The sequence below is a fragment of the Actinomycetospora sp. 2LY8.5 genome (genome assembly GCF_057180585.1).
The window spans coordinates 283,680-396,285 of sequence record NZ_JBXUHE010000002.1; the positions used below are offsets into that span (position 1 = coordinate 283,680).

General features: G+C 74.3%; 113 protein-coding genes, 2 tRNA genes and 1 other RNA gene (2 of these 116 only partly in view). 70 read left to right on the forward strand and 46 right to left on the reverse strand.

What is annotated here, in order from left to right; genetic code table 11:
* Positions 1 to 209, forward strand: partial view of a peptide chain release factor 2 gene (gene prfB, locus AC2A1K_RS03665; protein ID WP_483894953.1) — the 3' end only. It extends 904 nt beyond the left edge of the window; 209 of the gene's 1,113 nt are visible here — the last part of the coding sequence; its start codon lies off the left edge, out of view; it ends in the stop codon at positions 207 to 209.
* Here prfB and AC2A1K_RS03670 read toward each other — a convergent pair.
* A complete protein-coding gene (locus AC2A1K_RS03670; RefSeq protein WP_483894954.1) occupies positions 206 to 3,502 on the reverse strand; it encodes an ATP-binding protein in 3,297 nt (1,098 codons plus the stop codon). The genes prfB and AC2A1K_RS03670 overlap by 4 nt on opposite strands.
* Positions 3,503 to 3,677: 175 nt before the next feature.
* Between AC2A1K_RS03670 and AC2A1K_RS03675 the strand changes: the two genes are divergently transcribed.
* From AC2A1K_RS03675 to AC2A1K_RS03775, 21 genes are all read left to right on the forward strand, one after another.
* Positions 3,678 to 4,706 carry an NAD(P)-dependent alcohol dehydrogenase gene (locus AC2A1K_RS03675; protein WP_483894955.1) on the forward strand — a complete coding sequence of 343 codons (1,029 nt, stop codon included), beginning with the start codon at positions 3,678 to 3,680 and terminating at the stop codon, positions 4,704 to 4,706.
* Between the two features lie 85 nt (positions 4,707 to 4,791).
* Positions 4,792 to 5,481, forward strand: a complete 690-nt coding sequence (gene ftsE, locus AC2A1K_RS03680) for a cell division ATP-binding protein FtsE (RefSeq protein WP_483894956.1) — start codon at positions 4,792 to 4,794, stop codon at positions 5,479 to 5,481.
* Positions 5,478 to 6,380, forward strand: coding sequence for a permease-like cell division protein FtsX (gene ftsX, locus AC2A1K_RS03685; RefSeq protein ID WP_483895096.1), 903 nt, complete (start codon positions 5,478 to 5,480; stop codon positions 6,378 to 6,380). The genes ftsE and ftsX overlap by 4 nt, the downstream gene beginning before the upstream one ends.
* A gap of 41 nt (positions 6,381 to 6,421) precedes the next feature.
* Positions 6,422 to 6,916 (forward strand): SsrA-binding protein SmpB, encoded by a 495-nt coding sequence (gene smpB / locus AC2A1K_RS03690; RefSeq protein ID WP_483895097.1) that lies wholly within the window; start codon positions 6,422 to 6,424, stop codon positions 6,914 to 6,916.
* The gene (locus tag AC2A1K_RS03695) at positions 6,913 to 7,851 is read left to right on the forward strand and encodes an amidohydrolase family protein (RefSeq protein WP_483894957.1); all 939 of its coding nucleotides are present in this window, start codon (positions 6,913 to 6,915) and stop codon (positions 7,849 to 7,851) included. The genes smpB and AC2A1K_RS03695 overlap by 4 nt, the downstream gene beginning before the upstream one ends.
* Before the next feature lie 79 nt (positions 7,852 to 7,930).
* Positions 7,931 to 8,307, forward strand: a transfer-messenger RNA (tmRNA) gene (gene ssrA, locus AC2A1K_RS03700).
* 166 nt (positions 8,308 to 8,473) lie between these two features.
* The gene (locus AC2A1K_RS03705) at positions 8,474 to 9,859 is read left to right on the forward strand and encodes a protein kinase family protein (protein ID WP_483894958.1); all 1,386 of its coding nucleotides are present in this window, start codon (positions 8,474 to 8,476) and stop codon (positions 9,857 to 9,859) included.
* A gap of 109 nt (positions 9,860 to 9,968) precedes the next feature.
* The gene (locus tag AC2A1K_RS03710; protein WP_483894959.1) at positions 9,969 to 11,237 is read left to right on the forward strand and encodes an MFS transporter; all 1,269 of its coding nucleotides are present in this window, start codon (positions 9,969 to 9,971) and stop codon (positions 11,235 to 11,237) included.
* Positions 11,234 to 12,877: a cryptochrome/photolyase family protein gene (locus AC2A1K_RS03715; RefSeq protein WP_483894960.1), complete on the forward strand. Its 1,644-nt coding sequence runs from the start codon at positions 11,234 to 11,236 to the stop codon at positions 12,875 to 12,877. The genes AC2A1K_RS03710 and AC2A1K_RS03715 overlap by 4 nt, the downstream gene beginning before the upstream one ends.
* Before the next feature lie 75 nt (positions 12,878 to 12,952).
* A tRNA-Ala gene (locus tag AC2A1K_RS03720) sits at positions 12,953 to 13,025 on the forward strand.
* Between the two features lie 778 nt (positions 13,026 to 13,803).
* Positions 13,804 to 14,685, forward strand: coding sequence for an SDR family NAD(P)-dependent oxidoreductase (locus tag AC2A1K_RS03725; RefSeq protein WP_483894961.1), 882 nt, complete (start codon positions 13,804 to 13,806; stop codon positions 14,683 to 14,685).
* A gap of 146 nt (positions 14,686 to 14,831) precedes the next feature.
* Complete coding sequence (locus tag AC2A1K_RS03730; protein WP_483894962.1) at positions 14,832 to 15,374, forward strand: TetR/AcrR family transcriptional regulator; 543 nt, start codon at positions 14,832 to 14,834, stop codon at positions 15,372 to 15,374.
* A gap of 269 nt (positions 15,375 to 15,643) precedes the next feature.
* Positions 15,644 to 16,168 (forward strand): 2-dehydropantoate 2-reductase N-terminal domain-containing protein, encoded by a 525-nt coding sequence (locus tag AC2A1K_RS03735; protein WP_483894963.1) that lies wholly within the window; start codon positions 15,644 to 15,646, stop codon positions 16,166 to 16,168.
* Entirely contained in the window at positions 16,165 to 17,430 is a 1,266-nt protein-coding gene (locus tag AC2A1K_RS03740; RefSeq protein WP_483894964.1) for a glycosyltransferase, read from the forward strand. The genes AC2A1K_RS03735 and AC2A1K_RS03740 overlap by 4 nt, the downstream gene beginning before the upstream one ends.
* The gene (locus tag AC2A1K_RS03745; protein ID WP_483894965.1) at positions 17,427 to 19,394 is read left to right on the forward strand and encodes a right-handed parallel beta-helix repeat-containing protein; all 1,968 of its coding nucleotides are present in this window, start codon (positions 17,427 to 17,429) and stop codon (positions 19,392 to 19,394) included. Before AC2A1K_RS03740 ends, AC2A1K_RS03745 begins: the two co-directional genes overlap by 4 nt.
* Positions 19,395 to 19,437: 43 nt before the next feature.
* A complete protein-coding gene (locus tag AC2A1K_RS03750; RefSeq protein ID WP_483894966.1) occupies positions 19,438 to 20,310 on the forward strand; it encodes a polysaccharide lyase in 873 nt (290 codons plus the stop codon).
* Positions 20,307 to 21,653, forward strand: a complete 1,347-nt coding sequence (locus AC2A1K_RS03755) for a right-handed parallel beta-helix repeat-containing protein (RefSeq protein WP_483894967.1) — start codon at positions 20,307 to 20,309, stop codon at positions 21,651 to 21,653. Before AC2A1K_RS03750 ends, AC2A1K_RS03755 begins: the two co-directional genes overlap by 4 nt.
* A 139-nt stretch (positions 21,654 to 21,792) precedes the next feature.
* On the forward strand, positions 21,793 to 23,550 hold the full coding sequence (ctaD, locus tag AC2A1K_RS03760; protein WP_483894968.1) for an aa3-type cytochrome oxidase subunit I: 1,758 nt from the start codon (positions 21,793 to 21,795) through the stop codon (positions 23,548 to 23,550).
* Positions 23,551 to 23,651: 101 nt separating this feature from the next.
* A complete protein-coding gene (gene serB, locus AC2A1K_RS03765) occupies positions 23,652 to 24,860 on the forward strand; it encodes a phosphoserine phosphatase SerB (RefSeq protein WP_483895098.1) in 1,209 nt (402 codons plus the stop codon).
* A 44-nt stretch (positions 24,861 to 24,904) separates the two neighbouring features.
* Complete coding sequence (locus tag AC2A1K_RS03770) at positions 24,905 to 25,777, forward strand: peptidyl-tRNA hydrolase (protein ID WP_483894969.1); 873 nt, start codon at positions 24,905 to 24,907, stop codon at positions 25,775 to 25,777.
* Complete coding sequence (locus tag AC2A1K_RS03775) at positions 25,774 to 26,610, forward strand: ATP-grasp domain-containing protein (RefSeq protein WP_483894970.1); 837 nt, start codon at positions 25,774 to 25,776, stop codon at positions 26,608 to 26,610. The genes AC2A1K_RS03770 and AC2A1K_RS03775 overlap by 4 nt, the downstream gene beginning before the upstream one ends.
* Positions 26,611 to 26,956: 346 nt before the next feature.
* On the opposite strand, the gene AC2A1K_RS03780 is transcribed toward AC2A1K_RS03775, so the two are convergent.
* From AC2A1K_RS03780 to AC2A1K_RS03790, 3 genes are all read right to left on the reverse strand, one after another.
* Positions 26,957 to 29,038 carry an ATP-dependent DNA helicase gene (locus tag AC2A1K_RS03780; RefSeq protein WP_483894971.1) on the reverse strand — a complete coding sequence of 694 codons (2,082 nt, stop codon included), beginning with the start codon at positions 29,036 to 29,038 and terminating at the stop codon, positions 26,957 to 26,959.
* A 43-nt stretch (positions 29,039 to 29,081) separates the two neighbouring features.
* A complete protein-coding gene (locus AC2A1K_RS03785; RefSeq protein ID WP_483894972.1) occupies positions 29,082 to 29,792 on the reverse strand; it encodes a phosphotransferase in 711 nt (236 codons plus the stop codon).
* Between the two features lie 62 nt (positions 29,793 to 29,854).
* Positions 29,855 to 30,424: an isochorismatase family protein gene (locus AC2A1K_RS03790; protein WP_483894973.1), complete on the reverse strand. Its 570-nt coding sequence runs from the start codon at positions 30,422 to 30,424 to the stop codon at positions 29,855 to 29,857.
* A gap of 159 nt (positions 30,425 to 30,583) precedes the next feature.
* On the opposite strand from AC2A1K_RS03790, the gene AC2A1K_RS03795 reads away from it, so the two are divergent.
* On the forward strand, positions 30,584 to 31,702 hold the full coding sequence (locus tag AC2A1K_RS03795) for a lysozyme family protein (protein WP_483894974.1): 1,119 nt from the start codon (positions 30,584 to 30,586) through the stop codon (positions 31,700 to 31,702).
* A gap of 70 nt (positions 31,703 to 31,772) precedes the next feature.
* Here AC2A1K_RS03795 and AC2A1K_RS03800 read toward each other — a convergent pair whose 3' ends face one another.
* A complete protein-coding gene (locus AC2A1K_RS03800) occupies positions 31,773 to 33,011 on the reverse strand; it encodes a nicotinate phosphoribosyltransferase (protein WP_483895099.1) in 1,239 nt (412 codons plus the stop codon).
* Positions 33,012 to 33,180: 169 nt separating this feature from the next.
* On the opposite strand from AC2A1K_RS03800, the gene clpS reads away from it, so the two are divergent.
* The 5 genes from clpS (at position 33,181) to AC2A1K_RS03825 (ending at position 36,007) form a co-directional block, all read left to right on the forward strand.
* Positions 33,181 to 33,540, forward strand: a complete 360-nt coding sequence (gene clpS / locus AC2A1K_RS03805) for an ATP-dependent Clp protease adapter ClpS (RefSeq protein ID WP_483894975.1) — start codon at positions 33,181 to 33,183, stop codon at positions 33,538 to 33,540.
* A 19-nt stretch (positions 33,541 to 33,559) separates the two neighbouring features.
* Positions 33,560 to 34,117 (forward strand): DUF2017 domain-containing protein, encoded by a 558-nt coding sequence (locus AC2A1K_RS03810; RefSeq protein WP_483894976.1) that lies wholly within the window; start codon positions 33,560 to 33,562, stop codon positions 34,115 to 34,117.
* A gap of 46 nt (positions 34,118 to 34,163) precedes the next feature.
* A complete protein-coding gene (locus tag AC2A1K_RS03815; protein ID WP_483894977.1) occupies positions 34,164 to 34,667 on the forward strand; it encodes a M67 family metallopeptidase in 504 nt (167 codons plus the stop codon).
* A 100-nt stretch (positions 34,668 to 34,767) separates the two neighbouring features.
* Complete coding sequence (locus AC2A1K_RS03820; protein WP_483894978.1) at positions 34,768 to 35,043, forward strand: MoaD/ThiS family protein; 276 nt, start codon at positions 34,768 to 34,770, stop codon at positions 35,041 to 35,043.
* A gap of 13 nt (positions 35,044 to 35,056) precedes the next feature.
* Positions 35,057 to 36,007 carry a PLP-dependent cysteine synthase family protein gene (locus AC2A1K_RS03825; protein ID WP_483894979.1) on the forward strand — a complete coding sequence of 317 codons (951 nt, stop codon included), beginning with the start codon at positions 35,057 to 35,059 and terminating at the stop codon, positions 36,005 to 36,007.
* On the opposite strand, the gene AC2A1K_RS03830 is transcribed toward AC2A1K_RS03825, so the two are convergent.
* Positions 36,004 to 36,492: a DoxX family protein gene (locus tag AC2A1K_RS03830; RefSeq protein WP_483894980.1), complete on the reverse strand. Its 489-nt coding sequence runs from the start codon at positions 36,490 to 36,492 to the stop codon at positions 36,004 to 36,006. The genes AC2A1K_RS03825 and AC2A1K_RS03830 overlap by 4 nt on opposite strands.
* Before the next feature lie 95 nt (positions 36,493 to 36,587).
* Between AC2A1K_RS03830 and AC2A1K_RS03835 the strand changes: the two genes are divergently transcribed.
* The 8 genes from AC2A1K_RS03835 (at position 36,588) to AC2A1K_RS03870 (ending at position 42,357) form a co-directional block, all read left to right on the forward strand.
* Entirely contained in the window at positions 36,588 to 37,502 is a 915-nt protein-coding gene (locus tag AC2A1K_RS03835) for a LysR family transcriptional regulator (protein ID WP_483894981.1), read from the forward strand.
* Positions 37,503 to 37,624: 122 nt separating this feature from the next.
* A complete protein-coding gene (locus AC2A1K_RS03840; protein WP_483894982.1) occupies positions 37,625 to 38,263 on the forward strand; it encodes a rhomboid family intramembrane serine protease in 639 nt (212 codons plus the stop codon).
* 87 nt (positions 38,264 to 38,350) lie between these two features.
* A complete protein-coding gene (locus AC2A1K_RS03845) occupies positions 38,351 to 39,109 on the forward strand; it encodes an MBL fold metallo-hydrolase (RefSeq protein WP_483894983.1) in 759 nt (252 codons plus the stop codon).
* A 280-nt stretch (positions 39,110 to 39,389) separates the two neighbouring features.
* Positions 39,390 to 40,133 (forward strand): ribonuclease PH, encoded by a 744-nt coding sequence (gene rph, locus AC2A1K_RS03850; RefSeq protein ID WP_483894984.1) that lies wholly within the window; start codon positions 39,390 to 39,392, stop codon positions 40,131 to 40,133.
* Positions 40,130 to 40,756 (forward strand): non-canonical purine NTP pyrophosphatase, encoded by a 627-nt coding sequence (locus AC2A1K_RS03855; RefSeq protein WP_483894985.1) that lies wholly within the window; start codon positions 40,130 to 40,132, stop codon positions 40,754 to 40,756. The genes rph and AC2A1K_RS03855 overlap by 4 nt, the downstream gene beginning before the upstream one ends.
* A 7-nt stretch (positions 40,757 to 40,763) precedes the next feature.
* Positions 40,764 to 41,348: a class I SAM-dependent methyltransferase gene (locus tag AC2A1K_RS03860; RefSeq protein ID WP_483894986.1), complete on the forward strand. Its 585-nt coding sequence runs from the start codon at positions 40,764 to 40,766 to the stop codon at positions 41,346 to 41,348.
* Entirely contained in the window at positions 41,345 to 42,184 is an 840-nt protein-coding gene (locus tag AC2A1K_RS03865) for an alpha/beta fold hydrolase (RefSeq protein WP_483894987.1), read from the forward strand. Before AC2A1K_RS03860 ends, AC2A1K_RS03865 begins: the two co-directional genes overlap by 4 nt.
* Before the next feature lie 100 nt (positions 42,185 to 42,284).
* Positions 42,285 to 42,357, forward strand: a tRNA-Leu gene (locus tag AC2A1K_RS03870).
* 3 nt (positions 42,358 to 42,360) lie between these two features.
* Here AC2A1K_RS03870 and bcp read toward each other — a convergent pair.
* Positions 42,361 to 42,834 carry a thioredoxin-dependent thiol peroxidase gene (gene bcp, locus AC2A1K_RS03875; RefSeq protein WP_483894988.1) on the reverse strand — a complete coding sequence of 158 codons (474 nt, stop codon included), beginning with the start codon at positions 42,832 to 42,834 and terminating at the stop codon, positions 42,361 to 42,363.
* 83 nt (positions 42,835 to 42,917) lie between these two features.
* Here bcp and AC2A1K_RS03880 point away from each other — a divergent pair, with 83 nt between their 5' ends.
* The 3 genes from AC2A1K_RS03880 to AC2A1K_RS03890 all read left to right on the forward strand — a co-directional run bounded on the left by AC2A1K_RS03880 (position 42,918) and on the right by AC2A1K_RS03890 (position 45,406).
* The gene (locus AC2A1K_RS03880) at positions 42,918 to 43,139 is read left to right on the forward strand and encodes a DUF3618 domain-containing protein (protein ID WP_483894989.1); all 222 of its coding nucleotides are present in this window, start codon (positions 42,918 to 42,920) and stop codon (positions 43,137 to 43,139) included.
* Positions 43,140 to 43,208: 69 nt separating this feature from the next.
* Positions 43,209 to 44,996: an AMP-binding protein gene (locus tag AC2A1K_RS03885; protein WP_483894990.1), complete on the forward strand. Its 1,788-nt coding sequence runs from the start codon at positions 43,209 to 43,211 to the stop codon at positions 44,994 to 44,996.
* The gene (locus AC2A1K_RS03890) at positions 44,993 to 45,406 is read left to right on the forward strand and encodes an acyl-CoA thioesterase (protein WP_483894991.1); all 414 of its coding nucleotides are present in this window, start codon (positions 44,993 to 44,995) and stop codon (positions 45,404 to 45,406) included. Before AC2A1K_RS03885 ends, AC2A1K_RS03890 begins: the two co-directional genes overlap by 4 nt.
* A gap of 45 nt (positions 45,407 to 45,451) precedes the next feature.
* On the opposite strand, the gene speD is transcribed toward AC2A1K_RS03890, so the two are convergent.
* Entirely contained in the window at positions 45,452 to 46,708 is a 1,257-nt protein-coding gene (gene speD / locus AC2A1K_RS03895) for an adenosylmethionine decarboxylase (RefSeq protein ID WP_483894992.1), read from the reverse strand.
* Positions 46,683 to 47,858 carry a type III PLP-dependent enzyme gene (locus tag AC2A1K_RS03900; RefSeq protein WP_483894993.1) on the reverse strand — a complete coding sequence of 392 codons (1,176 nt, stop codon included), beginning with the start codon at positions 47,856 to 47,858 and terminating at the stop codon, positions 46,683 to 46,685. Before AC2A1K_RS03900 ends, speD begins: the two co-directional genes overlap by 26 nt.
* 221 nt (positions 47,859 to 48,079) lie before the next feature.
* Here AC2A1K_RS03900 and AC2A1K_RS03905 point away from each other — a divergent pair, with 221 nt between their 5' ends.
* Together AC2A1K_RS03905 and AC2A1K_RS03910 are read left to right on the forward strand one after the other, a co-directional pair.
* Positions 48,080 to 50,002 (forward strand): hypothetical protein, encoded by a 1,923-nt coding sequence (locus AC2A1K_RS03905; RefSeq protein WP_483894994.1) that lies wholly within the window; start codon positions 48,080 to 48,082, stop codon positions 50,000 to 50,002.
* 25 nt (positions 50,003 to 50,027) lie between these two features.
* Entirely contained in the window at positions 50,028 to 50,456 is a 429-nt protein-coding gene (locus AC2A1K_RS03910) for a pyridoxamine 5'-phosphate oxidase family protein (protein WP_483894995.1), read from the forward strand.
* Here AC2A1K_RS03910 and AC2A1K_RS03915 read toward each other — a convergent pair.
* A complete protein-coding gene (locus tag AC2A1K_RS03915; protein WP_483894996.1) occupies positions 50,453 to 51,367 on the reverse strand; it encodes a TIGR03854 family LLM class F420-dependent oxidoreductase in 915 nt (304 codons plus the stop codon). The genes AC2A1K_RS03910 and AC2A1K_RS03915 overlap by 4 nt on opposite strands.
* The gene (locus tag AC2A1K_RS03920; RefSeq protein ID WP_483894997.1) at positions 51,364 to 52,086 is read right to left on the reverse strand and encodes a type 1 glutamine amidotransferase; all 723 of its coding nucleotides are present in this window, start codon (positions 52,084 to 52,086) and stop codon (positions 51,364 to 51,366) included. Before AC2A1K_RS03920 ends, AC2A1K_RS03915 begins: the two co-directional genes overlap by 4 nt.
* 101 nt (positions 52,087 to 52,187) lie before the next feature.
* Between AC2A1K_RS03920 and AC2A1K_RS03925 the strand changes: the two genes are divergently transcribed.
* Together AC2A1K_RS03925 and AC2A1K_RS03930 are read left to right on the forward strand one after the other, a co-directional pair.
* Positions 52,188 to 52,622, forward strand: a complete 435-nt coding sequence (locus AC2A1K_RS03925; RefSeq protein ID WP_483894998.1) for an HIT family protein — start codon at positions 52,188 to 52,190, stop codon at positions 52,620 to 52,622.
* 180 nt (positions 52,623 to 52,802) lie between these two features.
* On the forward strand, positions 52,803 to 53,153 hold the full coding sequence (locus AC2A1K_RS03930; RefSeq protein ID WP_483894999.1) for a hypothetical protein: 351 nt from the start codon (positions 52,803 to 52,805) through the stop codon (positions 53,151 to 53,153).
* Between the two features lie 4 nt (positions 53,154 to 53,157).
* On the opposite strand, the gene AC2A1K_RS03935 is transcribed toward AC2A1K_RS03930, so the two are convergent.
* Positions 53,158 to 54,183: a tryptophan--tRNA ligase gene (locus AC2A1K_RS03935; protein WP_483895100.1), complete on the reverse strand. Its 1,026-nt coding sequence runs from the start codon at positions 54,181 to 54,183 to the stop codon at positions 53,158 to 53,160.
* A 119-nt stretch (positions 54,184 to 54,302) separates the two neighbouring features.
* On the opposite strand from AC2A1K_RS03935, the gene AC2A1K_RS03940 reads away from it, so the two are divergent.
* The 4 genes from AC2A1K_RS03940 to AC2A1K_RS03955 all read left to right on the forward strand — a co-directional run bounded on the left by AC2A1K_RS03940 (position 54,303) and on the right by AC2A1K_RS03955 (position 62,416).
* Positions 54,303 to 56,390 (forward strand): S9 family peptidase, encoded by a 2,088-nt coding sequence (locus AC2A1K_RS03940; RefSeq protein ID WP_483895000.1) that lies wholly within the window; start codon positions 54,303 to 54,305, stop codon positions 56,388 to 56,390.
* A gap of 271 nt (positions 56,391 to 56,661) precedes the next feature.
* Positions 56,662 to 59,703, forward strand: coding sequence for a heparin lyase I family protein (locus AC2A1K_RS03945; RefSeq protein WP_483895001.1), 3,042 nt, complete (start codon positions 56,662 to 56,664; stop codon positions 59,701 to 59,703).
* A gap of 156 nt (positions 59,704 to 59,859) precedes the next feature.
* The gene (locus AC2A1K_RS03950) at positions 59,860 to 61,521 is read left to right on the forward strand and encodes an acetolactate synthase large subunit (RefSeq protein ID WP_483895002.1); all 1,662 of its coding nucleotides are present in this window, start codon (positions 59,860 to 59,862) and stop codon (positions 61,519 to 61,521) included.
* A 139-nt stretch (positions 61,522 to 61,660) separates the two neighbouring features.
* Positions 61,661 to 62,416, forward strand: coding sequence for an ANTAR domain-containing protein (locus AC2A1K_RS03955; protein ID WP_483895003.1), 756 nt, complete (start codon positions 61,661 to 61,663; stop codon positions 62,414 to 62,416).
* Here AC2A1K_RS03955 and AC2A1K_RS03960 read toward each other — a convergent pair.
* From AC2A1K_RS03960 to AC2A1K_RS04000, 9 genes are all read right to left on the reverse strand, one after another.
* Positions 62,413 to 63,687, reverse strand: coding sequence for a cytochrome P450 (locus AC2A1K_RS03960; RefSeq protein ID WP_483895004.1), 1,275 nt, complete (start codon positions 63,685 to 63,687; stop codon positions 62,413 to 62,415). The genes AC2A1K_RS03955 and AC2A1K_RS03960 overlap by 4 nt on opposite strands.
* Positions 63,684 to 64,238: a PadR family transcriptional regulator gene (locus tag AC2A1K_RS03965; RefSeq protein ID WP_483895005.1), complete on the reverse strand. Its 555-nt coding sequence runs from the start codon at positions 64,236 to 64,238 to the stop codon at positions 63,684 to 63,686. The genes AC2A1K_RS03960 and AC2A1K_RS03965 overlap by 4 nt, the downstream gene beginning before the upstream one ends.
* Before the next feature lie 146 nt (positions 64,239 to 64,384).
* Positions 64,385 to 64,792 carry a hypothetical protein gene (locus AC2A1K_RS03970; protein WP_483895006.1) on the reverse strand — a complete coding sequence of 136 codons (408 nt, stop codon included), beginning with the start codon at positions 64,790 to 64,792 and terminating at the stop codon, positions 64,385 to 64,387.
* 87 nt (positions 64,793 to 64,879) lie between these two features.
* Positions 64,880 to 65,323 carry a universal stress protein gene (locus AC2A1K_RS03975; protein WP_483895007.1) on the reverse strand — a complete coding sequence of 148 codons (444 nt, stop codon included), beginning with the start codon at positions 65,321 to 65,323 and terminating at the stop codon, positions 64,880 to 64,882.
* A gap of 25 nt (positions 65,324 to 65,348) precedes the next feature.
* Positions 65,349 to 65,657, reverse strand: coding sequence for a Dabb family protein (locus AC2A1K_RS03980; RefSeq protein WP_483895008.1), 309 nt, complete (start codon positions 65,655 to 65,657; stop codon positions 65,349 to 65,351).
* Positions 65,654 to 67,207: an IucA/IucC family protein gene (locus AC2A1K_RS03985; RefSeq protein WP_483895009.1), complete on the reverse strand. Its 1,554-nt coding sequence runs from the start codon at positions 67,205 to 67,207 to the stop codon at positions 65,654 to 65,656. Before AC2A1K_RS03985 ends, AC2A1K_RS03980 begins: the two co-directional genes overlap by 4 nt.
* The gene (locus AC2A1K_RS03990) at positions 67,204 to 68,322 is read right to left on the reverse strand and encodes a patatin-like phospholipase family protein (RefSeq protein ID WP_483895010.1); all 1,119 of its coding nucleotides are present in this window, start codon (positions 68,320 to 68,322) and stop codon (positions 67,204 to 67,206) included. The genes AC2A1K_RS03985 and AC2A1K_RS03990 overlap by 4 nt, the downstream gene beginning before the upstream one ends.
* 192 nt (positions 68,323 to 68,514) lie before the next feature.
* A complete protein-coding gene (locus AC2A1K_RS03995) occupies positions 68,515 to 68,895 on the reverse strand; it encodes a MerR family transcriptional regulator (RefSeq protein ID WP_483895011.1) in 381 nt (126 codons plus the stop codon).
* 106 nt (positions 68,896 to 69,001) lie between these two features.
* Positions 69,002 to 69,460 carry an Hsp20/alpha crystallin family protein gene (locus AC2A1K_RS04000; protein ID WP_483895012.1) on the reverse strand — a complete coding sequence of 153 codons (459 nt, stop codon included), beginning with the start codon at positions 69,458 to 69,460 and terminating at the stop codon, positions 69,002 to 69,004.
* 143 nt (positions 69,461 to 69,603) lie between these two features.
* Here AC2A1K_RS04000 and dinB point away from each other — a divergent pair, with 143 nt between their 5' ends.
* Positions 69,604 to 70,803, forward strand: a complete 1,200-nt coding sequence (dinB, locus tag AC2A1K_RS04005; RefSeq protein WP_483895013.1) for a DNA polymerase IV — start codon at positions 69,604 to 69,606, stop codon at positions 70,801 to 70,803.
* A 79-nt stretch (positions 70,804 to 70,882) separates the two neighbouring features.
* Positions 70,883 to 71,407, forward strand: coding sequence for a VOC family protein (locus tag AC2A1K_RS04010; RefSeq protein WP_483895014.1), 525 nt, complete (start codon positions 70,883 to 70,885; stop codon positions 71,405 to 71,407).
* Positions 71,408 to 71,417: 10 nt separating this feature from the next.
* Here the strand turns inward: AC2A1K_RS04010 and zwf are convergent, their stop codons facing one another.
* Positions 71,418 to 72,914, reverse strand: a complete 1,497-nt coding sequence (gene zwf / locus AC2A1K_RS04015; protein ID WP_483895015.1) for a glucose-6-phosphate dehydrogenase — start codon at positions 72,912 to 72,914, stop codon at positions 71,418 to 71,420.
* Between the two features lie 56 nt (positions 72,915 to 72,970).
* The gene (locus AC2A1K_RS04020) at positions 72,971 to 73,381 is read right to left on the reverse strand and encodes an SRPBCC family protein (RefSeq protein WP_483895016.1); all 411 of its coding nucleotides are present in this window, start codon (positions 73,379 to 73,381) and stop codon (positions 72,971 to 72,973) included.
* Between the two features lie 68 nt (positions 73,382 to 73,449).
* Between AC2A1K_RS04020 and AC2A1K_RS04025 the strand changes: the two genes are divergently transcribed.
* Positions 73,450 to 74,862, forward strand: a complete 1,413-nt coding sequence (locus tag AC2A1K_RS04025; protein WP_483895017.1) for a carboxylesterase/lipase family protein — start codon at positions 73,450 to 73,452, stop codon at positions 74,860 to 74,862.
* A 99-nt stretch (positions 74,863 to 74,961) separates the two neighbouring features.
* Positions 74,962 to 75,951, forward strand: a complete 990-nt coding sequence (locus AC2A1K_RS04030; RefSeq protein WP_483895018.1) for an endonuclease/exonuclease/phosphatase family protein — start codon at positions 74,962 to 74,964, stop codon at positions 75,949 to 75,951.
* Here AC2A1K_RS04030 and AC2A1K_RS04035 read toward each other — a convergent pair.
* Genes AC2A1K_RS04035 through AC2A1K_RS04050 form a run of 4 tightly spaced genes read right to left on the reverse strand, consistent with a single transcriptional unit; the run spans position 75,888 to position 79,009 of the window.
* Positions 75,888 to 76,820, reverse strand: coding sequence for a DODA-type extradiol aromatic ring-opening family dioxygenase (locus tag AC2A1K_RS04035; RefSeq protein ID WP_483895019.1), 933 nt, complete (start codon positions 76,818 to 76,820; stop codon positions 75,888 to 75,890). The genes AC2A1K_RS04030 and AC2A1K_RS04035 overlap by 64 nt on opposite strands.
* Positions 76,817 to 77,716, reverse strand: a complete 900-nt coding sequence (locus tag AC2A1K_RS04040) for an alpha/beta fold hydrolase (protein WP_483895020.1) — start codon at positions 77,714 to 77,716, stop codon at positions 76,817 to 76,819. The genes AC2A1K_RS04035 and AC2A1K_RS04040 overlap by 4 nt, the downstream gene beginning before the upstream one ends.
* Positions 77,713 to 78,222 (reverse strand): cupin domain-containing protein, encoded by a 510-nt coding sequence (locus AC2A1K_RS04045; RefSeq protein WP_483895021.1) that lies wholly within the window; start codon positions 78,220 to 78,222, stop codon positions 77,713 to 77,715. The genes AC2A1K_RS04040 and AC2A1K_RS04045 overlap by 4 nt, the downstream gene beginning before the upstream one ends.
* Before the next feature lie 7 nt (positions 78,223 to 78,229).
* Positions 78,230 to 79,009 carry an SDR family oxidoreductase gene (locus AC2A1K_RS04050; protein WP_483895101.1) on the reverse strand — a complete coding sequence of 260 codons (780 nt, stop codon included), beginning with the start codon at positions 79,007 to 79,009 and terminating at the stop codon, positions 78,230 to 78,232.
* 58 nt (positions 79,010 to 79,067) lie between these two features.
* Here AC2A1K_RS04050 and AC2A1K_RS04055 point away from each other — a divergent pair, with 58 nt between their 5' ends.
* The 3 genes from AC2A1K_RS04055 to AC2A1K_RS04065 all read left to right on the forward strand — a co-directional run bounded on the left by AC2A1K_RS04055 (position 79,068) and on the right by AC2A1K_RS04065 (position 81,979).
* Positions 79,068 to 79,859, forward strand: a complete 792-nt coding sequence (locus AC2A1K_RS04055) for an IclR family transcriptional regulator (RefSeq protein WP_483895022.1) — start codon at positions 79,068 to 79,070, stop codon at positions 79,857 to 79,859.
* A gap of 105 nt (positions 79,860 to 79,964) precedes the next feature.
* Entirely contained in the window at positions 79,965 to 80,486 is a 522-nt protein-coding gene (locus AC2A1K_RS04060) for a cupin domain-containing protein (protein WP_483895023.1), read from the forward strand.
* The gene (locus AC2A1K_RS04065) at positions 80,483 to 81,979 is read left to right on the forward strand and encodes a flavin-containing monooxygenase (RefSeq protein WP_483895024.1); all 1,497 of its coding nucleotides are present in this window, start codon (positions 80,483 to 80,485) and stop codon (positions 81,977 to 81,979) included. The genes AC2A1K_RS04060 and AC2A1K_RS04065 overlap by 4 nt, the downstream gene beginning before the upstream one ends.
* A gap of 111 nt (positions 81,980 to 82,090) precedes the next feature.
* Here the strand turns inward: AC2A1K_RS04065 and AC2A1K_RS04070 are convergent, their stop codons facing one another.
* Together AC2A1K_RS04070 and AC2A1K_RS04075 are read right to left on the reverse strand one after the other, a co-directional pair.
* Entirely contained in the window at positions 82,091 to 83,803 is a 1,713-nt protein-coding gene (locus tag AC2A1K_RS04070) for an alpha-keto acid decarboxylase family protein (RefSeq protein WP_483895025.1), read from the reverse strand.
* Positions 83,804 to 83,816: 13 nt separating this feature from the next.
* The gene (locus AC2A1K_RS04075; RefSeq protein ID WP_483895026.1) at positions 83,817 to 83,963 is read right to left on the reverse strand and encodes a hypothetical protein; all 147 of its coding nucleotides are present in this window, start codon (positions 83,961 to 83,963) and stop codon (positions 83,817 to 83,819) included.
* 106 nt (positions 83,964 to 84,069) lie between these two features.
* On the opposite strand from AC2A1K_RS04075, the gene AC2A1K_RS04080 reads away from it, so the two are divergent.
* Positions 84,070 to 84,975: a pseudouridine-5'-phosphate glycosidase gene (locus tag AC2A1K_RS04080; RefSeq protein ID WP_483895027.1), complete on the forward strand. Its 906-nt coding sequence runs from the start codon at positions 84,070 to 84,072 to the stop codon at positions 84,973 to 84,975.
* 86 nt (positions 84,976 to 85,061) lie between these two features.
* Here the strand turns inward: AC2A1K_RS04080 and AC2A1K_RS04085 are convergent, their stop codons facing one another.
* Positions 85,062 to 85,436 (reverse strand): helix-turn-helix domain-containing protein, encoded by a 375-nt coding sequence (locus tag AC2A1K_RS04085; protein ID WP_483895028.1) that lies wholly within the window; start codon positions 85,434 to 85,436, stop codon positions 85,062 to 85,064.
* A 169-nt stretch (positions 85,437 to 85,605) separates the two neighbouring features.
* Here AC2A1K_RS04085 and AC2A1K_RS04090 point away from each other — a divergent pair, with 169 nt between their 5' ends.
* The 4 genes from AC2A1K_RS04090 to AC2A1K_RS04105 all read left to right on the forward strand — a co-directional run bounded on the left by AC2A1K_RS04090 (position 85,606) and on the right by AC2A1K_RS04105 (position 87,731).
* Positions 85,606 to 85,932, forward strand: coding sequence for a DMT family transporter (locus AC2A1K_RS04090; RefSeq protein WP_483895029.1), 327 nt, complete (start codon positions 85,606 to 85,608; stop codon positions 85,930 to 85,932).
* 5 nt (positions 85,933 to 85,937) lie between these two features.
* Positions 85,938 to 86,495, forward strand: a complete 558-nt coding sequence (locus AC2A1K_RS04095; protein ID WP_483895030.1) for a TetR/AcrR family transcriptional regulator — start codon at positions 85,938 to 85,940, stop codon at positions 86,493 to 86,495.
* A gap of 54 nt (positions 86,496 to 86,549) precedes the next feature.
* Entirely contained in the window at positions 86,550 to 86,792 is a 243-nt protein-coding gene (locus AC2A1K_RS04100) for a hypothetical protein (RefSeq protein WP_483895031.1), read from the forward strand.
* A gap of 153 nt (positions 86,793 to 86,945) precedes the next feature.
* Positions 86,946 to 87,731: a CYTH domain-containing protein gene (locus AC2A1K_RS04105; RefSeq protein WP_483895032.1), complete on the forward strand. Its 786-nt coding sequence runs from the start codon at positions 86,946 to 86,948 to the stop codon at positions 87,729 to 87,731.
* 208 nt (positions 87,732 to 87,939) lie between these two features.
* Here the strand turns inward: AC2A1K_RS04105 and AC2A1K_RS04110 are convergent, their stop codons facing one another.
* From AC2A1K_RS04110 to AC2A1K_RS04150, 9 genes are all read right to left on the reverse strand, one after another.
* Positions 87,940 to 88,272 carry a hypothetical protein gene (locus AC2A1K_RS04110; protein ID WP_483895033.1) on the reverse strand — a complete coding sequence of 111 codons (333 nt, stop codon included), beginning with the start codon at positions 88,270 to 88,272 and terminating at the stop codon, positions 87,940 to 87,942.
* A 26-nt stretch (positions 88,273 to 88,298) separates the two neighbouring features.
* Entirely contained in the window at positions 88,299 to 88,973 is a 675-nt protein-coding gene (locus tag AC2A1K_RS04115; RefSeq protein ID WP_483895034.1) for an MBL fold metallo-hydrolase, read from the reverse strand.
* 12 nt (positions 88,974 to 88,985) lie between these two features.
* Positions 88,986 to 89,639: a Dph6-related ATP pyrophosphatase gene (locus AC2A1K_RS04120; protein ID WP_483895035.1), complete on the reverse strand. Its 654-nt coding sequence runs from the start codon at positions 89,637 to 89,639 to the stop codon at positions 88,986 to 88,988.
* A gap of 91 nt (positions 89,640 to 89,730) precedes the next feature.
* Positions 89,731 to 90,177, reverse strand: coding sequence for a hypothetical protein (locus AC2A1K_RS04125; RefSeq protein ID WP_483895036.1), 447 nt, complete (start codon positions 90,175 to 90,177; stop codon positions 89,731 to 89,733).
* Between the two features lie 260 nt (positions 90,178 to 90,437).
* A complete protein-coding gene (locus AC2A1K_RS04130; protein WP_483895037.1) occupies positions 90,438 to 90,620 on the reverse strand; it encodes a DUF1707 SHOCT-like domain-containing protein in 183 nt (60 codons plus the stop codon).
* A 205-nt stretch (positions 90,621 to 90,825) separates the two neighbouring features.
* Positions 90,826 to 91,641: an MOSC domain-containing protein gene (locus AC2A1K_RS04135; RefSeq protein ID WP_483895038.1), complete on the reverse strand. Its 816-nt coding sequence runs from the start codon at positions 91,639 to 91,641 to the stop codon at positions 90,826 to 90,828.
* Positions 91,642 to 91,708: 67 nt separating this feature from the next.
* Positions 91,709 to 92,455 (reverse strand): hypothetical protein, encoded by a 747-nt coding sequence (locus AC2A1K_RS04140; protein ID WP_483895039.1) that lies wholly within the window; start codon positions 92,453 to 92,455, stop codon positions 91,709 to 91,711.
* 344 nt (positions 92,456 to 92,799) lie between these two features.
* Complete coding sequence (locus AC2A1K_RS04145) at positions 92,800 to 93,156, reverse strand: ArsR/SmtB family transcription factor (RefSeq protein WP_483895040.1); 357 nt, start codon at positions 93,154 to 93,156, stop codon at positions 92,800 to 92,802.
* Between the two features lie 75 nt (positions 93,157 to 93,231).
* Positions 93,232 to 93,747: an isochorismatase family protein gene (locus tag AC2A1K_RS04150; RefSeq protein WP_483895041.1), complete on the reverse strand. Its 516-nt coding sequence runs from the start codon at positions 93,745 to 93,747 to the stop codon at positions 93,232 to 93,234.
* 63 nt (positions 93,748 to 93,810) lie between these two features.
* Between AC2A1K_RS04150 and AC2A1K_RS04155 the strand changes: the two genes are divergently transcribed.
* The 3 genes from AC2A1K_RS04155 to AC2A1K_RS04165 are packed head-to-tail and all read left to right on the forward strand — an operon-like array spanning position 93,811 to position 96,979.
* The gene (locus tag AC2A1K_RS04155; protein ID WP_483895042.1) at positions 93,811 to 95,052 is read left to right on the forward strand and encodes an acyl-CoA dehydrogenase family protein; all 1,242 of its coding nucleotides are present in this window, start codon (positions 93,811 to 93,813) and stop codon (positions 95,050 to 95,052) included.
* On the forward strand, positions 95,049 to 95,582 hold the full coding sequence (locus tag AC2A1K_RS04160; protein WP_483895043.1) for an adenylyltransferase/cytidyltransferase family protein: 534 nt from the start codon (positions 95,049 to 95,051) through the stop codon (positions 95,580 to 95,582). Before AC2A1K_RS04155 ends, AC2A1K_RS04160 begins: the two co-directional genes overlap by 4 nt.
* The gene (locus tag AC2A1K_RS04165) at positions 95,579 to 96,979 is read left to right on the forward strand and encodes an alkaline phosphatase family protein (RefSeq protein ID WP_483895044.1); all 1,401 of its coding nucleotides are present in this window, start codon (positions 95,579 to 95,581) and stop codon (positions 96,977 to 96,979) included. Before AC2A1K_RS04160 ends, AC2A1K_RS04165 begins: the two co-directional genes overlap by 4 nt.
* Positions 96,980 to 97,125: 146 nt before the next feature.
* On the opposite strand, the gene AC2A1K_RS04170 is transcribed toward AC2A1K_RS04165, so the two are convergent.
* From AC2A1K_RS04170 to AC2A1K_RS04180, 3 genes are read right to left on the reverse strand one after another with little or no spacing between them, the layout of a single operon-like run.
* Positions 97,126 to 97,776 carry a response regulator gene (locus AC2A1K_RS04170; RefSeq protein WP_483895045.1) on the reverse strand — a complete coding sequence of 217 codons (651 nt, stop codon included), beginning with the start codon at positions 97,774 to 97,776 and terminating at the stop codon, positions 97,126 to 97,128.
* Positions 97,773 to 98,912: a sensor histidine kinase gene (locus AC2A1K_RS04175; protein WP_483895046.1), complete on the reverse strand. Its 1,140-nt coding sequence runs from the start codon at positions 98,910 to 98,912 to the stop codon at positions 97,773 to 97,775. Before AC2A1K_RS04175 ends, AC2A1K_RS04170 begins: the two co-directional genes overlap by 4 nt.
* A gap of 3 nt (positions 98,913 to 98,915) precedes the next feature.
* Positions 98,916 to 99,287 carry a cupin domain-containing protein gene (locus tag AC2A1K_RS04180; RefSeq protein ID WP_483895047.1) on the reverse strand — a complete coding sequence of 124 codons (372 nt, stop codon included), beginning with the start codon at positions 99,285 to 99,287 and terminating at the stop codon, positions 98,916 to 98,918.
* 269 nt (positions 99,288 to 99,556) lie between these two features.
* Here AC2A1K_RS04180 and AC2A1K_RS04185 point away from each other — a divergent pair, with 269 nt between their 5' ends.
* The 3 genes from AC2A1K_RS04185 to AC2A1K_RS04195 all read left to right on the forward strand — a co-directional run bounded on the left by AC2A1K_RS04185 (position 99,557) and on the right by AC2A1K_RS04195 (position 102,671).
* Positions 99,557 to 101,728, forward strand: coding sequence for a molybdopterin-containing oxidoreductase family protein (locus tag AC2A1K_RS04185; protein WP_483895048.1), 2,172 nt, complete (start codon positions 99,557 to 99,559; stop codon positions 101,726 to 101,728).
* A gap of 38 nt (positions 101,729 to 101,766) precedes the next feature.
* Complete coding sequence (locus tag AC2A1K_RS04190) at positions 101,767 to 102,252, forward strand: CBS domain-containing protein (protein ID WP_483895049.1); 486 nt, start codon at positions 101,767 to 101,769, stop codon at positions 102,250 to 102,252.
* Positions 102,253 to 102,476: 224 nt separating this feature from the next.
* Entirely contained in the window at positions 102,477 to 102,671 is a 195-nt protein-coding gene (locus AC2A1K_RS04195; RefSeq protein WP_483895050.1) for a helix-turn-helix domain-containing protein, read from the forward strand.
* A 194-nt stretch (positions 102,672 to 102,865) separates the two neighbouring features.
* Here the strand turns inward: AC2A1K_RS04195 and AC2A1K_RS04200 are convergent, their stop codons facing one another.
* The 4 genes from AC2A1K_RS04200 to AC2A1K_RS04215 form a co-directional block, all read right to left on the reverse strand.
* A complete protein-coding gene (locus tag AC2A1K_RS04200) occupies positions 102,866 to 104,827 on the reverse strand; it encodes a SpoIIE family protein phosphatase (RefSeq protein WP_483895051.1) in 1,962 nt (653 codons plus the stop codon).
* A gap of 75 nt (positions 104,828 to 104,902) precedes the next feature.
* Positions 104,903 to 105,790, reverse strand: coding sequence for an MBL fold metallo-hydrolase (locus AC2A1K_RS04205; protein ID WP_483895052.1), 888 nt, complete (start codon positions 105,788 to 105,790; stop codon positions 104,903 to 104,905).
* Entirely contained in the window at positions 105,787 to 108,135 is a 2,349-nt protein-coding gene (helR, locus tag AC2A1K_RS04210) for an RNA polymerase recycling motor ATPase HelR (RefSeq protein WP_483895053.1), read from the reverse strand. The genes AC2A1K_RS04205 and helR overlap by 4 nt, the downstream gene beginning before the upstream one ends.
* A gap of 69 nt (positions 108,136 to 108,204) precedes the next feature.
* Positions 108,205 to 109,146: a LysR family transcriptional regulator gene (locus AC2A1K_RS04215; protein ID WP_483895054.1), complete on the reverse strand. Its 942-nt coding sequence runs from the start codon at positions 109,144 to 109,146 to the stop codon at positions 108,205 to 108,207.
* A gap of 89 nt (positions 109,147 to 109,235) precedes the next feature.
* On the opposite strand from AC2A1K_RS04215, the gene AC2A1K_RS04220 reads away from it, so the two are divergent.
* The 5 genes in view from AC2A1K_RS04220 to AC2A1K_RS04240 are tightly spaced (at most 32 nt apart) and all read left to right on the forward strand, a layout consistent with a single transcriptional unit that may run on beyond the window.
* Positions 109,236 to 109,553 (forward strand): DMT family transporter, encoded by a 318-nt coding sequence (locus AC2A1K_RS04220; protein WP_483895055.1) that lies wholly within the window; start codon positions 109,236 to 109,238, stop codon positions 109,551 to 109,553.
* Positions 109,550 to 109,867 carry a DMT family transporter gene (locus AC2A1K_RS04225; RefSeq protein ID WP_483895056.1) on the forward strand — a complete coding sequence of 106 codons (318 nt, stop codon included), beginning with the start codon at positions 109,550 to 109,552 and terminating at the stop codon, positions 109,865 to 109,867. Before AC2A1K_RS04220 ends, AC2A1K_RS04225 begins: the two co-directional genes overlap by 4 nt.
* A gap of 32 nt (positions 109,868 to 109,899) precedes the next feature.
* Positions 109,900 to 110,319 carry a Rossmann-fold NAD(P)-binding domain-containing protein gene (locus tag AC2A1K_RS04230; protein ID WP_483895102.1) on the forward strand — a complete coding sequence of 140 codons (420 nt, stop codon included), beginning with the start codon at positions 109,900 to 109,902 and terminating at the stop codon, positions 110,317 to 110,319.
* A gap of 24 nt (positions 110,320 to 110,343) precedes the next feature.
* Positions 110,344 to 111,375 (forward strand): alcohol dehydrogenase catalytic domain-containing protein, encoded by a 1,032-nt coding sequence (locus tag AC2A1K_RS04235; protein WP_483895057.1) that lies wholly within the window; start codon positions 110,344 to 110,346, stop codon positions 111,373 to 111,375.
* A gap of 27 nt (positions 111,376 to 111,402) precedes the next feature.
* On the forward strand, positions 111,403 to 112,606 hold the 5' portion of the coding sequence (locus AC2A1K_RS04240; protein ID WP_483895058.1) for a helix-turn-helix domain-containing protein. Its footprint extends 866 nt past the window's final position; 1,204 of the gene's 2,070 nt are visible here — the first part of the coding sequence; the start codon lies at positions 111,403 to 111,405; its stop codon lies beyond the right edge, outside the window.

Genomic DNA, 112,606 nt, shown 5'->3' on the forward strand with positions numbered 1-112,606 from the left:
AGGAGGAGCAGGCGCTGCTCGACTCGCTCAAGGACTCCGGCTCGAGCTGGGGCAACCAGATGCGGTCCTACGTCCTGCACCCGTACCAGATGGTCAAGGACCTGCGGACCAACCACGAGACCTCGCAGACCACGCAGGTGCTCGACGGCTTCATCGACGGCTTCCTCGACGCCGGCATCCGCTGGCGCAAGCAGAGCGAAGCCGCTTAGGCGGGTAGCCGCCGGCGCCACCCCGGCATCCCGACCGCGTCGAACACGGCCGCCGCGCGGTCGGCGGCAGGACGCGGGTCCTTCCCGAGACGGTGGCACATCAGCGCCTCGTCGTGGTCGACGACCGCGCGCTGCGGACGGGCGCCCTGCGCGTCGAGGACCTCGCGGGCGCGGTCGAACCAGGCGTGGGCCTCGTCGGGGCGGCCGCCGAGCGCGCAGAGGCGGCCGAGGGCCTGGCGGACGTCGGTCATCGGGAAGCGGAAGTCCGGACCGAGGGCCTTCTCGCGGATCGCGCCCTCGACGACGGCGGCGTGGTCGCGTCGGCCGAGGAGCCAGAGGACCTCCGCGACCTCGCACGCCGTGCGGCAGTAGTTGGGCGCCCACGCGGGGGCGACGGCGAGCGCGCGCACGGGGCGGGCGAGCAGGGCCATCGCGCGCGCACCGTCGCCGCGGTGGGCCTCGATCCGCGCGACGATCGCGGTGACCGCGGCGATGCCCCAGTGCTGACCGGGTCCGGGGCGCATCCACGGAGCGAGGGCGGCGGCGCGGGTGTCCCACCCCTCGTCGCGGACCATCGCCAGGGCGTCCTCGGCGCCCAGGTGGTGCAGCAGCTGCCAGCCCAGCGGCAGCCGGGGCAGTCGGGCGACCAGGGCGCGGACCCGCGGCAGCGTGGGTGTGTCCGGGTCTCCGAGGGCGATCTCGCAGCGAGCCTGCCCGGCACGGCAGTACACGGCGAGCGCCAGCCGACCGCGGGCCTCGGCGTCGTCGGCGGCGCGGGCGAAGGCGGGGACGGCGGCCGCGTAGTCCCCGACCAGGTACGCCGAGACGGTCGGGTCCTCGGCGGCCGCGGCGGGGACGCGGTCGCGCGTGCCGTGGATCGCGGCGACCGCGTAGCGGCCGAGGTCGCCGCGCCCGTCGAGCCGCCCGCGCGTCCAGAGCACGCCCAGCGCGTCGCGCCGTCCGGGCAGGTCGAGCTGGATGCCGGGGTGGTCGGGATCGTCGGCCTCGCGGCGGTCCAGGTCGAACAGGGTCAGGGTTGCGACGGTGTCGGGTGCGTCGCGGTCCGTGTCGACCCGGGTCAGGCCGTCGCCGGCGACGATCCACGCGTGCCGGGTGCTGCCCGCGCCGGCCAGCGCCGTGGCCACCCGCGCCGCGAGGTCCGCCCCGGCGCCCGCCGCGAGCGCGTCGCGTGTCCCGGTCACGGCGGCGTCGAAGTGCAGCGCCCAGGCGTGGGCCAGGGCGAGCTCGCCGGCGACGCCGGGCCGGCGCGGATCCCCGGGTCCCATCAGGTCCCGCGCGATCGCGAGGTACGCCGCCTGCTCGTCGGGCGCGCCCACCGCACCGGCGGCCTCGGCGGCCTCGAGCGCCGCGGCGACACCGGCCCCAGCGCCCGGGAGCGATGCCGAACGGTGGTACTGCCGGGCGATCTCCGCCGCCGTGACCGGGGCCCCGGCCGTGCGGGCGGCCGCGAGACCCTCGGCGAGGGCGCGGTGGCGGCGTAGCCGTCGGGAGGGGTTGAGGGCGGCGTCGACGGCGTGCCGGACCAGGGCGTGCACGAAGTCGTAGCGGTCGTCGGTGCGGTCGGGGACGACGAGTCCCGCGGCCAGGGCGACGTCGAGCGCGGCGAGACCACCCGGCTCGTCGAGCCCGGCGACGCCGCGCACGACGTCGTAGGGGAACGGGCCGTCGATGCCCGCCGCCGCGTCCAGCAGCCGGTTGGCGTCGTCGGAGAGCCGGCGACGACGACGCGCGACGACGTGGCGCACGCCGACCGGGATCGCCGAGAGGGGCAGCTCGGTGCCCCATCGCCCGTCCGCGTCGGCGCGCAGGGCGCCCTCCTCGGTGAGGTGGCGGACGACCTCCCGGGCGAAGAAGGGGTTGCCGCCCGTCTCGGTGCGCACAGCGGCGACGAGGGCCGGGTCGAGCCTTGCTCCCGCCGTGGTGACCAGGAGGGTCTCGACCGCGGCGGGCCCGAGCCCGGCGAGGCGGATCGAACGGCACTCGGCCTCGCTGTCGATCGCCCCGAGCGCGTCGCCGAGCGGGTGGTCGGGGCCGACCTCGTCGGTGCGGTACGTGCCGACCACGAGCAGGCGACCGCGGGTCGTGGCCCGGGCGACGTGGCGGAGCAGGGTGAGCGTCGCGTCGTCGGCCCAGTGCAGATCGTCGAGCAGCAGCAGGACGGCGCGCTCGACGGACCGCGCGAGCAGGTCGCGCGCGACGGCGTCGAGCACGCGCAGCCGACGCTCGTCGGGACGCAGCTCGGCGCCACCGTCGTCGCCGCCGAGCGGACCCAGGGCCTCCGTGAACGGGCCGTACGGCGAGGCACCGCCCTCGAGACAGCGGCCTGCGAGCACCGTGACCCCCCGTGCCGCGGCCACGGCGGCGGTCTCGGCGAGCAGCCGGCTCTTGCCGATGCCCGGTTCGCCGTGGACGAGCACGATGCCGCCCCGTCCCCGCTCGGCGTCGTCGAGCCGGGCGTAGAGCCGTCCGAGCTCGGCCTCCCGGCCGACGCAGGGCGTCGGGGACCGGGCGGGCACCGGCGTGGGTGCGGCGAGCCCCGGCCGGTGCGCGAGGATCGCGACCTCGAGATCCTGGACCTCGGGGCCCGGGTCGACGCCGAGCTGGTCGGCGAGGATCGTGCGAAGCCGCCGGCACGCCGTGAGCGCGTCGGCCTGACGACCGTCGCGGTAGAGCGCGAGCATGAGCTGGGCCCATCGGCGCTCGCGCAGCGGGCTCGCGGTCACGAGGGCCTCGCCGGCGGCGACGGCCTCGCGGTGGCGACCGACCTCGAGCAGCGCCGCCACCCGGTCCTCCTGCACGGTCTCGTGGAGCTCCTGCAGGCGGGCCGCCTCGGCGCGGGCGAACGGCACCGCGGCGAACTCGTCGAGCGCCGGTCCCCGCCACAGCGCGAGTGCCTCGTCGAGCCCCGCCAACGCCGCGGCGTGCTCGCCGGCAGCGGCGGACCGGCGGGCGGCGGCGACGAGGCCCTCCGCGGCCGCGGCGTCCGTGCTCACGCCGACCAGGACGTAGCCCGGGGGCCGGGTGACGATGCGCGCCCCGTTCTCACCCATCGCGCGGCGCACCCGCAGCACGTAGTTCTGCAGCGTCTTCGTCGCCGTCCGCGGTGGTGCGTCGTCCCAGAGGGCAGCGACGAGCCCCTCCTCGCCGACCACGTCCCCGGCGTGGAGCGCGAGCGCCACCAGCAGGCGTCGCTCCTTCGCCCCGGACAGGCGCACCGGACCGTCGGGCCCCTCGAGGTCGACGGGCCCGAGCAGGCGCAGGCACGCGGGCACGACGGCAGCGTGGCGTTGCCGGGCCCCGGGTGTCCAGACGGCCGCCGGGTGGCCGTGCGACCACCCGTGCGACCACCCGTGCGACCACCCGTGCGACCACCCGTGCGACCGGGGCGCGACCGGGCTGCGACCGGCGGGCCCGACGCTCGGGCCCCCGAGGCGAGGAGGTCCCGACATGCTGGCCGTCCGACTGCACACCTACGGCGAGGCACCGCGGCTGGAGGAGGTGCCCGAGCCGACGATCACCGGGCCGCACGACGTGATCGTGGAGGTCACCGGCGCGGGCGTGTGCCGCACCGACCTGCACATCCGCGACGGCTGGTTCGCGCCCGCGGTGCCCACCCAGCTCCCGTTGACCCTGGGGCACGAGAACACCGGCCGGGTCGTCGAGGTCGGGTCGGCGGTGGCGAACGTGGCGGTGGGCGACACGGTCATCTGCCACCCGCAGTCGTCGTGCGGGACGTGCCCGGCCTGCCGGACGGGCGACGACATGCGCTGCGTACGCGGGCTCGACTTCACCGGGCTGACCCGGGCCGGCGGCTTCGCCGAGCGGATGCGCACCAGCGACCGGGCGGTGCTGCTCCTGCCGAAGGAGCTCGACGCCGTCGAGGTCGCGCCGCACGCCGACGCCGGCCTCACCGTCATGCACGCGGTGCGCAAGGCGGTGCCGCTCCTGGGGCCGGGCACCACGGTCGTCGTCGTCGGCGTCGGCGGGCTCGGCCACATCGCCGTGCAGTGCCTGGCGGCGCTGACCTCCGCGCGGATCGTCGCCGTCGACCCCGACCCGGACGCGCTCGCCCTCGCCGCCGACGTCGGCGCCCACCACGAGGTTCTCGCCGACGGCGCGCAGGGCGCGGCCGTCGCCGCGCTGACCGCCGGGGCGGGGGCCCACGTGGTGGTCGACTTCGTGGGCGAGGGCGACGCGGTCGCGTCCGCGCTGGGGATGGTGCGCGCCCGCGGCACCTACCTGCTGGTGGGCTACGGCGGGGAGCTCCGGGTGCCGACCTTCGCCCTGGTGCTGCCCGAGATCAGCGTCGTCGGCAACGCCGTGGGGACCCACGACGACCTGCGGGAGCTCATCGAGCTCGCCGCGGGCGGGCGGGTCACGGTGCGCACGCGCAGCTACCCGCTCGACGCGTTCGCCGACGCGTTCGCCGACCTCGAGGCGGGTCGGGTCCACGGCCGGGCGGTGCTCGTTCCGTGAGGGACGGCCCTCGACCCGGTGACGGGCCCGCCGCGCGGTGGACACCTCCCGGGGAGATCGAGCGGCCTGCGTAGCATCACGGGCCGTGATCCGGCTGGAGAACGTCACGAAGGTCTACCCGACCTCCACGCGGCCGGCCCTCGACGACGTCAGCGTCGCGGTCGAGCGGGGCGAGTTCGTCTTCCTCATCGGGCCCTCCGGGTCTGGCAAGTCGACGCTGCTGCGTCTGCTGCTGCGCGCGGACGTGCCGACCGGCGGCACGGTCTGGGTCGCGAACTGGAACGTCGGGCGGCTCGCGCGCCGGCGGGTGCCGCGGCTGCGCCAGCGGATGGGATGCGTGTTCCAGGACTTCCGCCTGCTGCCGAACAAGACCGTCGGCGAGAACGTGGCGTTCGCGCTCGAGGTGATCGGCAAGCCGCGGCACACGATCCGCACGGTCGTCCCCGAGGTGCTCGACATGGTCGACCTCGGCGGCAAGGCCGACCGGATGCCCTCCGAGCTCTCCGGCGGCGAGGCGCAGCGGGTCGCGATCGCGCGGGCGTTCGTCAACCGGCCGCTGGTGCTGCTCGCCGACGAGCCCACGGGCAACCTCGACCCCGAGACGGCCGGCGGGATCATGACGCTGCTCGAGCGGATCAACCGCACCGGCACGACGGTCCTCATGGCGACCCACGACCGGCAGATCGTCGACAGCATGCGGCGCCGCGTGGTGGAGCTCTCCGGTGGCAAGCTCGCGCGCGACGACGACCGGGGTGTCTACGGGACGGTTCGATAACCGTGCTGTTCGTCTGGAGAGAGGCGCTCGTCGGGCTGCGGCGCAACCTGACGATGTCGATCGCGATGATCATCACGACCGCGATCTCGCTGGGGCTGCTCGGCGCCGGTCTGCTCGCGGTGCGCACGATCGACCGCACCGAGGATCTCTACTACTCGCTCATCGCCGTCCAGGTCGCCCTGGACGAGCCGACCAGCGCCGACGACCCGGACTGCTCGACGCCGGTGTGCCGTGACCTGCGCACCGAGCTCGAGGGCAACCCGCTGGTCGCCTCGGTGGACTACGAGAGCCGCGACGCCGCGTTCGCGCGCTTCCAGCGCATCTACGAGGGCCAGTCGATCCTGCAGCTCGTCCGCCCGCAGAGCCTGCCCGCGACGCTGCGGGTGACGATGGCCGACCCGCTGCGCGGCACCGAGATCGTCCAGCAGTTCACCGGGCGCCCCGGGGTGCGCAACGTCGTCGACCAACGCAGCACGGTCGCGGACCTGTTCTCGTTCCTCGGCAGCGTGCGCAACGCGACGTTCGGGCTCGCCGTCGTGCAGGCCCTCGCGGCGGTGCTGCTGATCTCCAACACCATCCAGCTCTCGGCGTTCACCCGGCGTACCGAGGTCGGGATCATGCGGCTCGTCGGCGCCACGCGCTGGTACACGCAGGTGCCGTTCCTCATCGAGGCGGTGGTCACCGGCGTCGTCGGGGCCCTGCTCGCCACGGGCGGGCTGGTCGCGGCGAAGGCGTTCTTCCTCGACCGTCTGCTCTCCGGCCGGCTCCTGGCCAACACGATCCCGCCGATCGGGATGAGCGACGTGCTCGGTTACGTTGGACCCGTACTGGTGGTGGTCGGCGCGGTGATCGCCACCGCCACGGGGTACGTCACCCTGCGGGTGTACGTCAGGAGCTAGGGAGGTGTGCGTTGGCCAGGACGAAGACCCCACCTCACACACTGCCGACCAAGGCCAGCAGCAACCGCCCGGAGGAGCGGCGCAAGGTCGTCGCCACCAACCGCAAGGCGAGGTACGACTACACCATCCTCGACGTCTACGAGGCGGGGATCGCGCTGCAGGGCACCGAGGTCAAGAGCCTGCGCGCCGGGCACGTGTCGCTGAACGACGCGTTCGCCGAGGTGCGTGACGGCGAGGTGTGGCTGCGCGGCCTGCACATCCAGGAGTACGACTTCGGCTCCTGGACCAACCACGAGCCCCGCCGCGTGCGCAAGCTGCTGCTGCACCGCTCCGAGATCGCTCGCCTCGTCGGCAAGACCCGGGAGACCGGGCACACCCTGGTGCCGCTCTCGCTGTACTTCAGCGGGGGCCTCTGCAAGGTCGAGCTCGCCCTGGCCCGCGGCAAGGCGAAGCACGACAAGCGCGAGGCGATGGCCGAGCGCGACGCCAAGCGCGAGGCCGAGCGGATCGTCGGTCGGCGGATCAAGGGGTGGTGACCCGGCTGGACCGGGACCCCTTGGGGTCGCCGCCGGTCGACGACGCCGACATCCCGGCCTGGGTGGCCGCGACGGGCGTCGACGGTCTGGTCGACATTCACGTGCACTTCCTGCCCGACCGGATGCTGCAGAAGGTATGGGCGTTCTTCGACCGGGCGCAGGAGAACTACGGGCGCGCCTGGCCGATCCACTACCGCCAGCCCGAGCAGACGCGGATCGACCTCCTGCGGGGCTTCGGGGTGCGGACGTTCGCGCCGCTGGTCTACCCGCACAAGCCGGACATGGCGGCGTGGCTGACGTCGTGGGCCCTGGAGTGGGCGGCCGAGGTGCCCGAGGCGGTTCCGACCGCGACGCTCTACCCGGAGGACTCGGTCACGACCTACCTCGGGGACGCGCTCGACGCCGGGGCGCGGGCGGTGAAGGTGCATGTCCAGGTCGGCGACTTCGACCCCCGCGACCCCCGGCTGGACCGCGCGTGGGGGCTGATCGCCGAGGCCGGCGTGCCGGCGATCGTGCACTGCGGGGACGGCCCGCGGCAGGGTACGTACACGGGCATGGACGTGTTCACCGAGGTGCTCGAGCGCCACCCGCGGCTGACCGCGGTGATCGCGCACGCCGGGCTGCCCGAGTACGACCGGACGCTGAGGCTGCTCGACCGTTTCGAGAACGTCCACCTCGACACGACGATGGTCGGGACGCCCTACACCGAGGAGTTCGCGCCCGTGCCCGCCGACTGGCCCGCGCGGCTGGTCGGCGTCGCCGACCGGGTGGTGCTGGGCACCGACTTCCCGAACATCCCCTACGGCTACCACCACCAGCTCGCCGCGATCGCGGGCTGGGCGGCCGCCGACGACCGCCTCGGCGTCCCGTTCCTGCGCTCGGTGCTGCACGATGCGCCGGCGCGGCTGTTGCAGGTGGCCTCCCCGGTGGGATGAACCCGGCGGGATGAACCCGGTGGGATGAAGCGGGCACCGGGGAGCGTTATGATCGTGGGCCCGCACCGCGCGGGACCGAGGGGGTGACTGGTTTCGACTCCGAGTGGTTCATCAGGAGAAGCGTGCCGAGGAAGGCGACGATGATCTCGTTAACCATGCGTCGCAAAGAAATAAGCGCCGAGAGTTCTCAGCGCGACTTCCAGCTCGCTGCCTGAGCAGCGGGTAGGGAAGTCTGTCGGCCCGGGTTCGTCACCGACCCGGTCGCCGGCATCAGCTAGGTGACTCACCACCGGGCCCGGTCACGGGGCCCGGTCGGGACATCTCACAGTGACTGGGATCGTCACACCGGCCCGTCCGCAGGACCGGTGGATCCGAGCAGAGACGACGCGGACTGCGCACGGAGAAGTCCTGGTTGCTGATCGGAGGACCCGGGTTCGATTCCCGGCACCTCCACCACGTCGAGATCGACGACGCGCCGGAGAGCGCACGCTCTCCGGTCCGTCGTCGTTGGACCGGTCAGCTCTGTCCGATAGGCCGGTCGACTCAGCGTGAGGACAAGCGCTACCGTGGGCGCCCGGTGCTCACTCGTCCGGAGGAGCACAGCTCGGTGAGGGGGTGCGCGGTGGCCACGGAGCCCGACGACGAGCCGCTCCCGTCCACGGACGGCGGTTCCCCGCTCGCCGGGAGGGCAGATGCGTGGCCGGGCGCCGTCGACGCCGCGACCCGCGGTCTGGATGCGGTTCTCGGCCGCGAGGTCGCGATGGTGACGCTGCCCCCGGCCCGGGGCGACGACCTGGTCGTGCGCACCGAGCAGGTCCGCCGCCTCGCCGCCCTGCACCACGCGCACCTGGTCGAGGTGTTCGACGTCGACGGCCTCACCGAGGGCTCCGAGAGCACGCTCGTGCTCCAGAGCGTCGCCGGGCGGGTCCTCGAGCGCGGTGCCGACCTGGGGCGCTGGGCGCCGATCTCCGTCGCCGAGGTCGGCGCGCAGGTCGCCTCGGCGCTCGCGCACGCCCACGGGCGCGGCGTGGTCCACGGCGGCATCGGGCCCGCGAGCCTGGTCCTCGGTGGCACGCCCGGTGCGCCCTACGCCTGGCTCACGGGCTTCACCGCCGCCCTGCACCCGGCGCCGCCGTCGACGCCCGAGTCCCCCGAGAGCGTCGCCGAGCCCGAGACGCCCGTGCCCTCGCGGCCCGACGACGACGTCGCCGACCTCGGGCGCGCCCTGGCGGCCGTCCTCGACCCGGCCGCGCCCGCCGCGCCCGCGCTCCAGCAGGCCCTCGACGACATGGTGCACGGCCGGGTCGGTGCCCGGGGGGCCGCGGAGGCGCTCGCCGGTGTCGTCGAGATCCTGCGGCACGTCGACGAGGACGAGACGAGCTTCGTGCCGGTCGCACTGCCGGTCCCGACGCCGGCACCCGAGCCCACCGAGGTCGTCGCCGCACCGCGGCCGCCCTCCGAGCCCGTGGCCGTCCCCGCGCCCGCACTGCCCGGCCGCCGGCGCCGGATGGCCGGACGCGGCGTGCAGTTCGCCACCCTGGGCGGGGCCGCGCTCGCGCTCGCCGCCGCGTCGGGGTTCGTGCTCTGGTCCAGCCACGACCCGGGCACGCCCCGGGAGCTCGGGGTCTCCGATCTCACGACGCCGGCCGGGCCCGACCCCGCTCCGGTGGCGGTCCCCCCGCCCGGCTCGTCGTCGAGCACGACCGACGAGACCGTCTCGGACGACGAGGACGGCACCACGCAGCGCGGCACCACCACGCGCAGCCCGATCACCCGTGACGTCACGACGGTGCCGGGCCCCACCGGCCTGCCGGTGCCGCCGCCGCTGCCCCCGACCGTCCCGCCGACCACGGTGTCGCCGACCACGGCGCCGACCGTGCCCACCACGGAGCCGACGACCGGGCCGACGGAGCCCACGGAGCCCACGGGCCCCACCGAACCCACCGCGCCGAGCACCACCACCACGCGCCCCGACGGCGCGCGCGGGGCGACGCTCGCTGCTCCGTGATCCCGCCCTGATCCCGTCCTGACCCGGGCCCCTGCGGGCGGTCCCGGCCACCGGGGAGCAGACTGCCGGTGGCCGTCGATCCGAGCGCGAAGGAGCCTGCGAGAAGGCGATGGGTGCCGCACCGCAGCGGGACCGCCCACCCGAGTGCCCTCCCGGCGACTCGGGGCGCGCGACCCTTCCCTGGGAGGTCTGGGCGCTGCTCGCAGGCAGCTTCCTCGTCGCGGCCGGCTACGGGATCGTCGCGCCCGCGCTGCCGGTGTTCGCCCGGAGCTTCGGGGTGGGGGTCACCGCCGCGTCCGCGGTGGTCAGCGCGCTGCCGGTGATGCGGCTGCTCTTCGCGCCGGTGTCGGGACGGCTCGTCGCCCGCACCGGCGAGCGCACGATGTACCTCACCGGCCTGCTGGTCGTCGCGGCGTCCACCGGGGCCTGCGCGCTCGCCACGACCTACACGCAGCTGCTCGTCTTCCGCGGGCTCGGCGGCATCGGCTCGACGATGTTCACCGTCTCGGCGTTCTCACTGATGTTCCGGCTGGCCCCCGAGGGGCGGCGCGGGCAGGCGAGCGGCCTGTTCACCGGCGCGTTCCTGCTCGGCGGGGTCACCGGGCCGGCGTTCGGCGGCCTGCTCGTCGCGGTCGACCTGCGCGCGCCGTTCGTCGTCTACGCGCTGGCGCTGGTGCTGGCGACGATCGTGGTCGGGGCGCTGCTCGCGCGGTCGCGGCAGGTCGGCGTGCGGCGCGACGGCACGCAGGAGACGCCGCTGACGATCGGCGCCGCGCTCCGCAGCCCGACGTACCGCGCGGCGCTGGTGTCGAGCCTGGCGACGGGCTGGGCGGTGCAGGGCGTCCGTGTCGCGCTCGTGCCGTTGTTCGTCGCCGTGGCGCTGGGCCGCGAGCCGGTGTGGGCGGGGATCGCGCTCACGGTGTTCGCGGTCGGTGACGGCCTCGTGCTCCTCGCGACGAGCGGTCTGTCGGACCGGCGCGGTCGCCGCCCCGTGGTCGTCGCCGGGCTCGGGCTGGTCACGCTCGGGACCGCGGCGATCGCGCTCGCCCAGCTGCCGGGGGCGCTCGGGCTCGTGGTGCTGCTCGCCGCGTCCGCGATCGCCGGCGCGGGGGCGGGGCTGCTGCAGCCGGCCCAGGGCGCGGCGGTGGCCGACCTCGTCGGCTCGCGGCGCAGCGGCGGCCCCGCGCTCTCGGGCTTCCAGATGGCCGCCGACGTCGGGGCGATCGTCGGCCCGATCGCGGCGGGGGCGCTCGCCGAGAACGCCTCGTTCCCCGTCGCCTTCGCGCTGAGCGCCGGGATCGCGCTGGTCGCCCTCGTCGCGTGGCAGCGGCTGCCCGGCGGTTCACCTCACGAGGGGCCGGGCAACCGCAGGCCATGAGCCGCGTTCCGACGGGCGTCGAGGACATCTACACCGAGAGCGTCGAGGCCGCGCTGGAGGAGGCGGGCGCGGAGCCGGACGCGCCGCTGTGGGTGTTCGGCGACCAGCTCGGCCCGGCCGTGCACGCCCTGCCGCAGCACGCGGACCGCGAGGTCGTGCTCGTCGAGTCCGCCGCCGTCCGGCGCCGGCGCCGCTACCACCGCCAGAAGCTGCACCTCGTGCTGTCGGGGATGCGCCACCTCGCCGCCGAGCTGGGCGACCGCGCCACCTACCACCGCACGGAGACCTACCGCGAGGCGCTGGAGAAGGTCGGGCGCCCGGTCGTCGTACACCAGCCGACGTCGCACACGGCCGTGGAGTTCGTGGAGCGGCTGCGGACGGACGGCCTCGTGGCCGCGATGCTGCCGCCGACGACGTTCGCGCGTCCCCGGGCCGAGTTCGAGGCCTGGGCGGTGGGCGGCACGGAGCGTTCAGGGGAGCGCGCCGACAGGGGAGCTTCCGCGCCGCAGGCCGAGGGCCGCCGCTCCTTCACGATGGAGAACTTCTACCGCGACCAGCGGCAGCGCTTCGACGTGCTGATGGAGGGCGACCGGCCGGTCGGCGGCACGTGGAACCTCGACCACGACAACCGCGAGCCCCCGCCGAGAGCCGACAAGAAGGGTGACCGGGCGACCCTCGGCGTCCCGGACCCCTGGTGGCCGACCGAGGACGAGATCGACGAGCAGGTCCGCCGCGACCTCGACGCCGCCGCCGAGAAGGGGGACCTCCCGACGGTCGGCGAGGACGGGCCGCGCCTGTTCGCCGTGACGCCCGACGAGGCCCGCAAGGCCCTGCAGCGGTTCGTCGAGCAGCGCCTCGACCCGTTCGGCCCCTACGAGGACGCGATCCTCGCCGACGACCCGTGGATGGCGCACTCGCTGCTCTCGGTGCCCCAGAACCTCGGCGTCCTGCACCCGCTCGAGGCCGTGCACGCCGCCGAGCAGGCGTACCACGACGGGACGGCGCGCCTGAACTCCGTCGAGGGCTTCGTGCGCCAGATCCTGGGGTGGCGCGAGTACGTCTGGCACCTCTACTGGCACTTCGGGAAGGGCTACTCGACGCGCAACGAGATGGACCACCGCAAGAACCTGCCCCGCTGGTGGACCGAGCTCGACGGCGACGGCGTGACCGCGGCGTGCCTGTCGTCGGCGCTGGCCGGGGTCCGCGACCGCGGATGGGTGCACCACATCCCGCGCCTCATGGTGCTGGGCAACCACGCCCTGCAGCGCGAGTACCGCCCGAGCGCGCTGTCCGAGTGGTTCACGACGTCGTTCGTCGACGGGTTCGCCTGGGTGATGCCGCCCAACGTCGTCGGTATGAGCCAGCACGCCGACGGCGGGCAACTCGCGACGAAGCCGTACGCGTCCGGCGGGGCCTACATCAACAAGATGTCCGACCACTGCGGCGACTGCGCCTTCGACCCGAAGGTCCGCGTGGGGGACGAGGCCTGTCCCTTCACCGCCGGCTACTGGCAGTTCGTGCACCGCCACCGCGACCGCCTGCAGGGCAACCAGCGCACCGCCCGCGCGGTGGCCACGATGGACCGCCTGAAGGACCTGGACGCGGTGCTCGAACAGGAGCACGGCCGCCGCGGTTTCTAGCCCGTCGGTGGTCGCCTCGGCGGGGCACCCCCACGCCCGGACGCCGTCCACCGGCGTGTAACGTTGCGTCGCGTTGGGGCTGTGGCGCAGCTGGTAGCGCATCACACTGGCAGTGTGAGGGTCAGGGGTTCGAGTCCCCTCAGCTCCACCCCAGGACCGAGGCCCGTCGACACCGGTCGGCGGGCCTTCGTCGTCTCCGTGACAGCGGGCGTTGACAGCAACGGGCTCACTCCTGGGGGCGGTCGCGGTCGAGTTCGGCGTTGAGCACGTCGAGGGCCTGGCGCTGGACGTCGAGCCTGACGTGGGCGTAGACGTTCATGGTCATGTCCATGGCGGAGTGGCCGACGTGGAGCCGTACGCGGCGGAACCCGTACTTCCGACACAGCGCACCGAAGTCCCGCGAGACGGAGCATCCCGGCCCTTGACCCCGGGATCATCGACCAGCAGGAACTGCCGGTTCTGCCCGTGGCCGGCGCTGGGAGCCCGGATGGCGGCCTCCACCATCCCGCGCTGGACCCTCGACCGGGACCGGATCGGGTCGGACCCGTCGCATGGCTCGCATGGCTCGCGTGGTGTACGGGGCCTCGTGCAGGTCCATCGGGGTTCATACTCCCGTTCGGCGGCCCCCCTCGCGCATCACCGACCACACCAGCGATCGCTCGTGCTCGAGCGCCGCTCAGAGCGCCCGGCAGTCGCCCGACGGTGGCCGTTCGTGTGGGAGCCGGATCGATCCCCGGCGGGTGGGTGCTGCCGGCGATTCCACCCGTGGTCCGTCGGAGGATCCGCGTCCTCGTCCAGAGGGTCCTCGAGTCCTTCGTCTCCGGACACGACTCCGGGACGTACGACCGTGGTTGACGATGACAACCGGCGTGTCTAGGGTGGTTGACGTCGTCAACCACGCCTTCGGGCGCGACGGAGGTCCGATCATGTCCGGGTCCCCACGTCCTGTCGCCGTCGTCACCGGCGCGAGTTCCGGCGTCGGTCGGTCGACCGCGATCCTCCTGGCCGGTGAGGGCCACGATCTTGTCCTCGTCGGCCGTGACGTGGACCGTCTGGAGGCGACGGCCGCGAGCGCCCGGTCTCTCGGTCCGCAGGTGAGCGTCCGTATCCGCACCGTCGACCTCGCCGAGCTCGCCGAGGTCCGCGCTCTGGCGGACGAGCTCGCGCAGGACCCGCCACAGGTCGTGGTGAGCAACGCCGCGCTGATCCCCCCGGTCGATGCGCGGAACTCCCAGGGGCTGCCGCTCTCGCTGGTCGTCAACCACCTCGCCCCCTACCTCCTGATGCGGATGCTCGTGGCGCCGATCGGGAGCCGCCCGGCGAGGTTCGTCGTCGTCGGCGGCCTCCCCTCGGCACTGAGCCGTACCCCTGCGGATCTCGACGACCTCGAACTCCGTGATCCCCGCAGGCTGGGCCGGCCGCGGACGTTGCGCCCGGTCATCGCCTACGGGCGTACCAAGAGCATGAACTTGATGTTCGTCAACGGTCTGGATGCGCGCCTGCCCCGGTCGGGCGGCGTGACCATCGCGGGGGCTCACCCCGGTGTGATGCGCGGTACGCGCCTCGACCGCCACGACCGCGGTGCCGCTCGGATCCTCGGCTGGGTGTGGAGTCGGATGGCGCGGGACACGGTCGAGGACGCGGCCGCTCGGATGGTCTGGCTCGCGACCGACCCGGTGCTCGAGGGCGAGTCGGGCTTCTACGTGGTCGGTCGCTCGGTCGCCGACACGCCGTGGCACACCCGCGACCCGGAGCGCGTCGACCGCCTCTGGAACCTGAGCGCCGCACTCGTGGGCCTGGAGCCGTGAGACGCGCCGGCGACATCGCCGAGGGCGCCGCACCTGCTGGCCGCGAGCGGGTGCAGGAGTCCGGTCGTCGTCGCCTCGGATGACGTCGTCAACCATCCGATACGGGCTGAAGTTGACGATGTCAACCTTGCGGATAGCATGGCCGGATGACCCCGTCGACCCGTGACGCGATCGTGGCGGCCGCCACGGCGCTGCTCGACGAGGGGGGTGTCGCGGCGGTCACTCTGCGCGAGGTCGGCCGTCGCGCGGGGGTGTCGCACAACGCCCCGTACAAGCACTTCGCCGACAAGGAGGCACTGCTCGCCGCGGTGGCCGCGCGCGAACTCGACGCCTACGCGACCCTCGTCGGCTCCGGCGACAAAGGCGTCACGGCAGCGGTGGGCTCCTACCTCGACCGGGCGTTGCGCCATCCGGCCCGATTCCGGCTGGTGTTCGGACGGTGGACGGTGGACGACGCCGAGCTCGGACGGGCCGCCGATACTGCCGCCGCCGCGTTGCTCGTGGCGGTCACGGCCGGACAGCGCAGCGGCGAGCTGCCCGCCGGCGACCCGGTCGCGCTCGCCGAACTGCTCCGCGCGACCGCTCATGGCGCGATCGAGCTCGAACTCGGGGGGCATCTCGCGAAGGGCGGCTCCACCACCACGCCCGCCGACCTCCTGGACCGACTGCTCGCTGTCCTGGCCAGATGACCGCCCGGGCGGAACGGCTGTTGATCTGACCGGGGGAGCTGACGGCAACCCGCTGCACCCCGGCGCCTCTGGCGGGGTCCGGCGTCGGCGCAATGCCCCGGTCGGGAGCGTCGGTGCGGTACCGGCCCGATGGCGCGCCCGAGGAGGGTGACGCCGAGCGTGTGACGAGTCACAGGCGTTCGCTCGCGATCCACTCGTCCGGGCTCGCGCGTCGTCCCGCGTCGACCCCCCGTTCCGGCCGCCACCAGGGCCCTGCGCTGCGCTGATCCATGATCGTGCGCTCGCGGGCCGTCGGGGACCGGCGGACCACCCGATGCGGTACCCGAGTTGACCGTTCACCGGGATCGGATCACGCTTCCCCCACGCTCACTGAGCGTTATCAGCTTGCTACGGGGGGTAGCCGAGTGTCGCTGTCGAGAACTTTCGTCGTCGGGGCCGGGGTGGTGGGGACCGCCACCGGCGAGGGTCTCCTCGGTGGGGGGCACGACGTCACGTTCGTCGATGTCGCGCCGTCGCGGCTGGACGAGCTGCGGCGTCGTGGCCTCGACGCCCCGGCCACCCTCGATCGGCGGGGCGAGCCCGACGCCTTCGTCTTCCTCACGCTCCCGACCCCGCGCCAGGGGCGTTCCTACGACCTCCGGGCGTTCGCGGACGGCACCGCGGCGGCGGGTCGTGCGGCCGTGGTCGAGACGAACGAACGGACGGCCGCGGTCACCGGGGCCGGGGAGGTCGTGGGCGCCGCGCTCGATCCCGCCGACGTCACGGAGCTCGGCGTGGCGACGGCCCAGGCATGAGCCTGCCCTTCTACTACTACCTGCTCAGCACGCCGCTGGGCGTGCTGGGCCTGTTCCGGTGGGGATGCTGGCTGGTGCGCCGGATCCCGGCCGTGCTGTACCAGCCGTGGGGCGGCGACCATCGCGTGCCGCTGAGCATCGTCGTCCCGGTGTACCAGGAGGACCCCGAGGTCTTCACCGCGGCGATCGAGTCCTGGCTGGCCAACGGCGTCGACGAGGTCATTCTCGTCATCGACGTCGCGGACACCGAGTGCCGTTCCATCGCCGAGCACTACCCGGTGACGGTGCTCACCACGGACGTGCCGGGCAAGCGGGACGCGCTGCGCCGCGGCTGGGAGGCCGCCCGGACCGACCTGGTCGCGCTGGTCGACTCCGACACCATCTGGGCCGACGACGTGGCTGTCGAGGTGTGCAAACCGTTCGCCGACGCGCGCATCGGGGGCGTCGGTACCCGCCAGAGCGTCTACGGCTCGTCCGGGTTCCTGGCCCGCATGACCGACATGTTCCTCGACCACCGCTACTTCGACGAGAACGCCAGCCAGAGTCTCCTCGGCCACGCCGTCTCGTGCCTGTCCGGGCGCACCGCCATCTACCGGCGCCATCTCCTGCTCGAGGTCTCCGAGGAGTTCATGACGGAGACGTTCTGGGGGGTGCCGTGCCTGTCGGGCGACGACAAGCGGCTGACGACGCTGATCGAGGAGCGCGGCCACCGCACCTTCATGCAGCGCACCGCCCGGGTGTGGTCGACCTTCCCGGACACCTGGCGGGTGTTCTTCAAGCAGCGACTGCGCTGGGCGCGCAACACCTGGCGCTCGGACCTGCGCGCGCTCTCCCGCCGCTGGGTGTGGCGTCGCCCGTTCCTCGCCTACACCATGGTCGACAAGGGCGTCAGCAGCTTCACCCTGCTGCTCGGCCCGGCCTTCATGATCTACGCGGTGGTCCAGGCCCACTACGCGTTCGCCGCGGTCCTGGCCGCCTGGTGGTACGTCAGTCGCTCGGCCAAGCTGCTGCCCCACCTGCGGCGCCGGCCCTCGTCGTTGCTGTTCGTCCCCGGCTACGTCGTCGTGTCGTGGGTGCTCGCCCTCATCAAGATCGCGGCGCTGCTCACGATCCGCCGGCAGCGCTGGCTGACCCGGTCGGTGGCGGTCGAGGACGGTGTGGTGGTGCGCACGACCTCGACCCCGGGGGCGGTGCCGGCCGCGGGGACGACCGGGGCCGTCGAGGGCACCTCTCCCGCGGCGGTGGGAGGAGGGCGCGGGTGACTCCGCCATGGCGCGCCGTGGCGCACGCCGGGGCGGGCGTGGTCGTCGCGTCCGTGCTCGCCGGCGCCCTGGCCGCCGCGTTGGTGCTGGGCGCCTCCGGGAGTCCCGCGGTCGACTCGTCGGTGGTGCCGCGCGAGGTCGCCGTCCGGCAGGCCGCGCCCGATCTCGGCACCGACTCCTCGCTGTCCGTGGCAGCGGCCCCCACCGCGGCCGAGCGCGCGCGTGCCCGGCGCGTCTGGGAGGACCGCGGGCGCCCGACGCGGCTGCTCGTCGTGCGCCCCGACTCGCTCGAGCTCGTCACGGGCGGCCGGCTCATCGGGGAGGTCGACGTGGGCCGCGGCGTGCTGACCGTGCCGCGGATGGCGGCCACGCTGCCCCCGGGCTGGCTGACCGTCCGCGGCGACGTCGCGAGCCTGGCCGCCCTGGTCAGCGTCGCCGAGGGCGGGCGGCTCGAGGTGTCCGGGGTCCGGCTGCTGGAGCTCGCCGCGGCGACCGACCCGGCACGCTCGGCCGGGCTGCACACCGCAGGTGGAGGCCGGACGATCGTGCGGGGCACGGCGGTGGCCGCGGTCGACCCCGTCACCCGGCGTCCTCTTCCGGCGGAGGCGGGCCGTCCCGCCCTCTCCGTCGGTGCCCGCGGCGCGCTCGACGTGCTCGACGCGACGGTGACCGGCCTCGGCACCGCGGGCGAGGCCGACACGACGGCGCGGGCCGCGATCGCCTACGGGCCCGGCGCGACGGGCTCGGTGGTACGCACGCGCTTCGTCGGCAACGGAACGGGTGTCTCGCTGCGGCGCACCGAGGGCGTCCGGCTCGACGCGGTGACCGTCGAGGCGTCCGCGGGCGACGGGGTCGTCCTCGACGAGGACCGGGCCACGGAGCTGGGCCCGCTGCGGGTGCACCGGAACCGGGGCGACGGCCTGGTGGTCGTCGGCGGGGCCGACCGCTCGCTCGGCGACGTCGACGCGGCCGACAACGGGGAGTACGGCGTCGTGCTGATCGACCAGCTGCGTCCGCGGCTGCACGACGTCACCACGGCCGACAACGGTGACGGCGGGATCCGTCTCAGCCGAGTCTCGGGAGGTGGTGTCGCCGACGTCCGCGCCACGAACGAGCCCACCGGGATCCTCGCCCACTTCAACACCACCGGCCTCGTCGTGGAGCGCGTCGAGACCACCGGCGGGCGGCGCGGGGTGATGACGGACAAGACGACGACCGACATGGTCGTGCGGAACGCGGTCGTCCGCGACGCCGGCTCGGCGGGTGTCAGCATCGGCGGGCGCGGAACGACCGTCGAGGGGCTGCGCACCACCGGCGCGGAGAGCGCCGTGCGGGTGGAGCACGGCGCGGGCTCCACCGCCCTGGTCGACGTGGTGGCCGCGGGCGGGAGCAACGGCATCGTCGCCGCGGCCGGGGCGACCGGGGTCGTCATCCGTGACCTGACCACCGAGGACATCACCGCCGACGGGGTGCGCACGGCCAGCGTGGGCACCCAGATCCACGGTGGCCGGATCCGAGGTGGTCACACCGGGCTGGACGTCGAGGCCGCCGCGACGATCACCGGCACGGTGCTGCAGGGAGCGGCGGAGGGTGTGGCGGCCACCGGAGGCGCGATGGTCCGGCTCGACCGGGTCGAGGTCGACGCCGTCGAGCGGGGGGTGTCGGCCGCCGCCGGGACCCCGGTCCTGCTCGTCGACTCGCGGGTGCACGCGCTCGAGTCGCTGCGTGGTGTGGTCGACCAGCGGGGGAGCAACGACGTCCTCCTGCCGCCGCTGAGCGTCCTGGGCGTGATCGGTGGGCCCTTGATCGTGCTGGCGCTGGTGCTCGAGGGCGTGCACGCGGTGCGGGGCCGGGGTCGCCGGAGTGATCGCGGCGAGGGGGACGGGCCGCCCGGTGCCTCGGCGCCGCCGTCGAGCCCCACCCGGTCGCCGGAGCGGCTGGTCACTCTCGAGGTGCGCGGATGAGGGGGCGCGGCGTGGGGGAGAGCACGAGCGGGAGGAGGAGCCGGTGAGGATCACGCGGCGCGCCGGCGCCCTGGTGGCGGTCCTGCTCCTCGGGCTCGCCGGCTGTGGGGCCTCGCTGCCCGAGGTGCGGGTCCGTCCGTCCGAGGCCGCCGTCCGGGGCACACCGGGCCTGACGCCCACGCAGTTCGCCGCGCTCGTGGGCAACGACCTGCGCATGACCGACCGAGGGTCGTTCGGGCTGGAGTCGGCGCAGCTGATCACCGAACCCGACGGCACCTCGGCGGTCCGTGCCCGGTACCCCGCGGGATCGGCCAGCCACGCCGCAGGCGGCCCCGAGGGCGGGCTGCAGTCCTACTTCGCCCTGCCCGGGGCCCCGGTCGACGCCCTCTCCCTCGAGTACCGCGTGCGTTTCCCGGCGGGCTTCGACTTCGTCCGGGGCGGCAAGCTGCCCGGCCTGTACGGCGGTTCGGTCAACAACGGCCAGAACATCCCCGACGGCACCAACGGTTTCTCCACCCGATTCATGTGGCGCGCCGACGGGGACGGTGAGGTCTACGCCTACCTCCCGACCTCCGAGCAGCACGGCACCTCACTGGGACGCGGCTGCTGGCGCTTCCCCACCGGCCGTTGGGCGACCGTCCGCCAGCGCGTGGTCCTCGACACCCCGGGCCGGGCGGACGGCACGGTGGAGGTGTGGCTCGACGACCGGCCCGTGTTCGCCGCGTCGGGGCTGACCTTCCGGACCACGCCCGCGCTGCGCATCGAGGGGGTGTTCTTCTCGACGTTCTTCGGCGGCGACGACGACGAGGACCGCACCCCCACCGACCAGTACGCCGACTTCGCCTCCTTCGTCGTCGCCCCGGCCGGCGACCCGCCTGCGCCCGGCTCGATGCCCGGATGCCGGGGACGCACGTGAGCGCGCTGCGGCGGTCCCCGCTGGGCCGGCTGGTCCTCGTGGCCGTGGTGGGGGCGCTGGCCCTGCCCGGGTGCTCGGCCCCACCGACGCCCGAGCCGCTGGTCCCGCGGGCGGTACCCGCGGCGCCGGCTCCGGATCCGGCCCGACCGTGCCTGCGTGACGCCGCGGGCGGGCCGTCGCCGGGACAGCTGCCCGCGCCCACCGCCGGTGGACCGGTCGCCGCGACGACCGACCCGGCGACCGGCACGGTGACGCTCACGGGCGGACGCGACGTCGAGCTCCCGGCGCTGGCCCGGGCGGTCCCGGCGGCGCTGCGGGAGGACGCTCCGGGCCGGTGGACGCTGCACGCGGGCCTGCGCATCGCGGCGGGCGCCTCGCTCCGTGTCACCGCGCCGTCGGTACGGCAGCTGCGGCTGACCAGCGAGGCAGGCCGGGTGGCCTCGGTGGTCGCCGACGGCGGCGGACTCGCGGTGGAGGGGACCTGCATCGTGTCGTGGGACCCGGGCCGTGGGCGCACCGACGGGGACCCTGCCGACGGTCGGGCGTTCCTCGCCGCGGAGCGGGGTGCGCGGATGGAGATTCATCGCGCCGAGCTGCACGACCTCGGGTTCGCCGACGTGGGCTCCTACGGTCTGAGCTGGCGAGGTCGGTCCACCACCGGCGAGATCACCGGGAGCCTCGTCACGGGCCTGCTCTACGGCCTCTACACCGCGGAGGTCCGCGGCCTGGCCGTCCGCGACAGCGAGTTCGCCCGCAACCTCGTCTACGGCGTCGACCCGCACACGGGCTCGTCAGCGCTGGTCATCGAGCGCAACGTCGTGCACGACAACGGCAAGCACGGGATCATCCTCGCCGAGGACTGCGTGGACAGCGTGGTGCGCGGCAACGTCGTGTACCGCAACGGTCACCACGGCATCGTGCTCCACGACGAGTCCGACCGGAACGTGGTCGAGGGCAACGAGAGCTTCGACAACGGCGTCCACGGGATCAACGTCAACAAGTCCGCCCGGACGACCGTGCGGGACAACGCGGTCTACGGCAACGGCGGGTCGGGCCTGGAGGTCACCGAGGTCTCGCGGGGCGTCGTGGTCGAGCGCAACCAGCTGCGGGGGAACCGGCAGGACGGCATGCGCCTCGTCGGCGGCTCCCAGGACGTGGCGGCCCGCGACAACGTGATCGGCGAGAACCACCGCTACGGGGTCCTGACCGACGAGGTGCCCGCCGACCTCGTCGGGAACACGGTGTTCGGGAACCGCGCCGGGCTGGTGCTCCGGGGCGCGGGCGGACCCCCGGACGGGGCCAACCAGGTCTTCGGCAACGAGACCGACGTCCGCGTCCGATGAGGAGGGCGGGCCCGCATCTACGACAGGGCGTCGTCACCCGACGCGCCCGCCCTGGTGGGTCCGGTTACGATCGCGGGGTCAGCCGAGGGCCTCGCGCGTCGGGGCCGACCAGGAGGCAGTACGTGGGCAGGAGGCAGTGGTGACCGCCGTCGCACCCAAGCCGATCGCGACCACGCCGTACCCGGCGCGGGAGTCGAAGCGTGGATCGTTCGTCGGGCGGATGCTCAAGACGACGGACCCGAAAGACATCGCGATCCTGTACCTGGTCACGTCGTTCGGGTTCTTCCTCGTCGGCGGGCTCATGGCGCTGCTCATGCGCGCCGAGCTGGCGCAGCCGGGTCTGCAGATCCTGTCGGTGGACCAGTACAACCAGCTGTTCACCATGCACGGCACGATCATGCTGCTGCTGTACGCGACGCCGATCCTCTTCGGCTTCGCCAACTACATCGTCCCGCTGCAGATCGGTGCCCCGGACGTCGCGTTCCCGCGTCTGAACGCCTTCTCGTACTGGCTGTTCCTCTTCGGCGGCATCATCGTCGTGTCGGGGTTCTTCACCCCGGACGGCGCCGCCGCGTTCGGCTGGTTCGCCTACACGCCGCTCTCGGACGTCGTGCACTCGCCGGGCCTCGGCGCCGACGTCTGGATCGTCGGCCTGGTCGTCTCCGGTCTCGGTACCATCCTCGGTGGCGTCAACTTCGTCACGACGATCGTCTGCATGCGCGCCCCGGGCATGACGATGTTCCGGATGCCGATCTTCACCTGGAACATCCTGGTGACGGTCGTGCTCGTGCTCCTGGCGTTCCCGATCCTCACCGCCGCGCTGCTCGGCCTCGCCGCCGACCGCCACCTGGACGCCCAGCTCTTCGCGCCCGAGCACGGCGGCGTGATCCTCTGGCAGCATCTGTTCTGGTTCTTCGGGCACCCCGAGGTCTACATCGTCGCGCTGCCGTTCTTCGGCATCGTCTCCGAGATCTTCCCGGTCTTCAGTCGCAAGCCGATCTTCGGTTACAAGACGCTGATCTACGCGACGCTGTCGATCGCGGCCCTGTCGGTCGCGGTGTGGGCCCACCACATGTACGCCACCGGCGCGGTGCTGCTGCCGTTCTTCTCGTTCACCACGTTCCTCATCGCCGTGCCGACCGGCATCAAGTTCTTCAACTGGATCGGCACGATGTGGCGCGGCCAGCTGACGTTCGAGACACCGATGCTGTTCTCGGTCGGCTTCCTGGTGACGTTCCTCTTCGGCGGCCTCACCGGTGTCCTGCTGGCCAGCCCGCCGCTGGACTTCCACGTGTCCGACTCGTACTTCGTGGTGGCGCACTTCCACTACGTGCTGTTCGGCACGATCGTGTTCGCCACCTACGCCGGCATCTACTTCTGGTTCCCGAAGATGACCGGCCGGATGATGGACGAACGGATGGGCAAGTTCCACTTCTGGCTCACGTTCATCGGGTTCCACATGACGTTCCTGGTGCAGCACTGGGTCGGCAACGAGGGCATGCCGCGGCGCTACGCCGACTACGCGCCCACCGACGGGTTCACGACGCTCAACACGATCTCCACGATCGGGGCGTTCATCCTCGGGGCCTCCACCCTGCCGTTCCTGTGGAACGCGTTCCACAGCTGGCGCTACGGGCGTCCGGTGGAGGTCGACGACCCCTGGGGCCACGGCAACTCGCTCGAGTGGGCCACGTCGTGCCCGCCGCCGCGGCACAACTTCACGGAGCTGCCGCGGATCCGCTCCGAGCGCCCCGCGTTCGAGCTGCACTACCCGCACCTCACCGAACGGATCCGGCTCGAGGCCCACGTGGGCTCGGGGCACGCCAGCATCGGTGAGGCCGCGGCGGGGCAGACCGGTCAGGAGCACCTCCCCGGCTCCGACCCCCGGAACAAGTGAGCCGCGCGGTCCCCGACCTCCCGTCCGACGGCGAGTTCCCGGAGCCGACAGCCGTACTGTCCGACCCCGTCTCTCCCGACGCCGATCCCGGGCCCGACCCGGTGCCGGTCCTCGTGACCGTCACCGGGCCGGACTTCCCGGGCGTCAACGCGGCGCTGTTCGCCGTGCTGGCCGAGCACGAGGCGGCCATGCTCGACGTGCAGCAGGCCACGATCCACCACCGGATCACGCTGTCCGCTCTCGTCACGCTGCCCGGCGACCCGGCCCGTCTCGAGGCGGCGCTGCAGCTGACGATGCCTTCGCTGGGGTTGTCGGTGAGCGTGGAGACCGGCGGCGACGCGTCGGCGGTGCACCCGTTCTCCACCCACGTCGTGCTCGTGCTCGGCCGCCCGATCACCGCGGCCAACTTCGCCGAGGTCGCCCGTGGCCTCGCGACACTGCGCGTCAACATCGACCGGGTGCGGCGCATCGCCGACTACCCCGTGACGGGTCTCGAGCTGCGCGTCTCGCTGCCGGCGGTCGATCCGCCCGACGACACCGCGCTGCGCCAGGCGCTCGCCGCGGCCGGTCGCCGGGCGCGCTGCGACGTCGCCGTGCAGCGGGTCGGGCTGGCCCAGCGCGCGAAGCGGCTCATCGTCTTCGACGTCGACTCGACGCTGATCCAGGGTGAGGTCATCGAGATGCTCGCCGCGCGCGCGGGCTGCGAGGACGAGGTCCGCGCGATCACCGAGTCGGCGATGCGCGGTGAGATCGAGTTCGCCGAGTCGTTGTACAAGCGCGTGGAGACGCTGGCCGGGCTGCCCGTGAGTGCCCTCGACGAGGTCGCCGACGAGCTCGAGCTGACCCCGGGGGCACGGACCACGGTGCGCACGCTCAAGCGCCTGGGCTACCGCTGCGGCGTGGTGTCGGGCGGCTTCTCGACGATCATCGACCGCCTCGTCGAGGACCTGTCGCTCGACTTCTCGGCAGCCAACGAGCTCGAGATCGTCGACGGACGCCTCACCGGGCGGGTGATCGGCACCGTGATCGACCGCGCGGGCAAGGCGGTGGCGCTGGAGCGCTTCGCCGCCGAGGCCGGCGTCCCGCTCGACCAGACCGTGGCCGTCGGCGACGGCGCCAACGACCTGGACATGCTCGCGGCCGCGGGGCTCGGCGTGGCGTTCAACGCCAAGCCGGTGGTCGCGGCCGCCGCCGACACCGCGCTGTCGTACCCCTACCTCGACGCGGTGCTGTTCATCCTCGGCGTGACCCGCGACGAGATCGAGGTGGCCGACGCCGCGGAGGGACTGCTGCGCCGGGTCCCGCTGTGACGGGAGACGAGGCGCGGCGGAGCCCGTCCCGAGCGACGAGCCTGGTGCCGGAGCTCTCGGCGCTGGCGCCCCTGGCGGCGCGGGTGTGCCCGTGGTTGGTGGAGGGCGGCACGCAGCGATCAGGGGAGCCCGCCGAGAGGGGAGCCGCCGCACCGGAGGCGGACGAGCGTCCGGCGTCCTGGGACTCGGACGGGGAACCGGCCGACGGGGTCGTGCGGGCGATGACGCTGATCCTGCGCCTGGAGCGGGCCGGCACCGACGGGTCGAGCTCTGCTCCGCCTCGTCTCCCGGCGACGCGCACGGCGGTGCTCGAGGCGGCCGCCGCCGCGGCCGTCGCGCTCTGCCTCGACGAGCGCGCCGCGCCCGAGGGGGAGTGGTACGACGCCGTGGCGACCTGGGCGGGCGCCGGGCGTATCCGCAAGCTCTCCCGGCGGGCGCGGACGGCGCACTGGCGCGCGGTGCAGCAGGTGCCGGGGGTGACGGTCGGCGAGCTGGTGCGCGCGCTGGTGCCGGGGCCGGTCGACGACGTGCCCCACGAGGTCCGGCGCCTGCAGATCGGCGGCACCGACCTCCCCGCCGACGAGCCCGGGCCCCCCTCGCCCGGCCGGCCGGTGATCTGGCTGAGCCCGGAGGTCGAGCAGACCGTGGGCAAGGCCGCCGCCCAGGTCGGACACGCGAGCATGATCCTCGCGACGGTGCTGGGTGCCGACGGCGCCGATCCGGCCGATGCTCTGCAGGCGTCGGTCCGCCCGGCGTCGCGCGCGGAGTGGGCCCGCTGGGTGGCAGCGCTCGACGCCGACCCCACGGGCCGGGCGGCGTGGGAGGGGCACGGCATCGTCCCGGTGCGCGACGCCGGGTTCACCGAGGTCGCGCCGGGGACCGTGACGTGTGTGGCCGGGCGGGCGGGTGCGTCATGACGCGCGTCCTCGTCGCCGGCTCCCGGGTGCGCAGCGAGCGCTCGGACGCCGAGACCCGCCCGCTGGTCGCGGCGCTGGGCGCCCACGGGGTGGACGCCGCCGACGCCCCGTGGGACGACGAGACCGCCGGCTGGGCCGACGCCGACCTCGTGGCTGTCCGCACCACCTGGGACTACACCGAGCGCCGCGACGACTTCCTCGCCTGGGCGACGAAGGTCGCGGCGGCCACGCGCCTGGTGAACCCACTGCCCGTGCTGACCTGGAACAGCCACAAGCGCTACCTCGTGGAGCTCGCCGAGGCGGGCGTGCCGACGGTGCCGACGACGCTGCTCCCGCACGGGGGCGCGACGCCCGAGGACCTGGGTCGCGGGCCGGTGGTGATCAAGCCGGCCGTGTCCGCCGGCGGCCGCGGAACCTTCCTCGGGCACCCCGACGACCTGCGCGGCACCGTCGCCGACCTCCTCGGCGTCGGTGACGTCCTCGTCCAGCCGGCCGTCGAGAGCATCGGGCGCGACGGCGAGGTGTCGCTGATCCGACTCGGCGGGACGTGGTCGCACGCGGTGCGCAAGCTCCCCGCCGCAGGCGGCTTCCTCGTGCACGAGAAGCACGGCGGGCGCCTCGAGGACCACACCCCGACCACCCGCGAGGTGGAGGTGGCCGAGGCGGCCCTGGCCCTCGCCCCGGGCGACGTCGCCGCCGCCCGCGTCGACCTGGTCCGCGTCGACGGCGAGCCGGTCGTCATGGAGCTGGAGCTCATCGAGCCCGAACTCTTCCTCCGCCGCGCCGCCGGCGCGCCCGACCGCCTCGCCGACGCCCTCCTGGCGCGTCTCTAGATGCCAGCGATGCCGCATCGCTCGAACACCCCCACGGTCACCCCGCGGCGACGCGGGGCGTGATGTGCAGGCGCGCGATGCGCCCCCGTCGTCGGTCATCTGCCGGTACGCACGCTGCGCCGCTACGACGAGGCCGGCCTGCTGACCCCCCGACGCGGTCGACCCGCACACCGGCTACCGCTACTACGGCCCCGAGCAGATCGCGACGGCCCAGGTCATCCGCTCGAGCACGCCGTGGGCGTCGACGGCCCGGTGCAGGAGACCTACCTCGTCGGGCCGCGCGATACCGACGACCCGGAACGCCGGCGCGCCGAGATCGGCCGGCCGGTCTTCCGGACCGCCTGACTCACGCGCCGCGCAGCCGCTCCAGCGCGCCCCGGACCACCGCCGGGTCCTGGGTCGTCCAGAACGGCGGCAGGGAGCCGCGCAGGAAGCCGCCGTACTGCTTGGTGGCGACGCGGGAGTCGAGCAGGGCGACGACGCCGCGGTCGCCGGTGCCGCGCAGCAGCCGGCCGGCCCCCTGGGCGAGCAGCAGCGCGGCGTGGGTCGCCGACACCGTCAGGAACCCGTTGCCGCCGCGCGCGTCGACGGCGCGCTGACGGGCCGAGACGAGCGGGTCGTCGGGCCGCGGGAACGGGATGCGGTCGATCATGACGAGCTGCAGCGACGCGCCGGGCACGTCGACGCCCTGCCACAGCGACAGGGTGCCGAACAGCACGCTCCCCACGTCGGCGGCGAACTTCGTGACCAGGGTGCCCGTCGAGTCGTCGCCCTGGCAGAGCACGGTGCCGTCCCAGCGCCCGCGCAGGTCCTCGGCCGCCTGCCTGGCCGCCCGCATCGACGAGAACAGGCCGAGCGCCCGCCCGCCGGCGGCGCGCACGAGGCCCTCGATCTCGTCGAGCATCGCCGGGGACGGACCGTCGCGCCCGGGCGGGGGCAGGTGGCGGGCGATGTAGAGGATGCCGGCCTTCGCGTGCGCGAACGGCGAGCCGACGTCGAGGCCGTGCCAGACGAGGTTGGTGGCCGGGTCGTTGGCGTGGCCCGAGCCCTCGTCGGGGATCGGCTCGGTGATCTCGCGGGAACCGCCGGCGGGGAGGCCCCACTGCCTCGCCAGCGCGTCGAACGACCCGCCGAGCGCGAGCGTCGCCGACGTCAGCACGACCGTCGACCGTCCGAACAACCGCGCGGCGAGCAGCCCGGCGACCGACAGGGGCGCGACGGACAGGGTGCGCGTCGTGGTCGAGTTCCGCTCGGTCTCGGACAGCCACACCACGTCCGGTCGGGTCGCCGGGTCCTCGCGGTCGAACGCCGTGAGCAGGCGCCCGGCCACGTCGTGGACCTCCTCGACGAGCGCGAGCGCGAACTTCCGCGAGGTGGCGCTCTCGGCGTGCTCCCCCGACTCGTCGCGGCCCTTGTCGCGGTCGGGCCCGAGTGCCTGGCGGCAGGCCCACGCCCGGTCGCGGATCGACGAGAGCATCCGGCCGACGGGCTCGGGCAGGCGCTCCCACCGGCCGGGGACCACGTCCTCGAGCACCGTGCCGAGGCCCTCGCCGGCGTCGAGCAGGGCGTCGGACAGCGACTCGTCGACGAGCTTGCCGCACCGCCGGGCCGCGGCCGTGACCGTCGCCGCGGTGAGCTCGCCGGTGGCCACCGACGTCACGCGGTCGACGAGGTTGTGAGCCTCGTCGACGACCACCACGTCGTGGTCGGGCAGCACCGCGCGGCCCTCGATGGCGTCGATGGCCAGCATGGCGTGGTTGGTGACGACGATGTCCGCGGCGCCGGCGGCGTGGCGGGCGTGCTCGGAGAAGCAGTCCTCGGCGACGGGGCAGCGCGCGGCGCCCAGGCACTCCCGGGCACTGACCGACACCTGGCGCCACGCGCGGTCGGGCACACCGGGGACGAGCTCGTCGCGGTCCCCGGTGGTGGTCTTCTCGGCCCACTCGTGCAGGCGCGTGACCTGGCGGCCGAGCGCCGAGACCTGGAACGGATCGAACAGCTGCTCGTCGACGGGGTCCTCGGCCTGCGCGCTGCTCTGGATCTTGTGCAGGCAGAGGTAGTTGGCCCGGCCCTTGAGGATCGCGAAGGTGGGCTCCCGGCCGAGTTCAGGCTCGAGCGCCTTGGACAGGCGCGGGAGGTCGCGGTCGACGAGCTGGGTCTGCAGGGCGATGGTGGCGGTCGCGACGACGACGGCCTGTTCGCTCTCGAGCGCATGGCGGACGGCAGGCACGAGGTAGGCCAGGGACTTCCCGGTGCCCGTGCCGGCCTGGACGGCCAGGTGCTCGCCCGTGCGCAGCGCGCGCTCCACGGCGGCGGCCATCTGCTGCTGGCCCTCGCGCTCGCTGCCGCCGAGCGCGGAGACCGCCGCCGCGAGCAGCTCGGCCACCGGGGGAGGCCCAGTGATCGTGTCCGTGCTCGCGTCTCCCACGACGGTTCAGACTACGGAGAGGGCCGAACGGTTCCATGGAGGCTCACGGCCCCAGCTCCCAGAGCAGCCGGTAGTACGCCGTCCGCACCGGGTCCGGCGCCACGCCGTAGGCGCTGAGCAGGGCGTTCTCGTGGCCGGGGCCGTAGTTCCAGATCGTGCTCCAGGTGGCGACGGCGAGGTCCGCCCACCGGTCGGCCACGCCCAGACCGCCGAGGTCGACGTGCCCGGCGGGCGACCCGTCCTCGCCGAGCAGCGTGTTGGGGACGCACGCGTCGCCGTGGCAGACGACGAGGCGGTCGACCGGGGGCGGTTCCGCGACGGCGGTCAACGCGTCGTCGACGGTCAGCGCCCGGTGGTCGGGGTGCCACGCCCTCGGCTCGTGGGAGCGGCGCCGCGCGTCGGCCACGCGGGCGGGCGCCGACCAGTCGAACGGGCACCCGGCGACGGGCAGCGCATCGTGGAGGGCCCGCAGTCCGCGTCCGACGGCCTCCACGGCGCGCTCGGGCGCGGCGATCCACCGCGGCTCGACCGCGCTTCGTCCCGGGAGGGCGGTGGTGACGAGCAGGTCGGGGCGGGCGTCGAGGACCGTCGGCACTCGCGTGTGATGGCCGGCCCAGCGCAGGCGGTCGGCCTCGACGGCGAGGTCGGGCGCGCCGGGCGGCGACCACTTCGCGAACCGCCCGGTCCCGAGCGCGAACGTGAGCCCGCCGAGCTCGTTGCGCCAGATCGGCCGTACCTCCTCGCCACGCGCCACGGCCAGGACCGCGGGTGGGACGGGGACGTCGCCGGGCGGCGCGGCGACCGGGGCCCAACCGCTCAGCGTGCCGACCCCGTCAGCGTCACGCCGGCCCCGGCCATCTCCTCCTGCGCGCGGGCGGTGGTCTCGGGCAGGACGCCCGCGGTGAGGTCGAGGAGCACGGTGGTCGCGAAGCCGTCACGTGCGGCGTCGAGGGCGGTGGCGCGCACGCAGTGGTCGGTGGCGATGCCGACGATCTCCACGGCGTCGACGCCGCGGGCGCTCAGCCACGGCGTGAGCAGATGCCCGTCGCTCGCGTGGCCCTCGAAGGCCGAGTAGGCGGCCTCGAAGCGGCCCTTGGTGAAGACCTCCTCGAGGCGGTGGACGTCGAGGTCGGGGTGGAACGCGGCGCCGGGGTGCCCGAGCCGGCAGTGCGGCGGCCAGGAGTCGACGAAGTCGGGCGTCGAGGAGAAGTGGTCGCCGGGGTCCTCGTGGTAGTCGCGGCTGGCCACGACGTGGGCGTACCGCGTCGCCGATCGCCCCAGGAAGGCGCTGATCGCCGACGCCGTCGCGGCCCCGCCGTCGACGCCCATCGAGCCGCCCTCGCAGAAGTCGAGTTGCACGTCCACGACGATGAGTGCGGTCGTCATGGCGTTGAGCCTACGGGGGTGCCACGGACCGGTGATCTGTGTTCAGTTCCGTCCCTTCTGTCTCTAGCGTCACTCTCGCTACCGATCTCGTCACGGATCCAGCGGGGGCAGGATGCGGCGGAATCGCCGGGATGCGCGACAGCGCCGTCGGCGGCTCCCGTGACGAGGACCCCCTGGCGGCCCCTGCCGGAGGACCTCGACCGTCCTCCCGACGAGCTCGACCTCACCGACCCCCCGGTGGCCGAGCGGCGTCGCGCGGTGCTGCTCGCGGCCGGCGTGCTCGCGCTGCCGGTGCTGGCCGTCGCCGTGTCGTTGGGGCTCCCCGGGACCGACGCGGTGCCGCACCCGTCGGCGCACGTCGCCGAGGCACCGATCGACGTCGGGGCGCTCGGGGCGACCGGCGTGCCACCCGGGGCTCGGGTGCCGCCGGCCCCGGTGCCCGTGGCCGCAGGGCCCGTCGACGCCACCGGGATCCCGGCGCGCGTGCGGCAGGCCTACCGGGGCGCCGAGACCGCGCTGGGCAGGTCCGAACCCGCCTGCCGGCTGCCGTGGACGCTGGTGGCGGCGATCGGGCGCGTCGAGTCCGATCACGCCGCCGCCGGGGCGGTCGCGGTCGACGGGCGGACGATCACACCGATCCGCGGCCCGCGCCTCGACGGCACCGGCGGCCACCCGTTGCTCGTCGACACCGACGGCGGGCGCCTCGACGGCGACCCGGGTGTCGACCTCGCCGCCGGCCCGATGCAGTTCCTCCCGTCGAGCTGGGCGATCTACGGCGCCGACGGCGACGCCGACGGCGTGGCCGACGTCGACGACGTCGACGACGCGGCCGTCGGCAGTGGGCGCCACCTCTGCGCCGGCGGTGCCGACCTCTCCGACCCGGCGCGGCGCGCGGCGGCCGTGTTCGCCTACAACCGTTCCGACGCCCACGTGACCCGGGTGCTCGCGATCGAGGCCGCCTACGCGGCGGGCGCCCCGGCGCCGGAACTGCCGCCGGCTCCCTGCGCGTCCTCGGTGCCGGCGGTCCCGGAGGTCCCGGAGGCCCCGGAGGTCCCGGAGGTCCTGGCCATCGCGCCGGCCCCGACCCCGGCGCCCCCGATCGAGCCGCCGACCGTGACCGGGGCGACGGAGACCCCGGCGGCCACCACGCCGCCGACGCCGCCCCCGACCTCCACGGCGGCGCCGACGACGTCGACGACCCCCGGACCCAGGGAACCGTCGGTGACCGATCCGACCCTCGAGGACGCGACTCCCTCACCTCTGTTCGGCGCGCCTTGAGGTGATCAACGGGGACCTCGCGCGCATAGAAGCAGCGAGATACCCGTTCGCTGCGTCCCGCCGGCGCGCCTCAGAGCACGAAGGTCGTGGGGATCGCGGGTTCGCCGCGCGAGAGCTTGAGGCCCTCCCAGGGCACCGCGACGAGCTGGCGGCGTAGGTGCTCGCGGGACTCGTCGAGGGTCGGGAGCTCGCCGACGAGCTCGCCCTTGAGCACCAGGGGGACGGGGACGACGCGGTCGTACTCGCCGACCTCGACCTCGGCGTCGAGGCGGTGCACGACCTCCTCGACGGCGGTGCCGGTCGGCTTGTGCCGGCGCAGCACCGACTTGGCGCCGCCCCGCGACTCCTTCGACGAGCTGCGCTTGGCCACCGGGCGCCCGTCGACCTCGACGAGCTTGTAGACCATCCCGGCGGTCGGCGCGCCGGAGCCGGTGACCACGGACGTGCCGACCCCGTAGGCGTCGACGGGCTCGGCACGCAGGGAGGCGATCGCGTGCTCGTCGAGGTCACCCGAGATCACCACGCGGGTCCTCGTCGCGCCGAGGGAGTCGAGCTGGGTGCGGGCGCGCTGGGCCATGACGCCGAGGTCGCCGGAGTCGATGCGCACCGCACCGAGCTCCGGGCCCGCGACCTCGATCGCGGTGGCGATGCCCTGGGTGATGTCGTAGGTGTCGACGAGCAGCGTCGTCCCCGCCCCGAGAGCCTCGATCTGGGCGCGGAACGCGTCGGCCTCGGTGTCGTGCAGCAGGGTGAACGCGTGGGCGCTGGTGCCGGTGGTCGGCACCCCGAAGCGGCGGTGGGCCTCGAGGTTCGACGTGGCCTGGAACCCGGCGAGGTACGCCGCGCGCGCCGAGGCGACCGCGGCCTCCTCGTGGGTGCGCCGCGAGCCCATCTCGATCAGTGGGCGGCTGTTGGCCGCCGTGGTCATGCGGGCCGCCGCCGAGGCGATCGCGCAGTCGTGGTTGAGCACCGAGAGCGCCAGCGTCTCGAGCAGCACGCACTCGGCGAACGTCCCCGTCACCGAGAGCACCGGCGAGCCGGGGAAGTACAGCTCTCCCTCGGGGTAGCCGCTGACGTCGCCGGAGAAGCGGTGCCCGGTGAGGAACTCGGCGGCGCGGTCGCTCACGGCGCCGGCGTCGCGCAGCACGGCGACCTCGGGCGCGTCGAACGTGAACCGGGTGATCGCGTCGAGCAGGCGGGGAACGCCCGCGACCACGCCGTACCGCCGCCCGTGGGGCAGGCTGCGCGCGAACACCTCGAAGGTGCAGCGCCGCTGCGCCGTGCCGTCGGCGAGGGCGGCGTCGAGCATCGTGAGCTCGTACTGGTCGGTGAGGAGCGCCGTGCTCGGCCCCGGATAGGTCACTCGGCCAGCCTAGGAGGACACGGAGCAACGAGGGGAGCACGCCGATCGGGGAGCCGGACCGCCGAGAACCGCCTGCCCCCTGCGGGTCCGCCGGTGGAAGTGTCACCATGGAGGCATGTGTTCGGCCTCCGGCGCGGTAGCTCCGCTTCGCTTCGCGCCGCCCGAGGTGCGTCTGTCCGCTCCGGCCGAGCCGGACGTCGACGAACGGACCGAGGAGTCCCTCGACGAGGCGACCCTGGCCGACACCCCGTGGCAGACGATCGTCTGGAACGACCCGGTCAACCTGATGTCGTACGTGACCTACGTGTTCCAGAAGCTCTTCGGCTACGACAAGGCCAAGGCCACCGCGCTGATGATGGACGTCCATCACAAGGGGCGGGCGACGGTCTCGTCGGGCAGCCGCGAGAAGGTCGAGGGCGACGTGTCCCGCCTGCACGCGGCAGGCCTCTGGGCGACCATGCAGCGGGCGAGCTAGCGCGGGTGAAGGCTCCCCGTTGAAGGCGTGGAAGAGGCAGGGGCGCGGCGACCGCGTCCGCTACGTCGCCGTGCTCGACCGCCCCGAGGCGTCGGTGCTGCGCGGGCTGATGGGTCAGGTCGAGCAGATGCTCACCGGCCGCAACGCCGCCGCGCCCGACGACGAGCTCGCGGCGCTCACGGGCATCCGCACCGGCCCGTCGACGGCGCCCGACGACCCGGTGCTCGCCCGCCTGCTGCCCGACTTCGCGTCGTCGGAGCAGGACGACGCCGGGGAGCTGTCCGCGGCGATGCGCTCGGTGCGCGAGCCCGAACTCATCGAGGCCAAGTTGGACGCCATCGCCACGGTCCTGGCCACCTGCCCCGCCGGGGGCGGGCGGGTCGAGCTCGCGCCGTCGCAGGCCGAGGAGTGGCTCTCGGCCGTCAACGACGTGCGGCTGGCCCTGGGCGTCGCGCTCGAGGTCACCGAGGACATGCCCGAGCAGCTGCCCGCCGACGACCCCCGCGCCGACCACCTGCCCGTCTACCACTGGTTGACGTGGCTGCAGGACTCGCTGGTCGCCAGCCTGATGCAGTGACAATGCTGACGGGCTGACCCGGACGCATCCACGTACCCTGGATGCCGTGCTGGTGATCCGGGCCGATCTCGTCGACGAGATGGTCGCGCACGCCCGCCGGGACCACCCGCTGGAGGCGTGCGGCCAGCTGACCGGCCCGGAAGGGTCCGACCGGCCCGAGCGCTACATCCCGATGACCAACACCGACGCGGTCTCCAGCGACTACGCGTTCGACTCCCGCGAGCAGCTGCGCGTGCACCGCGAGAGCGAGGAGCGCGGCGAAGAGCCGGTCGTCGTCTTCCACTCGCACACGCGGGTGCCGCGCCGCCCGCTCACGGACACCGGCCTGCCCGAGGCGTACCCGTCGGAGAAGGACATCCAGTACATGGGCCTCCAGCCGGGGGTCCACTTCGTCATCGTCGCCCTGACCGGCCCGGACTCCGAGACGGACCTGCGCTCGTTCCTGCTGGACGACGCGGGCGCGGTCGTCGAGGACGACGTGGCGGTGGTCGAGAACTACATGTTCGCCCACACCGGCTCCGACGACGTCCCGGACCCCGCCGGCTCCTGACGCCTCCGAACCCGGCGTCCGCGCTGGGTCACGGAATGTCGCGTCACCGTGCGACGCTGTCCACCGCAGAACACCCGCACATCCGAACCGGAGGGTATCCGTGTCCGCCACCGTCTCGATCCCGACCATCCTGCGCACCCACACCGGCGGGGAGAAGCAGGTCAAGGCCGAGGGCTCGACGCTCCAGGACGTCATCGCCGACCTCGAGGCCAACCACCCCGGCATCAAGGACCGGCTGGTCACCGACGGCGCGCTGCACCGGTTCGTCAACGTGTACGTCAACGACGAGGACGTGCGCTTCAGCGGCGGCCTCGACGCGCAGGTGCCCGACGGCGGCACCGTGACGATCCTGCCGGCCGTGGCCGGCGGGCGCTGAGACCCCGGATCCCATGACCCGGTACGACTCCCTGATCCACGCCCTGGGCGACACGCCCATGGTCGGGCTGCCGTCCTTCTCGCCGGCGCCGCACGTGCGGCTGTGGGCGAAGCTCGAGGACCGCAACCCGACCGGGTCGATCAAGGACCGGCCGGCGCTGCGGATGATCCAGGCGGCCGAGGCCGACGGCCGGCTCACCCGCGGCTGCACCATCCTCGAGCCGACCTCGGGCAACACCGGCATCTCGCTGGCCATGGCGGCCAAGCTCAAGGGCTACGAGCTGGTCTGCGTCATGCCCGAGAACACCTCGGCCGAGCGTCGCCAGCTGCTCGAGATGTACGGCGCCCGGATCATCTTCTCGCCGGCCGCCGGGGGGTCGAACCAGGCCGTCGCGACGGCCAAGGACATCGCCGCCCAGCACTCCGACTGGGTGATGCTCTACCAGTACGGCAACCCGGCCAACGCGCTCGCGCACTACGAGGGCACCGGTCCGGAGATCCTGCGGGACATGCCGACGATCACCCACTTCGTCGCGGGCCTCGGCACCACCGGCACGCTCGTCGGCACCGGACGCTTCCTGCGCGAGCACAAGCCGGACTGCCAGATCATCGCCGCGGAGCCCCGTTACGGCGAGCTGGTCTACGGCCTGCGCAACATCGCCGAGGGCTTCGTGCCCGAGCTGTACGACCCCGACGTGCTCACCGGCCGCTACTCGGTCGGGGCGTACGACGCGCTGCGGCGCACCCGCCAGCTCGTCGAGCAGGAGGGCATCTTCGCGGGCATCTCCACCGGCGGCATCCTGCACGCCGCCCTGGCCCAGGCCGAGAAGGCCGCCGGTGCGGACGACGAGGCCGACATCGTCATGGTCGTCTGCGACGGCGGGTGGAAGTACCTGTCCACCGGCGCCTACAGCGGCACGCTCGAGGAAGCCGCCGACGCGCTCGAAGGCCAGCTCTGGGCCTAGACCCGCCCCGGTTGCCTCGACTGACCACGCCAGCGCACGAACAGCCGGTCGAGGCTGAGCCGTCCGGGACCGACGAGCAGCAGGGCCACAGAGGCAGCGCCCATGATCAAGGCGAACCCGGAGCCACTGCCGTCCTCCCCCGTCACGAGCGGCTCGCCGGGATGGACCCAGATCAGCGCTCCGAGCATCACGATGGCGAAACCGAGCGCGAACACGCGGGTGAGCGCTCCGACGATGACGGCAATTCCGCCGAGGAACTGCGTGTACGCCCCCATCGGCGCACTCAGCTCGGGAAAGGGGATTCCCGCATCGCGATAGTTCTCGACGTTGGCACTCACCCCGCCTTCCTGGCTGATATCACCCCAGCCATGAGCGATGAAGATGACGCCGGCCGCGAGCCGGAGCACGAGCAGCCCGGCATCACCAGCGCCCTTGCCGATCCGGCTCAACGGGAATTCGGTCAGCGACGGGAAAGTGATGGACACGGTTCCTCCGATCGGCGGTAAGAGTACGTCCAGTGGAACACGGACGAGTCGACCGAAGGAAAGACTCGGTCGGTCATTGCTTGTACTCTGACGGTATGGCCGGGCTCCGAGATCGCGATCTGCGGTTCTTCGTCGCGGTCGCGGAGGAGCTGAGCTTCACGCGGGCGGCGGAGCGGCTGCGCATGGCCCAACCGCCCCTGTCCCGCGCGATCCGCGAGCTCGAACGGCGACTGGGCGCGGACCTGTTCCGGCGGGACACGCACCGCGTTGAGATCACCGAGTACGGCGCGGGGCTGCTCGACGATGCGCGCCACGCTCTGGATGTGCTCGACCGGTTCGAGCGCCGGGCGCGGCGAGCGGCTCAGCCGCAGCCGCCGCTGGTCGTGACCGCGAAGCCCGGCATCGCCGCCGGCATGCTGCAGCTGATCGTCGACGCCTACGCCGGCCGCCCCCACGCGGTCCCCGTCGAGATCGCGGTCAGTGGCTACCGCGCGCAGGCCGACATGGTGCGGGACGGTCGAGCCGACGCTGCCCTCGTCAGCTCCCCCTACGACGATCGGGGGCTGGACTCCATGCCGCTCACCACCGACCCGCGGGTGGTCGCCGTTCCGATCGAGCATCGGTTGGCCCACCAGAGCGTGCTGCGGTGCCGTGATCTTCGCGGCGAACCCGTGCCCACGTGGCCCGAGGAGACTCCGATGGAGCGGGCGTTCTGGACGGGCCAGGACGGCGACTCCGACCGACCGACAGCGGATGGTCGTGAAGCTTCCGCCCCGGAAGTCAGCGACCCGACGCAGCTGCTCGAAGTGGTCGGGCTCGGCCAGGCTGTGGCGCTGATCCCGGCTCCGCTGGCCGAGCGCAACCCTCGCCCCGACATCGTCTACCGGTCGGTGCAGGATGCCAGCCCGTACATCGTGGCCGCGGCGTGGCCCGCCGGCTCGCGATCACGACCCGTCGCCGAACTCGTGAGTATCGCGGCCGAGCTGTACACCGGCGCTGCGCCACGGTGATCCCGAGCGGGACGCTCGGCGTTCCCCGGTGGATGCGACGAACGTTCACGGCGAGCGACCCCGGTCATTCTCAGGGTCGTACCCCACGCGGATCCGGCGCGCGTCGCCGTACTGTCGACGGCGTGACCAGCCCGGCGCGTCCGTCACCCCGCATTCTGCCCGCACAGCCGCTGCGGGCGGCGATCCTCATGGTCGGGATCGTGGCGCTGCTCTGGCTCATCGAGCTGGCCGATCGCACGGTGTTCGTCGCGCTCGATCCGCCGCAGGGTCTCGACGACGACGGCATCGTGCCGCGCAGCCTCGAGGGGCTCGGCGGCATCCTCTGGGCGCCGATGCTCCACGGCGGCTTCGATCACCTGGCGAGCAACACCGTGCCGCTGCTCGTGTTCGGGTTCCTCGTGCTCGCGGGCGGGCTGGGTCAGTTCGTCGCGGTCACCGCCGTCATCTGGGTCGTCAGCGGCGTCGGCACCTGGCTCATCGGCAGCCCCGGGTCCACCATCGGCGCGTCCGGCGTCATCTTCGGCTGGTTCGCGTTCCTGCTGGTCCGCGGCTTCTTCGCGCGCTCGGCGGCCCAGATCGTCGTGGCCGTCGTCCTGTTCGGAATCTACGGCGGCCTGCTGCTCGGCGTGTTCCCGAGCAACCCCGGCATCTCCTGGCAGGCCCACCTGTGCGGCGCGATCGGCGGGGTGCTCGCCGCCCGGGTCGCCGTCGCCGCCGACCGGCGCCGGGCCGGACCGACGGGAACACCCGCCGTGCCCTGAGGTGTGCGGATATCGGTTTCGTCTCGTGAGCGGTGTGGTCCCCGTGGGCCTGTGCGAACGGGCAGGTCCGGCCCGTAGGGTGCGCGCGTGGAACTGATCGTCCTGGGATGCTCCGGCAGCGGCGCCGGTCCGCACTCCCCGGCCTCGGGCTATCTCGTGCGCGCGGACGACACGTCCCTGGTGCTCGACCTCGGCAACGGTGCGTTCGGTGCCCTCCAGCGGCACATGGACCCGTTCGACCTCGACGCCCTGGTGCTCTCGCACCTCCACCCGGACCACTGCGCGGACGTCTCGGGGCTGATCGTCCACCAGCGTTGGCACCCGGACGGTCCCGGCAAGGTCATCCCGCTGCACGGCCCCACCGAGACCGAGGTCCGTCTCGCCGTGGCCTACGCGCCGTCGTCGGACGAGCGCGTCGCCACCGACCTCACCGACGTCTTCTCGTACCGTCCCTTCGCCCAGGGCCCCGCCGCGATCGGGCCGGTCGCCCTGACCAGCGCGCCGGTCGACCATCCCTGCGAGGCCTACGGCATCCGCCTGGAGTACGAGGGCCGCTCGCTCGTCTACTCCGGCGACACCGGACCCTGCCGCGAACTGATCGGGCTCGCGCGCGACGCGAACGTCCTGCTCTGCGAGGCGACGTGGAGTGACGGCCCCGAACGACCGCCCGGCGTCCACCTCTCGGGCCGCCAGGCCGGGCGCACCGCCCGCGAGGCCGGCGTGGCGCGGCTGCTGCTCACGCACGTGCCCGCGTGGGAGGACGGCCCGGCGCTGCTCGCCGAGGCCCGCGAGGAGTTCTCGGGTCCCACGGAACTCGTCGTCCCCGACGGCCGCTACACGATCTAGGGGGATACGAGCGATGCGGCATCGCTGGCGTCACAGGCCAGGATCACCACATCCTCGCTGCGCGACACGCCGACGCTCGACGCGCGCCGGCTCCTGCTTCTCGGCGCGCCGCCGCGGGGCGGGCACGAAGAGCGCCACGACGACCGCCGCCGCATAGCAGGCTGGTTCTGCCCGCCGCCACGACGCGACCCGAGGCGCTCCTTCGTCGCGCCCGGTGCCGGTCGCCGACGGAGGGCCCGACGGCGGGCGCGGTGCCCGGTGACTCCTAGGGTGGTCGCCCGTGGCACGCAGCGACGGCAGGGCGGACGACGAGCTCCGCGAGATCAACATCCAGCGGGGGTTCCAGCAGCACCCGGCCGGGTCGGTGCTCGTCTCCTTCGGGCGGACGACGGTGCTCTGCGCGGCCAGCGTCACCGAGGGCGTCCCACGCTGGCGCCAGGGCAGCGGGCTCGGCTGGCTGACCGCCGAGTACGCGATGCTGCCGTCGGCGACGCACACCCGCAGCGACCGCGAGTCGGTCAAGGGCCGGGTCGGCGGGCGCACCCACGAGATCAGCCGCCTCGTCGGCCGCGCGTTGCGCGCCGCGATCGACCTGCGTGCGCTCGGCGAGAACACCATCCAGCTCGACTGCGACGTGCTCCAGGCCGACGGCGGCACCCGCACCGCGGCGATCACCGGTGCCTACGTCGCCCTCGCCGACGCCGTGACCTGGCTGCGTCACCACAAGCGTCTCGCCGACCCCCAGCCGCTGTCCTGCTCGATCGCCGCGGTCTCCGTCGGCGTCGTCGACGGCCGGGTGCGCCTCGACCTGCCGTACGAGGAGGACTCGCGCGCCGAGGTCGACATGAACGTCGTGGCCACCGACACCGGCACGCTCGTCGAGGTCCAGGGCACCGGTGAGGGCGCCACCTACACCCGCGCCACCCTCGACGCCATGCTCGACAGCGCGCTCGCCGGCTGCGCCCGCCTCACCGAACTCCAGGCCGCCGCGCTCGCCGAGCCGTACCCGGGAGAGCTGCCGTGAAGATCCTGTTGGCCACCCGCAACGACGCCAAGCTCGCCGAGCTGCGCCGGCTGACCGGTGGGCTCGCCGGAACCTGGGAGGTGGTCGGGCTCGAGGACGTCCCCGCGTTCCCCGAGGCCCCCGAGACCGGCGCGACGTTCGAGGAGAACGCGCTGGCCAAGGCGCGCGACGCCGCCGCGGCGACCGGGCTGCTCGCCGTCGCCGACGACTCCGGGCTGGCCGTCGACGCGCTGAACGGGATGCCGGGTGTGCTGTCGGCGCGCTGGTCGGGACGCAGCCAGAAGGGGTCCGGCTCGACCTCGCGCGTCGAGCGCGACGCCGCGAACCTCGCGCTCCTGCTCGACCAGATGGCCGACGTCCCCGAGGACCGCCGGGGCGCCGCGTTCGTCTGCGCCGCGGCCGCCGCGCACCCCGACGGGCGCGAGATCGTCGTCGTCGAGCGCTGGCCCGGCCGCCTCATCCGCCTCCCGCGCGGCACCAACGGCTTCGGCTACGACCCGGCGTTCGTCCCCGAGGGCGAGTCGCGCACGTCGGCGGAGATGGAGCCCGAGGAGAAGGACGCGGTGTCGCACCGGTCGCGGGCCCTGCGGGGGCTGATCCCGAGACTCGCGGAACTCGGTTAGTGGTGTCGTGACCGACCAGTACTTCTCCGAGCAGCCGACCTCGCCGTCGGACCCGGTCCCGTTCCGGTTCGAGGTCGGCGGGGTGGCGTTCGACCTCACCACCGACTCCGGGGTGTTCTCCCGCGGCCGGCTCGACAAGGGCACCCGCGTGCTGCTCGAGAACGCGCCCGACCCCGCCGAGACCGGTGACCTGCTCGACCTCGGCTGCGGCTACGGCCCGATCGCGCTCTGGCTCGCCGTCCAACGCCCGTCGTCGACGGTCTGGGCCGTGGACGTCAACGACCGCGCGCTGGACCTCGTGCGTGCCAACGCGGCCGCCGCGCGCCTGACGAACGTACGCCCCTGCCGGCCCGACGAGGTGCCCGACGCCGCGCGCTTCGCCGAGCTCTGGTCGAACCCGCCGATCCGCTCAGGGAAGGCGGCGCTGCACGAGCTGCTGCTGCGCTGGCTGCCGCGCGTCGACGGGTCGTCGTACCTGGTGGTGAGCAAGAACCTGGGCTCGGACTCGCTCGCCCGCTGGCTCGGCGAGCAGGGCCACACGGCACGACGACTGTCGTCGCACGCGGGATTCCGGGTACTCGGCATCACGTGATCTCGTACGTGCACGAGGGCAACGGCGTCCCGGTGGTCTGCCTGCACGGCTGGCCCGGCGCCGCGTCCGACTACCGTGCCCTGCTGCCGCTGCTCGAGCGCGACGCCCAGGTGGTGGTGCCCGACCTGCTTGGCTTCGGCGCCTCGTTCCGTCCCGGCGACGTGTCACGTCCGGCCAGAGACTTCGGCCGCGACGCCCAGGGTGCGGCGGTGCTCGAGTTGATGGACCACCTGGGCTTCGACTCCGCCGTGCTCGTCGGCTACGACGTGGGGTCGACGACGGCCTCGCACATCGCGCGGACCTCGCCCGAGCGGGTCCGCGCGCTGGTGCTCGGCAACGCGATCCACCCCGGGTCGGCGGCGGCGTCGCTCGACGACGACCATCGCGCCGAGTTCTGGTACCAGGACTTCCACCAGCTCGACCTCGTCGAGAACCTCGTCGACGGGTCGGCGGCGAACGTCCGGGCCTACCTGGAGTACTTCTGGGGGCACTGGGGCCACCGGGGGATCGCCGTCGACACAGCGGTCACCGACGAGCTCGTGGACGCCTACGCGCGGCCGGGCGCGTTCACGGTGTCGGTCAACTGGTATCGCTCGGGCTCGGCGACCCTGCGCACGGCGCTGGCGATGCGCGGGCAGGACCCGCCGTCCCCGGTCACCGTGCCGACCACCGTGCTGTGGGGCGACCAGGACCCGCTCTTCCCTCCCCGGCTCGCCGAGGGCCTGGAGCGCGCGTTCACCGACCTGCGCGGCGTGCACCACCTCGAGGACGTCGGCCATTTCGTGCCCCTGGAAGCTGCGAACGAGGTCGCGGCGGCGGTCCGGGCGTTCCTGTAGGGGCAGTGCGCGTCGAGTGTGCGCCCATCAAGGTCAAGACGCTCTGTGGACCTCGATGCGCGCACACTCGCGCACCGGGGTCTCGTAGGGTCGGCGCAGAGCCGGCGTAGCCCAAAGGCAGAGGCACACCCCTTAGGAGGGTGGCAGTGCGGGTTCGACTCCCGCCGCCGGCACCCCTACAGCTTCAGATCGCGCAGCAACCGGCCCACGTGGCCGGTGGCCTTCACGCCGTACTGCGCCTCCTCGATGTTCCCCTCGGCGTCGACGAGGAAGGTCGACCTGATCACACCGGTGGTCGTCTTCCCGTACATCGTCTTCTCGCCGAAGGCGCCCCACGCCTGCATCACCGACTTGTCGGGGTCGGAGAGCAGCGGGAAGGTCAGGCCTTCCTTGTCGCGGAACGTCGCGAGCTTCTCGGGCTTGTCCGGCGAGATCCCCAGGACAGCGACGTCGGCGTCGTTGAACGTCGCCAGGTTGTCGCGGAAGTCGCAGGCCTCCTTGGTGCACCCCGGCGTCATGGCGGCGGGGTAGAAGTACACGAGGACACGGTGCCCGCGGTGGTCTGCGAGGGACACCGTCTCCCCCTGATCGGAGGTCAGCGAGAAGTCCGGGGCGGGTTGACCGGGGGCCAGGCGGGTATCGGCGGTCACGGGCGGGCAGGATAGCCGCCGACCACCGGCCGGTCGCGAACAGAGCGACGGTCAGCGCGACCGACGACAGCACGGGAGGTGCCGTGGCACGGGACACGGACGCCATCGAGAAGGAGATCCAGCAGGCGCGCGAGGCGCTGGCCGGAGCCCTCGACGAGCTCTCCGAGCGGGCCAACCCGCAGCGGCTCTCGGAGCAGGGCAAGGAGATGGCCGCACAGAAGTGGGCCGACCCCAAGGTGAAGTACGCCGTCTACGCCGCCGGCGCGCTCGTGGGGCTCCTCATTCTGCGGAAGCTGCTCACGTAGGCAGGCGCGACACCGGTGGCGAGGTGGTAGAACCGCCTCGCCACCGGCGTCACGTAGGAGGTCCCCGCCGTGCCCGAGCTCAGCAAGGCCGCCACCGAGTTCCGCCGGGCGCGGGACCTGCTGCTGGAACGGCGCGAGGACCTCGGCGCCGCGCTGCGCGACTTCGCGTGGCCGCGGCTCGACGAGTTCAACTGGGCCCTCGAGCACTTCGACGCCATCGGCGCGGACCCCGGCACCGCCCAGCGCCCCGCGCTGTGGATCGTCGAGGAGGACGGCCGCGAGGCGAAGTACTCGTTCGCCGACATGAGCGAGCGCTCCAACCGCGTCGCCAACTGGCTGCGCGCGCAGGGCGTCGGGCGCGGCGACCGGATCGTCCTCATGCTCGCCAACCAGGTGGAGCTCTGGGACTCGATCCTCGCGGCGATGAAGCTCGGCGCGATCCTCATCCCCTCCACGCCGATGCTCGGCGCCGCCGACCTGCGCGACCGCATCGACCGCGGCGCCGCGCGCCACGTGATCGTCCGCGACGTCGACGTCGACAAGTTCGACGACGTGCCCGGCGAGTACACGAAGATCGCCGTCGGCAGCCAGGAGGGGAATCGAGGCGACATCACCGAGCCGCGGACGCGGAGTGCAGCGGAGCCGGACCCATCGGGCTGGCTCGACTTCTCCGCGGCCTACGACTCCCCGGCCGAGTTCACACCGGACGCACCCACCAAGGGCTCCGACACGCTGCTGCTCTACTTCACCAGCGGCACGACGTCCCAGCCGAAGCTCGTCGAGCACACGCACACGAGCTACCCCGTGGGGCACCTCTCGACGATGTACTGGATCGGCCTGCAGCCGGGCGACGTGCACCTCAACGTCGCCTCGCCGGGCTGGGCCAAGCACGCGTGGTCCAACGTCTTCGCGCCGTGGATCGCCGAGGCGACGATCTTCATCTACAACTACACCAAGTTCGACGCCGACAAGCTGCTCGATGTCGTCGTCGAGAAGGGCGTGAGCACCTTCTGCGCGCCGCCGACGGTGTGGCGGATGCTCATCCAGGCCGACCTGACCCGGGTGCAGGTGCCGGTGCGCGAGCTCGTCGGCGCCGGCGAGCCGTTGAACCCGGAGGTCATCGAGCAGGTCCGCGAGGCCTGGGGCATGACCATCCGCGACGGTTTCGGACAGACCGAGTCGACGCTGCAGATCGGCAACCCGCCCGGGCAGGCGGTCAAGGACGGCTCGATGGGCCGCCCGCTGCCCGGCTACCCGATCGTGCTGGTCGACCCGGTGACCGGCGAGCGCGGCCCCCACATCACGGAGGGCGAGATCTGCATCGACCTCACCGACCGTCCGCTCGGCCTCATGGTGGGCTACAAGGACGACCCCGCGCGCAACGACGAGGTCATGAGCGGCGGCGTCTACCACACCGGCGACGTCGGTTCCCGCGACGCGGACGGCTACATCACCTACGTCGGCCGCTCCGACGACGTGTTCAAGGCGTCCGACTACCGCATCAGCCCCTTCGAGCTCGAGAGCGTGCTGATCGAGCACGAGGCGGTCGCCGAGGCCGCGGTCGTGCCGTCGCCGGACCCGCTGCGCCTGGCCGTGCCCAAGGCCTACGTGGTGCTCTCGTCGCGCTTCGAGCCCTCGCGTGACACGGCGCTGGCGATCCTGCGCCACGCGCGCGAGAACCTGCCGGCCTACAAGCGGGTGCGGCGCCTGGAGTTCTACGAGCTGCCCAAGACGATCTCCGGGAAGATCCGCCGGGTGGAGCTGCGCGGCCGCGAGCACGAGCTGCGTCCCGGGCCCGACGCCGCGGCCCCCGAGGGCGAGTTCCGCGACGAGGACTTCCCGGAGCTGCGCCAGTGAGCTACGCGTTCCCGGTCGTCCCGCGCTACGCGGAGATCGACCAGCAGGGCGTCGTCTTCAACGGGCACTACCTGACGTGGTTCGACGAGGCCTTCACCGGCTTCCTCGAGCACGTCGGGCTGGCGTACCCGGACCTCATCGCCTCGGGCGTCGACGTGATGGTCGTGCACTCCGAGCTCGACTACGGCGGGTCGGTGCGGTGGCGTGACGACGCGCGGGTCGAGGTGTCGTGCGAGCGGCAGGGGACGACGAGCTTCACGCTCGGGTTCACCGTCTACCGCTCGGCCGACGAGGTCGCGGTGACCGGCCGCAACGTCTACGTCGTCGTGGTCCAGGACCCCGAGACGAAGGCGTGGTCCAAGGCCCCGGGGATCCCGGAGAAGCTCGCCGCGGCGCTGTCGTCGTCCTAGCCCGAGCAGAGCGAGAACCTGGATCCACGGTGGCGCCGGGGCGACTCAGGACGCCCCCGCGCGCAGTGCGAACGGCAGGATCGCGCCGCGGCGCAGGGCGTCGGCGTCGATGGAGGTCAGCGTCGGGAAGCGGTCGAGGCGCGAGATCGCGAGGGCGACCGGGTCGTCGACGGGGTCGACGCGACCCGTGAGGTACGCCCACTCGTGCTCGTCGGAGCAGTACGGCAGCACGGTGCCGAAGACGTCGTCGAACCGTCGGGTCATGCGGCCCAGCGTGTCGTGGCGCCAGAGCGTCGGGCACCCCGCCTGCGAGCAGACGACGCCGCCGGGGGCGAGGACCTCCGAACATCGCCGCAGGAACTCCTCGCCGTACAGGCGGGCGTGCTGCGCGGGGTCGGTGATCTCGACGGGCTCGTCGGGCAGGTCGACGATCACCACGTCCCACCGGTCGCCGCGGGCGGCGGCGTCGACGAGGAACTGCCAGCCGTCGGCGTCGTGCATCCGCACGGGACCCTCGCCGCGCTCGGCCGCCGCCAGCTCGTCGGGGGAGTAGCCGTAGGGCAGCAGGTCGGCGCAGCGGCGGACGCACTCGGTGTCGATGTCGACGTGGTCGACGCGCGTGGCGCCGGCGGCGACCGCGAGCTGGGAGACGACACCCTCCGACGAGCCGACGACCAGCACCGAGCGCAGCTCGTCGGCCAGCAGCATCGGGGGCACGGCGAGGGCCTCGTGGTAGACGAGCTGGCTCGCCTCGGTGGACTGGCGCTCGCCGTCGCAGAACAGCGAGACCCCCTGCGCCGTGCGGGCGACCATCATGTCCTGCCACTCCGTGCGTCCCCGCCAGAGCACCTCGTCGAGGCGCCAGCGCCGTCGCATACCCGCGGCCAGGGGCTCGTCGACCTCGCGCCCGCCCGCGGCCGGGGCGAGCCCGGCGCCGCGGGCCACCACCTGGGCGCGCACGTCGGTCGCGCCCAGCTCGCGACCGAGGGTGTCGACGACGTGCTCCGGGTCCGCCTGGATGCCGCAGGTGAACACGTCCACGAACGCCGCCGAGGCCTCGGGGTAGGCGTGGACGGACGCGTGTGACTCGGAGAGCAGCGCGAGCACCGTCGTGCCCTGCGGCTGGAACCGGTGCGCGACGACGTCGAGGACGGTCGCGCCGCCGGCGTCGAGCGCGCGGCGCAGGGCGTCGGCGACGTGCCGCTCGTCGCCGAGGACGGCGGGGTCGACGCCGCGCAGCTCGGCGAGGACGTGCCGTCCGGCGAACGTGACGGGCTCAGTGCTCGCGGGCGTGGTGGTCAATTCCACCTTCCTCCGGGATCTCGCGGACGTACGTGGGCAGGGGCGGCAGGCCGTTGAAGCCCACCGAGGCGTAGCTCGCGGTGTACGCGCCGGCGCCGAGGAACTCGACGACGTCGCCGGGCACGAGGTCTCGGGGGAGACGGACGTCGGCGTGTCGGTAGAGGACGTCGTCGCCGTCGCAGGTCGGCCCGGCGAGCACGACGGGACCGGTTTCCCCGCTCCGGCCGGGCGTACGCAGGCGGTACACGATCATCTCGCCCTCGGTCTCGGCGAGGCCCTGGTAGCGGCCGACGTCGAGGTACACCCAGCGCCGTCCGGCGCGCTCGGCGACGAGGACGACCTCGGCGCGCAGCACACCGGCGTCGGCGACCAGCGCTCGGCCCGGCTCGGCGAGCACGCGCGGGCGCCACCACGCGGCGTGCCGGGCGAGGGCGTCGCGGATCGCGGCCGCGCAGGCGCCGACGTCGGGCGTGGCGCCACCGGCGTGGGGGGTGGGGAAGCCGCCACCGAGGTTCAGCTCGCGCGGCGCGTGCTCGCCGAGCCGGGCGGCCACGCGCGCGGAGGCGTCGATCGCGCGCACCCAGGCCCACGGATCCCGCTGCTGGGAGCCGACGTGGAACCCGATGCCGGCGGCGTCGAGCCCGGCGGCCCGCGCCTGCGCGAGGAGCGCGACGGCCTCGTCCTCGCTCGCGCCGAACTTGCCGGCGAACGGTGTCGCCGCCCCGTCGTCACCCACGGCGAGCCGGACCCCGACGACCGCACCCGAGGCCTCCCGCGCGAGGAGCTCGACGTCGGCGGGGGCGTCGCTGGTGAACCGGGTGACCCCGGCGGCCCGGGCGGCGCGCACATCCGTGATCTTCTTCACGGGGTTGCCCCAGGACAGCCCCGCCGGACCGGCTCCGGCCATCCGGCAGAGGTCGAGCTCGCCGACGCTCGCGAGGTCGAACGAGGCCCCTTCGGCGACCAGGAGGGCGAGGACGTCGGGGTGCGGGTTGGCCTTCACGGCGTAGCAGAGCTCGATCCCGGGCAGCGCGTTGCGCATCGTGCGATAGGCGTGACGCACCGTGGCCAGGTCGAGGTCGAGGTGGGGGGACGGCCGGTCCGCGGTCACGGGGCGCCCGTCCGCGCGCGTCCCGGGCTCGACACCCACGGGCTCCATGGTGCCTGCCCAATTCTTCGTGGACACCACGAGACGGCTGACCCGGGGCATCCCTCCGGCGTACCGTATGGATCTCCGGAGCCGTGGGAGCTGCGGACCGCTGTCGGGGGCGGGCATGTTGCGAAGGGGGTTGCATGCCGTCCACCTCGTCCCGAGGCTGGAACCCGGCACCGCGTCCGCGACCGTGGCCGTTCCGCACACCACGCAACATCGTGATCACGAGCCTGTTCACGGTGGCGTTGGTGGCGGCGCTGTTCGGCGTCGGGACGGCGGTCGTGCCGGGTGGTCCCCGGGACGACGCGGCGGGTCTGACCGGCAACGCGACCGATGTGCCGACCACCTCCGAGCAGGTCGACGACTCCTCCGACGGCGCGCCGGGTTCGGGTGGGTCCACGTCGGACGGCGGCGCCCCTCAGGCGCTCCCCGACGCGCCCCGCACCGACGGCGCGATTCCCGAGAGCTCCCTCCCCGACGACGTCGCCCCGCCGCTGACCCCGATCCCGCTGCCCGGCTCGCGGGCGCTCGGACCCTCGTCCTCCGCGCCGGCCTCGCCCGGCGAGCCCGCCTACCCCGGGTCCGAGCAGCCGGCCACCCCGCCGCCGGGCTTCGACGAGCTCGTCCCGGGTGTGGACGCGGTGCCGCTGCCCGGTGCCGACGGCTCGGGTCCGGCCCCGGCGGCCGAGCCGACGGGCCCGCGCGACACGGGCGCCGCCGCGAACCCACCGCAGACGCCGACCACCGACGACGATCCGGGCCCCGTGCTCGACCTCCCGCTGCTGCCCGACCCCACGCGCGACGAGCCGACCGGATCCCCCGGCGGCCGGGGTGGTAACGGGGGCGGCAACGGGGGCGGCCGGGACGACGACACGTCGGGTCGCGGCGGTGCCGACGGTCCGGGCAACCGTGGCGGCAACGGTGACGGCAACGGTGGCGGCCTGCTGCCCGATCTCCTGCCCGGGAACGGCGGCGGCACCGGTGGTGGTGGCGGCACCGCTGGCGGGGCCGGCACCGGCGGCCGGGGCGGCGACGAGCCGGGTCGCGGGGATGGCAACGGCGGCGGGAACGGCGGCGGCCAGGTCCGCACCGGCGGCGGCCAGGACCGCACCGGCGGCCAGGAGCGCGAGGGCGGCCGCGACGACGAGGCGAGCCGTGGCGGCGGCGGGCTGCTGCCCGACCTCGTGCCCGGCGACGGCGACCGGACCCAGCCGCGACGGACGGACGAGGCGACCACCAGCGCCGCGCCGGCCACGACGCCGGAGGGGTGGCCGACCTACGGCCAGCCCGGCGGTCCGGGCGACCCGGCGGCCGGCGAGGCCGGCGAGGACACCGGCTCCGAGGGCCGTCGCAGCCGGCCCACCACGACCCCCGAGGGGTGGCCGCTGCCGGCGGACGCGACGGAGGTGTCCGACGGGGACCGGCGCTCGGCGCCGCGGACCACCACCGACCCGTCGACCGGGGTCACCACCACGGTCGACGACGAGGCGGGCACGACCACCACGGTCGACCCCACCACCGGCGCGTCGCTGACCACGCGCCACCGGACCACGGCCGCCGACGAGCCGGCACGCACCGGCGACCGCAGCGCCGGCCGGACCACGGGCAGCTCCGGCGGCTCGGCGCGCTCCACGTCGGCGCCCGACGGGGACGCCACGACCGAGTCGACCCGGGCCCGCACCACCGGGTCCGCGGACGACGACGAGACCGCGGCGTCCAGCCGGTCCCGGACCCGGACATCGTCCACCGACTCCTCGTCCACCGACTCCTCGTCCACCGACTCCTCGTCCGACCCGAGCACGCGGTCGAGCACGCGGTCGAGCTCGTCGAGCGCGAGCGCCGACGACGAGACGTCCGATCCCACGACGCGCCGGTCGACGTCGCGGTCGACGGCGAGCTCCTCCGACTCGTCGGGCTCCTCGGACTCGTCCTCCGGCCCGACCTCCCGGCGGACGACGGCCAGCGGGGACAGCGACTCGAACGTCGTCGGCGAGTCCGTGGGCAACGGGCAGGGCTCCAACCGGACCGTCGCGTACACGGTCGAGCCCCAGATGGCGATCCCGACGACGTCGCCGTTGGATCCCCGGTTCTGGGCGTGGATCGCCACCACCGTGACGCGCACCCCCGGCCCGGGCGGGTGATCACCGCGCCGGGCACGATCGCCGGATGACCCCGACGCCGACCGTCACGCCGTCCGACCTGCGCGGCCGCGGCGAGGAGTTCGCGCAGTTCTGGCGCGACCACCGCGTCAGCACGATCACGACGCTGCGCCGGGACGGATCGCCGCACGTGGTGCCGGTGAACTGCACGCTCGATCTCGACACGGCGGTCGCCCGGGTGCTCACCTCGGGGCACAGCGCCAAGGCCCGCCACGTGCGCCTGGGCGGCGACGCGGGCGCGCGCGTGGCGCTCACCCAGGTCGACGGCCGGCGGTGGTCGACCCTCGAGGGGCTCGCGGTGGTGCGCGACGACCCGGCGACGGTGGCGGACGGCGAGCGCCGCTACACCGAGCGCTACCACCCGCCGCGCGTCAACCCGGCCCGTGTGGTCCTGGTGATCGTGCTGACGCGGGTGCTCGCGAGCCGGGGACTCTAGGTCTCGAGCGGCACGAGGTGCTCGGCGAACTCGTCGAGGAACCCCGGCCACGACGCCGGCGCCACGGCAGGGCGCACGACGAACTTGGTGATGCCCTCGTCCACGTACCGCTGCACACGTCGGCGCGCGTCGTCCCAGCCGTCGGCGACGAGGTCGCGCGGGTCGAGCTCCGGGCGCCGGTGCACCGCCGAGGCGCGGGCCCGATCGGCGTCCTGGGCGGACGTGCCGGGTGGCAGCACGAGCAGGTTGGTGCCGTAGTGGTCCTCCTCGACCTCACGGCCGGCCTCGGCGGCCGCGGCGGCGATCGTCGCGCGGGCGGCGCCGGCCTCGGCCGGGGTGACGAACGAGGCCAGCCACCCGTCGGCGAGACGCCCGACCCGGCGCAGCGCGGCCGGCACCAGCCCGCCGAGCCACAGGTCGAGCGGGCGCCGGGCGCGTGGCTCGACGACGGCGTCGTCGAGGGTGAAGAACTCGCCGTGGAACGTCACCGACTCCTCGGTGAGCAGCCGTCGCACGACGGTCAGGGCCTCCTCGAAGACCCCGGCGCGGGGGCCGGGCACGGGGTAGGCGGTGCGCTCGGCCGCGGTCGCGGGGCGCAGACCGAACACCGGCAGGATCCGCTTCGGCGCGAGGGCGGCCAGGGAGGCGAGCTGCGCGGCGACGACCGCCGGGTTGCGCCCGGGCAGGACGATCACCCCGCTGCCGACCTTGAGCGACGTCGTCCGCCCGACGGCCCAGCTCATCGCGACGAGGGGCTCGACGGCCGGCGCGGCCATGCGGTCGGGGAACCACACCGAGTCGATGCCCCGCGCCTCGCAGCCGTCGACCAGCTCGAGCGTCGAGGCCGCCGGGTCGTCCCGCGACGGGCCGGCGCCGAGCCCGACGCGGACCTTCATGAGGTCTGCCGTCACCGCACCATGACATCGCGGACGAGACCGGCCCGCTCGGCGAACGCGTCGAACAGCACCCAGCTCGCGGCGCGCGACTCCTCCGCGCGCGTGACGGTCTCGGCGCGCAGCGCGTCACGGTCGACACCGAACTCCGGCAGCCGCGCCTCGAGCGGCGTGCCGGTCCAGCGGCGGATCCACGTCTCGAGCTCGGCGGGGGTGATCTCGGGGTGGAACTGCACCCCGAGGTGCGCGCCGGCCCGGAAGGCCTGGGTGCAGCGCTCCGACGTCGCGAGCACCTCGGCCTGCGGCGGCGGTGTGAACGTGTCGAAGTGGAACTCCATCCACGGGCCCGGCGACACGATCTCCGGGGCGTAGGTGGTGATCTCCCGCCAGCCGTTCTCGTGGCGGCCGTCCGCGGCGTGCGCCGTTCCGCCCAGGACGCGGGCGAGCAGCTGCCCGCCGAAGCAGAAGCCGAGCATCGGGACGTCCTCGGCGATCGCCGACTCCAGGTAGGCGATCTCGGAGGCGAGCCAGGGCACCGCGTCGTCCCACGCGCCCTGCCCGGAGCCCAGCACGGCCACGGCGTCGAGCGTCCCCGGCGCGGGCAGCGCCTCGCCGGCCACGCCGGGGACGATCTCGATCCCGCGTTCGGCCGCCCAGCCCACGAGCGTCCCCGCCTGCACGAGCGCGGTCTCTGCGGAGACCTCGTGGCCGATCACCAGCATCGTCGGTGCACCCATGTCCGATGCAACGCACGGACCCGGCCGATGCGTCCCCGCAGGTTGCGCGGTTCGGGTCGCCCGGGCGTCACGGGTGTCAGGACACCTGACACGCTCGGCGCGTGCCCCCGCGCAAGACCAAGCCCTGCGCCTTCTGTGCGGTCCTCGCCGGCGACGCCCCGGCCGACGTCGTGCACGACGGCCCGTCGACGATGGCCTTCCTCGACACGTCGCCGGTGTTCCACGGCCACGTCCTGCTCGTCCCGCGCACCCACGTGACGACGCTGGCCGACCTGCCGCCCGACGAGTTGCCGGGTTTCTTCGCGCTCGCCCAGCACCTCGAGCGGGCCGTCGAGTCGGCGATGGAGGCACCGGGCTCGCTGATCATGATCAATAACGTGATCAGCCAGTCGGTGCCGCACCTGCACCTGCACGTCATCCCGCGGCGGCCGAAGGACGGGCTGCGGTTCTTCCTCGGGCCCCGCCACCCGTACGGCTCTCCGGACGAGTCGGCTGCGGTCGCCGGGCGTATCGTCGCTGCGCTGCACGCCACCTGAGAACGCGTTCAGCGGAGCACCCTGATGCGCGACGAATAGAGTATGACGTGAGACGAACGGTCCTCCGTCACCTGTCGGCGGTCGTTCTTGCGCGCCGAATGGTCGAAGTCGCGACGTCCGATCGAGTGAGAAGGGCCCCCTCGCGATGTCCGGGATGTCATCCTCGGGGCAACGCACGCGGTGGGCTACCGGGCACGCTCGGTCACCGCGATCCCCGCCCCGACGTCGGAGGTGCTCGTGCCGGTCCTCATGTGGGTCGCTGTGCTGGTGGTCGGCTGGTGCGTCGCGTCGGTCGTCACCGCCCTGGCGCTCGGGACCTGGCTGCGGCGTCGGGCGGAGGCCACCGACCCCGAGGGCGCGCTGCGCCCCCTCGACACCGGCCCGCTGCGCCTCTGGCTCGGCGACCTGCCCGAGGTGCCGGAGACCCCCGACGAGCTCGGCCGCCGGGCCGGGTGGGACCAGGTCGTCGAGGGGCTGCCCGCCCCGCGGCGGCACGCCGAGCCGGCCGACCGCGCGACCAGCGCGCCCTAGGTCCTCAGACCTCCACCCCCACCGCGCGGCGCACCCCGCGCAGCGTCCGCGACGCCTGCTCGCGGGCGATCTCCCCGCCGCGCGCGAGGATCGCGTCCAGCTCGCTGTCGGGTGCGACGAGCTCCTCGTAGCGGGCGCGCAACGGCCCCAGCTGGGTCTCGAGCACGTCGGCGAGCTGGTTCTTCAGGTCGCCCCAGCCCACGCCGCCCGCCTCGAGCCGCTTGCGGGTGTCGGCCACGACGTCGGGCTCGGCGAACTGCGCGAGGATCTGGAACACCGACGAGGAGTCCGGGTCCTTCGGCGCCTCGACCGGCGTGGAGTCGGTCGGGATGCGGCGCACCAGCTTCTTGAGCTTCGGCGCGGGCAGGAAGAGCGGGATGTAGTTGTCGTACGACTTGCTCATCTTGCGCCCGTCGAGCCCCGGCAGCGTGTGACCCGTCGTCTCGGGCGGCACGACGGCCTCGGGGACGCGCAGGCGGAAGCCCTCGCCGTAGCGGTGGTTGAAGCTGCCGGCGACGTCGGCGGCGATCTCCACGTGCTGCAGCTGGTCGCGGCCCACCGGCACGAGGTCCGACTCCATGATCAGGATGTCGGCGGCCATGAGGACGGGGTACTCGTAGAGCCCCATGTTGATGCCCGCGTCCGGGTCCTCACCGGCGGCGACGTTGCGGTCGCGGGCCGCCTTGTAGGCGTGCGCGCGGTTCATGAGGCCCTTGCCGGTGACGCACGAGAGGATCCACGTCAGCTCGAAGGTCTCGGGCACGTCGGACTGCTTGTAGAAGACGGTGCGCTCGGGGTCGAGGCCGGCGGCGATCCACGTCGCGGCGACCGAGCGGGTCCACGCCGCGATGTCACCGGCCGGGGGCGTGCCCGTGAGCGCGTGCTGGTCGGCGATGAAGTACCGCGACTCGAACTCCGCGGTCCGCGCGAGCTCGAGCGCGGGCCGGATCGCGCCGACGAAGTTGCCCAGGTGCGGCTCGCCGCTGGGCTTGATCCCGGTCAGGGCGATCTTCCGCCGCTCCGTCTCCACCACGACTCCGAGCCTATCCGGGGCGTCGACCGGCTTCGGGGCTCGCGTACGGCCACGGCGGGTTCGTGGTCGAGCTCTGCTCCGCTCCGCTGCGCTCCGTCTCCGGCACACTGCGCGGTGTGTCGAGCTTCCCCCGTCGCCAGGCCGCCACCCGCCGGTTCACCCTCGGCGCGCCGCGCCGCGCGACGGTCTCGCCGGACGGCGGGCGTGTCGTGTTCCTGCGCAGCCGTGCGGGCGACGACCCGGTGACCTGCCTGTGGATGCTCGACGTCGCCACGGGTGAGGAGCACCTGCTCGTCGACCCGCTCACGCTCGACGTCCCCGGCGAGGAGGACCTGCCGCCCGAAGAGCGCGCGCGTCGCGAGCGCGTGCGCGAGCAGTCCGGCGGCGTCGTCGAGTACGCCCTCGACGCGGCGGCCCGACTGGCGGTGTTCGTGCTGTCCGGGCGGGCGTTCACCGTCGAGCTCGTCCCGGGCGCGCGGCCGGCGCCCCTGCCGGTGGACGGCCCGGTGGTCGACCCGCGCCCGGACCCGACGGGCGCCCGCGTCGCCTTCGTGCGCGAGGGCACGCTGGGAGTCCACGAGCTCTCGACGGGTACCACGCACGTGCTCGCGGGCCCGGCCGGCGACGAGGGGCCGGGTGTGACCTGGGGCCTCGCCGAGTTCGTCGCCGCCGAGGAGATGAACCGCTACCGCGGGTACTGGTGGGCGCCCGACGGCTCGCAGCTCGCCGTGGCCCGCGTCGACGACGCGCCGGTGACGCGCTGGTGGATCGCCGACCCGGCGCACCCCGACCGCGCGCCCGTCGAGACCGCCTACCCCGCCGCCGGCACCGCGAACGCCGACGTCACGCTCGCGCTCGTCGACCTCGACGGGACGCGCGTCACCGTCGACCTCGGCGAGGGCACCGAGTACCTCGCGGCCGTCGCATGGGACGTCCACGACCTCCTCGTCACGGTGTCGTCCCGCGACCAGCGCCGCGTGGACCTGCGTCGCGTCGACCCCGACACCGGCGGGTCCGACGTCCTGCTCAGCGAGACCGACGACGTCTGGGTCGACCTCGTGCCCGGCGTGCCCGCGCACCTGGGCGACGGCGCGCTGGTGCGGTGCGCGGACGTCGAGGACACCCGGCGGCTCGTCGTCGGCGACGAGGCCGTGACCCCGCGCGGGCTGCAGGTGCGCGGTGTGGCCGACGTGGACGGCGACACCGTGCTGTTCACCGCCTCGGAGCGGCCTGAGGACGTGACCCTCTGGGCGTGGTCGCGCCGGGGCGGTGCCACGCGTGTCGGCCCGCAGTACGGCGTCTGGGCCGGACGCCGCGCCGGCGGGGTGACCGTGCTCGCCGGCGGCGACCTCGACGCCGACGGCACGCGCACCTGGGTGCGGACCGCCGACGGGCGCACGGTCGGCGTGACCTCCCACGCCGAGTCCCCGGGCCTGCAACCGGTGGTCCGGCCGGTGGCGACCGACGCGGGCGGCCCCTCGGTCGCGGTGGTGCTGCCCACCGGGCACGTGCCCGGCTCGCGCAAGCTCCCGGTCCTGCTCGACCCCTACGGCGGGCCGCACGCGCAGCGGGTCCTCGCGACGCGGGCGATGTTCCTGACCTCGCAGTGGTTCGCCGACCAGGGTTTCGCGGTCGTGATCGCCGACGGCCGAGGCACCCCGGGTCGCGGTCCGGCGTACGAGCGGGCGGTGTGGGGCGACCTCGCAGGCCCGGTGCTCGACGACCAGGTCGCGGCCCTGCGCGCGGCCGCGGAGCAGGTCGGCGACCTCGACCTTCACCGCGTCGGCATCCGCGGCTGGTCGTTCGGCGGCTACCTCGCCGCGCTCGCGGTGCTGCGCCGCCCCGACGTCTTCCACGCCGCGGTGGCCGGCGCACCGGTGACCGACTGGCGCCTCTACGACACCCACTACACCGAGCGCTACCTCGGCCATCCCGACGAGCGTCCCGACGCCTACGCGCGCTCGTCGATCACCGACGACCCGGGTGCGCAGACGCCGGCGCCGCCCCTGATGCTCGTGCACGGGCTCGCCGACGACAACGTCGTCGCCGCCCACACCCTGCGCCTGTCGTCGTCTCTGCTCGCCGCCGGGCACCCGCACACCGTCCTGCCGCTCTCGGGCGTCACGCACATGACGCCGCAGGAGGTCGTCGCCGAGAACCTGCTCCTGCTCCAGGTCGCCTTCCTGCGCGAGGCCCTGGGGTAGCGCTCGGTACCAGCGATGCGGCATCGCTGGCGTCTCACGCCAGGATCGCCACACGCTCGGTCGCGCGACACGCCGTGGGCGTTTGCGATCGGGAAGACTTCGACGAGTTCTCCCAAACCGCACCCACGCCTCGCGGCGCTCGCCGAAGCTGGCGCGGCGAGGGCGACCCGGCCGTGTTCCCGAGACCCGGCCGGGCCCGCCCCGCCCCGGTCACGGCCGGGCACGGTGGTGGAGGGGCAGGCATGGCGCGGTCGGTACGGGGCGGTGGCGTGTGAGCGCCACGGAGCGGATGGTCGACCGGTTCGGTCGTCCGGTGCCCGCGACGCCCGTGGTGCGCCTGCGGGTCGATCGCACGCCGGGCCGGGTTCCGCTCCTCGTCGACGGGGCCGCGGTGGCGATCCCCCGCGGCGCCGACCCGCACCGTGAGGGCCTCGCGTTCGCCGCGAGCCGGGCCGCGCGGCTCGGCCGGCCGGTGCGCGTGGAGATGTCGAGCCCGTGGAGCGTCTGGCCCCTGGTCGTCCACGCCGACGGCGGGGTCGACGACGGCCGCTCGCCGCGACCGTGCGCAGGGTGGGAACGGCCCGGTCGACGCGCACGTCGGCGGGCCCCGGCGCTGGCCGACGTCACGGAGCGACCCCGTCGCCGCCCCGTGGGTCTCCTGGCGTTCGCCGCGGCGCTGACCGCCGCGGTGATGGTCGGCGCGGTGGGCACGGGCGTGGTGACGCTGGCGGCGCCGGGCGACCCGGCGCCCGCGGAGTGCCGCGACGTCACCCTGTTCGCGGTCAACGGCAGCGGGGCGGGCGGGGGCCAGACCCTCGGGGCCCTCACCGACCCCCTGGTCCAGCGAGTGGGGCAGCGGCTGGCCGTGGTCGCGGTGCCCGGGCCCGAGACCGGCTCCGGCGAGCAGCAGGCCGCCACCGCGCTCACCGAGCAGGTCGCCGCGCAGCTCGCCGGCTGCCCGACGGGCCGGGTCATGCTGTTCGGCTACTCCCAGGGCGCGCAGGTGGTGGGCGACGTCGCCGCGCGGATCGGCTCCGGTCAGGAGGCCGGCGTGCCCGCCGACCGGGTCCTCGCGGTCGGTCTGTTCGGCGACCCGGCCCGCGACCCGAACGTGCGCACGGTCCCCGACGGCGTCACCGGTCAGGGCGTGCTGCCCGCGCGCGACGGCGGCTTCGGATCGCTCGCCGAACGCACCATCCAGGTCTGCGCTCCTGAGGACCCCGTCTGCGCCACCACGCCCGGCGCCACCGCGCCGACGCTCGAGGAGGCCGTCGCCGCACCGGAGCATGGCGGGTACGACCAGCTCGAGGTCGCCCCGAACACGCCCGCGACCCGCTGGGCGTCCGAGTCCCTCGGGCGGCTGATCACCTCGCTCCCGGCGGCGGAAGGGCCCACGGCCAACCCGGCCGGCGCGCCGGCGTCGTCGGGCGCGCCCACCACCTCGTCGGCGGCGCCGGCGACCGGCGGATCCGTACCGGGGACGACGGCTCCGGGTGGCTCGCAGTACGAGACGAACGCTCCAGGTGGCGCGGCGCCGGAGACGACCGCACCGGGTTCGACGGCTCCGGGTGGCTCGCAGTACGAGACGAACGCTCCGGGTGGCGCGGCGCCGGAGACGACGACGCCGGAGACGACGGCGCCGGAGACGACCGCACCGGGTTCGACGGCTCCCGGCGGCTCGCAGTACGAGACGACAGCGCCCGACGGCCCTGCTCCCGGGACGACCGGCAGCGGGACCGGCAGCGACAGCACGGCCCCGGGGACGACGGCGCCTGGTGGCTCGGGGTACGAGACGGACCCGCCGGGCGGGACGGCGCCGCGGACGACCGCTCCGGAGCTGCCCCGCAGCACGGAGCTCCCCGGCTCGGGCACCGGGGAGTACCCGGCCGACGGCGGGCTCGCGCCTGGCGGCGACGAGGGCACGGACACCACCGGCGGGGACGGGCCGGTGCCGGCGACCTCCACCGCGCCCGGCTCGGGTTCGACGACGGCCCTGCCGGGAGGCGATGACACCGGCGGCGAGTACGGGCCGCGCTCGACGGCCCCGGGAGGGAGCACCGGCACCGGGACGGGGTCACAGCCGCGATCGACGACACCGGGCAGCGGCACCGGGTCGGGCTCGCCACCGCGGTCGACCACCCCGCCGGACGGGGATGCGGGAACGGACAGCACCGGGAGCACCTGCACGCGCGACGATCCCCGCACCACGGGCGGCTCCACCTCCCAGCCGCGCACCACGACGGCACCTGACGAGCGGTCGGGTTCCGCGAGCCCGAGCACCGGGAGCACCGGGAGCACCGGGAGCGGCAGCTCCGGCACCAGCGACCCCGGCACCGGCGGCTCCGCCTGCGAGGAGGCCGACGCCGGCGGGACGGGCAGCGCCGAGGACGGGACCGACACGAGCACCGGCGGCACCGGCACGAGCACCGGCACGAGCACCGGCGGCACCGGCACGAGCACCGGCGGCACCGGCACGAGCACCGGCGGCGCCGGCACCGGTTCCGCCGGCAGCGACACCGGCGCGCTCTGGGCGCTCACGTCCGGGCTGGCGGGCTTCCAGGACTCCAACGGCGGCAACGTCGAGGGCGGCGGGCTGGACCCGGAGCAGGTCGAGAGCCCGAACGTGCCCGGCCGTCAGGTGGTCAAGCTCGAGGTCCCCGGGGGCGCGAAGCGCTCCGAGGTGCGCCCGGAGGAGGCGCAGAACATCCGTGAGGGCGAGCGCCTCTTCTTCGGCTACAGCGCCTTCCTGCCCGAGGACTTCCCCGTCGACACGCAGGACTGGCAGGTCATCTGGCAGCTGCACGACGGCGGCAGCAACACCTCGCCGCCGGTGGCACTCGAGGTCGTCGACGGGCGTCTCTGGCTCGCCAACGTGGGCGATCGCGTGCGCGACCTCGGTCCGGTGCAGGCGGGTCGCAACCTGGCCGTGCAGATGGACATCGAGTTCGAGATCGGCGGCGGGTCGGTCTCGGTCTACCGCGAGGGGCAGCAGGTCCTGCAGAACTTCCGCCCGCCCCGCGGCACGATGATCGACTCGTTCGACTACCTCAAGACGGGCATCTACCGGCACACCGGCGGCCCGGCGCAGCCGGCGACGATCTTCCTCAACGACCTCAAGATCGGCGACTCCCTCGACTCGGTGTCGAACCTGGCCGGTTCGGAGCACGGTGGCGCCACCGGCGGGAACGTGGCCGCGACGGACACCGGGACAGGCACGCTCGACCTCATCGGCGGTTCCTCCGGCGACGGCGGGACCGACGCGTCCAACACCGGTGCCGGCACGGGGACGAGCACGCGCGTCCGGCAACGCTGAGCCTGATCTCCGTCGACCTCCGCGCGCGGGGCCCCGGAGCACCCCCGGAACGAGACCGGAGCCACCCTCGACGTGCTCCGGGGTGTGCCCGACCCTCGTCATGGGCATCAGTCCCTGGTCGACAGCGCGCCGATCTCCGGGGAGTGGGACCGACACATGAGGGCGAGCGACCTGTTCCTGCGGTGTCTCGAGGCCGAGGGCGTCGAGTACGTCTTCGGGGTGCCCGGCGAGGAGAACGCCGACCTCCTCATGTCGATGCGCGAGTCGCCGGTGCGCTTCGTCCCCACCCACCACGAGGCCGGCGCCGCCTTCATGGCCGACGTCTACGGGCGCCTCACCGGCCAACCCGGGGTCTGCCTGTCGACGCTCGGGCCCGGCGCGTCCAACCTCGTCACCGGCGTGGCCAACGCCAACATGGACAACTCCCCGGTCGTCGCGATCACCGGGCAAGGCGCCACGACGCGCCTGCACAAGGAGTCGCACCAGGCGATGAACGTGGTCAACATGTTCACGCCCATCACCAAGTGGACGACCTCGCTGCGCGACGAGTCGACGATCCCCGAGGTCGTGCGCAAGGCGTTCAAGCTCGCCGTCGCCGAGAAGCCGGGCGCGACGCACGTCGAGCTGCCCGAGGACATCGCCAAGCACGAGGTCGAGGCGGCGCCGATCGTGCCGCCGGAGAAGGTCCGCCGCCCCGTCCCCGACGAGAAGTCGATCGAGGCCGCCCTGGACCTCATCGCCCGCGCCGAGCGCCCGGTCCTGCTGGTCGGGCAGGGCTGCGTGCGCACGCGCGTGAGCCGTCAGCTGCAGCGGTTCGTCGAGAGCACCGGCATCTACGCCGGTATGACGTTCATGGGCAAGGGCGCGCTGTCCGACCGCCACGAGCGCAGCCTGTACGCCGTCGGTCTCGGTTCCCGCGACTACGTCACCGAGGTCTTCGAGGCCGCCGACCTCGTGATCGCCGTCGGTTACGACATGGTCGAGTGGCCGCCCGCGCGCTGGAACATCGGGCGCACCAAGCGCCTGCTGCACATCGACTTCGACCCCGCCGAGGTCGACGACGCCTACCGACCGACCGTGGAGATCGTCGGGGACGTCGCCGCGACCCTGTGGGCGATCAACGAGGGCCTCACCGACGAGCACCACTACGAGGACGTCCACCTGCACCACCGGGTGCGCGAGTCGCTCACCGAGGAGATCACCGAGGCCGGGGCGGGTGCCGAGGCCGACACCGGCGACTTCCCGATGAAGCCCCAGCGCATCCTCGCCGAGCTGCGCGCCGAGATGGACGACGAGGACATCCTCATCAGCGACGTCGGGGCCCACAAGATGTGGGTGGCGCGGCACTACCCGACGTACTCGCCGAACTCCTGCATCATCTCCAACGGCTTCTGCTCGATGGGGATCGCGGTGCCCGGCGGTGTCTCCGCCGCGCTGGTGGAGCCGCGGCGTCGCGTGGTGGCCCTCTCCGGCGACGGTGGCTTCATGATGAACATGGCGGAGCTCGCCACGGCCACCCGTCTGGGCGTCGCGCCGGTCAACGTGGTGTGGGAGGACAACGACTACGGGCTGATCTCCTGGAAGCAGGAGGTCGAGTTCGGGCACCACTTCGGCACCGAGTTCACGACGCCCGACCTGGTCACCGTGTCCCAGGGCCTCGGCTGCCACGCCCGCCGCATCGAGTCGGCCGACGAGTTCCGCCCCGCCCTCAAGGAGGCGTTCGACCGGCGCGACAAGCCGTCGGTCATCGTCGTGCCGGTCGACTACCGCGAGAACGTGAAGCTGACGAAGCGGTTGGGGCAGCTGATCGCCCGGTGACCGCTCGGGTGGCCGCTCGGGTCGCCGCTCGTGGTCGCATCGTGTGACCCCCGCCCCTGCCCGTAACGCCCCTCCTCGGAGCGCGGATACTTTCCCGGACACGTCCGGTCCCGCAGCGACCAGGAGAGGGGGCACCACGATGACCGTCGACAGCACGTCGGAGTCCGGCGAGATCGACGGGGGCCTCGCCGACGCCTTCGTGGCCCTGGCGGATTCGCTGTTCGCCGTGCCCGGCGACCTCGGCGTCGTCGGTGTCGTCGAGCGGGTCGTCGACGCCGCGCACGCGATCGTGCCCGGCGCCGACCTCGTCTCGGTGGTGCTCCGCAACCCGGACGGGCGCCTGGACACCGTGGCCGCGAGCCACCCCGTCGCCCAGCGGGCCGACGCCCTGCAGGACGAGGTGGGGGAGGGCCCGAGCCACACCGCGATGTACCGCACCGGCGTCGGCGCGGCCATGGACCGGCTGACCGGCCTCGACGTCACGTGGCCGGCGTTCGGCGCCCGCGCCGCCGAGGACCTCGAGCTCGGTGCCGTGCTCGCGACGGGCATGTTCCCCGGCGGCGCCCCGCCACGGTTCGGCTCGCTGAACTTCTACTCGTGGTCCCCGGAGGGGCTCGACGCCGTCGACCGCGACCTCGCGCTCGTCCTCGCCGCCCACGCGGCCACGGCGATCAACGCGGTCCAGGGGCGCACGGCGTCGGAGCTGCGCGAGTCCCAGCTCCTCGAGGCGCTCCAGAGCCGCGACGTCATCGGCCAGGCCAAGGGCGTGCTCATGGAGCGCCGCGGCCTGAGCGCCGACGAGGCGTTCGACGTGCTCCGGCGGACCTCGCAGGACCTCAACGTGAAGCTCCGCGACGTCGCCGAGACGCTGGTGACCCGCCGCACCGAGCTCTAACGCACGCGCACCGGGAGGGTGTCGAGCCCGCCGGTGAGGCGCTCGGTGTGCAGGGTGAGCTGCTCGGGGTCGACCGCGAGCGACAGCTCCGGCAGCCGCGTGAACAGCGTCGTCAGCCCGATGCGCAGCTCGGTGCGCGCAAGGCTCGCCCCGATGCAGAAGTGCGGCCCGTGCCCGAAGGACAGGTGCGGGTTCGGGCTGCGGTCCGGGTCGAAGGCGGTCGCCTCGTCGAAGGCGTCCTCGTCGCGGTTGGCGGCGCTGGTGACGATGACGACGCCGTCGCCGCGCGCGATGGTGACCTGCTCGGAGCCCGCGCCGACCGTCACGTCCTCGTGTGCGTAGCGGAGCAGCCCCATCCCGCCGGGCTCGGCGAGGCGCAGCACCTCCTCGACGATCGCGTCGACCGAGCCGGCGGGGTCGGCGACGAGCCGGTCGCGCACCTCGGGGTTGACCAGCAGCAGCACGACGCCCAGGGAGAGCCGGTTGACCGTCGTCTCGTGCCCGGCGAACAGCAGGCCGACGGTGAGCTCCGCGAGCCGCGCGTCGGTCAGACGCGGGTCGTGCTCCTGGGCGGCGACGAGATCGGAGATGACGTCCTCGCCGGGCTCGGTGCGCTTGGCCTCGGCGAGTCCGGCCGTGTACCGCTCGAACTCGGCGCGTGCCACCGCCGGGTCGTCGCCGGTGAGGGTGGCCATGCGCTCGGAGAGGTCCTTGAAGTAGACGCGGTCCTCGACCGGCACGCCGAGCAGCTCGCAGATCACGAAGATCGGCAGCGGCACGGAGAAGTCGGCGTGCAGGTCGACCGTGCCGTCCTCGGACGGCGCGAGGCCGTCCACCAGTCCGTCGGCGAGCTCGGCGACCCGGTCGTGCAGGCGACGCATCCGCTTCGCCGAGAAGGCGGGTGTGAGCAGGCGCCGCATGCTCGAGTGGTCGGCGTCCTCGTGCTCGTGCTCGCCGGTCGGTCCCGCCATCACCCCGGCGTCCGAGACGCGGGCGGCCTCCTCGGGCTTCGGGTGGGAACGCCCGAGGCGACGGTCGGCGAACAGGGCCTTGGCCTCCTCGTAGCGCGCGACGAGCCAGACGACGTCGCCGGCGGGGGTGCGCACCTTCGTGATCGGCCCGGCGGCACGGAGACGCTCGTAGAGCGGGGAGATCGCGAGGACCCCCTCGCGCGGGAACGGCAGCCGTGGCAGGTCCGGGGCCTTGCTATCGGAGGGGTCATCGGTGGGGTCATCGGAGAGGTCGTGCGCGGTCGAGGTGGTGGTGGTCACGTCGTCTCCTCGGTGGGGTCGTCGGCACGGGTGGCGAGTCGGTCGAGCCAGGCCTGCTCCTCGCGGATGCGACGCAGGACCTCGTCGAGAACGAGGCCGGCCCAGGGGTCGTCGGGCGTGTCGGGGTCCGCCGGCGCCGCGGCTTCCGCGAGCCCCGCCAGCCGCGTCCGCCGCTCGGCCAGCACCCGCCCCCGGGCCGCGAGCACACCGCGCCGCTCCTCGGGCGCGAGCCGTCCGAAGCCGGCGAGGCGGGCCAGGAACTCGGGCTCGTCGCCCGCGAGCTCCTCGGGCAGGTCGGCCAGCTGGTCGTGGAGCAGCTCGCGGCCGACGTCGGTGAGCGTGTAGACGTGCCGCGGTGGCCGCCCTTCCTGCGGCTCGAGCGTGCGGGTGACCGCGCCGGCCTCCCCGAAGCGCCGCAGCGCCGGGTAGAGCGAGTTGTTGTGCAGCTTGATCCCGGTGGCGGCCTCGACGCGCCGGCGCAGCTCGTAGCCGTGCGACGGCCGCCGGGCGAGCTGGCTCAGCAGCAGCACGTCCACCCACACGTAGGTCATCGTGACCTAGGTGCAGCTGTCAGGCCACTCGAGGTGATCTTCTCGACACCACGGGTGACGACACCGTCGACGGGTAGCGAGGCCGAACCACGGCCTCGGGGCCTCGAACGGTCAGCCCGACATGAGCTGACGAGAACGACGAGAACTCACACGTCGAGCAGGGTGCGCCAGACGCGCCCGGCGCCGCGGCCCTGGAGCACCGTGTGCACGGTGACGCCGTTGGCGCGCTCGACGCCCGGCTCGGAGCGCGAGGCGTTCAGCAGGCGCGTCGCCGGGAACGCGGCCCCCTTCGGGCGGGTCAGCGTGACCCGGTGGCGACGCCCGCCGACGGTGACCCGCAGCCCGCTCGAGCCCTGGTACCAGGGGAACGCCAGCCGCTCGACCGCACCGAGCGGCGCGTCGAACACCACGCCCGCGCCCGTCGTCAGCCGCAGCCGTCCCGCGTAGAGGCTCAGGACCCCCGGTTCGTTGGTGAGACCCCGCAGGAGCCAGGCCGGTGTCGCGTACGACGGAGCGAGATGGGTGGGACTGGCGGGCGTCAGGCGGGCGGTCACGGCGACCTCGGGGCACGAACGGGACTAGTGACCCGATTCACTGTAGGTGGGATGGCAAGGTCGTCGCTGGTGCGTACGGGTGATCGGTCACGGAACGACCGTGACCGGCCACTTCCCGGCGCGGACCAGGCGTCCCGCGAGCGATCCGACGATGCGGTGACCGGCGCTGGTCGAGGCGCCGACGACGACGAGGTCGGCCTTCCGGTCGTCGGCCAGCCGGACGATCTCGTTGTAGGGGTCGCCCTGCACCCGCACGAGCTCGCCGGTGAGCGCCAGGTCCTCGAGGTAGCGCTTGGCGTCGCTCTGCACCTCGGCGGCGAGCTGCTGGGCGGTGTCGCTGAGCACCGCGAGCGCGCCGGGCGCCATCGCGGCGAGCGACGACGTCGTCGCGACCGTCACCACCAGCAGGTGGGCGTGCTGGCGGCGGGCGAGCCCCGCGGCGTACGCGCCGGCGCGCAGCGAGGTGATCGACCCGTCGACCCCGGTGAGGATGGTGTCGGGGCCGTCGGTCCCGAGCTCGAAGCCCGTCATGGGGCCGATGGTGCTCCGCGAACCGTCAGCCCGCGAACTGCACGGCCGTGCGTCGCCCCACGCGGTGCGCGATCTGCTCGTCGATGATCCGCCGGTGCTCGGGGTGATCGCGGTAGGCGGTGTAGGAGTCGACGTCGTCGAACACGGCGACCACCGCGAAGTCGGCGTTGGTCCCGGCCAGCCCGGCGTCGCGCCCGCACGTCCACGAGCGCAGGCCCGCGAGGTCGGCCTCGGCGACGAAGCGGCGCAGGTTCTCGGCGATGGTGTCGACCACGGCGGGGTCCTCCGCGGCGTCGCCGGTCCAGCTGAACGCGACCACGTGGGTGAAGCTCATGGTGCCATCCTGATCGGGTTCGGCAGGTCGAGGTACACCGGGTCCTCGCCGCGCCCGGCCGCCCAGCTGCGCAGATGTGCCTTGGCCGGCAGCGTCGGGCTGGTCAGCAGGTCCTGCGCCCACGGCCGGGCATCGGCGTCGGACACCTCCGCGAGCCTCGCCGCGACCGTCGCCCACAGCGCGTCCTCGCCCACGGTGTGCCGCCCGAGTACGGCGACGAGCAGGGCGAGGTGGTTCACCACGCCGTGATAGCGCAGCCGCCGCCACGCCTCCTCGGGGGAGTAGACGAGCGGGGAGTCGGGGGCCAGGCCGGGTGGGAGGCGGTCGCGGCGCACGTGGGCGCCTTCGAGGTCGCGCACCCAGCAGGCGGCCGGCCACCCGTCGGCGTCGGTGGCCACCAGCGTGTTCTGCGGGTGCGCCTCGAACCCCAGGCCGACCGCCCCGTACACCTGCAGCAGCGGCACCAGCGAGACCGCGAGCCAGCGCCGCAGCCAGGTGTGCACGTCGCCGGCGGCGCGCACCTCGGTCACCAGCGGCGGCTCCTCGCCGTGCAACCCGTCCTCGAGCAGCGCGGCGAGCACGCGGGGGTGCCCGAGCGGGAACGGCGACCGGGTGATGACGGTCAGGTCGGCGGCCAGGCGCTCGCCCCCGACCACGGGGTGGAGCGTCACGAACCCGCGGTCGGCGATCACCCCGAACCCCGGCGGCAGGGCCCCGAGCCCGGCCACGACCGCGGCCGCGTCGACGGCCCGGCGCGCCTGCTCGGGCGGGGTCGTGCGCACGAAGTGGGTGAGGCGGGCGCGCAACGGGAGCTTCCACGATTCCCCCGTGACGGTGTCGACGACCGTGCGCACCGAGGACGTCGGCCACACGGGGTTCCCGAGCGCCCCGAGCCACCGGACGCCGCCCTCGGCCTCGAGCAGCGCGAGCGTGGGGTCGCGCGCGAGCACGCCGGCCTGGAACGGGTGCACGGGCAGCGCGGTCCAGCCCGCGGGCAGGCGCTCGGCGACCGCGGGCGGTGGATCGGCGGGCGCCCCGGCGGTCAGGACCAGGTCGGGGCGCACCGCGAGGTGGTGCAGGACGAACGATGCGCCGAGCTCGGGCATCCAGGCGGCGAGGTCGGCGTCGTCGAGCCCCTCGGCGCTCTTCGGAGTGGGGTGGAACGGGTGGCCGTAGCGCAGCGCCTGCTCGGCGTCGCGGGTCGGGTCGCCGGTGGCTCGGGCCGGCGCCTCCAGGTAGCGGGCGGTGCGGTCGACGCTGTTCGCGACGAGCGCGGCGAGGTGGTCCGGGGGCTCGCCGTCGGCGACCGTCTCGAGGACCGCGGCGACGACCTCGTCATGGCTCGCGGGGCGTCCGTCGAGGGTGACGCCGCCGGTCAGCCGGTGGTGCCCGGTCGGGGACCGGCATGCCAGCCGCACCCCGAGCGTGCCGGCGGGCAGGGTGATGCGGAGCGTGTCGCCGTCGCGGACCGCCGGGGGGTCGAGCTCGCGGAGCAGCGAGACGACGAGCCGCTCGCGCGCCGCGTGCTCGGCGCGGCCCCGGCTGCTCACCCGGCGCCGCTGACCGTGTCGCTCGAGTCCCGGCGGAACCGGCGCTTGTACCGGCGCCAGTCGAAGTGCTCGAGGAACTCGGCGGCCGACGCGTAGCCGGTGTCGTAGAGCGCACGGGCGCGGGCCGGGCTGATCCCGAAGTCGAGCAGGCCGACCGCGCCGGCGTCGACGTGGATGGTGCGCGCGGCGACCCACGGCTGGTTCATGACCGCCTGGTCGCGGCCGAGGATCATCGTGGTGATCAGCTGCTCGAGCAGGCGCAGCGGCGCCGGCTGGGGGATGTCGAACCACCGCGAGTGGAACAGGGCCACGTTGTCGCCGATCCCGGGCTTGGGCGCGGTGGTGATGGTGACGCCGAACGTCGGCCAGCCGGGCTCGCGACCGTCGGTGCGGTCCAGCGAGTCGATGGGGAAGTTCGACAGCAGCCCGCCGTCGACCAGCGTGGACGTCACCCCGGTGCGCGGGTTGGTCAGCGTCGTCGGCTTGAACAGGAACGGGATCGCCATCGACGCGCGGACCGCGTCGGCCACCGGCTGCTCGTCCGGGTCGAGCCCGTAGACGGCGCGGTAGTCCCAGGGCAGGCGGACGAGCTGGCCGAGGGTGAGGTCGGAGCATGTCACGACGAGCCGGTAGCGCTGGTCGCGCGGCAACGCCTGGTCGTCGATGCGCAGGTCGCCGAACGTCCGCACGCCGAGCGCGGCGAGCTCCTGCTCGACCCACGTGTGCAGCCATTCGCCCTGGTAGAGCCCCTGCCCGCCGAGGAACGCGAGGGCAGGGCCGGCGAGCGGGAGGCGCCCGATGCCGCGGCGGTCGGCGACCTCGCGGAAGTCCAGCCGCGCGGTGATCTCGCCGAGCTGCTCGCCCGCGGCGCCCGCGGCGGCCATGGCCCCGACGAGCGCGCCGGCCGAGGTGCCGGAGATGCGGTGCGGCGTCCACCCCCGGTCGGTCATCGCGGCGACGGCGCCGGCGAGCCCGATGCCCTTGACTCCGCCGCCCTCGAGGACGAGGTCGGCCGAGCGGGTGCGGCGGGACGCGGGACGCCTCGGGGCGGCGCCGGCGCCGGTCGCGGTGGTCGCGGTGGCGGTGGTCGTCGTGGCCGTGGTCGTGGTGGCCATGGGAGCCATGTTCCCCCGGCGGCCGGGAACACCGGTCACGTGGTGGGGTGATTCGGTGAGTACACCCACGGACGTGTCCGCCCTCGGCGACGAGGAGCGCGTCTCCCCGACGACCAACCGCCGCAGCGGCGAGCCGGTCCCGACCCGGTGTGGGCGGCCCGCGACGGCAGCGCTCCCGGCGTCGGACCGACGTCACCCGTCGCGACGGTGGTCGAGGTCGTCGCGGGCGCGGGCGAGGTCGGCCCGGGCCACGTCGCGCTCCTCGCGGGCCTCGTCCCGTTCGGCGCGCGCGGTCTCGAGGTCGCGCTGGGCCTCGGCGAGGTCGCCGCGCAGGGCGAGGATCGACGCTGCCCCGGCGATGGTGTGGCCCTCGTCGGACAGCGCACGGACGCGCGCGGCGAAGTCGACCTGCCGGCGTGAGTACCGCCGCTGGCCGCCCTCGGAGCGGTGCGGGTGCAGGAGGTCGGCCGCGTCGAGGCTGCGCAGGAAGGCCGGCGCGACGCCGATGAGGTCGGCGGCCTGGCCGATGGTCAGCGCCGGGTAGTCGTGGTCGTCGAGGCGTTCCGTGCCCACCAGGCCTCCTCTCTCGCGATCCTCACGCATACGTGAGCACCCGCCGGGCCGTCCCGACGGGTGCTCACGTTCCGGTGGTGGTCGTTGTCGTCGTGCTCCGAGGACGTCAGGACGTCGGCGCCTCCTCGGTGTCGTGGGCGTGACCGCTCTCGATGGACGTCGCGCCTGCGGTGTGCTCGATCTCGACGCGGCGGGGCTTGGCCTTCTCGGCCACCGGGATCGTCAGGGTCAGCACGCCGTCGGTGTACGACGCGTGCAGCCGGTCGAGGTCGAGGTCGCGTCCGAGCACCAGCTGGCGGCTGTAGCGCCCGCGCGGTCGCTCGGCGACGAGGTAGTCACCGTCGCTGCTCGGCGCCGTGCGCGCCGCCGTCACCGTCAGGGCGTTGCCCTCGACCGACACGTCGATCGAGCCGGGGTCGACACCGGGGAGGTCGAACGAGGCGACGAAGTGCTCGCCCGCGCGGTACACGTCCATCGGCATGCCGCTCACGGCCTGGTTGCGGGAGGCGCCGGTGAGTCGCTCGAGGGCGCGGAAGGTGTCGAAGGGGTCGTAGTTCAGCAGCACGATCGGTCATCTCCTTCCTTTGACGCACTGCGTTCTTGTTGCCCGCGATGCAGATAGTTATATCTGAACCTCTAGGTTTGTGCAAGTCCTGTCTCGCACTTCGTTTCGGCGGTTGCCGACGAGTCGGTCCGGCGTGCGAACGTGTGTTCGTGTCCGGCGAGCCGACGATCCTGCACGCGGATCTCGACGCCTTCTACGCCTCGGTCGAGCAGCGTGACGACCCGGCGCTGCGCGGGCGCCCGGTCATCGTGGGCGGCGGCGTGGTGCTGGCCTGCAGCTACGAGGCCAAGGCCCGCGGGGTGCGCACGGCGATGGGCGGGCGCATGGCTCGCGCCCTGTGCCCGGACGCGATCGTGGTGCCGCCGCGCATGGAGGCCTACAGCGGCGCGAGCCGGGCGGTCTTCTCGGTGTTCGGGTCGGTGACGCCGCTGGTGGAGCCGATCTCGATCGACGAGGCGTTCCTCGACGTCAGCGGGCTGCGGCGCATCGCCGGGCGGCCCGTCGAGACCGCGGCGCGCCTGCGACGCGACGTCGCCGACGACGTCGGGCTGCCGCTCACCGTGGGGGTGGCGGGCACGAAGTTCCTGGCCAAGGTCGCGAGCCGTGTCGCCAAGCCGGACGGGCTGCTCGTCGTCGAGCCCGGCGGCGAGCTGGAGTTCCTGCACCCGCTGCCGATCGAGGTGCTGTGGGGCGTCGGGGAGGTGACCTCGCGCAAGCTGCGGGGCCAGGGCGTCACGACGGTCGGCGACCTCGCGGCGATGGGCGCTCCGGGCCTCGAATCGCTGCTCGGGAAGGCGGCCGGCCGGCACCTCGACGCGCTCGCCCACGGCCGCGACCCGCGCCGGGTGCAGGTGGGACGCCGTCGCCGGTCGATCGGCGCGCAGCGGGCGATGGGCAACCGGCCGATCCCGCCGGAGCGCGTCGACGCCGTGCTCATGGGGCTGGTCGATCGCGTGACCCGGCGCATGCGGCGGGCGGGGCGCACCGGACGCACGGTCACCCTGCGGCTCCGTTTCGGCGACTTCAGCCGGGCCACCCGCTCGCACACCCTCGCACGGTCCACCGCCGAGACCGACACGATCATGGCGGCGATCCGGATGCTCGCGCGGGCCGCGGCGCCGCTGATGTGGGAGCGCGGCCTGACCATGCTCGGCGTGAACGTCGGCAACCTCGACGACTCCGGCGGTGCCCAGCTCGAGCTGCCGTTCGGGGGCGGGTCCCACCCGATCCAGCTCGACATCGCCGTCGACGAGGTCCGCGAACGCTACGGGCTCTCCGCGGTCACGCGCGCGACGCTGCTCGGGCGCGATCAGGGTCTCGAGATGCCGATGCTGCCGGACTGATGGCCGGACTGATGGCCGGGCTGATGGCCGGACTGATTGCCGGACCGTTCCTGTCCGCTCCTGCGGGCACGCTCGCGTCATGGACGTTCTCACCGGCGCTGACCTCCCGCCCGGCTACGGCACCGTGAACCCCTTCGTCGCGGTGCGCGGCGCCACCGGGTGGCTGCGGTTCGTCGCCGACGTCTTCGGCGGACGCGAGACCAGGGCGGCGCACACCGTCGACGCCGACGGGCTGCTGATCCACGCCGAGGTCCGGGTGGGCGACTCGACGATCATGCTGTGCGACGCCAAACCGCACTGGGCGTTCACGCCCGGCCTCCTGCAGGTCTACGTCGGCGACCTCGACGCCGTCGTGGACCGGGCGCGGGCGGCGGGCGCGGAGATCGTCACCGAGCCGACACCCTTCCACGGAGGCCAGCGCCTGGCCCGTCTCCTCGACCCGTGGTCGACGCTGTGGTGGTTGTTCGAGTACGGCGACCGGAGCACCGCCCCGTCGCAGGCGCCCGACGCGCTCCCGTCCTGGCGCCCGGACCCCGGCGCTCCGCCGAGCTCGGTGCACCGCACGATCGACGAGGCGTTGACGCGCCTGGCGCCGCCGACCTGACCGGCACGGGCTACTTCTTCTCCCGCCAGGCGCGTTCGAAGGGGAGGCGCCAGGCGTTGGGGGCGATCAGCTGGTGGATCGCGTTGGGGCCCCACGAGCCGACGGGATAGGGCTTGGCCGGCGGGGGGTCGGCGAGCAGGGGGATCGAGCGCTCCCACAGCGACTCGATGCCCTCGGAGGTCGTGAACAGCGTGTGGTCGCCGCGCATCGCGTCGAGGATCAGGCGCTCGTAGGCCTCGAGGACGTCGGCCGCCTCGCCGGTCTCCTGGGTGGAGAACTGCATCGAGAGCTTCTGCAGGCGCATCCCCGGGCCGGGGCGCTTGCCGTAGAACGACAGCGAGACCCGTGACGAGTCGGCGAGGTCGAACGTCAGGTGGTCCGGACCTTGCGTGCCCACGCCCGAGCCCTGCGGGAACATCGTGCGCGGCGCCTCCTTGAACGCGATCGAGATGATCCGCTGACCCTCGGCGAGGCGCTTGCCGGTGCGCAGGTAGAACGGCACGCCCGCCCAGCGCCAGTTGTCGAGCCCGACCCGCAGAGCGATGAACGTCTCGGTGTCCGAGTCGCTCGCGACGTCCGGGTGGTCGCGGTAGCCGCCGAACTGCCCGCGCACGACGTCGCCCGGGTGGATCGGGAGCAGGGAGCGGAAGACCTTGTTCTTCTCCTCGCTGATCGACCGCGGCTCGAGGGCCGTCGGCGGCTCCATGGCCACGAACGCCATCACCTGCATGAGGTGGGTGACGACCATGTCCTTGTAGGCGCCGGTCGCCTCGTAGAACGAGGCGCGGGTGTCGAGCCCCAGGTCCTCGGGGATGTCGATCTGGACGTGGTCGATGAAGTTCCGGTTCCAGATCGGCTCGAAGAGGCCGTTCGCGAAACGGAACGCGAGGATGTTCTGCGCGGCTTCCTTGCCCAGGAAGTGGTCGATGCGGAAGACCTGTGACTCGTCGAACACCTTGTGGACGAAGTCGTTGAGCTTGACCGCGCTCTCGAAGTCGTGCCCGAACGGCTTCTCCATGATCACGCGCGCGCCGGTCGTGAGGTCGGCGTCGCGCAACATCTCGACCACCGCCTGCGCGGCCCTCGGTGGCACCGAGAGGTAGTGCAGCAGGCGCGCGTCGTCGCCGAGCTGCGCCTGGGCCTCCTTGACCGCCGAGGTCAGGCCTTCGGGCCCGGCGCCCTGGGGCACGTAGGACAGCCGCCCGGCGAAGTCCTCCCAGTCGTCCTCGGCGAGCCGGTGCATGCCGTAGTTCTGCACCGCGTCGTGGGCGATCGCGCGGAAGTCGTCGGTGGTGAGATCCTCCATCGCGGTGCCGACGATGCGGATCGCGGGGGCGAGCTCCGACTCGGCGAGGTAGGCGAGCCCCGGGAGGAGCTTGCGCTTGGCGAGGTCGCCGGTGCAGCCGAACAGGACGATCACGTGCGGGGCGATCGGGTCCAAGTCGCGCCGAAACGGGCGCGAGCCGGGGCCGGGGTAGGCGACGGACTCCACCTCGCGGTCGGTCATGTGAAGTGACCGTAGTCGGAGAACGTGACGACCGTGGGTCGACGAGCCCGCGACTCTCAGTCGCTCTCGAGGGTGCGGCGCAGCGCCGCCAGGTCGCGGGCCACCGCGTCCGCGTCCCGGTCGAAGTCGTCCTCGCTCATGCCCTCGCGACGGCGCACGTGGAACACCACCTCGGCGCCGTCCTCGATCGGGACCACGCGCAGCGGGTTCAGCACCTCCTCGCCGGAGGGCAGGAGCACGACGTGGTCGAGCACGCCGAACTCGTTCTCCGGCGCGAACGTCACCTCGACCCGCCCCATCGGGGAGTCCGCGATCCACGTACCGGGGCGGTCGGGGGCCTGTTCGACCTGCGCGTTCGCCAGCCCGGCGGCCCAGTCGACGAGGTGGCGGGGGTCGGACGCGTAGGCGTACACGTCCTTCCACGGACGCGCGATCACCGTGCTCAGCAGTCGGGTCCGCGTGGTCATGCCGAACATCCTGGCCGCTGACCCGACGACGGTCATGAACGGATCGGACAGGACTACCGTCGATCGTCATGGAGCTGCGGACCTCCGCCGGTACCGCCCGCGGGATCGACCGCGACGGTCTCGGCGTGTTCCTCGGTCTGCCCTACGCAGAGGCGCCGGCGGAGGAGCGGCGGTTCGCCGCACCGATGCCGGTCACACGCTGGGAGGGCACGCGCGACGCGACCCGCTTCGGGCCGGCGGTTCCGCAGGGCCCGCCCGCACCCGGCGCGCCGTCGCCATGGCGGTCCGGGGACGGTCTCGGCGAGCTGACGCTCAACGTGGTCACGCCGGCCCCGGGTGGGACGGGACTGCCGGTGATCGTGTGGTTCCACGGCGGCGCCTGGGTCCGCGGGTCGCCGCGCATGCCGCTGCACGACGGCGGCGCGCTGGCGTCGGCCGGCGCGGTCGTCGTCACCGTCGGGTTCCGCCTCGGCGCCGAGGGCTTCCTCGCCCTGCCCGGCGCCCCGGACAACCGCGGGCTGCGCGACCAGATCGCCGCGCTGACCTGGGTGCACGAGCACATCGCGTCCTTCGGCGGCGACCCGGGGCGCGTCACCGTCGCCGGCCAGTCCGGCGGCGCCGCGTCGGTCGCGGTCCTGCTCGCGTCGCCGGCCACCGACGGGCTGCTGCACCGCGCGGTCGCCCAGAGCGTCCACGGCGGCTTCCGCTCGCCCGGGGAGGCGGCCGGGGTGACGGCGCTGCTCGCGGCGGCGCTGGGGGTGGCGCCGACGGTCGACGGGTTCGGCGCGCTGCCTCCCGAGCGGATCGTCGACGCCCAGGACGCCCCGTTGCGCGGGCCGGCGGACGGGTTCAGCGCGTTCGGGCCGGTGCTCGACGGCGACGTCGTCGCGGGGCAGCCGTGGGAGGGGATCGCGCGACGCCCGCGCCCCGGGGTGCCGCTGCTGGCGACCTGGACCGCCGAGGAGGCCCGCGCGTTCCCGCGCCCGCCCGCCGGCACCGATCCCGCGGACGTCGCCGCGGCGTTCGGGCTCGACCGCGCGGCGGGCGACGCCTATCGCGCCCTCGCGGACGACCCCGTCGAGCTGCTGATGTCCGACGCCCTGCACCGACTGCCCACACGCTGGACCGCCCGCGCGCACGCTGCGGCCGGCGGCGCCGTGTGGACCGCGGAGATCGCCTGGCGCAGCCCGCTGCTCGGCGCATGCCACGGGCTCGACGTCCCGCTGCTCCTCGGCACCGTCGACACGCGCCCGGCGGCACGGATGCTCGGGACACCGCCGCCGGCCGACACGGCGGAGATCGGCGGGGCCCTGCGCCGCGCCTGGGTCGCGTTCGCCGCCACGGGCGATCCCGGATGGCCGGAATACGGGATCGCGGGCACCACGCGCCGGTTCGACGTCACCCCGACCGACGTCCCCGACCCGCTCGCGGCGTCCGACGCGATCTGGTCGGGTCAGGCGGGCGAGCGCGGCGTGTCGTAGGTGCCGACGAACGCGCCGTCGCGCATCTCCGTGCCGGTCAGCGGGTGGCGGCCGGTCGATCGGCGGGACCATGATCATGGGAGCGGGGGAGGGGACGTCGTGACGCGGTGGCCGGTGGGGTTCGCGGCGGGTGCCGCCGCGGCGGCGACGCTGCTCGTCCCCGAGCTCGCGGGGTGGGAGTGTCGGCCGCCCTGGCCGGTGCTGCTCGCCGCCCGACCCGCGCTCGCCGGCGGGGTCGGGGCGCTCGCCGCCCTGGCCTCGACGTCGTCCCGCCTCCGGCCCGCCGCGCTGGGGGCCGGGGCCGTCGCCGGGGCCGTGCTGGCCGACCCGCGACGCCGGACGCGCCCGACCCGGGGACGGACGCGCCTCACCGTGCTCGTCGCCAACGTCTGGCAGGGCCGCGCCGACCCGGCGGCGGTGGCCGCGATCCTGCACGCCGAGCGCCCCGACCTCGTCGTCCTGCCCGAGGCCGGGGAGCGGTTCCTGGCGCGGCTCAAGGAGGACCTGACCGACCTCGACTACCGCGCGTGGTGCGCGCCGCCGCCGCACCCGCACCGCCACGTGCCCGACGACCCCGACGGGCCGTGGACCACGGTGCTCGCCGTTCCCGCCCTCGGCGACGTCCGCGTGTCGCCCGTCCAGGCCGGCGGGCTCTACGGCTGGCTCGAGGTCTCCGGCGGCGCGCTCGACGACGTGCGGGTGCTCGCGGCCCACCCCGTCGCCCCGGTGCCCGGCCTGGTCGGGCGCTGGGTCGACGAGCTCGACCTCCTCGCGGCGTGGCGCCGCGCCGCCGACGGCCCCACGGTGATCGCCGGCGACCTCAACAGCACCACCGAGCACCGTGCGCTCGCCGAGCTCGGCGACGCCCGCGCGCCCGCCGGTCCGCCGACCTGGCCGACGCGCTGGCCCCGGTGGCTCGGGTTCCGGATCGACCACGTGCTCGCCGGCGGCGGGATCGCGGTGCGTTCGACGCGCGTGCTCGACCTGCCCGGCAGCGACCACCGCGCCGTCCTGGCGACCCTGTGTCACGCCACCTCGAACGTCGCCCCGCTGCCCATCCCGGTGATCCACTCCGGCACCGGCTCGTAGCTCGTCCACCGCAGCGGGGCGGCGACCGCGGCCAGCCCCACGAGCCAGGTACGGATCTCGTGCCCGCCCGTGCCGGCCTCCTTCTCGAGCCCCTCGTGACCGAGCCCGGTGATCGCGTCGAGGTCGCCGGCGCACAGGCGCTCGAGGAACCAGCGGTCCCAGGTGTCGTTGACGCGCGCCTCCGGGTCGCCGCCCATCGCCCGCACCTTGGGCTCGCGTGCGGCGGCGAACGCCCGCGCGTCCCGGCGCCCGTGGATGAGCGACTCCCGCTTGTCGCCGACCACCGACGGGTCGCGCGGGTCGTTCGACGGCAGCCAGTGCGAGAGCCCACCGCTGGCGACGAGCAGCACGCGCCCCGGCGGACCGGCGCTCAGCGCCGGGCCGAGCGCACGGCCGAGCGCGACGCACCGTGCGAGCGAGGGCAGGGGCGGCGCCGCGGTGTTCACGACGAGCGGGACCAGCGGGACCGTCGTCCCGCCGGTGACCATCTCGTAGCCCTGCACGATGCCGTGGTCGACGGTCAGTGCGTAGGACAGCGCGAGGTCGAACCCGGCGTCGGTGAGCCCGTCGTACACGCTCCACGCGAGCTCGCCGGCCACCGGCAGCGGCCCGGACGTGCTGCCGAAGTCGCCGAACCCGACCGCTTCCTCGACGCCGAGCACGAACGGCGGCATGACGTCGTAGAAGTTGCCGTGGAAGTGGTCGGGGCCCACGACGAGGACGGCGTCGGGGGCCAGGCGCGCCACGGCGTCGCGCACCCGGGCGGCGTCGGCGAGGAACGGCGCGCCGGGGTCGCCGGGCCCGGTCGGCGGCAGCAGGGTGGCGAAGGGGGAGTGCGACATCCCCACGAAGCCGACGACCTCGCTCATGCGCGCATCGCCGTGACCGGGGCCTGCGCCGTCAGCAGGAACGTCTCGTGCCGGTCGACGAACTCGCCCGGCTTCTCCCACTGCGGCCAGTGTCCGGCCCCGGTGATCACGTGCAGCCGCGCGTCGGGCAGCCAGTCGAGCAGCATCTGCGCCTCGTCGAGCCCGCCGGTGGGGTCGTGGTCGGTCCAGAGCAGCAGCGTCGGCGCGGTGATCCGCCCGACCCACGAGGGGTCCCAGCTGAAGCGCGCGCGGGTCACCGGGTCCTGCAGGACGAGGATGTTGTCGACCGCGCGCCGGAAGCCCTCGCGGGTGTAGACGGCGCGACGCAGGTCCACCAGCTCGTCGGTGACCATGTCCTTGTCGTGGAAGAGCCATGCCACGCGGGCGCGCACCGTCGCGTCGGAGGGGTCCTCGACGGCGGCCGTCGTGCTCGCCACCAGCCGCTTCATCACCTCGGGCTTGTTCGCGATGTTGCCGGGGGTGTTGAGCACGATCCGTTCGACGCGCTCGGGGTGGTGCGCCGCGGTCCAGGCGACGACCCAGCCGCCCAGGGACTCGCCCGACAGGTGCGCCGAGGTGATGCCGAGCGCGTCCATGAGCCCGAGCAGGTGGTCGGAGAGCACGTCGACGGTGAAGGGCACGTCGGGCAGATCGCTCCAGCCGTGCCCGACCATGTCGTAGGCGGTGACGCGGAAGCTCCGCGCCAGCCCGGCGATGTCGCGGGCGTAGGCCTCGAGATGACCGCCGGTCCCGTGGAGCAGGACGAGGTCGGGTCCCTCGCCGGCGCGCAGCACGCGAGTGCGGATGCCGGCGCCGTCTCCGAGGGACACCGTGACGTGGCGCAGCTCGTGGTCGACGTCGGCGAGCTCGCCCCAGATGCTGACGTGGTCGCTCATGACGGACCTCCCTTGGCTGGGTCTTCCTTGAACAGGACTCGTGCCTCGGCCACGGTGACCAGCCCCGCGCTCTGCCGCCGGTTCACGCCCAGCGCGCCGAGCAGCCGCGAGTTCTCGATGGTCAGGAACTCGACCGGGTGCTCGGTCGAGCTGTTGTAGTGGCGGTGCCAGGTCCACGGCGGGGTGTAGACGAAGCTGCCCGTGGCCCACGCGACCGTCTCGTCCTCGATCTCCGAGTAGCCCGCGCCGCTGATGACGAAGTGGACGGTCTCGTGGTGGTGGCGCTGCATGTCCGAGCTGCTCGTCGGCGGGATCGTCTGGCGGAACAGCTCGAACGTCGCCGTCGGGAGGCTGCCGGCGACCGACAGCGTGGTCGGGTTGTGCACCTCGCCCGCGGGCAGGGGCGCCAGCTCGTCGGCGCGCACGACGAGCGGGCGCGCGCCGCCCGGCGGCACCTCGGGGTTGAGGCCGGCGAGGAAGGCGGCCATGTCGAAGGTGCTGCTCACTGATCCATCACCACGTCGTCTCCGTCCGTCCGCCGTCCACGGTCAGCGTCGTGCCGTTCACGTAGCCCGCGTCGGGCGAGGCGAGGAAGGCGACCGCCGCGGCGATCTCCTCGGGCTCGCCGGCGCGGCCCGCCGGGACGACCGCCAGGTCGTCGGCGTCCGCCTGCTCGGCGCTCGCACCCGTGGTCGCGGCGCGGTCGGCGAGGATCTGCGCGCGCCGCTCGGTCGCGATCGGGCCGGGCGCCACGCAGTTGACGGTGACGCCGTCGGCGGCGACCTCGCCCGCGAGCAGCTTCGCGGCGGCGGTCGTCGCCGAGCGCAGCACCGTCGACAGCGCCAGGTCGGGCATCGGCTGGCGGACCGCGGTCGAGGTGACGACCACGACACGTCCGAAGCCCCGCTCCCGCATGCCGGCGACGACGTTCCGGGCCAGCGCCAGGGGGCCGATCAGCAGGAGGTCGGCCGCGTCGCGCCAGTCGTCGGTGTCCACGTCGAGGATGCGCGCCGGACGCGGCCCGCCGGTGTTGAGCACCAGGACGGCGATCTCGCCGAAGCGGTCCTCGACGTCGGCGACCAGGTCGTCGACGTCGTCCGGGGCACCGAGATCCGCGACCGCCCAGCGGACCTCGCGCCCGGTGGCCTGCGTCAGCTCCGACGCCGCGGCCCGCAGCGTCTCCTCCGTGCGCCCCGCCAGGACCACGTCCCACCCGTCCTGCGCGAGACGCTCGGCGGTCGCGCGCCCGATCCCGCTCGCGCCGCCGCCGACCAGTGCCGTGGTTGCCTTGATGACGCCCTCCCTGTTCGATCCCCGTCACGAGCGTGGCGGGTCGGGCGAGGAGACAGCGATGGCGAGTCCCACTGAACGGGACAAGGTGCCGGGCACGGTGCGGGACGTCCGAGACGCGCCGGGCGGGCTGGACCGCGCCGCGGCGATCCTCGACGCCTTCGACGCGACCCACCGCGAGCTGACGCTGGCCTCGCTCGTGCACCGCTGCGGGCTGCCGCGCTCGACGACGCATCGCACGGCCGACCGGATGCTGCGCCTGGGCTGGCTGGACAAGCCCGACGACCGCTACCGCATCGGCCAGCGCCTCTTCGAGCTCTCGGGCCTGGTCCCGATCCGCCACGAGCTGCGCGAGGCCGTGCTGCCGTTCCTGCACGACCTGCACGCGGCGGTGAAGGTCGCGGTGCAGCTCGGGGTGCTGCACGGCACCGAGGTCCTCGTCGTCGAGAAGATCACCGGGCACCGGCCGATGCCGATGCTCTCGCAGGTGGGCGGCACGATCCCCGCGTACTGCTCGGCGCTCGGCCGGGCGATCATGGCCTGGTCGCCGCCGGCGGCCGTCGACGCCGCGCTGGCCGGGACGCTGCCCGCGCGGACCCCGCGCACGCTGACCGATGCCGACGCCGTGCGCCGCGAGCTCGCCGCCATCCCCGATCGCGGCTGGGCCGTGGAGCGCGAGGAGGGCAACATCGGCGTCTCCTGTGTCGCCGCGCCGATCTTCGGGCCCTTGGGCGAGGTGGTCGCGGCGCTGTCGGTGACCGGCCCGTCGGCGGCGGTGCGCTCCGAGCGCGCGGGTCCGCCGGTGCAGCTCGCGGCCGCGGCGGCGTCGCGGGCCTACAGCGCCCGCCGGTAGTCGACCGGCCTCGGAGCGTCACTGGTCCCAGTGAGCGGGACGCGATGTTGGTGGCGTGCCTGTCCGTTTCGGACTCTGTGACTCCACCCACACGAGGAGGCACCGATGTCACTGGGCGGCGGGTACATGCTCTCGTCCCGGGAGGGTCGGCAGATCCCGGCCATCGGGCTCAACATCACGGCGAAGGCCACCGGCGAGAACACCCGGGACGCGTACTCGCTGTTCGAGTACGCGATTCCCGGTGGGGTCAACGGGCCGCCGCCGCACGTGCACACCCGAGAGGACGAGTCCTTCATCTGCCTCGCCGGGAAGCTCGACGTGATGCTGGGTGGCGAGGACGTCACCCTCGGCCACGGCGACTACCTGCTGCTGCCCCGCGACGTCGTCCACACGTTCCGCAACCCCTACGACGACGAGGCGCGCGTGATCTCCGTGGTCTCGCCGGCCGGGCTCGAGGCCTACTACCAGGCGCTGGCCGAGCTGCCGCCGGGCAAGAAGGACATCTCGGTGATGCAGGCGATCATGGCCGACTTCGGCATCGAGCTGCGCCTGCCGGAGACGGAGCATCGAGACGACCACGCCGACAGGGAAGCTCGACCCGTCGAGAACGCGGGGAGCCCGTCGTGAGGGTCGGCATCGTCGGCGCCGGTGTCGCCGGGCTCGTCACCGCGAAGGTTCTCACCGAGGTCGGCCACGACGTCGTCGTCTACGACCGCACGCCCGATGTCGGCGGTGTCTGGAGCGCGACCCGGCGCTATCCGGGCCTGTGTACGCAGAGCCCGCGCGACACCTACGCGTTCTCCGACTTCCCGATGCCGCGCGACCTGCCGGAGTGGCCCTCGGGCGAGCAGGTGCAGGCCTACCTCGCGGCGTACGCCGCGCACACGGGCGTCGACCGCCTGCTGCGCCTCGAGACCGAGGTGACCTCGGCGGTCCCGCGCGGCGAGGGACCCGGCTGGACGCTGACGACGTCGGCGGGGACGGACACGGTCGACCACCTCGTCGTCGCCAACGGCGTCTTCTGCGAGCCGGCGATGCCGACCTTCCCCGGCGTCGACGAGTTCACCGCCGTCGGCGGGCAGGTGCTGCCCGCGACCGAGCTGCACGACCCCGAGGAGGTGCGCGACCGCCACGTCGTCGTCCTCGGCTACGGCAAGACCGCGTGCGACGTCGCGGTCGCGGTCGGCCCGACGGCCACGGCGACGACGGTGGTGGCGCGCCAGCTCGTGTGGAAGGTGCCGCGCTGGGTCGGCGGGTTCCTCAACTTCAAGCACCTGCTGCTGACCCGCCTCGGCGAGTCGCTGTTCCGCTACCGCTACCTGCGCGGGATCGAGAAGTTCCTGCACGGTCCCGCGAACGGGCTGCGCAGCCGGATCCTCGACTCGCTGGGTCCGGTGTCGGCGCGCCAGTTCGGGCTCAAGGAGCTCGACCTCGTGCCGCGCGGGTGCTTCGAGGACATCGTGCGCGGCGCGATCGGCCTGACCACCGACGGTTTCTACGACGCCGTGCGCGCCGGCGAGATCGCCGTGCGCCGCGACCGCACGATCGTCCGGCTGCTCGAGAAGGACGGCGCCCCGCACGTCGAGCTCGACGACGGCGCCGCGCTGCGCACCGACACGCTCGTCTGCGCCACCGGGTTCCGCCAGGGCGTGCCGTTCCTGCCCGACGACGTCGTCGCGCGCCTGCACGACGAGCGCGGCAACTTCCTGCTCTACCGCCAGATCCTGCCGACCGACGTCGACGACGTGACCTTCGCGGGCTACAACTCCTCGTTCTTCAGCCCGCTGAACGCCGAGATGGCGGCGGCCTGGATCGCCGCGCACCTCGCCGGGCGGGTGGACCTGCCGTCTCCGGCCGCCGTGCGCCTGGCCGTCGACGAGCAGATCGCGTTCATGGACTCCGCGACCGACGGCCACCACGCTCGGGGTACCAAGATCATCCCGTTCTCGCTGCACAACGTCGACGAGGTGCTCGGCGACCTCGACCTGGACATCTCCCGCGGCGCCCGGATCAAGCAGTACCTCAACCCCGTCGACCCGGGGGCCTACGCGGACGTCGCGCCGCGGTTGAAGGAGCGGCTGGGCGCACCTGCGCGCACGAAGCCGCTCGCGCAGGCCTGATCGCGCAGGCCTGATCGCGCAGGCCTGATCGCGCAGTCGGAGGCCCAGCGGCCGGCGTACCGGCGGCACCGGACGCTCGCCGCACGGATCGGCGAGCTCCCGAGCCGGGGCTCAGCGCGCGGGGCGGGGGTCCGGAACGGGGTCGGGCTCGGACCCCAGCACCGCGGTGAGCGCGGCGAGCAGGTCCGGGACGTCGTCACGCGGGACCACGGCCTGCACGAGCGTCACGCGGTCCGGGCTCGTCGTGGCGCCCGCGAGCGCGGTGCGCAGCTCGCCGACCGTCGTCGCGCGGCTGGCCACCAGGTTGTCGTCGCCCCCGACCGCGCGGGCGAGCGCCGGCCAGTCCCAGTGCGTGATGTCGTTGTACGACTCGTCGGGCCCGTGGATCGAGCGCTCGACGGTGTAGCCGTCGTTGTCGACGACGACGATCACCGCCGGGATCCGCTCACGCAGCACGGTGGCGAGCTCGGTGGCGGTCATCTGCGCCGCGCCGTCGCCGATGAGCAGCACGCCGCGCCGCCCGGGCAACGCGGCACACGTCCCGAGCAGGGCCGGCAGCGTGTACCCGATCGACGCCCACAGCGGCTGGCCGACGAACGTGACGCCCGCGGGCAGGCGGTGCGGCGCCATCCCGTAGAAGCTCGTGCCCTGGTCGGCGAGCACGATGTCGCCGCCGCGCAGGAAGCCGCTGACCTCGGCCCACAAGGTGTTCTGGCTCAGGGCCTCGCCGTCCGGCGCGGAGCCCGCGGCGGGCGTCGGCGTCGCGAGCGGCTCCGAGGGGGCCGGCCCGCTGCGGCGCGCGGCGACCTCGGCGACGAGGGGCTCGAGCGCCGCGAGCGCGGTCGGCAGCTCGACCGGCGAGAACGTCGCCGCCCCGACCGCGGCGGCGCGCGGGCCGAGGTCGACGGTGCGGCCCCGGGTGATCCGCTGGGTGAACATGCCGCTGTCGAGGTCGGTGAACACGACCCCGGCGACGACGAGCACCGCGGCGTCCTCGACGGCCGTGCGCGTGGCCGTCGGGCTCGCGGCGCCGGTGTAGGTGCCCGCGAAGCGGGGCGCGCTCTCGTCGACGAGGCTCTTCGCCCACGGCGTCACCGCGTGTGGCAGCGGCCCCGCCGCGAGCAGCCGGGCGAGCGTCCCGCCCGCCCCGAGCCGGTGGACGGTCAGCCCCGCGAGCAGCGTGACGTCGTCGGGCGTCGACGCCGACTCGAGCAGGCGCCGGGCGGCGTCGACGAAGCCCGCGAGCGCCTCCGGGTCGGTGGTGTCGACGGTCGCGGGCAGCGCCGCGCGCGTGCTCTCGGCGGGGCCCGCGGCGACGTCGGCGGGGATGACGAGGTAGCCGGGCAGGCGTTGGTCGCGGACCTCGCGCAGCACCCGGTCGATCTCGCTCACCGCGTTCTCGTGGGTCAGCGACGCCCGCGCACACGTGATGTCGGCGTGCATCGCGGTGAAGTGCCCGAACCGCCCGTCGCCGAGAGTGTGGTGCACCGGGCGCTGCTGTGCCTGGGAGGTCAGCGCCGGCGCGCCGACGATGTGCACGACCGGCACGTGCTCGGCGAAGGCCCCGGCGACCGCGTTGATCGCGGAGAGCTCGCCCACCCCGAACGTCGTGCACAGCGCGGCGACCCCGCGCAGGCGCCCGTAGCCGTCCGCGGCGTAGCCGGCGTTGAGCTCGTTGGTGCACCCGGTCCAGCGCACCGTGGGGTGGTGCGTGACGTGGTCGAGCATGGCGAGGCTGTAGTCGCCGGGGACCCCGAAGACGCGGTCCACCCCCAGCTCCGCCAGCCGGTCGACGAGATGGTCGGCGACGGTGTATCCGCTCACGGTCCGCACGCTCTCACGCGGACGGGGCCCAGGCCGAGATCGCGGCGCGGTCGGGTTCGCCCTGCTCGGTGAGCGGGACCTCCTCGACCGGGGCCTCCTCGACCGGGGCCTCCTCGACCGGAGCCTCCTCGACCGGGGCCTCCTCGACCGGGACGGACACCGGCGTCGTGGCCCGACCGGGGGGCGGACGTCCGGCGCGGTGGGAGAGGCTGTCGCCGCCGGGTCGACCGGCCTGGTCGGTCGGGTGCGGACGAGGGGAGTCGCGGATGTCGGTGGTCGTGTCCGACGAGGTGCGCGCGGCGGTCGGGGCCGGCCGCCCCGTCGTCGCGCTCGAGACGACGATCCTCACCCACGGCCTGCCGCGCCCCCGGAACCTCGAGGTCGCGCGGGAGGCCGAGGCACTGCTGCGGGCGGCGGGCGTCCTCCCCGCGACGGTCGGCGTCGTCGCCGGCAGGCCCGTCGTCGGGCTCGCGGACGCGGAGATCGGGCGCCTCGCCGCGGGGGAGGGCGTGGAGAAGGTCAGCGTCCGCGACCTCCCGGTGGCCGTGGCGCGCGGTGCGGACGGCGGCACGACGGTCGCCGCGACGGCCCTGCTCGCCCACCGCGCGGGCGTCGGCGTGTTCGCCACCGGCGGGCTGGGCGGTGTGCACCGCGGGGCATCGACGACCTTCGACGAGTCCGCGGACCTCGTCGCGCTCGCCGGTGTGCCCATCCTCGTGGTGTCGGCGGGGGTGAAATCGATCCTCGACGTCCCGGCGACCCTCGAGCGGCTGGAGACGCTGAACGTCACCGTGCTCGGCTACCGCACCGACGCATTCCCGGGGTTCTGGGTGCACGACGCCGGGGTGCCGGTGCCGGCGCGGGTCGAGGATCCGTCCCAGGCGGCGGCCGTGGTGCGGGCGCGCGACGCGCTGGGGCTCTCCGGCGCGGTGCTGCTGGCGAACCCGGTGCCCGCGCAGGCGCAGCTCGACGTCGCCGAGCACCGCGCGGTGCTCGACGCGGCGCTCGCGGAGGCCGCGCAGCGGGGGATCGCCGGTCACGACACCACGCCGTTCCTGCTCGACCACGTCCACCGCGCGACCGAGGGGCGCAGCCTGGAGGTCAACGTGGCGGTCTACCGCGCGAACGTGGCGCTCGCGGGGCGGGTCGCGGTGGCGCTGGCCGCGGGATAGCCCGTGGTGTCACCGCCGGCGCCCTCGGTGGGCACCGGGGACCGCGGAGCAGGGAGTTCTTTCCGCTCAGCGGTGGACACGCAGCGTTACAGGCGCAGCGTCGCGCTCGGCGAGCGGCCGTAGTGCTCGCGGTAGATCACCGAGAAGCGGCCCGGGTGCCCGAAGCCCCAGCGGGCGGCGATGGCCTCGACGCGGTCGCCGCGGGTGGGGTCGCCGGCGAGCAGATCGCGGTGGGCGCTCTCGAGGCGCAGGGTGGCCTTGATCGGGCCGGAGTGCCGCAGGCGCCCGATCCCGAACAGGTCGGTCGCGGCCACCTCGGTCCGGAACGTGAACCCCTCCGGCTCCGTCGCGACCGGCCGGACGGCGGTGTAGGTCGCGCAGAGGTAGTCGTTCGCGGCCTCGGGGTCGGTGGTCGCCCACTGGTAGCGCGTGACCGGCTCCGGTCGGCTCCCGCCCGCCATCCTCACGCTCCCTACTCGATCGCGTGCGATCGATGATGTCCGACCGTTCTCGTTCGGGCGACGGATCGTCGATCGCCGTCTCGACGCCGTCTCGACGCCGTCCGGGTCGCACGCCGGCAGCCTCTCACCTAGAATCCTGGGCAGATGCCCCGTTTTCGGGAGGACGGCCGTGCCCTACGTGTTCCTCGCCCTCGCCATCGCCTCCGAGGTGGTCGCGACGATCTCGCTGAAGCTCTCCGAGGGCTTCACGCGGCTCGTGCCCTCGGTCGTCGTGGTGGTCGGCTACCTCGTGGCCTTCGGCCTGCTCTCCCAGGCGCTGGTGGGCGGGCTGGGCGTCGGCGTCGCCTACGGGGTGTGGGCGGCCGCGGGCGTGGCGCTGGTCGCCGCGGCCGGCGCGCTCTTCCTCGGCGAGTCGCTCACGTGGGTACAGGTCGGCGGGATCGCGCTGGTCATCGGTGGGGTGCTCGCCCTCGAGCTCGGGGCCCGGCCGGCGTAGGGACCGTGAGCACCGTGGTCACCCAGACCGACGGCCGCCGGCGCAAGGGCGAGGAGCGCCGCCGGCTGCTGCGCGAGGCGACGATGCGCGTCATCGGGCGGGGCGGGGTGGCCGCGGTGACCCAGCGGGCGGTCGCCGCCGAGGCCGGCATGACGCCCAGCCTCGTCAGCTACCACTTCCCGACCGTCGACGAGCTGCTCTCGGGCACCCTCGCCGCCGTCAACGAGGACTGGGTCGCCGCCCTGGAGCGGTGCGCAGAGCACGACGACCCCCTGCCCGCCCTCGCGGCCCTCGTGGCCGACGGTGCGATCGACCCGAGCCGGACGGTCGACGCCGAGTACGAGCTGTTCCTGCAGGCGGGCCGGCGCCCCGCCCTGCGCGACGAGTGGGTCCGCTGGACCCGCGCCCTCGACGCCGTGCTCGCCCCCGTCGTGCCCGAGCCGCGGCGGCGCGCCGCGGTCGCCGCCGCGGTCGACGGGTTGTTCCTACGGTGCTGGTGCGATCCCGCTCCGTGGGCCGCCGCCGACGTCGAGGGGGTGCTGCGCGCGCTGGTCCCCGCCTGACGATGCGCAGACCTGGTGCGGTTCCGGGCAGGCCGCTACCGTCGGTGTTCACCGGTGGCCCGTCCGGGCGGCCCGAGCACCGCGGACGCGTCGATGAAGAAGCTCGCCGAGCTCTTGGTCTGTTTCCTGCACCCCGTGGCCGTGGTGCTCGTGTGGCTCAACCTCCTGGTGCGCCCGGAGCTCAGCGGCACGGCGAAGATCGTGTGGGCGGTGCTCGCCCTCGTGCCGATCGTGCCGTTCGTCTACGTGCTCACCGGCGGCGAGCTGTGGGAGGGCAGGAAGACGTCCACGACGTAGCTCCTCGGGGCGATCAAGAGCGATCAAGAGCGCTCTGTCGCCCGCTGGGGTGGCACTCCGGCGCGGGATCGGTACCGTCGGCGCCACCGCGGTCGAGCAGCCCGCCGCGACGCCCCTCGACCGCCGACGACCACGTTCGTGGCAGGAGCGCGCATGCTCGAGCGTTGCGAGACGCTGCCGGGCGCCGACTTCGCCGCCGCCCTCGGCTTCCCGCCCCCCGACGACGACGCGTGGGCCCGGGTGGTCGGCGACGGCGCCGAGAGCGTCGAGCTCAAGGTGCTGCTCAGCCCGCAGCCTGGATCCACCGTCCATCTCGTCGGCCGCCACGGGCGCGTCCGGACGCGGCGCCTGCACCTGCTCGACACGCCCGACCTCGCGCTCGCGCACCTCGGCGTGAACGTCCGCCTGCGCGACCGGGGCCGCGACCGCTGGGACCTCACGGTGCGCGTGCGCGGCGAGGATCCCGTACCGGGCGGCGTCCCACCCGCCGGGTCCCGCGTCGAGTTCGACATGCTGCCCGGCGTCGTCCAACGCAGCACCGAGGTGCGCACGATCCCGGGCGCCGAGACGGCGCTCGAGGTCCGCGACGGCCGCGTGCCCGTGCAGGATGTCCTCACCGCCGCGCAGTCGGCGCTGCTCACGGGGGCCGCGGGCGCGCTCGGGAGCGAGGAGCTCGGCCTCTTCGGCCCGCTGGTGATCGAGCGGGCCGCCGTGCCCCGCGCGCGCTGCGGCCTGCCCCACGCCCGGCACGAGCGCTTCCGGTTCCCCGGGGGCCGCGTGCTCGAGGAGTTCTCGGCCCGCTGCGCCCCCGCCGACGCCCGTCGCACGGCCGAGGCGGTCGCGGTCTTCCTCGCCACGCACGGACTCGCGCCCGCGCCCCCGCACCGGACGAAGACCTCGCTGTGGACCGATCAGCTGCGCCGCGCGCGGATTCGGTAGGTCGATGTCCGGACGGGTGCCCAGCCTTCTGGTCGGCGCCTTCTGGTCGGCGCCTTCTGGTCGGCGCCTTCTGGTCGGCGCGGCACGCGCCAGCCCGGGGTGCCGGGCGGGAGCTGCTGGGCACCGGCCACGACCTGCGTCCCGACCTCGCCGGTGTTCGCCGCGCGGACGGCGTCGTCGAGGTCCGTGCACCGCAAGGGAAAGATCATCACTGGGTGGACGGGTGCCACCGCCGCAGCGCCTCGTAGACGAGCGCGCCACCGGCGGCCACGGGGAGGTCGACCAGCCCCAGGACGAGCAGGGCTGCGCCCCCGAGGTAGACGGGGGTCCGGTGGGGCAGCACGCGCTGGACGGCGTGCGCGGTGTCCGCGGCGACCCCGACGAGGGAGTCGGTCATGCCGTGCGAGGGGGACGGTGAGGAGGACGGGGCGGTGGTCCGCGTCGTGGCGGGCGCCGCGTTCACCGGGGTGTCGGGGGCGATGAGCGCCGTCTCAACCGGGTCCTCGCGGGGCTGTCTGTTCTTGACGGTGTCCTTGGCCATCCAGCGACGTTACGCCCGGACGCTGCTCACACACCGACCTCGCGGGCCCACTTGCCGGGCGCCGCGACCGGTCGGCCGTGCATGGCGACGACGAGCGCCGGACGCAGTTCGGCCAGACGGCGCCGCGACGCGCCGGCCTTCGACGGGTCGTCGTGCAGACCCCGGGGCAGCGGCAGCCACCGCGGTGAGCGCGGGTCGTCCGACACGTTCACCGGGCCGTCGCCGACGATCAGCACCCGGTCCTCGGCGCGCCACAGCGCCAGCGTGCCGGGGCTGTGTCCGGGCACGGCCAGCACCGTGAACCCGGCGACGCGATCGCCCTCGACGAGGCGCCGGTCCACCGCCCGGCGCTCGCGCGCGAGCGGCGCGAGCACGGCGCGGCCGAGTACGCCGGCGTGCGTGTCGAGCCGCCCGTTCTCGAACCGTCCGGCGTCGGGCTCACCCATCGCCAGCGGTGCGCCGGTCTGCCGGCAGAGCCACGCGGTGGAGCCGACGTGGTCGCCGTGCGCGTGGGTCACGGCGTGCTCGGCGACGTGACGCCCGCGCAGCAGGGCGGCCAGGCGCCGGGCGGACCACGGGAAGCCGGCGTCGACGACGACGTCGCCGTCGGGACCCTCGATCAGCACGGTGTTGAGCAGGCCGGCGGGGGCGAGGGCGCCGAGGTGCACCCCGTCGGCGATCTCGCAGAACGGTGGAGCCACCCCGAGAGCCTGTCAGAACATCGCGACGACGAAGCCGTCCCGTGCGGTGGCCCCCGTGATCGTCGGGGTGATCGGGTGCGCGAACCCGGGCCCGTCGGTGACGAGTGTGTGGAACTCGCCGTTCTCCCCGCACGGGTCGATGCCCGCGGGCAGCTCGCGCAGCAGGTCGGCGTCCCACGTCCGTCCGACGATCGTCCCGGGCACGCGGGCGGGGTCGGCGCAGACGACGAGCGCGCGGACGCCCCGCTCCAGCATCGACCGCGCGAGCGCCTCGGTCGGCCGCTCCCAGAGCGGGAAGCGCGCGGTGAGCCCGGTGCCGGCGAGCGCCTGCTCCCGGTAGGCGCGGATGTCGGCGAGGAACAGGTCGCCGTAGATCACCTCGTCGGCCCCGGCGGACCGCAGGCGGGCCCACGAGGCGCGTGTGCGCTCCTCGTACACGTGGTTCGGGCACGGCGAGGGCAGCTCGACGGTCTCGAGTGGCAGGCCGAGCGCGTCGGCCTGGGCGCGGACGAGCGCGAGCGGGACGTAGCTCGCGGCGACCTCCTCGTTCCCGCACACCGCCGTGTGCAACCCCGCGACGGTGGTCCCCGGCGTCTCGCGCGCGACGGCCAGCGCGAACGCGCCGTCCTTGCCGCCCGACCAGCTCATCCACGCCTGCTCGGCCACGGTCGCCACGGTAGCGGGGAGGCGTGTCGACGACGGGGTGAGGACGGCCTCCCGTCGTGGCGCAACGGGATGCCGCGGCGGGCACCGAGAGTCAGCGCCGGCGCAGCACCAGCGCCGTGGTGATGAGCAGGACGATCGTGCCGACCGACTCCACGACGAGCGTGGTCGGCGCCAGGTCGTAGTCGAGGCTCGACTGGATTCCGAACAGCCCGAACGGCGTCAGGGCGATGACGAGCGCGGCCAGCGTGCCGGCCATGAAGAGCAGCCCGAGCACCGTCGAGATCACGAGCAGCTGCCCGCGCGTGACCACCACGGCGATCGCGAGGACCAGCCCGCCGAGCGCGTTGAGCAGGAACAGGTTGCCGAGGACGCCGCCGGTGCCGCCCCAGACCGTCAGATAGAGGTGGATGCCGCCCATCGCCAGCAGCGCGAGGGCGCTGAGCACCTGCCAGACCACCGGCGAGCGGCGCTCGCCGCGCGCGATCCGGACCGTGGGGCTCTCGCCGGGCCCGACCGGGCCACCTGCCGCGTGTGCCATGTCCGCCACCCCGTCCTGCCCGCCGTCCGCTGAAGGTCGATGGTCCTCCTGAACCGGCTGCCGGGTCGAGAGCCGACGAAGCCGGCAATCCGCTACGTCGTCATCCCCGTCCCGTTCGTCACTCGCGTTGCGCTCGTCCTGTCGCCGCGAGCTCGGGAACAGGGCTGCGCCGAGGGGGATGAGCAGGAAGAAGACCCAGGCGTGGGGGATCGGGACGGTGAAGAACAGGACGAGCGCGATGATCGGCAGCGCCCCTCTGATCACCGGCCCGGAGCGGGCGAGCGCGCCGGGCTCACGGCGCGGGGCGGGCGGGGCTGGGGGAGGTCGGCGAACAGCGGCACGAGGTCGGAGACCGTGCGCGCCTCGGCCGCGCGGGCGCTGCGCTCGCCGTACTCCACGGCGTCGAGGCGTCCGGCCTCGAGGTGCTGGTCCAGCGCCGTCATCGCCGCGTGCCGATGCGGGGCGAGGGGTGCTCGCGTGGCCGGCCGGGTTCCTGGGGCACCGGCTCGGTCATGGCCGTGAGCATGCCACTCGGCGCGCCCGGTGCCCCCGGTCAGAACGCCCCGTGCCGCCCGGCGCCGCCGGCGCAGGCTGACGACCGTCACCGCGTCCCGGCGCTCGACGAGGACGGTGCGCGTCGGCGGCCCATCAGCCCAGCGTGACCGGGTCGCCGACCCGCAGCGCGCCACCTCGGGTCACCTGCGCGTACGCACCGGCACACGGCAGGACCCCGAAGCCGGGGACCTCGACGCGGTTGGCGCGCATCGGCTCGCGGACCGCGTGTGGCTCCCGCGGCAGCTCGCCGTGCTCGAGCGTCGGCACCGAGCATCGGGGCGTCGGCAGCGACACCGTCAGCGTCACCGTCGTGCCGTCCGACGCGACGAGATGCAGCTCGCGCCCGAGCCAGGTGTTCTCGACGTACGGCGGGGTGCCCGCCGGGGTCTCGATGACGAGGTTCGGGCGGTAGCGCCGGTACTCGACACCGATCTCGTCCAGCGTCGCCGTGGTGATCAGGTGCACCGGGGAGTGGTCGACGAACGACGTGCCCGTGGTGCCCTGGGCGATCTCGAGGGCGGGCGCGTCGACCTCGGCCTCGACCCCCTGGTCCAGCACGTGCTCGGGGTCCGGGCGCTCGACCTCCGCCGCCTGGGGGCGTTGCGCGGACACCCGCACCGCGCGGCCGAGCTCGTCGCCCAGCGCGGCGGTGACCCACGGGTCGAGCGCATCGCGGGTCCAGCCCGCCGGCGAGGTGATGCGGACCCGCCCGTCGGTCGCGACGGCGCAGTAGCGCAGCAGGTCACGCCACAGCCGCGGGTGCTTGGCGGTGGCCACCTTGCCGGTCGACTCGTCCACGAGCGCGAGCCCGCGGTCGCCCTCGAGCCCGCCGTGGTCCACCCGCGTGCCTTCCAGGGGCTCGCCGAGCATGGACTTCACCGGATATCGCCACAGCGCGGTGATCTGCATCTGCCGTCCCTCGTCGAACGCCGTCCCCCTGCCCCGCGACCGTAGCCGGCCGCGGGGCAGCAGGGGGTCACGCGCGCTGCGAGATGCCGGCCATGCACCACTGCCCGTCGGTCACGCCCATGACGAGGTCGGCGGGCAGCTGCTGCGACTGGCCCTGCGCGCTGAGCACCAGGTCGACGGGTGCGCGCGCCTGGGTGTCGAGCTCGAGCACCGGGGGGCCGGCCGGCGTGGCCTGCTGGATCAGCGCCAGCGCGTCCGGCGGGAAGGGGTTGGTCGGCGCGCCCTGCTGGTTGCGGCAGGACACGGCGTCGAGCTGCGCCGAGTCCTTCGCGGCGAGCGCCGACGTGGCCTGCTCCGCCACGCCGTCGGGGGAACCGGGCTTGATCGCCCATCCCGGCACCAGGAGCGCCGTCACCGCGAGCGCGACGACCGCGACGGCGGCGACAGCCGTGGCCGCGATGAGCGCCCAGGGGCGCTGGGGCGCCTCGTCCTCGTCGTCCCCGTCGAGCGGCTCGTCGGTGTCGCCAGTGTCGCCAGTGTCGCCAGTGTCGTCGGTGTCGTCGACGTCTCCGGTGCCCGCGCCGGCGGCGGCCTGGTCGTCGGCCCGGTCGTCGGCCCGGTCGTCGGCCCGGTCGTCGGTCCCGTCGTCGACGGACTCGGTCGACGACTCGGTCGACGACTCGGTCGACGACTCGGTCGACGACTCGGCCGAGGTGTCCTCGGTGGAGACGCCGGTGGTGAGGTCGGTGGCGTCGTGCGTGATCTCGTCCGCGCGCTCGTCGGTCAGGGTCTCGCTGCGGCCGGGGTCGGCCATCGTCGTCAGTCCTCTCGCGGCGCGCAGGAGCTCCTGACGGGCGCGCCGGGTGGGGTGCCGTGTCCCCCCCGCACGGTGCCGCATGCAGCTCAGGCCACCTGCACCCGGGGGCGCGGGCGCGGGGATCCGCCGCTCCTCGTCCCGATGTGCCGCGGCGTCCGCCCCGGAGCCCCGATGCGAGCGAGCGGGCCCTTCGAACGCCTGGACGGGTGAAGGGCGCCCTCGGCCGGACCGCGCGCCGCGGATCGAACGCCGTCGGCTCGCCTCCGCCGCTGCCGGACGGGCGGGCGGCGCAGGGCGGTGGCTTCCGGGTGTGTGACGGTGTGTGACGGCGTGTGACGGCCTCACCCTGTGGCGTGGTGCTCGTCGTCCGTGATCCCCCGGTGTCCGCTTCCGCGGCCGGATTCCCCGAGACGGCGTGCGGTGTCCAGCGACGACGCCTCCATGTCCTCGAGGAACGTGCGCAGTCCGTCGAGCCCCTCGGGGCGGGCGCGGTAGAGCCGCCGCGTGCCGTCGCGCCGCTCGGTGAGCAGCCCGGCGTCCTTGAGCACCGTGAGGTGCTGGCTGACCGCCGGCCGCGTGACCTCGAACGCCGCGGCGATCTCCCCGGCGGAGAGCTCCTCGTGGGCCACCAGGCGCAGGATCGACCGGCGACGGGGCTCCACGAGGGCGCGCAGCGTGACGGTCTCCGGGTCGTCCATGCGCCCTCCTCCGTCGCGCCCTCCTCTGTCAGCGAGGACGAACGTTAGCGTATGCGCACCTCGACGACAGGGTGCTCACTTGATCAGCTTCTGCACCTCGCGGAACGCCGGGTTCTCGCTCGAGCCCAGCCACTCGAACACGACCATCTCGGTGGTGACGACGTCGACGCCGTGGGCGCGCATCCGGTCGAGGGCGCGCTCGCAGCTCGTCTCGCGGCGGCTGCCGACCGCGTCCGACACCACCGCGATCTCCCGGCCCTGCGCGCGCAGCGCGAGCACGGTCTGCAGCACGCAGACGTGCGCCTCGCACCCGGACACGACGACCGTGCCGGGGGCGGGATCGACGGGGGCCGCGAAGGCCGTCTTCGCGATCGCGGGCTCCGGCAGCAGGTCGCCGATCGCTCCGACGGTCGGGCCCAGCCCGGCGGGGTTCTGCTCGGTGGCCGTGACCGGGATGCCGAGCCGGCCGACGGCCTGGACGAGGCGACCGGCGTTCTCCAGCACGGCGTCCCCGCCGGCGATCGCCGGCATCAGGCGTTCCTGGAGATCGATGACGAGAAGGGTCGAATCCTCGGCGGTGATCAGTGGCACGGGTTCGACCGTAGATCCCGGCCGCAGTTGACGGGACCGGCCCCGGCGCCGTAGGGCATGACCGTGACCACAGGCCGGACCGACCGCGTCGCCGACTACACCGGGCGTTTCGCGGCCTTCCTCGACGCGCAGGTCGCGCCGCTGGAGGCCGAGCTCGCCGGCCGCGACGTCGGCACGGCGTTCAACCCGCGCCTCGACGAGGCCGGCCGGATGCACGCCGCGGTGTGGGAGGCGCGCCGGGAGGTGCAGCGCCGCTCGGCGGCCGCCGGGCTCTACAGCCCGCACGTGGGGGCGGCGGCCGGCGGCGGTGGGTTCACGCGCGCCGAGATGCAGCATGTCGAGGAGTTCGTCTACCGGCACGCGGGGCTCGGGCTGGGGCTCGCCGCGCTCGGCTGGACCGAGGGCGCGAACCCGGCGATCGAGCGCTGCTCGGACACCGCGCGCAAGGAGTGGCTCGAGCCCCTGCTGGCCGGCGAGATCACCGCGGCGTTCGCCAACACCGAGCCGAACGTCGGCACCGACGTGCTGGCGATGGAGACCACCGCGCGCCGCGACGGCGACGACTGGATCCTCGACGGCACCAAGGCCTGGATCACCAACGCGCACTTCGCCGACGTCGTCCAGGTCGTGGCCGTCACCGAGCCCGGCGCCGGATCGCGGTCGCTGTCGATGTTCCTCGTCGACGCGACCAGCCCGGGTCTCACGCGCGGCCGCGACATCCCGACGATGCTGAACGACGGGCTGACCGGCGAGCTGCACCTCGAGGGCGTGCGGGTGCCGCCCGGATGCGTCGTCGGGGAGGTCGGCGACGGGTTCGCGCTGGCCATGGCCTGGATCAACTGGCGGCGCCTGTGCCGCGGCGGGATGTGCGCGGGCTGGGGCTCGTGGCTGCTCGAGCGGGCACTCGATCGGGCGCAGCAGCGCACGTCGGGCGGCGCGCCGATCGCCGAGCTGCAGTCGGTGCAGCACATGCTCGCCGACATGGACGCCGACGTGTACGCGGCCCGCGCGGCATCCCTGCAGGCCCAGGGGGAGCTCGACGCCCTGCCCGGCGGCCCCTTCGGCCTGCCGCTGCACCCGGACGCGCCGCGGCTGACGAGCCTGGTCAAGGTGATCAACGACGAGGCGTTCTTCCGCGTCGCCGACACGGCGGTGCAGGTCCACGGCGGCACCGGCCTGCGGCTCGGGTCGCCCGAGGAGAAGCTGTTCCGGCTCGCCCGCAACCTCAAGATCCCCGCCGGCACGGTGGAGGTCCAGCGCAACGCGATCGCCCGCGGCCTGCTGCGGCGGAGGACCGGGCGGTGAGCCGTCGCGCCGAGGGATGGGCGGCCGTGACCGGGCGCTTCCAGCCGGTGCACGCCCAGCACCTCGAGCTGTTCGCGCTCGCCCTCGCCGAGCACGACCACCTCGTCGTCGCCGTGACCAACCCCGACACCGCCGCCCGTCACGTCGCGGCCACCTCGACGCACCGCCACACCGACGACGCCAACCCGTTCACCTACGTCGAGCGCGTGCAGCTGCTCACCGCGGCGCTCGCCGGTGCGGGGCTCGCGGACCGGACGACCGTCGTCCCGTTCGACCTCACCCGCCCCGAGGTCTGGGCGGAGTACGTCCCCCGCGACGCCGTGCACTACGTGCGGGCGTACTCGGCGTGGGAGGCCGACAAGGCGGAGCGGCTGGCCGACGGGGGCTACCGGGTGGTCGTCGTCGACGGCGACCCGGCGAGCAAGCTCGACGCCGCGACGATCCGCGCGGGGTTCGCCGACGGGACGTGGGCGGGGCTCGTGCCGCCGGCGACCGTCCCGGTGCTGACCCGCCTGCTGGATCACCGGTGAGACCGCCCGGCTACGGCGAGAACCAGCCGCGTCTCGGCGACGACCGGCTGCCCGTGGTGCTCGTCGTCCTCGACGGGCTCGGCGACCGGCCCGTGCCCGAGCTCGGCGATCGCACGCCCGCGGAGGCCGCGCGCACGCCGGTGCTCGACGCGCTCGCCGCGCGGGGCTCGTCGGGCTGGCACCTGCCGTTCGGCTGGGGGCGCGCGCCGTCCTCGGAGCTCGCACACTGGGCGATGTTCGGGTACGCCGACGCGCCCTTCCCGGGGCGCGCGGTGCTCGAAGCCCTGGGGGCGGGGATCGAGGTGCCGGCCGACACCGCCGTCACGCACGCCGCGCTGCGCACGTCGTCGGTCGCGCCCGACGGCCGCGTGTGGATCACCGGTCGCGCCGCGGGGTGGGACGTCGACGACGCGACCGCGCTGCTCGGGGCGCTCGGGCCGGTCATGGAGTCGCACGGGGCGTGGCTGGAGAAGCTGGGCGGGCGGGGCGAGGCGCTGCTGGTGCTGTCCGGGCACACCGGGTCGTCGGCGGGTGCCGTGACCGACTCCGACCCCTTCTTCTCCGACCGCCACCCCTGGCTGCGGGTGCTGGCGTGCGAGGAGGCGGCGGCCGGGACCGCCGACACCCTGACGTCCCTGCTGCTCGAGGCGCGCTCGGTCCTCGTCGAGCACCCGGTCAACGTCGCCCGCCGCGACCGCGACCGCCCGCCGCTCGACGTGCTGACGACGAAGTGGTCGGGGGTGCGCGGCGCCGTCCCGCGGTTCGCCGACCACGTCGGCGTGCACGGCGCGGCGGTGACGAGCACGCGGCTCTACCGCGGCCTCGGCGCGCTCCTGGGCTTCCGCACCCGGCACGTCCCGCCCTACCTGAACCCGCGCCACGACCTCGGCGCCGAGCTCTCCGATCGCCTCACCGCCGCGCAGGAGCTCCTCGACGACGGCGCCGCGTTCGTCCACGTGCACACCAAGGCCACCGACGACGCCGGGCACACCAAGGAGCCGCGCGCGAAGCTCGAGGTGCTCGAGTCCGCCGACCCGGGGCTGGGCGCGCTGCACGAGCTCGCCCACCGTGCGATCGTCGCCGTCACCGGGGACCACGCGACGCCGTCGGTCGGCGGCGTCCTGCACACCGGCGACCCCACGCCGCTGGTCGTCGCAGGCCCGACGGTGCGCCGCGACGCGGTGGAGGCGTTCGGCGAGGGGCCGGCGGCGGCCGGCTGGTACGGCGCGCTGCAGGCCCGCGAGCTGCTGCCGCTGCTGCTCGGGCACGCCAACCGCGCGGCGTTCCTGGGTCACCGCGCCACCCCGCGCCCCACCGCGGCGCTGCCGGACGCGCCGGAGGCGATGGTGCTGCCGCCCGGGGGGCGGGGGCGTCGGGGCACGCGGCGCTCGAGCTGAGCGGCGTCCGGAGACCGCGGGCGACGCCACACCGTCGGGACGCCGGGACGTGCGCCACGACGCTCCTGCTCTCCGACGTGCCGGCGCGTCCGTGACGTGTCGGCCGTGGGCCGGGCAGGCACACCACGTTCAGCTCGATGCGGCCCTCACATGAGGGCGAGCTGCTGGGCGAGCACGATCGCCTGCACGCGCGTGTGCGCCCCGAGCCGGGTCATGAGCGCCTGGGTGTAGGTCCGGACCGTGTTCACGGTGAGGTCGAGCTCGGCCGCGATGTCCCGCGTGGTCCTGCCCGCGGCCATCAGCCGCAGCACGTCGACCTCGCGCGGGCGCAGCCGCGGGACCGGACCGCCGTCGCCGAACGGCCCGCCGGTCGCCTCGAGGGCGCAGGCGATGCCGTCGTCGATCACCATCCGTCCGTCGCGGACCTCGCGCAGCGCCGCCACCAGGTCGAGGTCGAGCGAGCCCTTGAGCAGCACGCCCGCGGCGCCGGCCTCGAGGCACCGGCGCAGGTTCTCGGTGTCGCTGAACGCCGTCAGCATGATCACCTTGGTGCGGGGCGAGGCGGAACCCAACGACCGGGCGACGTCCGCCCCGTTGCGGTCGCCGAGGCGGACGTCGAGCAGCACGAGGTCGGGGCGCTCGCGGACGGCGGCGTCCAGGGTCTCTGCGCCCGAGTGGCACGTCGCGACCACGGCGAACTCCTCCGCCACCGCGGCGAGCACCCGGTGGATGCCGTGCGCGACGAGCGGGTGGTCGTCGGCGATGAGGACGGTGCGGACCCGGGGTGGTGCCGTCACGCCGCCCGTCCCGTCGGTACCCGGACCCGCAGGCTCGTGCCGTCGTCGTCGTTCCCGTCGAGGACCAGATCGCCGCCCACGCCCGCGACGCGCTGGAGCAACCCGGGCAGGCCCAGACCGGTCCCACGTCGAGGCACCGGGTGCAGCGCGAGGTCCTGGGGCAGGCCCTTGCCGTCGTCCTCGACGCCGAGGGTCACCTCGCCCGGCCGATAGGCCAGCGAGACCAGCACCGCGCCCGCCCCGGCGTGCTTCTCGACGTTGTGCAGCGCCTCGCGCAGGACGGCCACGAGGACGCCCTCGACCTCGGCCGCCGCGGGCACCGGCTCGCCCAGGGTGACGAGCTCGGCGGTGATCCCCGTCCGCGCCGCGAAGGCCGCGACGTCGCGGCGCAGCGTGACGGGCAGCGCGTCGTCGGCGGGCAGCAGGCTGTACATCGCCCGCCGCAGGTAGCCCGACGCCTCCGCGGCGGCGAGCTCGATCGCGCGGGCCGCGGCCACCGTCCCGTCGGTGTCGGCCGCGCCCTGCTGGATCTCCTTCGCCGACATCGAGATCCGGAACAGGAGCTGCCCCGCGGTGTCGTGCAGCTCCTCGGCGATGCGGCGGCGCTCGTCGGCCACCGCGATCCGCCCGGCCTGCTCGGCCCGCACCGCGCCGACGAGCAGCGGGGCGAGCGACGCCGCGAACTCGTTCATCAGCAGCGTGGTGTGCGGGGAGACCCGACGGCCCCGCATGCCCGCGTAGAGCACGCCGAGCCAGTGCCCGCCCCACGTCACCGGCACCGCGCCGAGCCCACGCACCCCGTCGGCGGCGAGCGCGCGGGCGAGGTCGTCGGCGTCGGGGTCGGCGGCGCAGTCGCCCGTCGTCGTCACCATCGCCCGCCGCAGCGCGCGCCCGCCGAGCCCTGATCCCGCGGGCAGGCGCATCCCGTCGAGATCGACGGTCCCCGCCGCCGCGACCACGGCGAGCGCGTCGGCCCCGTCGTGCAGCGCGACGGCGACCACGTCGGTGTCGACCAGATCCACGAGGCGCCGGCACGCGGTGGCCATCAGCGCGGGTGTGCCCGAGAGCCCCGCGAGGCCGCGGGTGGCGACGACGAGGCGGCGGACGTCCTCGATCGACTTGACCGAGTAGCACACGAGTCAGCCGCTGATCACGAAGAGCTTCTTGAACGGCTCGGTGACCGTCCAGGTCGACTTCGTGCCCTTGGTGAACGAGGCGATGTCGCCGGGGCGCAGGACGACCTGCTCGCCGCTCTCGACGAGATCGACGACGAGCTCGCCCTCGAGCGCGTGGATCGTCTCGTCGGCGGTGAACGGGTAGGGGAAGCTCTGCGGCTCGGAGCGCCAGAGGCCGACGTTGAGGGTGGCGCCCTCCGCGCCCTCGGTGCGGATCCAGTGCACCTCGCCGACGGCCTCGCCGCCGGCCATGAACGGCTCCCACTCCGTCGCGTCGGCCACGGATCGGGTGTACTCGGGGGTCTGCGTCGTCATGGTGCGCACTTCCTGTCCCATCGGGGAAACGGTGAGGGGTGAACGTATCCGTGACTGCCGTCCCGGAACAGCCTGCAATTGCGGGTACGGCCCGCTCGTCTTCCTGTGAGCAGCGGATTCATCGAGAAGAAACAATTCGTGGCTGCAGATGCAGGTACCGCTCGCGTTTGACGAGGGCGTAACGGTCGCGTCATGACCGTGCAATTCCCCGCTGCGTGACTGGGAAACGGCCGACGGAGTCGACGCCCCGGCCCCCACCACCAGAAACCGCCGCGCGGAGGTAAGCGATCATGACGCTCGCTCGCGAACTGACGATCATCCGGGGTGCGTGCCCGCACGACTGCCCCGACACCTGCGCGATGCTCTACCACGTCGAGGACGGCAGGCTCGTCGACGTCAAGGGCGATCCCGAGCACCCGATGACCCGGGGCGGGCTGTGCGTCAAGCTCAAGGACTTCCCGGAGCACCACTACCAGCCCGACCGCGTGATCCACCCCATGCGCCGCGTCGGGCCGAAGGGCGCCGGCGAGTTCGAGCGCATCACCTGGGACGAGGCGCTGGAGGAGATCCGGACGCGCTGGACCGGCATCATCGCCGAGCACGGGCCGCAGGCGATCATGCCGCACGCCTACCTGGGGCATCAGGGCGTCATCAACGGCCTGACCGCGGGCGACGCGTTCTTCAACCGCCTCGGGGCGAGCGTCGCGGAGAAGACCTACTGTGAGTCGGGCTCGTCGACCGCCTGGCACATGACCGTCGGCGGCACCGGCGGGCTCGACGTCGAGTCGATGGCCCACTCGCAGTACATCGTCGTGTGGGGCATGAACATGACCAGCACGAACCTCCACGGCTGGCCGTTCCTGCTCGAGGCGCGCAAGAAGAACGGCGCGAAGATCGTCGTCATCGACCCGGTGCGGACGCGCACCGCCCGCCAGGCCGACTGGCACATCCGCATCCGGCCCGGCACGGACGGCGCGCTGGCGATGGGGATGATCCACGAGATCGTCGCGCAGGACCTCGTCGACCACGACTACGTCGCGCGCTACACGGTCGGCTTCTCCGAGCTCGCCGCGCGCGCGGCGCACTACCCGCCGGAGCGGGTCGAGGAGATTACCGGCGTTCCGGCCGAGGACGTGCGCACCCTGGCCCGCGAGTACGCCACGAACCAGCCGTCCGCGATCCGCCAGGGCGTGGCGATCGAGCGCAGCCGCGGCGGGGGCCAGGCCATCCGCGCCATCACGTCGCTGCCCGCGCTGGTCGGCGCGTGGCGCCACGTCGGCGGCGGCACGATGGAGATGCCGATCTGGGAGTTCCCGACGCTCTTCGACAAGATCTGCATGCCGCAGTGGATCCCCGAGGGCACCCGGGTGATCAACGAGCTGGACCTCGGCATGGCGCTCACCGGCGAGATGGCGCTCGACCCGCCGATCAAGTCGTTGTTCGTCTACAACTCCAACCCCGTCTCGCAGGGCCCGGCGCAGGCCAAGACCATGGCGGGGCTGATGCGCGACGACCTGTTCACCGTCGTGAGTGACCACTTCATCAACGACACCGCGAAGTTCGCCGACCTCGTGCTGCCCGCGACGATGCAGGCCGAGCAGCTCGACATCATGGTCACCTGGGGGCACCTGTACATCTCGCTCAACCAGCCGGCGATCGCGCCCCCCGGCGAGTGCGTCCCCAACTCCGAGCTGTTCCGGCGCCTCGCGAGGACGATGGGGTTCACCGACGACTACTGGGACCGCACCGACGAGCAGATGCTGCGCGACTTCCACGACTGGGACGCGCCGGCGCTGCAGGGCATCACCTACGACTCGCTGAAGGAGACCGGCTGGGCGCGCCTGAACGTCGGCCTGCCGCACGAGCGCGCTCCGCACGCCGAGGGCAACTTCCCGACGCCGTCGGGCAAGTGCGAGTTCCGCTCCAGCCTCGCCGAAGGCGGCAACTTCGTCGTCCCGGTGTGGCGCTCCATGTACGACGCGATGCAGCCCGGCGACGCGCTGGATCCGCTGCCCGACTACGTGCCGCCGTTCGAGTCGCCCGACTCCGACCCGGAGCTGGCCAAGCGCTACCCGATGAACATCGTGTCGCCGAAGCCGCACGCGTTCCTCAACAGCCAGTACGCCAACGCCGAGACCAAGCAGCGCGCCCAGGGCGATCAGCGCGTCTGGATCCACCCCGACGACGCCGCGGAGCGCGGCATCATCGACGGCGAGATGGTCCGCGTGTTCAACGACCGCGGCCAGTTCAGCGGCCCCGCGGTCGTCGACGACGTCGTCATGCCGGGCCTGGTGATGGCCAACGTCGGCCACTGGCAGAACAAGGCGTCGGGCAGCACCGTCAACACCGTCACCGCCGATCGGCACAACCAGATGGGCAACGCGGGGGTGTACTCGGACAATCTCGTGGAGGTCGGGAAGGCCGAGGACGACGCGACGCAGGCGCCGCCTGCCGGTCTGTAGCAGACTTCGGTGCGACTCCGACGCCGAGAGGGCCGCGCATGACCACCCCGTCCGCGGTGATGTGCCGCGGCGACCCGTGGCCCGACGGGTCCCGGGTCGCCGACGCGATGCTGCGCCGACCCAAGGTGTGCGCGCCGTCCACCACCGTCGCGCAGGCCCGCGAGATGCTCGCCGACGATCACGTGCACGCCCTGCTCGTGGTCGCCGCGGGCGTGCTGCTGGCGGTGGTCGAGCCCGCCGACCTCGAGGGCGCACGGACGCACGCCTCCGACGCGGCGGCTCCGCTGCGCTTCGTGCCGCCGGACACCGATCCGGCCGTGGAGTGCGGGCGCCTCCTCGGCCGGGTCGTGGGCCCCGACGCCGACCTGCACGCCACCTGGGACGCGATGACCGGGCGACGTCTCGCGGTCGTCGATGCGCAGGGCCGGCTGCTCGGCCTGCTGTGCCTCAAGCGCAGCGGGCGCGGGTTCTGCTCCGCGGAGGACGTCGCGGCGCGCGAACGGGAACGGCGGCTCGCGGGGTAGGAAGGGCACGGCGATCGCGCGGATGCCCGAGAGCGAGCGCGCGCGGCGACCGTCTCGGCGAGCTCGAGCGCGCGTGCCCCGGCCTGCCCGGACGCGGGCGGCGATCTCGTCCTCGGTGGGCTGCGGGGGCTCGGGCCACAGACTGGTCATGTCTCAATCCTGGACGGTTCACGGACCGTCCGTCCGTCCGTGCCTAGTGTCCGGCGCGAACCGACGGAAGGGAGATGCCAGTGTCGAAGACGGTGTCGAACGATCGAGCGGCGCTCGCGCGGTACGTCGTGGAGCGCTATGCCGCGGGCGCGAGCCTCATGCGGCTCGCCGAGGACACCGGCCGCAGCTTCGGCCACGTTCGGCGCCTGCTCCTCGACGCCGGCGTCACCTTGCGTCCGCGCGGCGGGAGCCGTGCCCGGACGACCTGACGCCGGGAGCCGGCTTCTCCTTCGTGAACACGCGTCGGGAACCGAAGCGTTCCCGTGAGAGCGACGGACGGCCGGCCGTCCCCGCGACCACGGCGTGCCGTCGCCGGGACGACCTCGCCGTCTCGGTGACGATCGCACTCACCTCGGCGATCGCTTCGTCAGCCGCTTCGCGATCATGAGCTGCGGGGCCCGGATCAGGGCGCCTCGACGGTGTCCAGCAGATCCTCGAGGCCCGTGAGCGCGAGCACCCGCCCGGCGACGCTCCCGGCGGCGGCGCGCAGGCGCAGGCCGGGCAGGTCGCGGCGCAGCTCGTGCACGGCCTGCACGGCGGCGCTCGAGAACACCGACACGCCGTCGAGGTCGACGGACACGTCCCGCGCCCCGCCGCGGGCGGCCTCGAGGACGCGGCCGCGGAACCGTTCGACCGTCCCGGTGTCGATCGGGCCGGTCACCGCGAGGACGTCGGTGTCCGACCGCTCGGTGGTCAGTTCCTCGGCCGCGCCGTGGCCGGTGGTCGCGGCCTGGTCGCCGTAGGGGCCGACGAGGACGTCGCGCCGCAGCGGCGCCCCCAGCGTCACCGTGGTGCCCTCGGGCCCGGTCGCGACGCCGACCCGGTCCACGAGTCCGCGCATCATCATCAGCCCGCGCCCGCGCCCACCCGGGTCGTCGGCGGCGGGGCGCCAGGTCCCGGTGTCGGCGACGGTGACCGTGACGCGCCCGGCGTCGTCGAGCCCGGCGGCGACGCGGGCGCCGACGCCGTCCGCGGGCGGCTCCGGGTAGGCGTGCTCGAGTGCGTTGGTCGCGGCCTCGCCGACGGCGTGGACCAGCGCCACCAGATCGTCCTCCCCGACCCCGGCCGCTTCGAGCCAGGCGTCGAGCGCGCGGCGCAGGGTGCGCAGACCGTGGGGATCGGCCGGGACGTCGACGGCGAACGGCGCCGGCGGCTCGGCGGTCCGCTGCACGGCGAGCAGGGTCGCGTCGTCGGCGTGCCCGCCGCCCGTCCAGCCCATCCGCTCGACGGTGAGCGCGGCGATCCGGTCGACCCGTGCGGTGGGGACGGTCGTGTCGTCCTCGACGTGCTCGTGGCCGGCCGCGACGGCGGTACGGGCGAGCGCCTCGAGACCCTCGGCGAGCGCGTGCCCGGGCCGTTCGACGAGCCCGTCGGTGTAGAGGACGAGCACGTCGCCGGCCTCGAGCCGGTCGACGGTCGGCGCGGAGGCCGGCCGGCCGGTGCCCAGCGGCGTGCCGGGAGCGAGCGCGATCCAGCGGGCGGTGCCGTCGGCGGTGACGACGAACGGCGGCGGGTGCGCGGCGGCGGCGACCTCGAGCTCGCCGGTGCGCGGGTCGAGGACGGCGACGCACGCGGTGGCCGCGCGGGTCGCCCGCTCGCGGGCCGCGAAGCGGTCCAGCTCGGCCAGGGTCCCCGCCACGCCCCGGTCGGCCTCGAGCGCGTGGGCGCCGACCGCCCGCAGTCGTCCCATCGCCGCGGACGCCACCGCGCCGTGGCCCACGACGTCGCCGACCACGACCGCCAGCCGTCCGTCGCCGAGCGGCACCGCGTCGAACCAGTCCCCGCCGGCCGCGAGCTCCTGCCCGGCGACGACGTAGCGTGCGGCGAGGCGCGCCTGCGGCAGCACCGGCAGCCCGGTGGGCAGCAGCGAGCGCTGCAGCGTGAGCACGACGTCCTGCGCGGCCTGCATCCGCCGCTCCGACTCGGCCGCCGAGCTCTCCGCCTTGCGCCGGCGCAGCACCTCGTCGGTGACCCGGGCGACGTGCACCGTCATGCCGCGCATGGAGCCGTCGGCGTGCCGGGTGGGCACGAACGTGTAGGAGTAGAAGTCCTCCTCGAGGCGGCCGTCGCCGTCGCGGTCGACGAGGATGCGCCGCTCGTCGCCGATCACCGGCTCGCCGCGCGCCCAGACCTCGTCGAGCGTCTCGAACACCTGCTGGCCCTCGAGCTCCGGCGCCACCTCCCGGATCGGTCGCCCGACGATGCCGGGGCGGAACCCCATGCTCGCCCGGGCGGCGCGGTTGGCGGCGACGACACGGTGCTCGGGGCCCTCGAACGCCCAGAGCACCGCCGGGATGTCCTCGAAGGCGGCGACGACGTCAGTGGGGATGCCCGCCGGCTGCTCGACGGGCCCGTTCGCGGCCATGCCACCACCATCACCCGCGCGAGCGGCTCGCACACCTCCGAAGCGACGGACGGGCCCGCGGAGCCCGTGGCCGGGTCACCGGAACAGCTCGTACCCCGACGCGTAGCCCAGGTCGACCAGCGTCGTGCCCGGCGCCGCCCGCTCGATCGCGGCCCGGATCGGTGCCGTGTCGATCGCCCGCGAGAAGCCGGGCAGCCAGTCGTCGTGGTGGCACGGCACGACCGTCCGTGCGCCGAGGGCCGCGGCCTGCTCGGCGACGAAGTCCGCGGTCGTGCCCTGCACCGGCTCGCCGTCGCGGTTGCCGCGGCCCGCGACGGCGAGGATCGCGACGTCGGGCTCCTCGCCGGCGAGCACCCCGCTCCAGCACCCGATGCTGTCCTGGAACAGCAGGCGCCCCTCCGAGGTCTCGAGGACGAAGACGAGCGCGCCGCCGTCGCCGCGCTCGCCCTGGTCGGCGGCCGTCATGTGCGCGCGCACGTCGTCACCCAGCGCGCCGAAGCCCGCCCAGAGCGCCCGCATCCGCTCGGCGCGCTCCTGCAGGGTCAGGCCCGTCTCGCCGAGACAGACCTCGTCGGCAGGAGGCATCGGCTGCGTCGACCACACGCACGAGTGCAGGCTCGGCAGCACGCGCACGGACGTGGTGTCGTCGAGCGCGACCCGCTCGCCGCCGGCCACGGCGAGCAGCTGCTCCTCGGGCACCCCGGCCGCGGCGAGTACACGCACCGACTCGTAGGAGCCGACGACCGTCGCGCCCGTCCGCACGGCGATGCGCTCCGCGCCCCACAGGTGGTCGAAGTGGCTGTGCCCGACGAGGATCCAGTCGGCGACCTCCACGTCGTCGATTCCGACCCCGCTCTGCTCGGCGTCCGGCACGCGGTCCAGGTAGGCGTCGAGCCACACGGTGAGACCGTCGGCGGTGCGCAGACGGAACGTCGCGCAGCCGTACCAGTCGAGAGTGCTCACCCGCCCACTCTGCCAGCGGCGACCTCCGAGAGCCCACGCAGCGCCGGCGGCAACGGCTCCCGGTGCAGCACGCCGAGACGCTGGGTGGCGCGGGTCAGGGCGACGTAGAGATCGGCGGCGCCCTGCGGGCCGGCGGCGAGGATCCGCTCCGGCTCCACGACGAGCACCGCGTCGAACTCCAGGCCCTTGGTGTCCGACGGCGCCACGGCGCCCGGCACGTCGGAGCCCGACGGTCCGGCTCCGCTGCGCTGCGCGTCCGGGGTCGATGGTCCGGCTCCGCTGCGCTGCGCGTCCGGGGTCGATGGTCCGGCTCCGCTGCGCTGCGCGTCCGGGGTCGATGGTCCGGCTCCGCTGCGCTGCGCGTCCGGCGGCCCGATCACCACGCTCGTCCCCTCGCGCGGCGCCTCGGAGAGCACGAACTCTTCGATCGCCGCCGGGATCTCGTCCGCGGTCACCTCCCGCGACCACGGCGCGACACCGCTCGCGCGCACCGACTCCGGCGGGGCGACGTCCGGCGCGAACTCCGCGAGCAGCGCCGCCGCGACGGCCATGATCTCCGCGGGCGTGCGGTAGTTGACCGTCAGTGACCGGTATACCCAGCGGTCGGGGACGTAGCGGTCGAGCATCGCGCCCCAGGACGTCGCGCCGGCGGGGGAGCGGCGCTGGGCGAGGTCGCCGACGACGGTGAACGCCCGGGCCGGGCACCGGCGCATGAGCACCCGCCAGTCCATCGCGGACAGCTCCTGCGCCTCGTCGACGACGACGTGGCGGTAGGTCCAGTCGCGGTCGGCGGCGGCGCGCTCCACGAGCTCGCGGGTGTCCTCCTCGACGAACCGGTCGGCGAGCACCCCGGCGTGCGTGAGGTCGTCGACCCGCACCCCGAGGTCCTCGTCCAGCTCCTCCCTGTCGAGCGTCAGGATCTCCATGACGCCCGCGGCGTACTCGGCCTCGGCCGCCTGCTCGGCCGCGGCGGCCCGGTCCTCGGCCTTCACCGCGGTCGGGTCCCGCCCGAGCAGGTCGACGAGCTCGTCGAGCAGCGGCACGTCCGACACCGTCCACGCGGTGCCGTCGGCCCGCCACAACGACGGGTCGGCGCCCGCCGCGTGGAGCCGCTCGGGGGACTCGTAGAGGCGGCCCAGGAGTCGCTCGGGCGTCAGGACCGGCCAGAGCTCGTCGAGCGCGGCGGCGAACCCCTCGTGCTCCGCGAGCTCGTCGACGAGCTCGGTGCGCATCTGCTCCCACGCGGCCGTGTCGTCGCGGGTCAGCCACCCCTTGCCGATGCGGCCGATCGCGCGCTCGGTGAGCACGTAGACGACGATCTCCCGGAACGTCAGGCGGGCCTCGTTGTGCGGCAGACCGGTGGCGCGCGCCTCCTCGCGCGCCCACTCGGCGGTGGCGGCGTCGACCCGCACCGTGAGGTCCTGCAGCTCGATCGGCAGCGGCTCCGCGGGGAGCTCCTGGCGGTCGGCGATCGCGGCGGCGAGCACGTCGAGGATCGCGAGCGACCCCTTGTGTCGCGCCGCCTGCGGCCCGTCCTCGGCGGTGACGTGCCGGCCGGGCGCGAGGTCGCCGGGGGTCATGAAGACGACGTCCGACTCGCCCAGCGACGGCAGCACCTGCCCGATGTGGTCGCCGAACGCCGGGTTCGGCCCGACCACCAGCACACCGTGGCGCTCGATGCGCTCGCGCTGCGTGTAGAGCAGGTAGGCGACGCGGTGCAGCGCGACCACGGTCTTGCCGGTGCCGGGGCCGCCCTCGATGACGGTCACGCCCGGGTGCTCGAGCCGGATGATCTCGTCCTGCTCGGCCTGGATCGTCGCGACGATGTCGCGCATGCCCTCGCCGCGCGGCGCGTTCACGGCGGCCAGCAGCGCCGCATCCGTCCCCGGCGCGTCGTCACCGTCCGGACGGCCCAGGACCTCGTCGGTGAAAGCGACCACCCGGCGCCCCCGGGTGTGGAACCGGCGACGCCGGCGCATGTTCTCGGGATTCGCGCCGGTGGCGGTGTAGAATGGTCGTGCGGCCGGGGCCCGCCAATCCATCAGCAGCGGCGCGAAGTCGTTCTCCTCGTCGAGAATCCCGATGCGTCCGATATGGGAACGTTCGCCGTCCAGGCTGTCCAGCCGCCCGAAGCACAACCCGTTGTCCGCGACGTCCAGGCGCTTCACCTGCGCGGCCGTGGCCCGGACCTTGACGTCCCGGTCCATGGGCGACTCGCCCTCACCTCGCATGGCCGTGCGGTGGTTCTCCCGCGCCTCCGCGCGCAGCGCGTCGAGACGTGCGTACAGGTCCGCCACATAGCGCCGCTCGTCCTGCAATTCCCCGTCGTACCCCTGATCCGACACAGGCCTCCTCGGTTGCGACCGCAGAATTGTGCGGAACGACCGGGGTCTTGCGGCAAGTCCCCCCACCCGCTATACGTTGGATACGGCGGAAACGCCATCGCGGCTCGCGATCTCGCGGATCAGCCGGTGCAGGCGCGCGGTTGCCGCCGATCGGCGGTGGTGCTCCGGCCCGAGCATCGTGAGCACCCGGGCGCCGAGGTCGGCGGTGGTCCCGTAGGCCTCGACACCCTCGTTGGGCTGAGACGACAGCGTGAGCTCGGGGACGATCGCCGCGCCGAGCCCCGCGGCCACCAGGGCCAGCATCGTGCGCGACTCGGTGCAGACGTGCCGGTGCCCGGTCGCCACGCCGTGCTGATCGGCGAGGCGGTCGAGCACACGGGTCACGACGTGCCGCCGCGGCGTCGTCACCCACGCGCCCGCGAGGAGCTCGGCGAACGTCTCCGGCAGCGCCCACACCCGCGGGACGACGATCCGGAAGGGGTCGCGGCGCAGGTCGTCCTCGACGAGCCCGGGGTGCGGTCCCGGCCCGGGCGTCGTGGCCTCGGAGTAGCGCTCGCCGAGGAGCAGGTCCAGCTCCCCGGCCCGGACGAGGTGCACGCCCTCCTGCGCGTCGACCTCCACGACCTGGACCTCCAACGACGGGTCGCTGACGGCGGTCTCCTGCAGCGCGGGCACGACGAAGCTCCCGAGTGCGGTCGCGAAGCCGCCGACCCGCACCGTGCCCGCGGCACCCTCGCGTCGGCGGTCGACCTCCCGCTGCGCGCCGGCGAGCGCGTTCGCGACGTCCTCGGCACGGTCGGCGAGGGCGAGGCCGGCGGTCGTCAGCGTGACCGTCCGCCCGCCCCCGCGCCGGGTCCGGTCGAGCAGCGGGAGACGGGTCTCGGCCTCGAGGCGGGAGAGGTGCTGGGAGACGCCGGACGCGGTGAGGTGCAGGGCCGCGGCGGCGGCGGCGACGCTGCCCGTGCGGTGCACGGCGCGGAGCACGAGGAGCCGGTGGGGATCGATCGGCATTCACTCATACTGAATCAGCACGGCAGGAGAAGTCACTCCCGCTGACGGCCTCCGGCTCGCACGATGACCCCGTGCCAAGGAGAGGTCCGGTGTTGCTCGCCGGCACGATCGTGTGCGAGGTCCTGGCGACGTTCGCGCTGCCCGCCTCGGAGGGCTTCACCCGCGTGCCGGGCACGCTGGGCGTGCTCGCCGGCTACGCGGCGGCCGTCGTGCTGTTCTCCCGCGCCCTCGACCACGGCCTGCCCCTGGGCGTCGGCTATGCGACCGTCACCGGCTGCGGGCTCGTGTCGGCGACGGCCCTGAGCACCGTCCTGCTCCACGAGCCGGTGACCGCGATCCAGGCCGCCGGCCTCCTGCTCGTCCTCGGCGGGACCGTGCTGCTGCAGCGTCGCGCGTCGCCGTCGTGATCGAGACACTGCTGCTCGCGGGCTCGGTCGCAGCTCAGGGGGTGTCGATCCCGGCGATGCGTGCCGCCGACGGCCTGCGCCGGGTCCGCTGGGTGCTCGTCGCGGTCGTCGCCATGGGCCTCTCGGTCCTGCTGATGGCCCGCGCCCTGGCGCTGGGCATGCCGCTCGCGGTCGGCTACGGCGTGTGGAGCGGCGCGGGCGTCGCGCTGGGTGCCGTCACGGGAGCGCTGGTGTTCCGCGACCGCCTCGCCGCCGCCCAGATCGTCGGGCTGGGGCTCGTGCTGGGCGGGGTGCTGCTGGTCCACGGGGGCTGAGCCCGGCCCGATCCGCGGCGGACGCGATCGCGCTGGGCAGCCACGGCGAGGAGATGGTCATCCCGCTCTCGCGGACCGGGCACGACGGCCGCCCGCTCGCGCAGCTCGTGGCACCCGCGCGGCTGAACGCCGTCGTCGACCGGGCGCGCGGCTCGGGCGCCGAGGTCGTCGGCCTGCTGCAGAGCGGGAGCGCGTTCCTGGCGCCGGGGATGTCCGCGGCGCGGATGGTGCTCGCGATGGTGCGCGAGACCGGCGAGGTGATGTCCGCGTCCGTGCTCGCCGACGGCACCTACGGCATCCGCGACGTCTACCTCGGCCTGCCCGTGCGCCTCGGCCGCCACGGGCTGCGCGAGATCGTGAACGTCCCCCTGGCACCCGAGGAGCTGGCCGCGCTGCGGGAGGCGGGCGAGCGCATCCGCACCCGGCTCGGCGAGACGGCCGCGGTGTCATGAGAGCCCCCCGATGAGAGCCGCCCGATGAGAGCCCTGGTGCACGCCGGTCACGGGCAGGTCCGCGTCGAGGACGTGCCCGACCCGCGGCTGTGCGCGCCCACCGACGCGATCGTGCGGGTGCGGCGCGCGGCGGTGTGCGGCACCGACCTGCACGTCCTCGCCCACCCCGAGGAGCTGCCCCGCGGCTTCGTCCTCGGCCACGAGTTCGTCGGCGAGGTCGTCGAGCGCGGCGACGGGGTCCGCGAGCACGCGCCGGGCGACCTCGTGGTCGGCGCCGACTACACGGCCTGCGGACGGTGCTGGTGGTGCCGCCGCGGCGACCACTGGCAGTGCTCGGACCGCCGCTTCTTCGGCACCGGCAGCCTGTTCGGACCGCCGCTGGCCGGTGCGCAGGCGGAGCTGGTCCGCGTCCCGCACGCCGACACCGTCCTCGTCGGGCTGGGAGAGGGCATCGACGTGAACGCCGCGGTGTTCCTCGGCGACACCGCGGCCACCGGGTACGCGGCCCTGCGCCGGAGCGGCACCGAGCCCGGCGAGACCGTGGCGATCCTCGGCGGGGGACCGGTCGGGCAGGTCACGAGCCTCGTCGCGCAGGCGATCGGCGCCGGCGTGGTCGTCGTGGTGGAGCCGGTCGCCGAGCGCCGGGAGATCGCCGCCCGCGAGGGCGCGGTGGCCGCGGCTCCCGACGACGCCCGGAAGGTGATCGACGCGGCCACCGACGGACGCGGCGCCGACGTGGTCGTCGACGCCGTCGGGGGCGAGCGGGGCCTGGCGCTCGCGCTCGACCTGGTGCGGCGCCGCGGGCGGGTGGCCTCGGTCGGCGTCCCCGGCGAGACCGTCGCGTTCCCCGCCGCGCGGGCGTTCACCGAGGAGCTCGCGTTCTCGTTCGCGGTCGGCGACGTCATGCGCGACGCCGGGCCGCTGCTGGCGCTCGTCCGCGCCGGCGTGCTCGACCCGAGCGTCGTCGCCACCGAGACGGTCGATCTCGACGGCGCCGTCGAGGCGTATCGCCGCATGGGCGAACGACTTACGCTCAAGACGCTGATCCGCCCGTAGCCGGTCGGACTCGGAGAGGTGGATCCGATGACGCCGGTCGACGTGGACCGCGCCCCGGGGCGCAGCGCGGCCGTGAAGCGGCTGCGCGACCTGCTCGCCACGCTGCCGGAGTCCGCCGACGAGGCGCTGGTCGACCTCGAGGGCGCCGTCGCCGCGGCGCTGGGCGACGGGGCCGCCGTCGTCGTCGACCCGCCCACCCCCCTGCCCGGCCACCGCGTCGTGCGCGTCGGGCGGATCGCGGTGACCTGGACGACCGAGTGCCTCCCCGACGAGGACCTCCTGGCCCAGGCCTGCGCCTGGGCGACGCTCGCGCTCGACCGCGAGGACGCGACGCGCGCGCTCGAGGACGCCGCCGAGGAGACGGTGATCGTCACCGAGGTCGTCGAGCGGCTGCTCTCCGAGCACGACGTCGACCAGCTCCTGCTCTCCATCGCGACCCGGACCCTGGCGCTGCTGGACTCCGACATCTGCGGGGTGTTGCTGCGCGAGGGCGACGAGGTCGCGATGCGCTCCTGCGTCGGCCACCGGGTGATCGACACCGCGCGGCTGCGGATGAAGCGGGGGATGGGTGTGGCCGGGCTCGTCTTCGAGACCGGGCACCCGGCGAAGGTCGACCGCTACGTCGACGACGAGACCATCAGCCGCGACTTCGTCGGGCTCGCCGAGCGCGAGCAGACCGAGTCCGCGCTCGCCGTGCCGCTGGCGCTGCCCGGGGAGTTCCTCGGCGTGCTCGAGGTGTGGCGCCGGCGCGCCTCGGTGTTCACCGAGCAGGACGTGCGGCGGATGGTCACGCTCGCCAACTTCGCGACGATCGCGCTGCGCAGCGCCCGCCTCCACGACGAGCAGGTCCGCGCCAACGCCGACCTCGAGAAGGCGCACGCCGCGCTGAAGCACCAGGTCGGGGTGCTCGGCGGGACCGCCGAGCTGCAGCACGCGATGCTGACCACCGTGCTCGAGGGCGGGGGCCTGGCGGCGCTCACGCGGCGGGTCGCGGACCGGCTCGGATGCCGGGTCGGGATTTACGACGCCGGCGGCGCGCTGCTCGCGGGACACGGCGGCGAGGGACTGCCCGACCGTCTCCCGGTGAAGGGCGGCCGCGGCAAGCGACGCTCGGGCCTGCCGCCGACCGCCCGGGTGCAGCCCGTGTACGCCGACGGCGACGAGGTCGGGTGCGTGTGCCTGCTGCCGGGCGACGACGAGCACGCCGAGATGCTCGACGCCGTCGTCGGTC

Excerpts from the sequence above, each read along its gene's own strand:
- AC2A1K_RS04080 (WP_483895027.1), top strand. The coding sequence starts at position 84,070 with ATGTCGGTGGTCGTGTCCGACGAGGTGCGCGCGGCGGTCGGGGCCGGC.
- AC2A1K_RS03710 (WP_483894959.1), top strand. The coding sequence starts at position 9,969 with ATGGGTGCCGCACCGCAGCGGGACCGCCCACCCGAGTGCCCTCCCGGC.
- AC2A1K_RS04235 (WP_483895057.1), top strand. The coding sequence starts at position 110,344 with ATGAGAGCCCTGGTGCACGCCGGTCACGGGCAGGTCCGCGTCGAGGAC.
- AC2A1K_RS03835 (WP_483894981.1), top strand. The coding sequence starts at position 36,588 with ATGGCCGGGCTCCGAGATCGCGATCTGCGGTTCTTCGTCGCGGTCGCG.
- AC2A1K_RS04085 (WP_483895028.1), bottom strand. The coding sequence starts at position 85,436 with ATGGCGGGCGGGAGCCGACCGGAGCCGGTCACGCGCTACCAGTGGGCG.
- AC2A1K_RS04060 (WP_483895023.1), top strand. The coding sequence starts at position 79,965 with ATGTCACTGGGCGGCGGGTACATGCTCTCGTCCCGGGAGGGTCGGCAG.
- clpS (WP_483894975.1), top strand. The coding sequence starts at position 33,181 with ATGTGTTCGGCCTCCGGCGCGGTAGCTCCGCTTCGCTTCGCGCCGCCC.
- AC2A1K_RS03800 (WP_483895099.1), bottom strand. The coding sequence starts at position 33,011 with ATGCTCGACGCCGCCCTCGCCGACGGCACGGCGCAGCGGCGCTGCACC.
- AC2A1K_RS04125 (WP_483895036.1), bottom strand. The coding sequence starts at position 90,177 with ATGGCACACGCGGCAGGTGGCCCGGTCGGGCCCGGCGAGAGCCCCACG.
- AC2A1K_RS04105 (WP_483895032.1), top strand. The coding sequence starts at position 86,946 with ATGCTCGAGCGTTGCGAGACGCTGCCGGGCGCCGACTTCGCCGCCGCC.
- AC2A1K_RS04110 (WP_483895033.1), bottom strand. The coding sequence starts at position 88,272 with ATGGCCAAGGACACCGTCAAGAACAGACAGCCCCGCGAGGACCCGGTT.
- AC2A1K_RS03675 (WP_483894955.1), top strand. The coding sequence starts at position 3,678 with ATGCTGGCCGTCCGACTGCACACCTACGGCGAGGCACCGCGGCTGGAG.
- AC2A1K_RS03965 (WP_483895005.1), bottom strand. The coding sequence starts at position 64,238 with ATGACCTACGTGTGGGTGGACGTGCTGCTGCTGAGCCAGCTCGCCCGG.
- AC2A1K_RS03735 (WP_483894963.1), top strand. The coding sequence starts at position 15,644 with ATGATCGTGCGCTCGCGGGCCGTCGGGGACCGGCGGACCACCCGATGC.
- AC2A1K_RS04020 (WP_483895016.1), bottom strand. The coding sequence starts at position 73,381 with ATGACCACGCGGACCCGACTGCTGAGCACGGTGATCGCGCGTCCGTGG.
- AC2A1K_RS03715 (WP_483894960.1), top strand. The coding sequence starts at position 11,234 with ATGAGCCGCGTTCCGACGGGCGTCGAGGACATCTACACCGAGAGCGTC.
- AC2A1K_RS04180 (WP_483895047.1), bottom strand. The coding sequence starts at position 99,287 with ATGGGACAGGAAGTGCGCACCATGACGACGCAGACCCCCGAGTACACC.
- AC2A1K_RS04200 (WP_483895051.1), bottom strand. The coding sequence starts at position 104,827 with ATGGCCGCGAACGGGCCCGTCGAGCAGCCGGCGGGCATCCCCACTGAC.
- AC2A1K_RS03740 (WP_483894964.1), top strand. The coding sequence starts at position 16,165 with ATGAGCCTGCCCTTCTACTACTACCTGCTCAGCACGCCGCTGGGCGTG.
- AC2A1K_RS03725 (WP_483894961.1), top strand. The coding sequence starts at position 13,804 with ATGTCCGGGTCCCCACGTCCTGTCGCCGTCGTCACCGGCGCGAGTTCC.
- AC2A1K_RS03920 (WP_483894997.1), bottom strand. The coding sequence starts at position 52,086 with ATGGGTGCACCGACGATGCTGGTGATCGGCCACGAGGTCTCCGCAGAG.
- AC2A1K_RS04140 (WP_483895039.1), bottom strand. The coding sequence starts at position 92,455 with ATGGCCGACCCCGGCCGCAGCGAGACCCTGACCGACGAGCGCGCGGAC.
- AC2A1K_RS03775 (WP_483894970.1), top strand. The coding sequence starts at position 25,774 with ATGACGCGCGTCCTCGTCGCCGGCTCCCGGGTGCGCAGCGAGCGCTCG.
- AC2A1K_RS03730 (WP_483894962.1), top strand. The coding sequence starts at position 14,832 with ATGACCCCGTCGACCCGTGACGCGATCGTGGCGGCCGCCACGGCGCTG.
- AC2A1K_RS03955 (WP_483895003.1), top strand. The coding sequence starts at position 61,661 with ATGACCGTCGACAGCACGTCGGAGTCCGGCGAGATCGACGGGGGCCTC.
- AC2A1K_RS04055 (WP_483895022.1), top strand. The coding sequence starts at position 79,068 with ATGGCGAGTCCCACTGAACGGGACAAGGTGCCGGGCACGGTGCGGGAC.
- AC2A1K_RS04190 (WP_483895049.1), top strand. The coding sequence starts at position 101,767 with ATGACCACCCCGTCCGCGGTGATGTGCCGCGGCGACCCGTGGCCCGAC.
- AC2A1K_RS03975 (WP_483895007.1), bottom strand. The coding sequence starts at position 65,323 with ATGACGGGCTTCGAGCTCGGGACCGACGGCCCCGACACCATCCTCACC.
- AC2A1K_RS04195 (WP_483895050.1), top strand. The coding sequence starts at position 102,477 with ATGCCAGTGTCGAAGACGGTGTCGAACGATCGAGCGGCGCTCGCGCGG.
- AC2A1K_RS03950 (WP_483895002.1), top strand. The coding sequence starts at position 59,860 with ATGAGGGCGAGCGACCTGTTCCTGCGGTGTCTCGAGGCCGAGGGCGTC.
- AC2A1K_RS04025 (WP_483895017.1), top strand. The coding sequence starts at position 73,450 with ATGGAGCTGCGGACCTCCGCCGGTACCGCCCGCGGGATCGACCGCGAC.
- zwf (WP_483895015.1), bottom strand. The coding sequence starts at position 72,914 with ATGACCGACCGCGAGGTGGAGTCCGTCGCCTACCCCGGCCCCGGCTCG.
- AC2A1K_RS03790 (WP_483894973.1), bottom strand. The coding sequence starts at position 30,424 with ATGACGACCGCACTCATCGTCGTGGACGTGCAACTCGACTTCTGCGAG.
- AC2A1K_RS04185 (WP_483895048.1), top strand. The coding sequence starts at position 99,557 with ATGACGCTCGCTCGCGAACTGACGATCATCCGGGGTGCGTGCCCGCAC.
- AC2A1K_RS04035 (WP_483895019.1), bottom strand. The coding sequence starts at position 76,820 with ATGAGCGAGGTCGTCGGCTTCGTGGGGATGTCGCACTCCCCCTTCGCC.
- AC2A1K_RS03980 (WP_483895008.1), bottom strand. The coding sequence starts at position 65,657 with ATGAGCTTCACCCACGTGGTCGCGTTCAGCTGGACCGGCGACGCCGCG.
- AC2A1K_RS03990 (WP_483895010.1), bottom strand. The coding sequence starts at position 68,322 with ATGGCCACCACGACCACGGCCACGACGACCACCGCCACCGCGACCACC.
- AC2A1K_RS03825 (WP_483894979.1), top strand. The coding sequence starts at position 35,057 with ATGACCCGGTACGACTCCCTGATCCACGCCCTGGGCGACACGCCCATG.
- AC2A1K_RS04135 (WP_483895038.1), bottom strand. The coding sequence starts at position 91,641 with ATGCAGATCACCGCGCTGTGGCGATATCCGGTGAAGTCCATGCTCGGC.
- AC2A1K_RS04130 (WP_483895037.1), bottom strand. The coding sequence starts at position 90,620 with ATGACGGCGCTGGACCAGCACCTCGAGGCCGGACGCCTCGACGCCGTG.
- AC2A1K_RS04010 (WP_483895014.1), top strand. The coding sequence starts at position 70,883 with ATGGACGTTCTCACCGGCGCTGACCTCCCGCCCGGCTACGGCACCGTG.
- AC2A1K_RS04040 (WP_483895020.1), bottom strand. The coding sequence starts at position 77,716 with ATGAGCGACCACGTCAGCATCTGGGGCGAGCTCGCCGACGTCGACCAC.
- AC2A1K_RS03910 (WP_483894995.1), top strand. The coding sequence starts at position 50,028 with ATGACCCCGACGCCGACCGTCACGCCGTCCGACCTGCGCGGCCGCGGC.
- AC2A1K_RS04145 (WP_483895040.1), bottom strand. The coding sequence starts at position 93,156 with ATGGACGACCCGGAGACCGTCACGCTGCGCGCCCTCGTGGAGCCCCGT.
- AC2A1K_RS04215 (WP_483895054.1), bottom strand. The coding sequence starts at position 109,146 with ATGCCGATCGATCCCCACCGGCTCCTCGTGCTCCGCGCCGTGCACCGC.